This window comes from Methanogenium cariaci JCM 10550, from assembly GCF_001315945.1.
GTDB lineage: Archaea > Halobacteriota > Methanomicrobia > Methanomicrobiales > Methanomicrobiaceae > Methanogenium > Methanogenium cariaci.
Map to the genome: position 1 here is coordinate 1 of NZ_BBBG01000005.1, position 107,188 is coordinate 107,188.

Annotated in this window: 122 protein-coding genes, 4 tRNA genes, 2 rRNA genes and 36 pseudogenes (1 of these 164 cut by a window edge); 78 read left to right on the plus strand and 86 right to left on the minus strand. The window is 53.3% G+C overall.

Going from position 1 to position 107,188, the window contains the following annotated elements:
• The 3 genes from JCM10550_RS20495 to JCM10550_RS18305 all read left to right on the plus strand — a co-directional run.
• A 23S ribosomal RNA gene (locus JCM10550_RS20495) occupies positions 1 to 102 on the plus strand; the annotation flags it as partial.
• Positions 103 to 167: 65 nt separating this feature from the next.
• Positions 168 to 289 (plus strand): 5S ribosomal RNA (gene rrf / locus JCM10550_RS05760).
• 436 nt (positions 290 to 725) lie between these two features.
• Complete coding sequence (locus JCM10550_RS18305) at positions 726 to 932, plus strand: hypothetical protein (protein WP_157199974.1); 207 nt, start codon at positions 726 to 728, stop codon at positions 930 to 932.
• Positions 933 to 1,004: 72 nt separating this feature from the next.
• On the opposite strand, the pseudogene JCM10550_RS05765 reads toward JCM10550_RS18305, so the two are convergent.
• The 9 genes and pseudogenes from JCM10550_RS05765 to JCM10550_RS19560 form a co-directional block, all read right to left on the minus strand.
• Positions 1,005 to 2,250, minus strand: a pseudogene (locus tag JCM10550_RS05765) (Coenzyme F420 hydrogenase/dehydrogenase, beta subunit C-terminal domain).
• A 2-nt stretch (positions 2,251 to 2,252) separates the two neighbouring features.
• A pseudogene (fdhF, locus tag JCM10550_RS05770) lies at positions 2,253 to 4,333 on the minus strand (formate dehydrogenase subunit alpha).
• A 304-nt stretch (positions 4,334 to 4,637) separates the two neighbouring features.
• On the minus strand, positions 4,638 to 4,796 hold the full coding sequence (locus tag JCM10550_RS22200) for a hypothetical protein (RefSeq protein WP_245618790.1): 159 nt from the start codon (positions 4,794 to 4,796) through the stop codon (positions 4,638 to 4,640).
• A 17-nt stretch (positions 4,797 to 4,813) separates the two neighbouring features.
• Positions 4,814 to 4,984 (minus strand): hypothetical protein, encoded by a 171-nt coding sequence (locus tag JCM10550_RS22205; RefSeq protein ID WP_245618791.1) that lies wholly within the window; start codon positions 4,982 to 4,984, stop codon positions 4,814 to 4,816.
• Between the two features lie 142 nt (positions 4,985 to 5,126).
• Positions 5,127 to 5,629: pseudogene (locus tag JCM10550_RS05775) on the minus strand (nucleotide-binding protein).
• A 9-nt stretch (positions 5,630 to 5,638) separates the two neighbouring features.
• A pseudogene (locus JCM10550_RS05780) lies at positions 5,639 to 6,502 on the minus strand (formate/nitrite transporter family protein).
• 397 nt (positions 6,503 to 6,899) lie between these two features.
• Positions 6,900 to 7,485 (minus strand): annotated as a pseudogene (locus tag JCM10550_RS05785) (carbonic anhydrase).
• Between the two features lie 92 nt (positions 7,486 to 7,577).
• Positions 7,578 to 10,119 (minus strand): annotated as a pseudogene (locus JCM10550_RS05790) (heavy metal translocating P-type ATPase).
• A gap of 37 nt (positions 10,120 to 10,156) precedes the next feature.
• A complete protein-coding gene (locus JCM10550_RS19560; protein WP_172673784.1) occupies positions 10,157 to 10,387 on the minus strand; it encodes a heavy-metal-associated domain-containing protein in 231 nt (76 codons plus the stop codon).
• Positions 10,388 to 10,547: 160 nt separating this feature from the next.
• On the opposite strand from JCM10550_RS19560, the gene JCM10550_RS05800 reads away from it, so the two are divergent.
• Positions 10,548 to 11,747: a YcaO-related McrA-glycine thioamidation protein gene (locus JCM10550_RS05800; protein WP_245618792.1), complete on the plus strand. Its 1,200-nt coding sequence runs from the start codon at positions 10,548 to 10,550 to the stop codon at positions 11,745 to 11,747.
• A 14-nt stretch (positions 11,748 to 11,761) separates the two neighbouring features.
• Here JCM10550_RS05800 and JCM10550_RS05805 read toward each other — a convergent pair whose 3' ends face one another.
• The 3 genes from JCM10550_RS05805 to JCM10550_RS05815 form a co-directional block, all read right to left on the minus strand.
• Complete coding sequence (locus tag JCM10550_RS05805) at positions 11,762 to 12,373, minus strand: hypothetical protein (protein ID WP_062397675.1); 612 nt, start codon at positions 12,371 to 12,373, stop codon at positions 11,762 to 11,764.
• Positions 12,374 to 12,797: 424 nt separating this feature from the next.
• The gene (locus JCM10550_RS05810) at positions 12,798 to 13,658 is read right to left on the minus strand and encodes an alpha/beta fold hydrolase (protein WP_062397677.1); all 861 of its coding nucleotides are present in this window, start codon (positions 13,656 to 13,658) and stop codon (positions 12,798 to 12,800) included.
• 88 nt (positions 13,659 to 13,746) lie between these two features.
• Positions 13,747 to 13,989 carry a hypothetical protein gene (locus tag JCM10550_RS05815; protein WP_062397678.1) on the minus strand — a complete coding sequence of 81 codons (243 nt, stop codon included), beginning with the start codon at positions 13,987 to 13,989 and terminating at the stop codon, positions 13,747 to 13,749.
• A 222-nt stretch (positions 13,990 to 14,211) separates the two neighbouring features.
• Here JCM10550_RS05815 and JCM10550_RS18310 point away from each other — a divergent pair, with 222 nt between their 5' ends.
• Both JCM10550_RS18310 and JCM10550_RS05820 read left to right on the plus strand, forming a co-directional pair.
• Positions 14,212 to 14,379: a hypothetical protein gene (locus JCM10550_RS18310; RefSeq protein ID WP_157199975.1), complete on the plus strand. Its 168-nt coding sequence runs from the start codon at positions 14,212 to 14,214 to the stop codon at positions 14,377 to 14,379.
• On the plus strand, positions 14,376 to 14,621 hold the full coding sequence (locus tag JCM10550_RS05820) for a hypothetical protein (RefSeq protein WP_062397680.1): 246 nt from the start codon (positions 14,376 to 14,378) through the stop codon (positions 14,619 to 14,621). The genes JCM10550_RS18310 and JCM10550_RS05820 overlap by 4 nt, the downstream gene beginning before the upstream one ends.
• A gap of 816 nt (positions 14,622 to 15,437) precedes the next feature.
• On the opposite strand, the gene JCM10550_RS05825 is transcribed toward JCM10550_RS05820, so the two are convergent.
• Together JCM10550_RS05825 and JCM10550_RS05830 are read right to left on the minus strand one after the other, a co-directional pair.
• Positions 15,438 to 15,509 (minus strand) — tRNA-Thr (locus JCM10550_RS05825).
• A gap of 95 nt (positions 15,510 to 15,604) precedes the next feature.
• Positions 15,605 to 15,676: transfer RNA gene (locus tag JCM10550_RS05830), tRNA-Thr, on the minus strand.
• A 131-nt stretch (positions 15,677 to 15,807) separates the two neighbouring features.
• Here JCM10550_RS05830 and mmp10 point away from each other — a divergent pair.
• A pseudogene (gene mmp10, locus JCM10550_RS05835) lies at positions 15,808 to 17,064 on the plus strand (methyl coenzyme M reductase-arginine methyltransferase Mmp10).
• 47 nt (positions 17,065 to 17,111) lie between these two features.
• Here the strand turns inward: mmp10 and JCM10550_RS05840 are convergent.
• Positions 17,112 to 17,345 carry a hypothetical protein gene (locus JCM10550_RS05840; RefSeq protein ID WP_062397682.1) on the minus strand — a complete coding sequence of 78 codons (234 nt, stop codon included), beginning with the start codon at positions 17,343 to 17,345 and terminating at the stop codon, positions 17,112 to 17,114.
• Positions 17,346 to 17,544: 199 nt separating this feature from the next.
• Between JCM10550_RS05840 and JCM10550_RS05845 the strand changes: the two are divergent.
• The 4 genes and pseudogenes from JCM10550_RS05845 to JCM10550_RS24485 all read left to right on the plus strand — a co-directional run bounded on the left by JCM10550_RS05845 (position 17,545) and on the right by JCM10550_RS24485 (position 20,550).
• Positions 17,545 to 18,746 (plus strand): annotated as a pseudogene (locus tag JCM10550_RS05845) (PLP-dependent aminotransferase family protein).
• A 95-nt stretch (positions 18,747 to 18,841) separates the two neighbouring features.
• The gene (locus tag JCM10550_RS05850) at positions 18,842 to 19,411 is read left to right on the plus strand and encodes a hypothetical protein (protein ID WP_062397683.1); all 570 of its coding nucleotides are present in this window, start codon (positions 18,842 to 18,844) and stop codon (positions 19,409 to 19,411) included.
• Positions 19,412 to 19,648: 237 nt separating this feature from the next.
• Positions 19,649 to 20,440 (plus strand): cache domain-containing protein, encoded by a 792-nt coding sequence (locus tag JCM10550_RS05855; protein WP_218185142.1) that lies wholly within the window; start codon positions 19,649 to 19,651, stop codon positions 20,438 to 20,440.
• A complete protein-coding gene (locus JCM10550_RS24485; protein WP_281175280.1) occupies positions 20,428 to 20,550 on the plus strand; it encodes a hypothetical protein in 123 nt (40 codons plus the stop codon). Before JCM10550_RS05855 ends, JCM10550_RS24485 begins: the two co-directional genes overlap by 13 nt.
• Positions 20,551 to 20,726: 176 nt before the next feature.
• Here the strand turns inward: JCM10550_RS24485 and JCM10550_RS05860 are convergent, their stop codons facing one another.
• From JCM10550_RS05860 to JCM10550_RS05885, 13 genes and pseudogenes are all read right to left on the minus strand, one after another.
• On the minus strand, positions 20,727 to 21,113 hold the full coding sequence (locus JCM10550_RS05860) for a DUF6508 domain-containing protein (protein ID WP_062397685.1): 387 nt from the start codon (positions 21,111 to 21,113) through the stop codon (positions 20,727 to 20,729).
• 89 nt (positions 21,114 to 21,202) lie between these two features.
• Positions 21,203 to 21,311, minus strand: a tRNA-Met gene (locus JCM10550_RS05865).
• 277 nt (positions 21,312 to 21,588) lie between these two features.
• On the minus strand, positions 21,589 to 21,735 hold the full coding sequence (locus JCM10550_RS22210) for a hypothetical protein (RefSeq protein WP_245618816.1): 147 nt from the start codon (positions 21,733 to 21,735) through the stop codon (positions 21,589 to 21,591).
• A 69-nt stretch (positions 21,736 to 21,804) separates the two neighbouring features.
• Positions 21,805 to 21,864 (minus strand): annotated as a pseudogene (locus JCM10550_RS22215) (hypothetical protein); the annotation flags it as partial.
• Positions 21,865 to 21,938: 74 nt separating this feature from the next.
• A pseudogene (locus JCM10550_RS22220) lies at positions 21,939 to 22,445 on the minus strand (acetyl-CoA carboxylase biotin carboxylase subunit); the annotation flags it as partial.
• Entirely contained in the window at positions 22,334 to 22,717 is a 384-nt protein-coding gene (locus tag JCM10550_RS24490; protein ID WP_281175296.1) for a hypothetical protein, read from the minus strand. The gene JCM10550_RS24490 and the pseudogene JCM10550_RS22220, both read right to left, overlap by 112 nt.
• A gap of 65 nt (positions 22,718 to 22,782) precedes the next feature.
• Complete coding sequence (locus JCM10550_RS22225; protein WP_245618793.1) at positions 22,783 to 23,088, minus strand: biotin carboxylase N-terminal domain-containing protein; 306 nt, start codon at positions 23,086 to 23,088, stop codon at positions 22,783 to 22,785.
• A complete protein-coding gene (locus JCM10550_RS24495; protein ID WP_281175281.1) occupies positions 23,085 to 23,192 on the minus strand; it encodes a biotin/lipoyl-binding protein in 108 nt (35 codons plus the stop codon). Before JCM10550_RS24495 ends, JCM10550_RS22225 begins: the two co-directional genes overlap by 4 nt.
• Positions 23,193 to 23,202: 10 nt before the next feature.
• The gene (locus JCM10550_RS05875; protein ID WP_281175282.1) at positions 23,203 to 24,381 is read right to left on the minus strand and encodes a pyruvate carboxylase subunit B; all 1,179 of its coding nucleotides are present in this window, start codon (positions 24,379 to 24,381) and stop codon (positions 23,203 to 23,205) included.
• Positions 24,381 to 24,842 (minus strand): annotated as a pseudogene (locus tag JCM10550_RS24500) (pyruvate carboxylase subunit B); the annotation flags it as partial. The pseudogene JCM10550_RS24500 and the gene JCM10550_RS05875, both read right to left, overlap by 1 nt.
• Positions 24,843 to 24,906: 64 nt before the next feature.
• Positions 24,907 to 25,449 carry a hypothetical protein gene (locus JCM10550_RS05880; protein ID WP_172673785.1) on the minus strand — a complete coding sequence of 181 codons (543 nt, stop codon included), beginning with the start codon at positions 25,447 to 25,449 and terminating at the stop codon, positions 24,907 to 24,909.
• The gene (locus JCM10550_RS19565) at positions 25,413 to 25,553 is read right to left on the minus strand and encodes a hypothetical protein (protein WP_172673786.1); all 141 of its coding nucleotides are present in this window, start codon (positions 25,551 to 25,553) and stop codon (positions 25,413 to 25,415) included. Before JCM10550_RS19565 ends, JCM10550_RS05880 begins: the two co-directional genes overlap by 37 nt.
• Positions 25,535 to 26,272: an ATP-binding cassette domain-containing protein gene (locus JCM10550_RS05885; protein ID WP_245618794.1), complete on the minus strand. Its 738-nt coding sequence runs from the start codon at positions 26,270 to 26,272 to the stop codon at positions 25,535 to 25,537. Before JCM10550_RS05885 ends, JCM10550_RS19565 begins: the two co-directional genes overlap by 19 nt.
• Before the next feature lie 73 nt (positions 26,273 to 26,345).
• Between JCM10550_RS05885 and JCM10550_RS19570 the strand changes: the two genes are divergently transcribed.
• On the plus strand, positions 26,346 to 26,762 hold the full coding sequence (locus tag JCM10550_RS19570) for a hypothetical protein (protein WP_062397687.1): 417 nt from the start codon (positions 26,346 to 26,348) through the stop codon (positions 26,760 to 26,762).
• Positions 26,763 to 26,923: 161 nt separating this feature from the next.
• On the opposite strand, the gene JCM10550_RS05895 is transcribed toward JCM10550_RS19570, so the two are convergent.
• From JCM10550_RS05895 to JCM10550_RS05935, 9 genes and pseudogenes are all read right to left on the minus strand, one after another.
• Positions 26,924 to 27,442, minus strand: coding sequence for a biotin transporter BioY (locus JCM10550_RS05895; RefSeq protein WP_062397688.1), 519 nt, complete (start codon positions 27,440 to 27,442; stop codon positions 26,924 to 26,926).
• A gap of 39 nt (positions 27,443 to 27,481) precedes the next feature.
• A pseudogene (locus tag JCM10550_RS05900) lies at positions 27,482 to 28,478 on the minus strand (biotin--[acetyl-CoA-carboxylase] ligase).
• A gap of 21 nt (positions 28,479 to 28,499) precedes the next feature.
• Complete coding sequence (locus tag JCM10550_RS05905; RefSeq protein WP_062397689.1) at positions 28,500 to 28,919, minus strand: DUF2111 domain-containing protein; 420 nt, start codon at positions 28,917 to 28,919, stop codon at positions 28,500 to 28,502.
• Between the two features lie 177 nt (positions 28,920 to 29,096).
• Positions 29,097 to 29,294, minus strand: a complete 198-nt coding sequence (locus JCM10550_RS05910) for a hypothetical protein (protein ID WP_062397691.1) — start codon at positions 29,292 to 29,294, stop codon at positions 29,097 to 29,099.
• A complete protein-coding gene (locus tag JCM10550_RS05915) occupies positions 29,269 to 29,526 on the minus strand; it encodes a hypothetical protein (RefSeq protein WP_157199977.1) in 258 nt (85 codons plus the stop codon). Before JCM10550_RS05915 ends, JCM10550_RS05910 begins: the two co-directional genes overlap by 26 nt.
• A gap of 32 nt (positions 29,527 to 29,558) precedes the next feature.
• A pseudogene (locus tag JCM10550_RS05920) lies at positions 29,559 to 31,009 on the minus strand (RtcB family protein).
• Between the two features lie 97 nt (positions 31,010 to 31,106).
• Positions 31,107 to 31,442, minus strand: coding sequence for an archease (locus JCM10550_RS05925; RefSeq protein WP_062397695.1), 336 nt, complete (start codon positions 31,440 to 31,442; stop codon positions 31,107 to 31,109).
• Between the two features lie 19 nt (positions 31,443 to 31,461).
• A complete protein-coding gene (locus JCM10550_RS05930; RefSeq protein WP_062397697.1) occupies positions 31,462 to 31,734 on the minus strand; it encodes a hypothetical protein in 273 nt (90 codons plus the stop codon).
• A gap of 54 nt (positions 31,735 to 31,788) precedes the next feature.
• Positions 31,789 to 32,103 carry a DUF2551 domain-containing protein gene (locus tag JCM10550_RS05935; protein ID WP_062397699.1) on the minus strand — a complete coding sequence of 105 codons (315 nt, stop codon included), beginning with the start codon at positions 32,101 to 32,103 and terminating at the stop codon, positions 31,789 to 31,791.
• Positions 32,104 to 32,308: 205 nt separating this feature from the next.
• Between JCM10550_RS05935 and JCM10550_RS05940 the strand changes: the two are divergent.
• The 5 genes and pseudogenes from JCM10550_RS05940 (at position 32,309) to JCM10550_RS05960 (ending at position 36,141) form a co-directional block, all read left to right on the plus strand.
• Positions 32,309 to 33,164 (plus strand): annotated as a pseudogene (locus JCM10550_RS05940) (protein translocase subunit SecF).
• Positions 33,161 to 34,650 (plus strand): annotated as a pseudogene (locus JCM10550_RS05945) (preprotein translocase subunit SecD). The pseudogenes JCM10550_RS05940 and JCM10550_RS05945 overlap by 4 nt, the downstream one beginning before the upstream one ends.
• A gap of 65 nt (positions 34,651 to 34,715) precedes the next feature.
• Positions 34,716 to 34,989 (plus strand): annotated as a pseudogene (locus JCM10550_RS05950) (thioredoxin domain-containing protein).
• Positions 34,990 to 34,994: 5 nt separating this feature from the next.
• A complete protein-coding gene (locus JCM10550_RS05955; RefSeq protein ID WP_062397929.1) occupies positions 34,995 to 35,621 on the plus strand; it encodes an endonuclease III domain-containing protein in 627 nt (208 codons plus the stop codon).
• A pseudogene (locus tag JCM10550_RS05960) lies at positions 35,600 to 36,141 on the plus strand (class II aldolase/adducin family protein). The gene JCM10550_RS05955 and the pseudogene JCM10550_RS05960 overlap by 22 nt, the downstream one beginning before the upstream one ends.
• On the opposite strand, the pseudogene aglJ reads toward JCM10550_RS05960, so the two are convergent.
• The 14 genes and pseudogenes from aglJ to JCM10550_RS06020 form a co-directional block, all read right to left on the minus strand.
• Positions 36,123 to 37,054, minus strand: a pseudogene (gene aglJ / locus JCM10550_RS05965) (S-layer glycoprotein N-glycosyltransferase AglJ). The pseudogenes JCM10550_RS05960 and aglJ overlap by 19 nt on opposite strands.
• A gap of 67 nt (positions 37,055 to 37,121) precedes the next feature.
• Entirely contained in the window at positions 37,122 to 37,442 is a 321-nt protein-coding gene (locus JCM10550_RS05970) for a VTT domain-containing protein (RefSeq protein WP_245618795.1), read from the minus strand.
• 102 nt (positions 37,443 to 37,544) lie between these two features.
• Complete coding sequence (locus JCM10550_RS05975) at positions 37,545 to 38,048, minus strand: hypothetical protein (RefSeq protein WP_157199978.1); 504 nt, start codon at positions 38,046 to 38,048, stop codon at positions 37,545 to 37,547.
• A gap of 37 nt (positions 38,049 to 38,085) precedes the next feature.
• Positions 38,086 to 38,432: pseudogene (locus tag JCM10550_RS05980) on the minus strand (Lrp/AsnC family transcriptional regulator).
• A gap of 13 nt (positions 38,433 to 38,445) precedes the next feature.
• Positions 38,446 to 38,683, minus strand: a pseudogene (locus tag JCM10550_RS05985) (ribonucleoprotein).
• 106 nt (positions 38,684 to 38,789) lie between these two features.
• On the minus strand, positions 38,790 to 39,200 hold the full coding sequence (locus tag JCM10550_RS22230; RefSeq protein ID WP_245618796.1) for a hypothetical protein: 411 nt from the start codon (positions 39,198 to 39,200) through the stop codon (positions 38,790 to 38,792).
• Positions 39,094 to 39,525, minus strand: coding sequence for a hypothetical protein (locus JCM10550_RS22235; protein ID WP_245618797.1), 432 nt, complete (start codon positions 39,523 to 39,525; stop codon positions 39,094 to 39,096). The genes JCM10550_RS22230 and JCM10550_RS22235 overlap by 107 nt, the downstream gene beginning before the upstream one ends.
• On the minus strand, positions 39,477 to 39,695 hold the full coding sequence (locus JCM10550_RS22240; protein WP_245618798.1) for a hypothetical protein: 219 nt from the start codon (positions 39,693 to 39,695) through the stop codon (positions 39,477 to 39,479). The genes JCM10550_RS22235 and JCM10550_RS22240 overlap by 49 nt, the downstream gene beginning before the upstream one ends.
• Positions 39,696 to 39,736: 41 nt before the next feature.
• Entirely contained in the window at positions 39,737 to 40,219 is a 483-nt protein-coding gene (locus JCM10550_RS05995) for an Hsp20/alpha crystallin family protein (protein WP_157199979.1), read from the minus strand.
• 24 nt (positions 40,220 to 40,243) lie between these two features.
• Positions 40,244 to 42,735 (minus strand): annotated as a pseudogene (locus JCM10550_RS06000) (CDC48 family AAA ATPase).
• 135 nt (positions 42,736 to 42,870) lie between these two features.
• Positions 42,871 to 43,155, minus strand: a complete 285-nt coding sequence (locus tag JCM10550_RS24505) for a 5-formyltetrahydrofolate cyclo-ligase (protein ID WP_281175283.1) — start codon at positions 43,153 to 43,155, stop codon at positions 42,871 to 42,873.
• Positions 43,107 to 43,544 (minus strand): 5-formyltetrahydrofolate cyclo-ligase, encoded by a 438-nt coding sequence (locus tag JCM10550_RS24510; RefSeq protein ID WP_062397713.1) that lies wholly within the window; start codon positions 43,542 to 43,544, stop codon positions 43,107 to 43,109. Before JCM10550_RS24510 ends, JCM10550_RS24505 begins: the two co-directional genes overlap by 49 nt.
• Entirely contained in the window at positions 43,541 to 43,954 is a 414-nt protein-coding gene (locus tag JCM10550_RS06015) for a type I 3-dehydroquinate dehydratase (protein WP_062397715.1), read from the minus strand. Before JCM10550_RS06015 ends, JCM10550_RS24510 begins: the two co-directional genes overlap by 4 nt.
• On the minus strand, positions 43,920 to 44,165 hold the full coding sequence (locus tag JCM10550_RS06020; protein ID WP_062397717.1) for a type I 3-dehydroquinate dehydratase: 246 nt from the start codon (positions 44,163 to 44,165) through the stop codon (positions 43,920 to 43,922). Before JCM10550_RS06020 ends, JCM10550_RS06015 begins: the two co-directional genes overlap by 35 nt.
• Before the next feature lie 142 nt (positions 44,166 to 44,307).
• Between JCM10550_RS06020 and JCM10550_RS06025 the strand changes: the two are divergent.
• From JCM10550_RS06025 to JCM10550_RS06070, 12 genes and pseudogenes are all read left to right on the plus strand, one after another.
• A pseudogene (locus JCM10550_RS06025) lies at positions 44,308 to 45,077 on the plus strand (anaerobic ribonucleoside-triphosphate reductase activating protein).
• A 20-nt stretch (positions 45,078 to 45,097) separates the two neighbouring features.
• Positions 45,098 to 45,652: an AAA family ATPase gene (locus JCM10550_RS06030; RefSeq protein ID WP_062397719.1), complete on the plus strand. Its 555-nt coding sequence runs from the start codon at positions 45,098 to 45,100 to the stop codon at positions 45,650 to 45,652.
• Positions 45,649 to 46,436 (plus strand): annotated as a pseudogene (locus tag JCM10550_RS06035) (sugar phosphate isomerase/epimerase). Before JCM10550_RS06030 ends, JCM10550_RS06035 begins: the two are co-directional and overlap by 4 nt.
• Positions 46,433 to 47,385 (plus strand): annotated as a pseudogene (locus JCM10550_RS06040) (ribonuclease Z). Before JCM10550_RS06035 ends, JCM10550_RS06040 begins: the two co-directional pseudogenes overlap by 4 nt.
• A 22-nt stretch (positions 47,386 to 47,407) precedes the next feature.
• Entirely contained in the window at positions 47,408 to 47,650 is a 243-nt protein-coding gene (locus tag JCM10550_RS22245; RefSeq protein ID WP_245618799.1) for a hypothetical protein, read from the plus strand.
• 22 nt (positions 47,651 to 47,672) lie between these two features.
• Entirely contained in the window at positions 47,673 to 48,374 is a 702-nt protein-coding gene (locus JCM10550_RS22250) for a magnesium transporter (protein WP_245618800.1), read from the plus strand.
• 23 nt (positions 48,375 to 48,397) lie between these two features.
• Complete coding sequence (locus JCM10550_RS22255) at positions 48,398 to 48,619, plus strand: magnesium transporter (protein ID WP_245618801.1); 222 nt, start codon at positions 48,398 to 48,400, stop codon at positions 48,617 to 48,619.
• Between the two features lie 55 nt (positions 48,620 to 48,674).
• Positions 48,675 to 49,862 carry a potassium channel family protein gene (locus JCM10550_RS06050; protein WP_062397721.1) on the plus strand — a complete coding sequence of 396 codons (1,188 nt, stop codon included), beginning with the start codon at positions 48,675 to 48,677 and terminating at the stop codon, positions 49,860 to 49,862.
• Positions 49,863 to 49,941: 79 nt separating this feature from the next.
• Positions 49,942 to 51,794: pseudogene (locus JCM10550_RS06055) on the plus strand (DHH family phosphoesterase).
• Between the two features lie 204 nt (positions 51,795 to 51,998).
• The gene (locus tag JCM10550_RS06060; RefSeq protein WP_062397723.1) at positions 51,999 to 52,250 is read left to right on the plus strand and encodes a hypothetical protein; all 252 of its coding nucleotides are present in this window, start codon (positions 51,999 to 52,001) and stop codon (positions 52,248 to 52,250) included.
• 130 nt (positions 52,251 to 52,380) lie between these two features.
• Positions 52,381 to 52,592: pseudogene (locus tag JCM10550_RS22260) on the plus strand (hypothetical protein).
• Between the two features lie 152 nt (positions 52,593 to 52,744).
• Entirely contained in the window at positions 52,745 to 53,278 is a 534-nt protein-coding gene (locus JCM10550_RS06070; protein WP_218185143.1) for a hypothetical protein, read from the plus strand.
• A gap of 10 nt (positions 53,279 to 53,288) precedes the next feature.
• On the opposite strand, the gene JCM10550_RS06075 is transcribed toward JCM10550_RS06070, so the two are convergent.
• Both JCM10550_RS06075 and JCM10550_RS06080 read right to left on the minus strand, forming a co-directional pair.
• Positions 53,289 to 53,705: a hypothetical protein gene (locus JCM10550_RS06075; RefSeq protein WP_062397729.1), complete on the minus strand. Its 417-nt coding sequence runs from the start codon at positions 53,703 to 53,705 to the stop codon at positions 53,289 to 53,291.
• Between the two features lies 1 nt (position 53,706).
• A complete protein-coding gene (locus tag JCM10550_RS06080; RefSeq protein WP_157199980.1) occupies positions 53,707 to 53,949 on the minus strand; it encodes a hypothetical protein in 243 nt (80 codons plus the stop codon).
• 168 nt (positions 53,950 to 54,117) lie between these two features.
• On the opposite strand from JCM10550_RS06080, the gene JCM10550_RS06085 reads away from it, so the two are divergent.
• On the plus strand, positions 54,118 to 54,315 hold the full coding sequence (locus tag JCM10550_RS06085; RefSeq protein WP_245618802.1) for a hypothetical protein: 198 nt from the start codon (positions 54,118 to 54,120) through the stop codon (positions 54,313 to 54,315).
• 25 nt (positions 54,316 to 54,340) lie between these two features.
• Here JCM10550_RS06085 and JCM10550_RS06090 read toward each other — a convergent pair whose 3' ends face one another.
• Complete coding sequence (locus JCM10550_RS06090) at positions 54,341 to 55,186, minus strand: protein-glutamate O-methyltransferase CheR (RefSeq protein ID WP_245618803.1); 846 nt, start codon at positions 55,184 to 55,186, stop codon at positions 54,341 to 54,343.
• A gap of 404 nt (positions 55,187 to 55,590) precedes the next feature.
• Here JCM10550_RS06090 and JCM10550_RS06095 point away from each other — a divergent pair, with 404 nt between their 5' ends.
• The 3 genes and pseudogenes from JCM10550_RS06095 (at position 55,591) to JCM10550_RS06105 (ending at position 58,199) form a co-directional block, all read left to right on the plus strand.
• Positions 55,591 to 56,073: an ATP/GTP-binding protein gene (locus JCM10550_RS06095; RefSeq protein ID WP_062397736.1), complete on the plus strand. Its 483-nt coding sequence runs from the start codon at positions 55,591 to 55,593 to the stop codon at positions 56,071 to 56,073.
• Between the two features lie 61 nt (positions 56,074 to 56,134).
• The gene (locus tag JCM10550_RS06100; RefSeq protein ID WP_062397739.1) at positions 56,135 to 56,494 is read left to right on the plus strand and encodes a hypothetical protein; all 360 of its coding nucleotides are present in this window, start codon (positions 56,135 to 56,137) and stop codon (positions 56,492 to 56,494) included.
• A gap of 2 nt (positions 56,495 to 56,496) precedes the next feature.
• Positions 56,497 to 58,199: pseudogene (locus JCM10550_RS06105) on the plus strand (adenine deaminase C-terminal domain-containing protein).
• A 3-nt stretch (positions 58,200 to 58,202) separates the two neighbouring features.
• Here the strand turns inward: JCM10550_RS06105 and JCM10550_RS24515 are convergent.
• Genes JCM10550_RS24515 through JCM10550_RS24525 form a run of 3 tightly spaced genes read right to left on the minus strand, consistent with a single transcriptional unit; the run spans position 58,203 to position 58,995 of the window.
• Positions 58,203 to 58,544, minus strand: coding sequence for a heparan-alpha-glucosaminide N-acetyltransferase domain-containing protein (locus JCM10550_RS24515; RefSeq protein WP_218185144.1), 342 nt, complete (start codon positions 58,542 to 58,544; stop codon positions 58,203 to 58,205).
• Positions 58,541 to 58,651 (minus strand): heparan-alpha-glucosaminide N-acetyltransferase domain-containing protein, encoded by a 111-nt coding sequence (locus tag JCM10550_RS24520; protein WP_218185145.1) that lies wholly within the window; start codon positions 58,649 to 58,651, stop codon positions 58,541 to 58,543. Before JCM10550_RS24520 ends, JCM10550_RS24515 begins: the two co-directional genes overlap by 4 nt.
• On the minus strand, positions 58,648 to 58,995 hold the full coding sequence (locus JCM10550_RS24525; protein WP_062397741.1) for a heparan-alpha-glucosaminide N-acetyltransferase domain-containing protein: 348 nt from the start codon (positions 58,993 to 58,995) through the stop codon (positions 58,648 to 58,650). Before JCM10550_RS24525 ends, JCM10550_RS24520 begins: the two co-directional genes overlap by 4 nt.
• Before the next feature lie 45 nt (positions 58,996 to 59,040).
• Here JCM10550_RS24525 and JCM10550_RS06120 point away from each other — a divergent pair.
• Positions 59,041 to 59,929 (plus strand): annotated as a pseudogene (locus tag JCM10550_RS06120) (DUF2099 family protein).
• Here the strand turns inward: JCM10550_RS06120 and JCM10550_RS06125 are convergent.
• The gene (locus JCM10550_RS06125) at positions 59,910 to 60,602 is read right to left on the minus strand and encodes an HAD family hydrolase (RefSeq protein WP_062397743.1); all 693 of its coding nucleotides are present in this window, start codon (positions 60,600 to 60,602) and stop codon (positions 59,910 to 59,912) included. The pseudogene JCM10550_RS06120 and the gene JCM10550_RS06125 sit on opposite strands and share 20 nt — an antisense overlap.
• A gap of 113 nt (positions 60,603 to 60,715) precedes the next feature.
• Here JCM10550_RS06125 and JCM10550_RS06130 point away from each other — a divergent pair, with 113 nt between their 5' ends.
• Positions 60,716 to 61,228 (plus strand): TspO/MBR family protein, encoded by a 513-nt coding sequence (locus tag JCM10550_RS06130; protein WP_062397935.1) that lies wholly within the window; start codon positions 60,716 to 60,718, stop codon positions 61,226 to 61,228.
• A 60-nt stretch (positions 61,229 to 61,288) separates the two neighbouring features.
• On the opposite strand, the gene JCM10550_RS24530 is transcribed toward JCM10550_RS06130, so the two are convergent.
• Positions 61,289 to 61,414: a hypothetical protein gene (locus JCM10550_RS24530; protein WP_281175284.1), complete on the minus strand. Its 126-nt coding sequence runs from the start codon at positions 61,412 to 61,414 to the stop codon at positions 61,289 to 61,291.
• Positions 61,415 to 61,625: 211 nt separating this feature from the next.
• Here JCM10550_RS24530 and JCM10550_RS06135 point away from each other — a divergent pair, with 211 nt between their 5' ends.
• The 3 genes from JCM10550_RS06135 to JCM10550_RS06145 all read left to right on the plus strand — a co-directional run bounded on the left by JCM10550_RS06135 (position 61,626) and on the right by JCM10550_RS06145 (position 63,360).
• Entirely contained in the window at positions 61,626 to 62,522 is an 897-nt protein-coding gene (locus JCM10550_RS06135; RefSeq protein ID WP_062397746.1) for a GAF domain-containing protein, read from the plus strand.
• 86 nt (positions 62,523 to 62,608) lie between these two features.
• Positions 62,609 to 62,857 (plus strand): hypothetical protein, encoded by a 249-nt coding sequence (locus JCM10550_RS06140; protein WP_062397747.1) that lies wholly within the window; start codon positions 62,609 to 62,611, stop codon positions 62,855 to 62,857.
• Entirely contained in the window at positions 62,854 to 63,360 is a 507-nt protein-coding gene (locus JCM10550_RS06145) for a sensor histidine kinase KdpD (RefSeq protein WP_062397749.1), read from the plus strand. The genes JCM10550_RS06140 and JCM10550_RS06145 overlap by 4 nt, the downstream gene beginning before the upstream one ends.
• Positions 63,361 to 63,395: 35 nt before the next feature.
• Here the strand turns inward: JCM10550_RS06145 and JCM10550_RS06150 are convergent.
• A pseudogene (locus JCM10550_RS06150) lies at positions 63,396 to 64,564 on the minus strand (TIGR04083 family peptide-modifying radical SAM enzyme).
• Between the two features lie 193 nt (positions 64,565 to 64,757).
• On the opposite strand from JCM10550_RS06150, the gene JCM10550_RS06155 reads away from it, so the two are divergent.
• Complete coding sequence (locus tag JCM10550_RS06155; RefSeq protein ID WP_062397751.1) at positions 64,758 to 65,333, plus strand: hypothetical protein; 576 nt, start codon at positions 64,758 to 64,760, stop codon at positions 65,331 to 65,333.
• A complete protein-coding gene (locus JCM10550_RS06160) occupies positions 65,297 to 66,640 on the plus strand; it encodes a HAMP domain-containing sensor histidine kinase (protein ID WP_083475341.1) in 1,344 nt (447 codons plus the stop codon). The genes JCM10550_RS06155 and JCM10550_RS06160 overlap by 37 nt, the downstream gene beginning before the upstream one ends.
• Before the next feature lie 475 nt (positions 66,641 to 67,115).
• On the opposite strand, the gene JCM10550_RS06165 is transcribed toward JCM10550_RS06160, so the two are convergent.
• Positions 67,116 to 67,203 (minus strand) — tRNA-Leu (locus tag JCM10550_RS06165).
• A 226-nt stretch (positions 67,204 to 67,429) separates the two neighbouring features.
• Here JCM10550_RS06165 and JCM10550_RS06170 point away from each other — a divergent pair.
• Complete coding sequence (locus tag JCM10550_RS06170; protein ID WP_062397754.1) at positions 67,430 to 67,933, plus strand: hypothetical protein; 504 nt, start codon at positions 67,430 to 67,432, stop codon at positions 67,931 to 67,933.
• A gap of 150 nt (positions 67,934 to 68,083) precedes the next feature.
• On the opposite strand, the gene JCM10550_RS06175 is transcribed toward JCM10550_RS06170, so the two are convergent.
• The 6 genes and pseudogenes from JCM10550_RS06175 to JCM10550_RS06190 all read right to left on the minus strand — a co-directional run bounded on the left by JCM10550_RS06175 (position 68,084) and on the right by JCM10550_RS06190 (position 70,713).
• On the minus strand, positions 68,084 to 68,575 hold the full coding sequence (locus tag JCM10550_RS06175) for an HDIG domain-containing metalloprotein (RefSeq protein ID WP_062397756.1): 492 nt from the start codon (positions 68,573 to 68,575) through the stop codon (positions 68,084 to 68,086).
• Entirely contained in the window at positions 68,575 to 69,093 is a 519-nt protein-coding gene (locus tag JCM10550_RS06180; RefSeq protein ID WP_062397758.1) for a transcription factor, read from the minus strand. The genes JCM10550_RS06175 and JCM10550_RS06180 overlap by 1 nt, the downstream gene beginning before the upstream one ends.
• Entirely contained in the window at positions 69,087 to 69,551 is a 465-nt protein-coding gene (locus tag JCM10550_RS24535; protein WP_281175297.1) for an ATP-grasp domain-containing protein, read from the minus strand. The genes JCM10550_RS06180 and JCM10550_RS24535 overlap by 7 nt, the downstream gene beginning before the upstream one ends.
• Before the next feature lie 8 nt (positions 69,552 to 69,559).
• Positions 69,560 to 69,913 carry an ATP-grasp domain-containing protein gene (locus JCM10550_RS24540; protein WP_281175285.1) on the minus strand — a complete coding sequence of 118 codons (354 nt, stop codon included), beginning with the start codon at positions 69,911 to 69,913 and terminating at the stop codon, positions 69,560 to 69,562.
• Entirely contained in the window at positions 69,867 to 70,184 is a 318-nt protein-coding gene (locus JCM10550_RS22270; protein ID WP_245618804.1) for a hypothetical protein, read from the minus strand. Before JCM10550_RS22270 ends, JCM10550_RS24540 begins: the two co-directional genes overlap by 47 nt.
• Positions 70,181 to 70,713, minus strand: a pseudogene (locus tag JCM10550_RS06190) (tRNA (cytidine(56)-2'-O)-methyltransferase). The gene JCM10550_RS22270 and the pseudogene JCM10550_RS06190 overlap by 4 nt, the downstream one beginning before the upstream one ends.
• A gap of 388 nt (positions 70,714 to 71,101) precedes the next feature.
• Here JCM10550_RS06190 and JCM10550_RS06195 point away from each other — a divergent pair.
• Complete coding sequence (locus tag JCM10550_RS06195) at positions 71,102 to 71,503, plus strand: hypothetical protein (RefSeq protein ID WP_062397760.1); 402 nt, start codon at positions 71,102 to 71,104, stop codon at positions 71,501 to 71,503.
• A 17-nt stretch (positions 71,504 to 71,520) separates the two neighbouring features.
• On the opposite strand, the pseudogene JCM10550_RS06200 reads toward JCM10550_RS06195, so the two are convergent.
• From JCM10550_RS06200 to JCM10550_RS06210, 3 genes and pseudogenes are all read right to left on the minus strand, one after another.
• Positions 71,521 to 72,283 (minus strand): annotated as a pseudogene (locus tag JCM10550_RS06200) (UPF0280 family protein).
• Positions 72,229 to 72,615: a 4Fe-4S binding protein gene (locus tag JCM10550_RS06205; RefSeq protein ID WP_062397761.1), complete on the minus strand. Its 387-nt coding sequence runs from the start codon at positions 72,613 to 72,615 to the stop codon at positions 72,229 to 72,231. Before JCM10550_RS06205 ends, JCM10550_RS06200 begins: the two are co-directional and overlap by 55 nt.
• A pseudogene (locus JCM10550_RS06210) lies at positions 72,612 to 74,154 on the minus strand (homocysteine biosynthesis protein). The gene JCM10550_RS06205 and the pseudogene JCM10550_RS06210 overlap by 4 nt, the downstream one beginning before the upstream one ends.
• A 145-nt stretch (positions 74,155 to 74,299) precedes the next feature.
• Here JCM10550_RS06210 and JCM10550_RS24545 point away from each other — a divergent pair.
• From JCM10550_RS24545 to JCM10550_RS06230, 6 genes and pseudogenes are all read left to right on the plus strand, one after another.
• Positions 74,300 to 74,605: a Nif3-like dinuclear metal center hexameric protein gene (locus JCM10550_RS24545; RefSeq protein WP_281175286.1), complete on the plus strand. Its 306-nt coding sequence runs from the start codon at positions 74,300 to 74,302 to the stop codon at positions 74,603 to 74,605.
• Positions 74,589 to 74,822 (plus strand): Nif3-like dinuclear metal center hexameric protein, encoded by a 234-nt coding sequence (locus tag JCM10550_RS24550; RefSeq protein WP_281175287.1) that lies wholly within the window; start codon positions 74,589 to 74,591, stop codon positions 74,820 to 74,822. The genes JCM10550_RS24545 and JCM10550_RS24550 overlap by 17 nt, the downstream gene beginning before the upstream one ends.
• Positions 74,780 to 75,022 (plus strand): Nif3-like dinuclear metal center hexameric protein, encoded by a 243-nt coding sequence (locus tag JCM10550_RS22275; RefSeq protein WP_245618805.1) that lies wholly within the window; start codon positions 74,780 to 74,782, stop codon positions 75,020 to 75,022. Before JCM10550_RS24550 ends, JCM10550_RS22275 begins: the two co-directional genes overlap by 43 nt.
• On the plus strand, positions 75,022 to 75,333 hold the full coding sequence (locus tag JCM10550_RS06220; protein ID WP_062397763.1) for an SWIM zinc finger family protein: 312 nt from the start codon (positions 75,022 to 75,024) through the stop codon (positions 75,331 to 75,333). The genes JCM10550_RS22275 and JCM10550_RS06220 overlap by 1 nt, the downstream gene beginning before the upstream one ends.
• A 41-nt stretch (positions 75,334 to 75,374) precedes the next feature.
• Positions 75,375 to 78,142: pseudogene (gene alaS, locus JCM10550_RS06225) on the plus strand (alanine--tRNA ligase).
• Positions 78,143 to 78,151: 9 nt separating this feature from the next.
• Positions 78,152 to 78,829 (plus strand): helix-turn-helix domain-containing protein, encoded by a 678-nt coding sequence (locus JCM10550_RS06230; protein ID WP_062397766.1) that lies wholly within the window; start codon positions 78,152 to 78,154, stop codon positions 78,827 to 78,829.
• An 86-nt stretch (positions 78,830 to 78,915) separates the two neighbouring features.
• Here the strand turns inward: JCM10550_RS06230 and hisH are convergent.
• Positions 78,916 to 79,534, minus strand: a pseudogene (gene hisH / locus JCM10550_RS06235) (imidazole glycerol phosphate synthase subunit HisH).
• A pseudogene (locus JCM10550_RS06240) lies at positions 79,509 to 80,937 on the minus strand (phosphoadenosine phosphosulfate reductase family protein). Before JCM10550_RS06240 ends, hisH begins: the two co-directional pseudogenes overlap by 26 nt.
• Before the next feature lie 216 nt (positions 80,938 to 81,153).
• Between JCM10550_RS06240 and JCM10550_RS22280 the strand changes: the two are divergent.
• From JCM10550_RS22280 to JCM10550_RS06315, 23 genes are all read left to right on the plus strand, one after another.
• Complete coding sequence (locus tag JCM10550_RS22280) at positions 81,154 to 81,360, plus strand: hypothetical protein (RefSeq protein ID WP_245618806.1); 207 nt, start codon at positions 81,154 to 81,156, stop codon at positions 81,358 to 81,360.
• Entirely contained in the window at positions 81,270 to 81,686 is a 417-nt protein-coding gene (locus JCM10550_RS06245; protein WP_245618812.1) for a Na+/H+ antiporter subunit E, read from the plus strand. The genes JCM10550_RS22280 and JCM10550_RS06245 overlap by 91 nt, the downstream gene beginning before the upstream one ends.
• The gene (locus JCM10550_RS06250) at positions 81,683 to 81,943 is read left to right on the plus strand and encodes a monovalent cation/H+ antiporter complex subunit F (RefSeq protein WP_062397767.1); all 261 of its coding nucleotides are present in this window, start codon (positions 81,683 to 81,685) and stop codon (positions 81,941 to 81,943) included. Before JCM10550_RS06245 ends, JCM10550_RS06250 begins: the two co-directional genes overlap by 4 nt.
• Before the next feature lies 1 nt (position 81,944).
• Positions 81,945 to 82,307 carry a monovalent cation/H(+) antiporter subunit G gene (gene mnhG / locus JCM10550_RS06255; RefSeq protein WP_062397769.1) on the plus strand — a complete coding sequence of 121 codons (363 nt, stop codon included), beginning with the start codon at positions 81,945 to 81,947 and terminating at the stop codon, positions 82,305 to 82,307.
• Positions 82,300 to 82,551, plus strand: a complete 252-nt coding sequence (locus JCM10550_RS06260) for a hydrogenase subunit MbhD domain-containing protein (protein WP_062397771.1) — start codon at positions 82,300 to 82,302, stop codon at positions 82,549 to 82,551. The genes mnhG and JCM10550_RS06260 overlap by 8 nt, the downstream gene beginning before the upstream one ends.
• Positions 82,552 to 82,842 (plus strand): hydrogen gas-evolving membrane-bound hydrogenase subunit E, encoded by a 291-nt coding sequence (locus tag JCM10550_RS06265; protein ID WP_062397773.1) that lies wholly within the window; start codon positions 82,552 to 82,554, stop codon positions 82,840 to 82,842. It begins immediately after the preceding gene.
• Positions 82,835 to 83,305, plus strand: coding sequence for an MnhB domain-containing protein (locus tag JCM10550_RS06270; RefSeq protein ID WP_245618807.1), 471 nt, complete (start codon positions 82,835 to 82,837; stop codon positions 83,303 to 83,305). Before JCM10550_RS06265 ends, JCM10550_RS06270 begins: the two co-directional genes overlap by 8 nt.
• Positions 83,302 to 83,649 carry a sodium:proton antiporter gene (locus JCM10550_RS06275; protein ID WP_062397776.1) on the plus strand — a complete coding sequence of 116 codons (348 nt, stop codon included), beginning with the start codon at positions 83,302 to 83,304 and terminating at the stop codon, positions 83,647 to 83,649. The genes JCM10550_RS06270 and JCM10550_RS06275 overlap by 4 nt, the downstream gene beginning before the upstream one ends.
• Positions 83,646 to 84,179 carry a hypothetical protein gene (locus JCM10550_RS22285; protein ID WP_245618808.1) on the plus strand — a complete coding sequence of 178 codons (534 nt, stop codon included), beginning with the start codon at positions 83,646 to 83,648 and terminating at the stop codon, positions 84,177 to 84,179. Before JCM10550_RS06275 ends, JCM10550_RS22285 begins: the two co-directional genes overlap by 4 nt.
• Positions 84,164 to 85,159, plus strand: coding sequence for a proton-conducting transporter membrane subunit (locus JCM10550_RS22290; RefSeq protein WP_245618809.1), 996 nt, complete (start codon positions 84,164 to 84,166; stop codon positions 85,157 to 85,159). Before JCM10550_RS22285 ends, JCM10550_RS22290 begins: the two co-directional genes overlap by 16 nt.
• Positions 85,160 to 85,226: 67 nt before the next feature.
• Positions 85,227 to 85,358 carry a hypothetical protein gene (locus tag JCM10550_RS24555; RefSeq protein ID WP_281175288.1) on the plus strand — a complete coding sequence of 44 codons (132 nt, stop codon included), beginning with the start codon at positions 85,227 to 85,229 and terminating at the stop codon, positions 85,356 to 85,358.
• Positions 85,355 to 85,579 (plus strand): hypothetical protein, encoded by a 225-nt coding sequence (locus JCM10550_RS22295; protein WP_062397778.1) that lies wholly within the window; start codon positions 85,355 to 85,357, stop codon positions 85,577 to 85,579. Before JCM10550_RS24555 ends, JCM10550_RS22295 begins: the two co-directional genes overlap by 4 nt.
• A gap of 1 nt (position 85,580) precedes the next feature.
• Entirely contained in the window at positions 85,581 to 85,757 is a 177-nt protein-coding gene (locus JCM10550_RS22300; protein WP_245618810.1) for a hypothetical protein, read from the plus strand.
• Positions 85,754 to 86,026: a hypothetical protein gene (locus tag JCM10550_RS22305; RefSeq protein WP_245618811.1), complete on the plus strand. Its 273-nt coding sequence runs from the start codon at positions 85,754 to 85,756 to the stop codon at positions 86,024 to 86,026. Before JCM10550_RS22300 ends, JCM10550_RS22305 begins: the two co-directional genes overlap by 4 nt.
• Positions 86,027 to 86,111: 85 nt before the next feature.
• On the plus strand, positions 86,112 to 86,516 hold the full coding sequence (locus JCM10550_RS06295) for an NADH-quinone oxidoreductase subunit C (protein ID WP_062397780.1): 405 nt from the start codon (positions 86,112 to 86,114) through the stop codon (positions 86,514 to 86,516).
• Between the two features lie 266 nt (positions 86,517 to 86,782).
• Positions 86,783 to 87,238: a nickel-dependent hydrogenase large subunit gene (locus tag JCM10550_RS24560; RefSeq protein WP_281175289.1), complete on the plus strand. Its 456-nt coding sequence runs from the start codon at positions 86,783 to 86,785 to the stop codon at positions 87,236 to 87,238.
• On the plus strand, positions 87,235 to 87,639 hold the full coding sequence (locus JCM10550_RS24565) for a hypothetical protein (protein WP_281175290.1): 405 nt from the start codon (positions 87,235 to 87,237) through the stop codon (positions 87,637 to 87,639). Before JCM10550_RS24560 ends, JCM10550_RS24565 begins: the two co-directional genes overlap by 4 nt.
• A 19-nt stretch (positions 87,640 to 87,658) precedes the next feature.
• The gene (locus JCM10550_RS24570; RefSeq protein ID WP_281175291.1) at positions 87,659 to 87,904 is read left to right on the plus strand and encodes a hypothetical protein; all 246 of its coding nucleotides are present in this window, start codon (positions 87,659 to 87,661) and stop codon (positions 87,902 to 87,904) included.
• Entirely contained in the window at positions 87,901 to 88,212 is a 312-nt protein-coding gene (locus JCM10550_RS24575; RefSeq protein ID WP_281175292.1) for an NADH-quinone oxidoreductase subunit H, read from the plus strand. Before JCM10550_RS24570 ends, JCM10550_RS24575 begins: the two co-directional genes overlap by 4 nt.
• Before the next feature lie 10 nt (positions 88,213 to 88,222).
• The gene (locus JCM10550_RS24580; RefSeq protein WP_281175293.1) at positions 88,223 to 88,780 is read left to right on the plus strand and encodes an NADH-quinone oxidoreductase subunit H; all 558 of its coding nucleotides are present in this window, start codon (positions 88,223 to 88,225) and stop codon (positions 88,778 to 88,780) included.
• Entirely contained in the window at positions 88,765 to 88,941 is a 177-nt protein-coding gene (locus JCM10550_RS24585; RefSeq protein WP_281175294.1) for a hypothetical protein, read from the plus strand. Before JCM10550_RS24580 ends, JCM10550_RS24585 begins: the two co-directional genes overlap by 16 nt.
• Positions 88,919 to 89,314, plus strand: a complete 396-nt coding sequence (locus JCM10550_RS06310) for a 4Fe-4S dicluster domain-containing protein (protein WP_062397783.1) — start codon at positions 88,919 to 88,921, stop codon at positions 89,312 to 89,314. Before JCM10550_RS24585 ends, JCM10550_RS06310 begins: the two co-directional genes overlap by 23 nt.
• Positions 89,315 to 89,409: 95 nt before the next feature.
• On the plus strand, positions 89,410 to 90,204 hold the full coding sequence (locus tag JCM10550_RS06315) for a sulfite exporter TauE/SafE family protein (protein ID WP_062397785.1): 795 nt from the start codon (positions 89,410 to 89,412) through the stop codon (positions 90,202 to 90,204).
• A gap of 37 nt (positions 90,205 to 90,241) precedes the next feature.
• On the opposite strand, the gene JCM10550_RS19575 is transcribed toward JCM10550_RS06315, so the two are convergent.
• Together JCM10550_RS19575 and JCM10550_RS06325 are read right to left on the minus strand one after the other, a co-directional pair.
• Entirely contained in the window at positions 90,242 to 90,493 is a 252-nt protein-coding gene (locus tag JCM10550_RS19575) for a hypothetical protein (protein ID WP_172673783.1), read from the minus strand.
• Between the two features lie 38 nt (positions 90,494 to 90,531).
• Positions 90,532 to 91,017, minus strand: a complete 486-nt coding sequence (locus JCM10550_RS06325) for a hydrogenase 3 maturation endopeptidase HyCI (protein ID WP_157199981.1) — start codon at positions 91,015 to 91,017, stop codon at positions 90,532 to 90,534.
• 87 nt (positions 91,018 to 91,104) lie between these two features.
• On the opposite strand from JCM10550_RS06325, the gene JCM10550_RS06330 reads away from it, so the two are divergent.
• Positions 91,105 to 91,758, plus strand: coding sequence for a tetratricopeptide repeat protein (locus tag JCM10550_RS06330; RefSeq protein ID WP_062397791.1), 654 nt, complete (start codon positions 91,105 to 91,107; stop codon positions 91,756 to 91,758).
• A gap of 535 nt (positions 91,759 to 92,293) precedes the next feature.
• Here JCM10550_RS06330 and JCM10550_RS22310 read toward each other — a convergent pair.
• Positions 92,294 to 92,461: pseudogene (locus JCM10550_RS22310) on the minus strand (IS5/IS1182 family transposase); the annotation flags it as partial.
• A gap of 963 nt (positions 92,462 to 93,424) precedes the next feature.
• Between JCM10550_RS22310 and JCM10550_RS06335 the strand changes: the two are divergent.
• From JCM10550_RS06335 to JCM10550_RS06375, 6 genes are all read left to right on the plus strand, one after another.
• Positions 93,425 to 94,639, plus strand: coding sequence for a PD40 domain-containing protein (locus JCM10550_RS06335; RefSeq protein ID WP_083475342.1), 1,215 nt, complete (start codon positions 93,425 to 93,427; stop codon positions 94,637 to 94,639).
• A gap of 1,092 nt (positions 94,640 to 95,731) precedes the next feature.
• Positions 95,732 to 97,021, plus strand: a complete 1,290-nt coding sequence (locus JCM10550_RS06350) for a hypothetical protein (protein ID WP_218185146.1) — start codon at positions 95,732 to 95,734, stop codon at positions 97,019 to 97,021.
• Positions 97,022 to 97,125: 104 nt separating this feature from the next.
• Positions 97,126 to 97,701 carry a DUF4367 domain-containing protein gene (locus JCM10550_RS06355; RefSeq protein WP_172673787.1) on the plus strand — a complete coding sequence of 192 codons (576 nt, stop codon included), beginning with the start codon at positions 97,126 to 97,128 and terminating at the stop codon, positions 97,699 to 97,701.
• A 234-nt stretch (positions 97,702 to 97,935) separates the two neighbouring features.
• Positions 97,936 to 98,640 (plus strand): hypothetical protein, encoded by a 705-nt coding sequence (locus tag JCM10550_RS06360; RefSeq protein WP_062397805.1) that lies wholly within the window; start codon positions 97,936 to 97,938, stop codon positions 98,638 to 98,640.
• 333 nt (positions 98,641 to 98,973) lie between these two features.
• The gene (locus JCM10550_RS06370) at positions 98,974 to 99,441 is read left to right on the plus strand and encodes a hypothetical protein (RefSeq protein ID WP_157199983.1); all 468 of its coding nucleotides are present in this window, start codon (positions 98,974 to 98,976) and stop codon (positions 99,439 to 99,441) included.
• A gap of 24 nt (positions 99,442 to 99,465) precedes the next feature.
• Positions 99,466 to 99,918 (plus strand): hypothetical protein, encoded by a 453-nt coding sequence (locus JCM10550_RS06375; RefSeq protein WP_157199984.1) that lies wholly within the window; start codon positions 99,466 to 99,468, stop codon positions 99,916 to 99,918.
• Between the two features lie 594 nt (positions 99,919 to 100,512).
• Here JCM10550_RS06375 and JCM10550_RS06380 read toward each other — a convergent pair.
• The 11 genes from JCM10550_RS06380 to JCM10550_RS06430 all read right to left on the minus strand — a co-directional run.
• Entirely contained in the window at positions 100,513 to 100,989 is a 477-nt protein-coding gene (locus JCM10550_RS06380) for a hypothetical protein (RefSeq protein ID WP_062397813.1), read from the minus strand.
• Positions 100,976 to 101,632, minus strand: coding sequence for a hypothetical protein (locus JCM10550_RS06385; RefSeq protein ID WP_062397815.1), 657 nt, complete (start codon positions 101,630 to 101,632; stop codon positions 100,976 to 100,978). Before JCM10550_RS06385 ends, JCM10550_RS06380 begins: the two co-directional genes overlap by 14 nt.
• Positions 101,629 to 102,222, minus strand: coding sequence for a hypothetical protein (locus JCM10550_RS24590; protein ID WP_062397817.1), 594 nt, complete (start codon positions 102,220 to 102,222; stop codon positions 101,629 to 101,631). The genes JCM10550_RS06385 and JCM10550_RS24590 overlap by 4 nt, the downstream gene beginning before the upstream one ends.
• Positions 102,176 to 103,084 (minus strand): hypothetical protein, encoded by a 909-nt coding sequence (locus JCM10550_RS24595; protein WP_062397819.1) that lies wholly within the window; start codon positions 103,082 to 103,084, stop codon positions 102,176 to 102,178. The genes JCM10550_RS24590 and JCM10550_RS24595 overlap by 47 nt, the downstream gene beginning before the upstream one ends.
• Before the next feature lies 1 nt (position 103,085).
• Positions 103,086 to 103,424: a BppU family phage baseplate upper protein gene (locus JCM10550_RS06400; RefSeq protein ID WP_062397820.1), complete on the minus strand. Its 339-nt coding sequence runs from the start codon at positions 103,422 to 103,424 to the stop codon at positions 103,086 to 103,088.
• A 15-nt stretch (positions 103,425 to 103,439) separates the two neighbouring features.
• On the minus strand, positions 103,440 to 103,853 hold the full coding sequence (locus tag JCM10550_RS06405) for a hypothetical protein (protein ID WP_062397822.1): 414 nt from the start codon (positions 103,851 to 103,853) through the stop codon (positions 103,440 to 103,442).
• Between the two features lie 3 nt (positions 103,854 to 103,856).
• The gene (locus tag JCM10550_RS06410) at positions 103,857 to 104,159 is read right to left on the minus strand and encodes a hypothetical protein (RefSeq protein WP_062397824.1); all 303 of its coding nucleotides are present in this window, start codon (positions 104,157 to 104,159) and stop codon (positions 103,857 to 103,859) included.
• Positions 104,160 to 104,256: 97 nt separating this feature from the next.
• Positions 104,257 to 105,195, minus strand: a complete 939-nt coding sequence (locus JCM10550_RS06415) for a reverse transcriptase/maturase family protein (protein ID WP_062397826.1) — start codon at positions 105,193 to 105,195, stop codon at positions 104,257 to 104,259.
• 323 nt (positions 105,196 to 105,518) lie between these two features.
• Positions 105,519 to 105,752: a hypothetical protein gene (locus JCM10550_RS06420; protein WP_062397828.1), complete on the minus strand. Its 234-nt coding sequence runs from the start codon at positions 105,750 to 105,752 to the stop codon at positions 105,519 to 105,521.
• Between the two features lie 40 nt (positions 105,753 to 105,792).
• The gene (locus JCM10550_RS06425) at positions 105,793 to 106,551 is read right to left on the minus strand and encodes a hypothetical protein (protein ID WP_062397830.1); all 759 of its coding nucleotides are present in this window, start codon (positions 106,549 to 106,551) and stop codon (positions 105,793 to 105,795) included.
• Between the two features lie 73 nt (positions 106,552 to 106,624).
• Positions 106,625 to 107,188 carry the 3' portion of a hypothetical protein gene (locus tag JCM10550_RS06430; protein ID WP_062397832.1) on the minus strand. Its footprint extends 102 nt past the window's final position, so 564 of the gene's 666 nt are visible here — the last part of the coding sequence; the start codon falls outside the window, past its right edge — the gene reads right to left on this strand; it ends in the stop codon at positions 106,625 to 106,627.

Consider the following 107,188-nt stretch of genomic DNA (forward strand, 5'->3'; position numbering starts at 1 on the left):
TTGAGGGCACGGATAGAAGATCCGTTTGATAGGCTCGGGATGTACGCACGAAGGTAACGACGTGTTCAGTCCACGAGTACTAACGCCCAAATCAGCTAATACTGAAAACGTCCGTTAAAACTCAGACGAAATCCTGTGTGCACACCAAACAATATACCGCTTCATGTATTTGCGGCCATAGCAGCGGGGCAACACCCGGACCCATACCGAACCCGGAAGTTAAGCCCGTTCACGTAGTATGCTGTACTGAGTTGCGAGAGCGCTCGGGAACCATACTTCGCTGCAAATGCTCTGAAAAGAGAAAAATCTGTTCTGTAACTGTTATACAAAAGAGCGAGAGCTCTTGTCCGGGATACTTTGCCTGCAATAAAGAACCATTCTGTTCTGTATATGATATACAAAAGAGCGTGAGTGATTGTATTTGCTGCAGGTGTTTTTGAAAAGAACAGATCTACGGGTGAGCGAAAGCGCTCGTTTCTTTGTCTGTGATTTACTTCTGGAAAAATTGCCTGCTTAACCTTCTCTCTGTTTTTGTGTATACCTGTCTCTCTCACAGACTGCCACTACCATGAAAATATTCCCGCGGTTATTGAAATTCTTTCTTTGGTAAAGCAGTTGTTCTGTTCATATCTTTCATCATCTGATTCTCCTGATCTCCTGTTGTCACATATCCACAATGCAAATTATTTAGTATGCCGATTGCATTGATACGCACAGGGATTGTGATGCAGAAGCAAGACTCCGTTTCATATGATGGTGCAGGCCGCCGCTACTATTCCCATACCATGAATACCCTGGATGCCGTTCTCACACCGGGCACTCCTTCAAATCGTTTGGCCACTGTTGCAGTGTCTTTGGCAGCATGGCACTACAGACGTCGCCTGATGGTTCTCTCTCTCGCATATGCCATACTTTCCCGAAAGAGACGATGAATCACCCCCCCGGCGATGAAGTACGTATCCGCAAAACGTTGATGAAAGATAACTTTCAGGTTAAAAAAAAGATTAGAATATGTTGTAGATCTGATCGTCGCCGGTGTCTGAAAGACGCTTGCGCTCAGCAGGTTCTTCAACAAGTGCAAGGATCGGAAGATCCATATTCACACCCGGTGCAAATCCGAACATCTTCTCCATCTCGACCTGCAGGGAGTGCATGAAGAGTGCATTCGGAATATCCATTGCACAGAGTTCTTCGCACTGTCCACAGTTTACACAGGAGTCAGATATGTGACTGAACCTGATGAGGTGGAACATGAAGGGCGGTGGCACCTGTCCCGGGGTAACCAGATGGGGTTTCCGGGTAGAACACTCGACACAGTAGCAGATTGGACAGTTCTCAATGCACTGGTAACACTTGATACAGCGTGAAGTCTCATCCATGATGAACTTCAGGCGATCTTCGCTCTCACCAAGTGCGCCGAACTGGGCTGCACGGTACTTGTCAGCGAGTTTGAACATTGCATTCTCGATCTTGCCGCGAATCTCAATGCCCTTGGGGGGATTGGTGCTGCAGTTTCGATGGCTCCAGCCTTTGCTGCGCCCTCGATAAGTGCTGCTCCTTTGTCGCTACATACTTCAACGAAAGTTGCATTGCCTGCTTTGGGTCCAATGACTCCCCCCCAGTTACCGCATGCGATATCGCACTGGCGGGAACCTTTGTTTTACAGCGCTGACAGTTTGTACGGCGTCCGTATCCTGCTTCCTCGAGTTCATCAATGGAGATGCCCTTGTGCTCACCGTTCTCATCAAGAACAATGAACTGGCCTTTGTCGATCTCTTCCTTGACGATTGAGTCTGGGTCCATCTCGAACTTGTCTGCAATCATTTTCCGTGCAGTAATCGGAGACACCGATCCACCACAGTTGAGACCGATCATCACAACATTGTCAAGGTTGATCTGTTTCCTCTTTGCAAGCTCGTACATTGCCTTTGCGTCGCATCCCTTAAGGGTGACTGCAAGCTTCTCGTTCTTTGCTCCGTCAAGATATTTCTTGATGAGTTTTGGAAGAAGAACTGTACCACAGTGGAGTGATCCTGCACAGTCTGCGAGCTCAGCGGGGGGGTCTTTGATGAGGACAGGGGGGGTTGCATCGTAGATGTCGTATCCCTTCTTCACGGTAAGGACTGCATCGACCATGCCGCTTTCAAGAGCGTACTTGAGAAGTGCTGTGACTGCACCGCCACACTCACCTTTCTCAAGAATGCCTGCATCATTTGCGGATGCATATATCATATCGCCTTTAGCTACCATTTTCAGGCCTCCTGGATCTTTTCAATCTTAATTGCACAGGCCTTGAACTCCGGAATCTTGGCGATTGGGTCAAGCACGTTGTTGGTCAGCATATTTGCTGCACACTCTGCAAAGTGGAACGGCATGAACATGACGCCCTTCATGATTTCAGAGGTTACCTTTGCAGGCACTTCAATCTCACCACGGCGGGTGATTGCTTTGACCATCTCCTGGTCCTTAATACCAAGTGCTTCTGCATCTTCGGTATTGATCTCGATCCATCCGGTCGGGACTTCCTTTGCAAGGGTGTCTGAACGGCGTGTCATCGAACCTGTGTGCCAGTGCCAGAGACAGCGGCCGGTGGTAAACACGAATGGATATTCATCGTCAGGTACTTCTGCGGGAGGTTTCCACTCGATTGCGTGCATGACACCCATACCGTCAGGGTGGGAGCACTTTTCGATGTGGAGAACAGGCGTACCGGGGGGGTGTTCTTTTGTGGGACATGGCCAGTGAAGTGCCTCAGGTTTGTTGAGACGCTCGTAGGTCATTCCTCCATAGGAAGGTGTCAGTGATGCCATCTCGTTGAATACATCTTCTGATGTTTCCCATGCAAACTGGTCTGCATAGCCCATTGCTGCTGCAACGTCTGCAATGATCTTCCAGTCGAGTTTTGCCTGTCCGGGTGGCTCCTGTGCCTTTCTCCACATCTGAACACGGCGTTCGGTGGAGGTCTGGGTGCCGTCCTTCTCTGCGTAGCAGGTAGCGGGAAGTACCACGTCAGCGTGCTCTGCGGTCTCTGTCAGGAAAATATCCTGAACAACGACGAAATCAAGGTTCTCGAATGCATGCTCAACGTGGTGAATGTCGGGGGGGTCAGACAGGAATGGGTTCTCTCCCATAATGTACATTGCCTTGAGTTCACCTGGTTTGTCGGTTAAGACATCCATCATTGTTGTGACTTCGTATCCGTTCTGAGCTGCAGCGATACCATCGGGGGAATGCCCAGGCATCTTCGAATTTCTTGTGTGCAGCGGGGTCAATGACCTTCTGATATGCGGTGAACACAACAGGGAGTGCTCCCATATCGCAGGCACCCTGCACATTGTTCTGTCCACGAAGTGCGTTCACACCGCCTCCACGCCTGCCGATGTTACCGGTGAGCATCTGGAGATTTGCAGTGGACTTTACGTTGTCGACACCAACGGTGTGCTGGGTGATACCCATTGAGTAGAGCAGTGCACTGGATTCAGCGGTTCCGATCCATTCTGCTGCGGTTCTGAGCTGTTCTGCAGGAATTCCTGAGAGTTTCTCGACATTCTCCGGCAGATAGGCATCTTGTAGAACAGTTGCTTTGAGCTCTTCATAGCCTTTCGCACGGTTTTCTACCCATGCCTTGTCTTCCCAGCCGTTCCGGATGATCTCTCCCATGATACAGTTCAGGATTGCGACATCGCTGCCTGATTTGAACTGCATGAAGAGGTCAGCCTGCTTTCCGGTACAGGTTAAACGGGGGGTCAGCGTAGATGAGTTTTGCACCGTTCATCTTTGCCTGCATTACCCTGCGGCCAATGAGTGGGTGCTGCTCAAAGGTGTTGGACCCGATGATAAAGACACACTTTGACTCTGCAATGTCTCCAATGGAGTTGGTCATTGCACCGGAGCCGAATGATGCTGCAAGACCTGCAACGGTTGAAGCGTGGCAGAGACGTGCGCAGTGATCAATGTGGCGTGTTTTCAGTGCACCACGGGCAAATTTCATCAGAGCGTAGTTGTCTTCGTTAGAAGTACGCGCTGATGAGAGTACTGCGCACTCGTCAGGGGGGGTGTAGCTCTTAAATTTCTCTGCGATGAGGGCGTTTGCCTCTTCCCAGGTTGCCTCCACAAATTTGCCGTCCTTTTTAATGAGCGGCGTGGTGAGGCGGTCCTCTCTGTTCACAAACTCGTGGGCGTAAGTGCCTTTTGGGCAGACCTTACCTTCATTGACGGGAGAGCGGTGATACGGGGGGGCGGTATCAACGACCTTGCCGTCTTTGACCACGAGGTTGAATGAACATCCTGTCCCACAGTATGGGCAGGTTGTCTGAACGTATTTCATGTCCATTATCATTACCTCGAACACGTTCATTTTTATACTCACAGCATATAAATGTAATCAAAAATCTAGGGATTATTGGTGGAATTTAAGATCTGTGCCCTTTGTTATGAAAATGGTCGGTCATTTATTGTTAATTAATTTTTTAGCATGTTAATTAATGGATATTTACTTTTTCCAATCTCGTCATACAGGAGCGCATATCCCACATGATCTGGGGTTTTGTATCCCCCCCGTATCGACACAAAATAGGTGATGTAATTTGTTGAAAAGATGTTGTCAAAAATATGTATGAAATATCTCTGTCTTTAGCTTAGGTGTAATTCACTTTCTGACTGTATTTTTTTTCAAGACGGATGGCAATAACGGTGATTGTGGCCGCAAAGAGCGTCTGCATGATTATTCCTGTAGAAAATTCACCCCCCCATGGGTTGAAGATAATAATTGCGAAGAGTGGCACCAGCAGAGACACCAGATCTTTTTTGGGTTTCAGGTAGCAATGCCACAGAGGATGAAAGAACTGATTATACATCCCCCCCCTATCCCGACAGAATTTACCTGTGAGAGTATGCCGATGGCAATTCCTGCAAAGGCAATGATGGGAACGGATACCCAGGCATGTTTGGGCAGTTCTGGTAACGATGAAGTCTTGTCTGTCATAGTGATCTCCGATATGGTTTTTCCTTAGAAGAAATATGTCGTTTCGGTATTAAGAAGAGTGGGTTTACGCTTTACCAGACATTCGTTTTGTCTCTGGTTTATAAAATGTGAAAAATTGTCTTAGCTTTAGTTGGGTTTGGATTTATTTTTTGTCCTTCTTGCGGATGAGAACGGCATTTATCACCGGATCACCGACGACAACATATCGTTTGATGACCTGGCCAAGGACTTCAACAACGTCATCTTTCTTGATGTCCTCTTTTGGTGTCGTGAACATCTTCACAGACATTAAACCACTTTTGTCAGCGATATGATACTGCGGACGGTTCAGTGACTTAAAGAGTACACGTTCAACAACCCCCCCTTCAACCCTGACAATCTTACCAATGTCATTCGGCGGATGGCCGCCATCCTGACCGACACTGCTTCCGCTTCGTAATAGGGAATCAGGTCGTCATACTGAGACTGGCTCATGTAGTTCAATGCAGTTGGAATGACAAGAAGCATTACCAGAACCGGAACTGCCCAGAGAAGTGTGCGATAATCTTCTGAAAGGAAGACATATGCGAGTAAAATAAGGGTAAGGGCTATTACGAGTCCAATCTGAATGATTGAAACCCTTACCGTTGTTCCTTTAATTTTCATTGTTCAGAATTATGCCTGAATGTCTTTCTTGAATGAGACCCAGTAGATAAGAGCAACAAAGATCAGACCACCGACAATGTTGCCGAGGGTGACGACGATGATGTTGTTTGTCCACATGGTGACCCAGGTCAGGTTTGCTAATTTTGCAGCACCGACGACATCTACCTGTTCAGCGGTAAGTGCTGCCTTTGTCAGCAGGCCTGCAGGGATGAAGTACATGTTTGCGACACAGTGCTCGAATCCGGAGGCAACGAACGCCATGATCGGGAACCAGATACCGACAATCTTACCGATTGCATCATCTGCACAGATACCAAGCAGAATTGCAAGGTTAACAAGCCAGTTACAGCAGATAGCTTTACAGAATGCAGACCAGAGTCCAAGTCCACCAGCGTAGCCTACCTTTCCTGCTGCAATTTTTACTGCAGTAAGACCGAATGCGGTTGCAGTTGCAGTGCTTCCGGTGATTGAGACCAGTGTCCAACGGACATCAGATATGCGAATACGAGTGAACCAATCAGGTTACCGACGTATACCCATACCCATAAATTCATGACTGCTGCCCAACTGACTTTGTGTTTAAACGCTGCCATGGGGGCAAACATTGCGTCACCAGTGAAGAGTTCTGCACCGGTAAGCACGATGATAATCAGTCCTACAGGGAACACAGATCCGAGAACTAATTTTGCGACACCTGCTCCGAGGAACGCTGCAGTGCCTGTTACACAGACGGTTGCGAGTGCTGCGCCCATTGCGATGTATGCGCCTGCCATGAAACCACGCAGGAGCATATTCCAGGCCGGAAGCACATTTGCCCTTGCCTGCATCTCCAACCTTGGAGATGATTGTTGCTGGGGGGGGATGGAATACCATTTTTCTTTCACCTCATTTGGATTAAATTACCAAATAACACACAACTACCTATAATTTATAGGTGATTTAACGTCTGTATGAGTATATTAATAGCTTTCGATAATTTTTCACTGAAACAGGGAGTTGTTTGGCAATCCCTCTTTAACGTCTATGGGCAGAGTAAATGTAAATATATTGATTGTTAGTCAAATAAATCAGGGTAGTTTTACTAATGGAAGACATCACGCGGATTTCCCATATGTTTTCCTGTAATTGGAGGAAGATGCCCACGCACGAATGAAAAACAGCAAATAATTCAAGGTTAATTTAAAATTACGGTTCAGAATCTGACGGTAACTGAAAAATAAAAAAATGATCCATTCTGTTTTTTTACATTTCCGGAGACAATATGCAGATATCAGGCAATCTTCTCCAGTTTCCCGGTGTCAAGATCATAGAATAAACCATGGAGTTCTATTCTGCCCTCTTCTTCTGCACCCTTTACCGGGGGAATATGATCTGAGGTTTTCCAGCTGAACCCTGATGTTCTCCAGTTCAATCTCCTTTTTCCGTGCGGCAAGGTCGGCACATTCTGCGGGAGTACCATATTCTCCTTCGACTGTCTCTTTTACTTCCTGTGAATGTTTTAGCCATGTCGAAATATATTCCTCATCTGACATGTCAGCATCAAGGGCTTTCATGGCACCGCAGTCGGAGTGACCACATATGATGATATATTTCACCTTCAGGTGGCCCACTGCATATTCAAGGACACATCCGAGGTTTGGATCGTTCTTTGCGACAATATTGCCGATGTTGCGGTGCACAAAGATCTCACCCATCTTTGCAGAGACAATGCGTTCCGGGTTTACCCGTGAATCAGAACATGCAATCCAGAGGGATTCCGGACTCTGGCTGGTTGCCAGTTTCTGATAGTGTTCATTGTCTTTCTGGAAATCGTTTTCAATAAACGCACGGTTCCCTTCTAAAAATTTCTCAACCATAGTATCACACCTCTGCGATAATGGGTAGTTGTCCGGCAGGATTATTTCTATATTATGATTTCAGATTCAGGGATGATTTGCACGTAATTTCTCTATAAATGATTAGATTGGGGGGATATTTGGGAATTTATGAAATATTGTTCGGATCTGCTTTCAGTAACGTTGCAGGGGGGGGTATATCGCTTGAGAAGAAGAGAGAGCGAGATGACAGTGACTGAACTGAGTGCCATGGCAAGCCCTGCAAACTCGGGACGGAAGGTGATGCCATACAGGGGGGGATAGAGGATGCCTGCAGCAACGGGAATTAAGGCAGTATTGTAGGCAAATGCCCAAAAAAGGTTCAGTTTGATTCTGCCCATCACCTTGCGCCCCAGCTGTATGGCTGCTGCCACATCAAGGGGGGACTGCTCTGGACGAGGACGATATCGCCACTTTCAATGGCGATATCCGTGCCACTTCCGATGGCAATGCCGATGTCTGAAGCGGCAAGCGCGGGTGCGTCATTGATGCCGTCACCCACAAATGCGATACATTTTCCGTCGCCCTGCATCGCCTGAATGATCCCCGATTTCTCATCGGGCAGCACTTCTGCGTTCTTAAAGTCGATCCCCAGCTGTTCTGCCACCGCTGTTGCAGTACGTTCATTGTCTCCGGTTACCATGCCGACACGAAGGTCCATCCGGTGAAGTTCTTCTGTAGCCGCCGCAGATGTCTCCCTGACACTGTCCGATATGCCGATGATGCCGGCAATCGCTCCCCCCCCGGCCGCGACCCCCCCGACAGCGGTTTCCCCCCCGCGAATCTGGATTACTTCAAACGCATTAATTACCGGAGGAATCAGCCCGATTCCCTGTTGGGAAAGAAATTTCATGTTGCCGATCAGAACAGGTACTCCCCCCCCTGCCTCTGCTTTCACTCCTTTGCCACTCACTGCCTGGAATTCGGTGCATTTCACGGGTACGATTTCTTTTTCTTCAGCATACGAGACAACGGATGCGGCGAGCGGATGTTCTGAGCGTGCTTCAACACCGGATGCAATTTCCAGAAATTCCTGTTCCCCCCCCAACCCGAATAATACTGTCTCTGTTACCACCGGTATGCCCCGTGTCAGGGTGCCAGTCTTGTCAAATATGACCGTGGAAATCTTTTGTGACAGTTCGAGCACTTCACTGTTTTTGATGAGAATGCCCAGTTCAGCACCCCCCCTTCCAACACCGACCGTGATGGCAGTAGGTGTGGCGAGACCAAGGGCACAGGGACAGGCAATGACGAGAATGGAGATGAGCACCGTAAGAGAAAAGAGGCCGGTTGCGTTCAGTGCGAAGTACCAGACAAGGGCTGCCCCGATGGCGATGGTGAGGACGGTCGGGATAAACCAGGTGACCGCAGTGTCTGCGTATTTCTGGACGGAGGGTTTCGTGGCCTGCACCGTCTCCACCAGCCGGATTATCTGGGCGAGATAGGTCTCTTTTCCGACACGGGTGGCGCTAAAGGTGATGGCACCGGTGGTGTTAATCGTGCCTCCGGTAACGATTGCATTGCGTTCTTTGTAGACTGGCACCGGCTCCCCCCCGCTGATCATCGATTCATCGATGTAGGATTCCCCCCCGGACAGAATTTCCCCCCCGTCAACGGGAATCTTCCCGCCCGGCCTGACAAGGATCACATCGCCAATCATGAGTTCTTCGACCGGAACCACAACTTCTTCTGTTCCTTTGAGGACAATGGCCGTCTTTGCCTGGAGTTCTACGAGTTTTTTGATGGCATCGTTTGTCCGCCCTTTTGCCCGTGCCTCCAGGTACCTGCCCAGGGTGAGGAAGGCCGCGAGCATGACGGCGGTCTCATAAAAGAGGAAATCGCTCGTGAGGACAATGCCAAATGTGCCAAGGACGCTTGCCCCCCCATAGGCGACACCGATACCCATCGCGTACATCACATCCATCGTAAGTGAGTAATTTCTGAGTGCCCCCCCCATGCCGCCCGGAATATGGGGTATGCAAGATAGATGAAGAAGGGTGTGGAGACAATAAACATGAAATACGTCATCGGAATGGGCAGCATAATGCCGGAGAACATAATGGCCATCAGGAACGCTGATACGGCAAATCCGATGAGTGTCCGGTTGCGGAGATTTCGTAGTGCACGGGTGCGCTGTATCTCTTCCTGATTTCCCTCCTCGTCCCCGACAAATCCGAGATACTCATACCCGGCATCAATAATGACGGTCTTCATCCGGGAGACGTCGATTGTGTCCGGGTCATAGCCGACAACCGCCCGGTTGGTCGTGAGATTTACTTCTGCAGAGAAAACTCCGTCAAGTGCCATGAGTGCTTTTTCGACCGTGGCAACACAGGTGGCGCAGTGAATACCTCCGAGACGAATTTGCAGGGTCTCCCGGAGGATACCATAGCCGGCACTGGTGACTGCCGCATCCAGCTCCTGAACGGTGCACTTCTCCGGGTCATACCCTACAACTGCCTTCTCGGTGGCAAGGCTGACGGAGACTTCATAGACCCCCCCGTCCACGGCACGGAGTGCCTTTTCAACCGTGGCAACACAGGTCGCACAGTGCATGCCGGTCACCCGGATGACGGTAGTGGCCCCCCCTCCGGTATCTGGTTTGTTTTTGCTCATACCATCCCCCCCCGATGCAATCGTAATGTTTGTTTCTTCAGTCACGAACGTCGTATCCGGCGTTTTTCACTGCCTTTTTTAGTTTCTCCTTTGTTGCCTGTGCCGGGTCATAGGTGACCTCTGCTTCTTTCTTTTCAAGACTGACGTCGGCCTTTTTCACCCCCCCTGCAACGGATTCCAGTGCATCTTTAACAGATGTGACACAGCCGTCACATACCATTCCGGTGACGGGAAGGTGAATTTTTTTATCGGATTTTTCTTCTGTCATGGTTTCATCCCAATTGATCGATGAAAGTCCTCCGGAAAATAAAAAGGTATGGTCACATCCGATGGTCAGGATGGTTGCCATGCTGAAAGAAAAGTGTATATCCGGCCCTGTCAAATAATTTCTACTCATGAAATTGTCATCCTGTGTCAAAGGGTATTCTGTGGAGACGCACCGGACCGTTTCACCGGAGGATACGCTGAAGCGTATTGACTCACTGGTGTCTCTGACGGGGGGGGTAACCCAGGTGGAGGACATCACTGATGTCGACCGGCTGGGCATTCCGGTCTTTACCTGTACACGCCGGGGGGGAATAAACGGAAAAGAATTCGTGCACAACGGCAAAGGAGCGACTCCCGTTGCTGCACGGGTCTCTGCCATGATGGAAACGATTGAACGGTATTCAGCAGAAGCGGATGACAGGGAAATGATTGTGGGGGGGTCCTATAGTGAACTCTCCGGTGAATATCTCCTGCTTTCCCCCGGAAGAGATGATCCTGCCGGGATATACGGATCCAAATGCTGCGATCTCCTGGGTGTGGCACATGACATCATCCGGGACGAAGCTATCCTTGTACCTGCTCATGAGGTGTTCCATCCCCCCCTTGATGCGTCATACGGGAATTTTATCCGGACGCATACCAATGGCATTGCGTCTGGCAATACACTAGAGGAGGCAGTTTTTCATGCACTCGCCGAACTCATTGAGCGTGATGCCTGGTCGCTTGCGGAGGTCACGCGTAATGCCGGGCCGGTTGTCGGGGATATCACCGACGAGCGCTGCCTTCAGGTCATAGAATCGTTCCAAAAAGAGGGCGTTGAGGTGATTGTCCGTGATATCACCAGTGATATTCGCCTGCCGACGATTGTGGCCATATGTGATGATGTGAAGCTGAAGGACCCTGCGCTGCTGTGTACGGGAGCGGGAACCCATGTCTGCCCGGAGATTGCGGTGCTACGTGCCCTGACCGAGGTCGCACAGAGCCGTGCGACACAACTCTTTGTGGACGGGACAAAGCCGACGGGGGGGGCCGACATGCGGCGGGTGATGGGGGGGTATGACCGCACCAAGCGGATGAACAAACGGTGGTTTGCAAAGGATACTGAGTCTGTCTACGGGAATATCGGGGGGGCCTTCCGGAGCGATGATTTCCTTACCGATATCGAATATGTTCTGGATGAACTGAAAAAGGCAGGGCTTGGCCGCTGTATTGTGGCAGACCTCACCCGCGAGGAGATCGGGGTGCCGGTGGTCCGGGTAATTGTACCCGGTCTGGAGGTACTTACCATGGATACGGACAGAATCGGACAGCGCTGCCGGGACGCTGCCAAAAACGGCTATCAGCCGGGCGTGTGGAATTAGGTTTCCTCTCTTCCTCATGATGAGGGGAGCAGAATTCCGATACCGCGGAATACGACATATTTATTCCAGAAGTCACGGGTTCCTGACAGTTTTGCATAGATGGATACGTGGATGACATCCTGATGAGTGTTCTTCTGGAATGGGCGCATCAGGAAATCAAATCTGACCGTTCCTTTTCCCTGCACACCCATATTGGGAATGTCCAGAACACTAACACTTTTCCCGGATTCAGTATTGGTATGGAAGGATAGCGGGGGGGGATCAGGATTCCATTCCGGTGTCTTCAGGTAAATATCGCCATACGAGAATGCCGAGTTGGTTCCTGGCGGGTGAATACTTATTTTCAGGCTGTCAATTTTCGTATGTTCCGGATGGGCCAGTTCAACCATCAGAGGTATGGTGCTGTTATCCGAATATGCCCCCCCCGGTGTTGCACGGACAGAGAGGGTCACTATGTCCTCGCCCTTGTGTGAGAAGGTGAGGTGTTTCTCATGATCCTGGGTATCTTCCCGGTAATCCTTCAGCGTTGTCCGCGACAGGCCGGTGGTGGCGGCAAACGCGATGAAAAAGAGGATCACTGCGCATATGAATACCACCTCCAGTATCGTTTTGTTTTTTCCATCCACATTTTTGTATTTAATCCGGGTTTATTTAAACCAATCCTCTGTTGATTTTGGGGGTGTCGTATCTGTGGACAAAGGTCTGATCGGACAGTTCCTGCGGGCATCGTGGGGGGGCGGATTTTCTGCCATATGCAGCCAAATTATGCTTATATTATGCCTTCTCCGAATATTTCCCCCGGAAAAATGCATCCACACAGCGGCGCGGTGTGGGCGGATCTCGGTTGAGACAGTCCATATACACCCTCCCGGAATATCCGGGAGTGACGACCCCCCCTTAATAGTCTGCAATCCGCCGTTTTTTTAGCAAATATGTGGCCATTCATCCGTATTTTCCGGCAGTAATGATTTATGGGAAAATACGCTCGGTTTATCCCTGAATTCCCCTGTATGGGGGGGTCAAAGAGGGTGGAAAAAGGCGTAAAAAAAGTTAGGCGGGAGATTCATCCATCTCCAGGAACGTCGTCACAATGGTTCCGTATTCCACCGGTGCATAGCATGAACCTGCATGGGGGGGGATACCCTTATACCGGACAAGCCAGGACCCGTCAATCTGGTCTGCGATATCGACTGCGACTGTCTGTGGGGTGATGTCATCCGCGGTGCCGGTGATGAGCATGACATCGTTGGTGATGCCTGGGAGACTGTCATAGACACCATCCCATTCAAGGATTGCAACCGCTTCCTTTCTGACTCCTTCAGAGGTCTCCAGATCTTCTACACTTTCTATCAATTGGGTATGAAGTTTTTCCATTTCAGGAATATTGACAGTGTATGAGGCAGATGAGAGGATGACCTTTTGTGCCGTTTTTGGATGGGAGATTAGGAGTTGTTGCGAGACTGCTGTTCCCATGGACATACCGTAGATATTCATGCTGTCATGCCCGAGTGCGGTGATGAGTCCTGCAGCGTCATCCGCCAGTATGGGTATGGTCAGTGGTGCGTCAGTCTCAGTGCTCTGTCCCATATCCCGGTGGTCATAGACATAGACATGGTAGTTCTCTGCAAGAATGCCTATAAATGTGATATTCCATGATTCCATTGTCCCACCGAAACCGATGATCATGAGAAGCGGTTCGGTGTTTTCTGTGCCAAATTCCCGGTATGCAAGGGTGACACCGTTTACATCACTGTACTGTACGGGTGTGTCCTCGTAGTTGATTGGCTGGATGGCGGTTTCTGTCGGTTCTCCGGCGGTTTCCGGTGTGGTGGGAGGTGCTGTGCAGCCGCATGCGAAGAGGATGCAGAGCGCAAGCACGAGAGTCATTGCGGTAATCGCTGTTTTTTTCATAGGGCGTGTCTCCTGTATTTGAAATTTGGTATGAGAAAATATCTCTGCTTCTTTTTGGGCAGTTGTTTGTCGGCAAATCGTTCTGAATTTATGAAGTGTCCTTTATCAAAACAAATACAATTCCTGCGATAATGAAACCGGAGAGTATGAGAATTGGCATGATATCATCCAGAACGAGGGAGACGGTGTGGGCATAGCCATGGGAAGTAAAGGCATACTCGTCAGCCGGTGATGCGAAGGATGCATGGGCGACCAGATCGCCGACTACGAACAACACAATGATGGCAAGAATCGTCAGCAGCCATGCATTCCGGTCTTTCTTACTGATCATTTGTCCGTCTCCCGGCAAACGGTGTCGCCTGCGGCAGTGTCTATACTGTTGAGCGGGTATATGTTTTGTGGGGTGACTGCCAGATGCTCAGGTGCAGTCTGTTGTGATGTGGGTTTGGTATGGTGAGGGATTTGCACGAACTCTTTTAATGGATGACTGTGGAGTATCATCATCCGTCACCGGGATAGTTTCCGAAGGGGACGGACAGGGGGGAAAAACGGTATGGAAGACCTGCAGATAAGAAGAGAGTTGACAGAGGATCTTCTCAGTCGCCTCGTCCATCCGGAAGAGGGCGTGAGGGAAGCTGCAGTGGAGGCCCTTGCGGTGAGCACAGAGGACGAGGACTGGCGGGCAAACGAACTCATCCGGCAGGGGGGGGCATTGAGGTGATTGCCGACCTCCTTGATGACCCCCCCAATCCGCATATCAGCGGTGCGGCCCTTGATGTCATCATCGCGATTGCTGCGACCGGTGATGAGGAGGCGCTTATCGGCGATGGCGTGATTGCCCGGCTCGACCCGATGCTTGACACCGATGATCCGGTGATCCGGAATAAGGTGGTAAAGGCCCTCTGGCTGCTGGTGCCGGAGGTTGAGGACGTGGTGATGTCCAAGCCGCAGGATGAGTACTGAGGTCTACAACTGGCCAACTCTTCTTTACCCTGCAGAAACAGATGGTTGGGAATAGGTTGTCAGGGAAGAAATAGTGGAGAAGAAATGAATGAGAGGAAGAGACAGGGGGGGAGAGGTATGAAATGAGGGGGGGAGTGTCCCGTACTCTTGTTGTGCCCAACCGTGGGAGCACGGCCATCACGTTCCGAGTGTATGTTTCCGTTTTTTCCGATTGTTCTCATTTTCACCCAATTTTCACCCAGAAAAAATCATAAATATCGCCCAAATCTGCAATCCAGCAATAATTCGTGAAATTAATACATTGTTTTCACTTTTACCTGGATCACATAGACATGTGTAGACACACAGAGAGGGAGATGGGGGGGATTGCTGTATGTTGCCAGGAATGTGTGAAAACAGCCTATACTATCTGTACATATATTATTATATTAACTACCTTTTCAGGAATGATAGTCATTTCTGCCTTTTTTTTGTTTTCACTTTTTCCGGTTTTTTGGTGAAAATGAGGTGAAAAAGTGAAATATAAATATCTCTCTTTCTTTCAGGAACCTGGTGGCCTGCTAAAGCTGGCGGGTGATCAACGTAGCTGGGTGTGATATCTTTGACTGGATCATGACTCAGGAAAAGTCCGAATTTTCCGAAGGCGGGAAGCTGAGAAACCTGAATCTCCTGTTGGGGGCAAGACTCCCACGGACTACTGCCATATTGTCTTCCCGGACAGGAACTTCTTTGAATGGTTTGGTATATGTGTGGATAGTAAAACGAACTGTAACAGAATAATTCAGAAAAAAAGGCATTGCACCCTGGATAAAACCAAGCCTCAGGAGGGAGTTGAACCCCCGACCTGCTGATTACAAATCAGCCGCTATACCACTAAGCCACTGAGGCGCTCTACCCTATTTGTGCTCAGGGGGTAAAAAAGATGGCGATATGATCTGGTTACCCGTATGAGTCTGAGATAAAAAGAATCCAAAAAGAACCGAAGCCTCAGGAAGGAGTCGAACCTTCGACCTGCTGATTACAAATCAACCGCTATTCCACTAAGCCACTGAGGCGCCCATTTCAATCGGCTCTCAGGGGGTAAAGAATGTGGCGATATGATATCGCAGAATTCCATCCGGTGCCCCCCCTCTCCTTACCCATTCCAAATCCCTTTATGCCGTCAGAATCAGAATACTACATAATTATGGCACATCTGACTGTAGATATCGGAGGCAGACCCGGTCTGGACTGCCGGGGGGGCTTCTGTAAATACTGTTACTTCAAGGGGGGGTTCGCGAAGAAGAGGAACCCGAACCCCTGGCTGTAAATACTGCCTGCCGTTCGCTGTTGGGTGTGATTATTGCACCAATTTTGTCCGCGAACGCTACACCGGGTTCATGGATCTCCGGGATGTGGCAAATGATGTACTCGGCAACCTGCAGCTGATGGACGGCAACCTGGACCGGATCACAATATCCGGCGGCGGCGACCCGTCCTGTTACCCGGAATTCGAAGATCTGATGGATCTCCTAGGCAGCATGGGGGGGGTGCCCATCCATATCGGATACACCAGTGGGAAAGGGTTTGATGACCCTGCCCTTGCCGACCGGATGGTGGAACAGGGCCTCTCTGAAGTCTCATTCACCATCTTCTCGGTAAACCCGGAACTCCGCCGCGAATGGATGGGAGACCAGACACCGGAGGCGTCCCTTGCGGTACTGGGAAAACTTTGCCAGAAAATTGATGTCTATGCCGCAGCGCTCGTCATCCCCCCCGGTGTCAATGACGGCGAGGAACTGGAACGCACCTGTAAATGGCTGGAGGACAGGGGGGGTGCAAAAGGCCTCATCCTCATGCGGTTTGCGAACCGGGAGGAACAGGGACTGATTCTCAAAAACGGCCCCGTCGTCAAAGGCCAGCGGGTGCAGACCGTATCGGCGTTCCGTGACATGGTCACCGACATCAATGAACGCTACAATCTGCGCATCAATGGCACTCCCCCCCTCTGGGATCCGACCCTTGGGTCACCGTTTGCCATCCTCAACGAACCCGACCTTCTGGAAAAACTCCCGCGGGTAAAAAAACGGGCAAGCCTCATCTCCGGCGCCATCGCTGCCCGCTATGTGCAGGAAGTGCTTGATGCCTGTGGCAACCAGTCCTGGGTGGCCAGCCCGAAAAAAGAGATTGCGTGTCTCATCACCCGTGACGACCTGAAAGAGATTGACCTCTCCACTCTGGAAAAGGTCGTCATCATACCGGGCCGCTCATTCGTCCATGAAAAGGAGGCGGCAGATATACTCTCGGCAGACGGGGGGGTGAGACGGACGATCATCCGGGGGGGCCTGACACCCTCACCGCCGATGCGGAGACCTCCATGGGCATGACCCGCGATGAGGTGCTCCAGATGGAGATCGACGGGTTCTCCTCCCTCATCCACCTCATCAACCTGAACGGAATCTGAAAATAGATCTCGTTTGGATATTGCCTTTAACGGGGGGGCATACGTTTTTACCTGCACTTCTGGTTGAAGAGTTCTGCACAGTGCTCAATCTCGGATAAAATCTCTTCGCCGATGAGACCTTTCACCGTCTGTGCAAAGGGCTTCAGTTCTATGGGGCCGTTTTGCAATGTGCAGGAAACGCCCCCCCCGTCCCTACTCGGGTGGACATCGTAGACGCGGCCGTTTTCAAAGGTCACAAGCAGACCTTCATTCGTATATGTTATCTTTGCAGATCCTGTCATCTCTTCTTCACCTTGTATGAACCAGAGATTGTACCCCCCCGGATGGCTTCAATCTCTCTTTTCTGATACGGGGGGGTCAGTGGTTCCCTCCATGGAGGTGCTGGAGGTGTCGGATATGTGGGAAACCGCGATTGCGGGCAATCCATTTATTTTATCAAAATGAACACGGTTTTCTTTCTCACCGGTACATACTATTCTAATGAATCACCGGTACTCAGAGAGGATCTGTTCCACACAGAAATCCTTTATCCGTGAGATACTGAAGGTCACCGCAGATCCGGAGATCATCTCCTTTGCAGGCGGCCTTCCCAATCCCAATCTCATCGACGATGAGGGAATACAGAAAGCTGCAGCAGCACTACTGAAAGAGGACGGCAAGACCGCACTCCAGTACTCGACCACCGAAGGACACCCTCCCCCCCTGCGGGAATGGATTGCAGAACGCTACCGCACCCGCTACGGACTCTCCGTAAGCGCGGATCAAATTCTGATCACAAACGGCTCCCAGCAGTGTCTGGACCTCATCGGCAAGGTCTACCTTGATACCGGCGATTCGGTCATTGTTGAAGACCCCCCCGGATATCTGGGTGCCATCCAGTCGTTCTCTATGTTTCAGCCGGAATTCCTTTCGGTTCCCCTGAATGAGGAAGGGCCTGACCTGGCGTGCCTCACGAATGTCCTTGAGACGTCATCCGCCAAGTTCATGTACGGCATTCCGAACTCGCAGAACCCCCCTCCGGTATCACCTACTCGGAGAACCGGCGACGTGATCTCGCGGCCATCCTCTGTGAAAACGACATGCCGTTTGTGGAGGACGATGCATATGGGGAGCTTCAGTTTGACGGCGTCACAAGAAAACCGGTCAGTGCGTATATGGAAGGCGAAGGTATTCTGACGGGATCGTTTTCCAAGATCTTCTCGCCCGGCATGCGGATGGGATGGGTCTGTGCCCCCCCCAAAGAGGTGATGGAAAAGACCCTCATCGCAAAGCAGGCATCTGACCTGCACTCAAACTACCTGTGCCAGCGTATCCTGTCAAAATATCTGGAAACGAATGACATTGACGCCCATATCGCAGTTATAAACGAAGAGTACCGGAAACGTGCCGAGTGGATGGTCTCACAGATGGAGAAGTGCTTCCCGGACGATGTGCACTTCACCCGGCCGACCGGCGGGATGTTTATCTGGCTGACGCTTCCGGAAGGTGTCTCCTCAGGTGCACTCTTTGAAGCCGCCCTGAAACGCAAGGTGGCCATCCTGCCGGGCACGCCGTTCTATGCAGATGGCGGCGGTGACTCGACAGCGAGGATTAATTTCTCCAATGCGGACAAAGAGGATATTCTGGCAGGCATTGAGATTGTTGCCGAAGTGCTCGAAGAAATCCGCAGCACTCCTCAATAAATTTTTTTGGTCAGTGCCGGTTGCCTTTTTTCGGCCCGGACAAAGACCGTCAATTCTTACCATTTAATAATACCTGATGCACTACTTTTCCGGTAATGGTTAACCGAATCGGTATTATTGTTCTTGTGGGACTCTGCCTCTGTTTACTATCGGCAGGCTGCACCACTTCTGATGAACCTGCAGGCATGCCGGAAGACGCAAAGATGACAGCACTTCTGGAAAATGCAACAGCGGAAGTCTCTGTCGGCCTCTCTCAGTTGCAGGAGTGCAATGCAGAGAGTGCAGAGAAATTATCAAAAACTGGTATCACGGGCGATGCGGCAAACACACTCCTGCAGGAGAAACTTGTGGGGGGGACATCACCCTATCTCATCTCTTCACTGGTGATTGACCCTGAGGGCATCGTCACGGCGGCAGCACCGGCGCACTACGAAACCATTGTTGGCACCGACCTTGGCTACCAGCCTGAGGTGCAGTATGCACACGCGGTGAAAAAACCGGTGTTAAGCGGGATATTCATGCTTGAGGAAGGGTTTCCCGGTATCTCTATGAGTTATCCGGTATTTTCCGGTGACATCTATCTGGGATACACTGACCTCACCTTCGGCCGGAAGTTTTTTGCGCCAGTATTTCCGTCCCCCCCTCACGGAAGAAACCGGGTATGAGTTCATGGTGATGCAGACAGACGGCATGATACTCTATGAGACCAATGAAGAGGAAGTCGGAAAGAATGCACTCACTGACCCATCTACCAGTCAACAGAGATCCCGAAACTGGCAGAGACGATCGTTGCAGATCAATCCGGCCGGGGAGAATATACCTTCTGGGATATGGACTGGAAGGGGGAAGTTCAACGTGAACTTTACTGGTCAACGGTTCCATTCGGAGAAACCGAATGGAGAGTGGCAGTCATTCGCGACATCAGCACCAGTTCATCCCCCCCGACACCTGTGCCCACTCCGCGATCTGACGAGGTGCTGGATGCGGATATTTCCTCCATGACTGCCTTTGTCGGGGATGCAGCAGCCTTTGCGCAGCAGAACGAAAAATCCGTGGTCCTTGCAACCTTTAACGACCCGGAAGGGGGGGACTTCATTGACGGGGAATGCTACATCTTTGCCTACGATATGAACGGCACGACGCTTGCCCATCCCTACCAGCCGGGCGTTGTCGGTGAAGACCGGACGGCTTTGAAGGATGCAAACGGCCTTGAGATTCATCCGGGTTGCAGGGATATTGCGGCCCGTGGCGGCGGATACCTCTACTTTACCTTCCCGAATCCCTCGGAGAACTACCGGAATGAACTCAAGTTGGTCGCCATCCGACCGGTTGACGATACCTGGTATGTGGGTTCCGGCATCTATATTCCGGAGATGGATGTCGTGCTGAATCAGACAGCGATTGATTCCCTCGTTGCACGGGTGAAAGAGGCACAGACCTTTGCCCTCAATTCATCGGGATATGCGAACGATGGTGAACTCTTTGCAGCGATGAATGAGAAATTTGGAACCGGTGCAGACTACATATTCGCCTACGATATGAACGGCACCTGTCTCTCCCTCCCGTTCCAGCCGGAGATGGCGGGGGGGACGGATCGTCTGAACTTTACCGACGCCTATGGAGTAGAGGCAGTGAGACTGGAGATTGACGCTGCACAGCGGGGGGGGTGGCGGGTATGTGTATGTGGTTTGTGAGAATCCTGATACCGGGGGGGGATGAGGAGCTTAAGTTCTGTTATGTGCTGCCGGTGATGGATGAGTATTTTGTTGGGTCAGGGGGGGTGTACGCGGGTAAGGTTGTCTGATCCTCTTTTTCTTTTTCTGTTGCCCGTTAAGGATGTCTGCCTCCTGGATGATAATGGCCTGTCAGAATCATATACCTGGAAATAGTTGGGTGCAGAAAAGTGCAATTGTTGGAAAAATGACTGTCTTGTATGCAGGGGGGGGCCTAATTCCAATTTACCGGTGACTAAAAAACCCTTCAGACCTCGTATATCTCAGCAATTCGGTTCACAACCGAGAGCATATACCCTTTTTTAATAATACCCGCAATCTCTCCGGGCATCAGCCGGTCGATGCGCACATGGACTGTGAGAATACGGCGGATGGTCTCGGTCTCTGCCGCACAGAGGCGGGCCGGCTTTTCAAAATACCCGGTCACCTCATCCGTCCAACCCTGCCAGCGCGTGTTAATGAGCCAGTTATTGTCATAGAGCATCCGGACAAATTCGTTCACCGGCGGGCAGGTCCCGGTTTCCTGAACCTCATCCTCATGGCCCTCCAGGATTGCTGCTCCGTCTAAAAGCCCCCGGTAGGCAAGCACTGCCTCAAAATTCTCAGGAGTGGGTGTTTCTGATTCACGGTGCATTCAGGAATGTTGTGCACTGACCCGTGATAAATGGATTGAAAGTCTCCTCTCAATTAGAAATGTAAAGACAAACGATCCGTAAAAATGTATGCTGTCGATGGGATCCGAACCCACGACCTCCAGATGTCTCAGATAAAGCGCTCCGAAATTGCTCAAACCCTATGAGTCTGGCGCCCTAACCAACTAGGCCACGACAGCATGTGATTACGCACACAATGTGCACAATAAGGACGTCGCGTGGCGTATTAAATCTTCTGATATTGATTTGACGTCTTGGGGGGGACATTCATTATCCGAAAAGATATTTGCACTTCTTTTGTGTCGTCACTCTGGGTACATTCATGTTCTGTCACCTGGTTTCAGCCAATATCCATGATGGATAATTTGGTTTCCTTCCCGTTTGAAAGGCATGGCCCGGCCTCCGTATGGTGATTGAGTATCTGAATAGTGCAAAAAAATAGTGATTAAGACAGAATTACTCTGCTTTGTTCTGGGTCTGTGAGATATACACACTGACTGCGGCGGATATTGCCGCCGCTTCCTTGCCGTGGCGCAAGGAGTCTGCCAGGGTCTGCATACGAGTCTCTTCCTCCCGGAGGTAGCGGCTGAGATTCTCCTTCATATGCTCTTCCTGCAGGAAATGGGTGTGTGTGTCCCCTGCGATAAAGTGGCGGTTATTCATGATGGCGTGATGAAGCGGCAGAGTGGTCTGTACCCCAAGAATGACATACTCAAATATCGCCCTTCGCATGCGCTCGATGGATTCTGTTCTCGTACTCCCCCCCATCCACAGAGTTTTGATATCATCGAGTCATACATCGGCGGAATCGAGTAACCCATATGAATACCGGAATCCACCCGGATGCCCGGCCCTCCCGGAGAACGGTAGCGCACAATCTTGCCGGGGGGGTCCGCCTGGAAGTTATTCAGCGGGTCCTCCGCGTTGATCCGGCACTCGATCGCATGACCGTTCAGTTTCACATCATCCTGTTCAAACGGAATATCTTCCCCTGCAGCGATGGCAAGCTGCTGGCGTACCAGGTCAATGCCGGTCACCATCTCGGTGACCGTGTGTTCGACCTGCAGACGGGTGTTCATCTCCATGAAGTAATAGTCCCCCCCGTCTGCGTAGAGGAACTCCACCGTGCCTGCATTATAGTAGCCGGTGGCTTTCGTCACCTTCAGGGCCGACTCTGCCATCCGTTCACGGAGCTCATCGGTCATGATGGGGGGGCAGGGTGCCTCCTCGACCAGTTTCTGGTGGCGCCGCTGGATGGAACATTCACGGTCAAAGAGGTGAACCTGATTGCCGGACTGGTCTGCGAGCACCTGAAACTCGATGTGGCGCGGCTTGACCAGATATTTCTCGATAAAGACCGTGGGATCCCCCGAATGCGGACGCCGCGATACGCATACCCTTCTCGATTGCTTCCTCGAGGCCTGCCTCGTTCTCCACAATCTGCATGCCGATACCACCCCCCACCCGCTGATGCCTTGACAATAACCGGGTAGCCAATATTGGCAGAAATTTTCTTTGCATCGTCAAGGGTGGTGATCCCGTCCGGGGGGGTATAGGGCAGCACCGGGACTCCTGCCTCCTCCATCATATGCTTGGAGCCCAGTTTTGACCCCATCGCCTCGATGGAGCGCCAGGACGGGCCGATAAACGTCAGGTCTTCCTCTTCACACCGGCGGGCAAAGCCACTGTTTTCCGCAAGGAACCGTATCCGGGATGAATTGCCTCGGCACCGCTCTTCTTTGCGATATCGACGATGCGATCCTGATTAAGGTAACTCTTTGACGGATGTGCCTCTCCGACGAGAAACGATTCGTCAGCATACTTGACATGGAGGGAATGTTTGTCCGGTTCTGAGTAGATGGCAACCGTCTCAATCCCCATCTCACGGCAGGCACGCATCACGCGGATTGCAATCTCTCCGCGGTTTGCAACAAGCACTCTCTCGAAATACGTCATTCGATCACCAGCAGGACATCCCCGTTCTGGACCGCATCACCCACATCCACAAAGATGCTAGTGACCTTCCCATCTGCTGTTGAGACGATGGGGGGGTTCTCCATCTTCATTGCCTCAAGGACGACAAGAGTCTCTCCCTTCTTTACCTCGCGCGATTCGGGTTTCTATCTTCAGGACCATGCCCTGGATATTTGATTTGACTCCCCCCCCTTTGATTGCGGTCCGGGGGGGGATCTGTTTTGCCCCCCCAGTGGATGTGGCATCCCTGACCTCGCCGCCATCTACCGAGAGAATGCGGACTGCGAAAATCTCGCCGTCAACCTCAACGTCCATTGACGTGGGAATCGTACCTGGCTGTGCAGCCCCGGCATCCACCTTCCGTGGAATTATTTCAGCGTCCCGTTCGCCACGCAAAAACGATGGTGCAATCGCCGGATAGAGGATATAGGTGAGGATGTCCTCGTCCTTTGTGACAATACCCTCTTCTCTGGCCTCTGCTGCCATCTTCTCGTAGGCAGGTTCAAGGAGGTCTCCGGGCCTTCCGGTGAATGGCTCCTCATCGCCGATGATACGTGCCCGAATCTCAGTTGATATGGTGCCCGGTGGTTTTCCATAGAGGCCAAGCACATAATCCTTGACTTCCTTGGTCACATTCGAGTAGCGTTCACCGCCCATCAACACATTGAGAACCGCCTGGGTGCCCACAATCTGGCTGGTGGGCGTGACAAGCGGCGGATACCCGAGGTCTTTTCGTACCCGTGGTATCTCCTGGTGAACCTCTTCAATCCGGTCAAGCGCATCCTGTTCTTTCAGTTGCGAGACCAGATTTGATATCATACCGCCTGGCAGCTGATAGATCAGTACATCGCTGTCAATCCGTTCAGATATCGGATCCACCAGTGTCCCGTACTTGTCCTTGACTGAGAGGCAGATGTCTCTGACCGGACGGAGTTTCATCAGGTCAATGCCGGTGTCACGCGGTGTCCCGGTGAGGCTTGCCACAATACTCTCGGTCGGGGGGGCTGGGGACGTGCCCATTGAAAACGGGGACATCGCGGTATCCAGGATATCAACGCCTGCTTCGATTGCAGCCTGATAACTCATCGGTGATATGCCGCTGGTTGAATGGCTGTGGAGATCTACGGGTATGTCAATCTCCCGTTTAATCCCGGTGATGAGCCGGCGTGTCTCCTCCGGCATAATGAGGCCCGCCATGTCCTTGATGCAGATGGAATCACATTCGTGAGCATAGAGGTCCCGGGCCAGTTCAATGAAACCCTCGGTGGAGTGCACCGGCTGGTGGTATATGATATTGTGCCCTGCAGGTGTGCACCGATATTTTTCACCGCTTCCATTGATTTTTCCATATTGCGGATATCGTTGAGGGCGTCAAAAATACGGAAGACATCAACACCATTTCTGCCGGCGGCCTCCACGAACTTCTCCACTACATCGTCCGGATAATGTCGGTATCCGACAAGATTCTGTCCGCGCAGGAGCATCTGTATCGGGGTATTCGGAAGTACTTCCTTTAATGTGCGCAGGCGCTGCCACGGGTCATCGTTGAGGAACCGTATCGCGCTGTCAAATGTTGCCCCCCCTCCCCCCCAGGCTTCCACAGAGAAAAATCCGACAGAATCCATGGCATGCGCCAGTTCTGTCATGTCCTCTGTTTTGAGGCGGGTTGCAATCAAAGACTGGTGTGCATCCCTGAGGGTCGTGTCAGTAATTTTTACAGGATTGGCAGTAGTCATAAAACACCTCTATGGGGGGGCAGGATATTGATATTGTCGAGCCTTTACTAACTTGAGTTTAAATCTATAAATACCCAACGAATGATACGAAAACGGCAGCAATAATGAGGATTGAACTAAAAAAGGCGAAAATGTCGGTTTTTGAACAATGAAATGAGGGAGTGAATGTACCTCCTCCCTGGTATCCCCCCCGTGTCGCAAGTACCCGTCCCTGTTCCCGTGCCCGGTGGATTTGCATTAGGGTGAGAGTGAAGCCAAGGGGTATCAGGTCATAAACCGGCCCTCTGCTCCCTTTCAGCTTCAGGGCATTTCTGATGTCGCGGACGTCTTTTTCGATACGCCTGAGAGAGGAGACGGCCATCTCTGCCGTCAGCCCGAGGTCAAACCCGATGCGGTCACCGAAGGCCCAGACCGCGGTGTTCATCAGATCTCCTTCCCGTCCGCGCCCGAAGGCCCAGAATGCAATGAGGGTGACAACCGTCATCCGGAATCCATAGGATATGCCGTCACCGCCGAATGCTTCGGTGAACCCTGCGAAGAGCATGATCGCACCGAAAATAACTGTCGCGGCTACTCTCCCGGGAAGGTTGCGTTCATTGCGTGCCACGACCCCCCCCACCAGAGCGCCGCCAGTGCAGCACCGAGGACTGAACTGAAGGCAGCGCAGGAGAGGAGCAGGGTCGCTCCGATTCTCAGGCGTGCATCCTGCATAGGGCCTCCTTTGCATCCTGTAACCGGATATTCTCCGGGCGTGCGCCCTCTTCAAGGGCACGGGTGAGATACCGCGGGGGGGCTCCCTTCCATGCGGGAATCGCTTCGGGGGGGACTCTGCCCCCCCGACAGATCAACGTCCCCCCCACCTCGATTTCCCAGATGACGTCTGCTGCCGGAAGCACTGCCTGTTCATGCGTGAAGATGATCGTGACCGGGTGTCTCTTTTCTTCGATTGTGGCACAGACCCGTCTCTTCTCTTTGCAGTCCAGTCCCGCAAAGGGTTCGTCCAGTATCACTGCATCCCATGGGGGGGATCCGAGAAGGCAGGCCAGGTGCAGACGCTTGAGTTCCCCTCGTGACAGGGTGAGAGTCTTTCTGTCCTGCCTCCCCCCCTCAAGCCCGGACTTCCGGAGCGTCTCAGTGACCGGAAGGTGCCATGACCGGATCTCGTCCTTGACCAGAAATCCGGTCACATGATATTCAGGGAACTGCATGGAGAGGCTGAGGCGCGATACGCCTTCGCGGACGATTCGTCCGGATGCCGGTTCAAATATACCGGCCAGGGCGGATGCAAGGGTTGTCTTTCCGCTTCCCACGGGCCCGGTGACCAGGTGCACACCCTCCCCCCCGAAGATGCCGTTGGCACTGAGCGTCCACTCCCCCCCATGCGAAAGGGAGAGTTTGTCTGCGTTCAGATGCATTCCGCAATCCTCCATAACGACGGGTACATCTCCGTCTCAGACAAATGTTCGAATACCTCGTCAGGGTGCCGGAATAACGGGGGCGACCGTGGGCGAAGTATACTACCCGGTCAGCGCGGGCTGCGGTATCCATGTTTTGTGTGCACTGGAGAATGCAGGGTGCCGGCCTCCTGCGTATGATCGTTTCCAGAGTGTCTGCTGCGTTCCGGTCCAGGTGGGTATCGGTCTCGTCAAGTATGAGCAATTCAGGAGAGAGGACAAGGGCTGCGGCACAGGCAACCATGACCTTCTCTCCGCCGGAGAGTGTGTGACTGGTGCGGGAGCACAGATGTCCGATTCCCATCTCCGAGAGCACCGCACGGACCGCCGGTCCGATGGCATCTGCTGGCGTTCTCTGGAACCGGAGTCCGGATGCGACTTCGTCAGCGACGCTCCGGAATACGAGATTATTGTCCGGAACCTCGCCGACCCATCCGGTATGCACCGCACGCGGCTCTTTTCCTGATATGGTGAGCGTTCCCTGGTGTGGGAGTTCAATGCCTGCACAGAGTTTTAAGAATGTGGTCTTTCCACTGCCGTTCTGGCCGATGATGGCGGTATGTCCCGGTTCAATATGGAGGGACTCAATCTTTAGTAACCGGTGGTGTAGGTTTTGTGCATGAATCATCAGATGCGTTCTCCGATAATAAACGCGGCAATCCCCCCCTTAAGTACATCTCCTGCAACGAACGGCACCACGCCAAGCAGCACCGCCTGTGCCAGCGCCATGCCTGTAGAGTATGACATCCAGGTGATGCCGAAGAGGTAGATGATGAGGGTGGCTGCAGCAATTCCCCCCCCGGCACGTATGATTCGGTTTTCCTGTTCATAGGCAAGGCCCGCCACCAAGACTGCGGGGATAAATCCGATCAGGTAGCCACCGGTTGGACCCATGAGTACCCCCCCGATGCCCGCAAGGCCATTGTGAAAGACTGGCATATTCAGGATTCCCAAAAGCAGGTATACGCCAACAGGCAGGAGGGCATACCGCCCCCCCATCACAACTGCCGCCAACAGAACAAAAAAGGTCTGCAGGGTAACGGGTATCGGAGGGATGGGCAGAGATACCCATCCGCCCACGGCGATCAGGGCGACAAATGCCGCCGTCAGGGATACCTGATAACTTCGTTTTTCATCACCGTACATGTCAACCAGACATTATTTGCAGGTTGACAAGAAAAAGGTTCAGGCCGGGGTGCAGTCCCCCCCGGAGAATATACGCTCAACCTTGCCGTTATCGCGCCGCACAATCAGTGCGCCGTATTCGTCGATGTCAATTGCGATGCCTTCAAAGGATTTGCGGGGGGTTTTGATCTTCACCCGTTTGTCCAGTGTCAGTGACAGGCTCTTCCACTCACGCACAATGGATTCATATTCCCCCCCTGTTTCAATCAGCCGTAACCGCCGTTCAAACTCACGCAGCAGGTATGCAAGGAACGCGGCCCGGTCAATGGGTTCGCCATATTCGGTCTGGAGCGATGTGATGGGAGTCCCCCCCAGGTCTCCTGGAAGGGACTGGGAGGGACGTTTGCGTCGATGCCTATCCCCCCCAGAATGCAGTGTTTGACGTCCTCTGCTTCTGCGGATATTTCAAGCAGTATCCCTGCCACTTTCCGGTCACCGATGTAGATGTCATTGGGCCACTTGATGAGGGCACCTATCCCGTAGAGTTTCCGTATCGTCCGGACAAGCGCGATGGAACCGGCCATTGTTACCATAAAAACATGGTCAATGGGAATCTCCGGTTTCAGGATGATGGTTGTCCAGATCCCTCCGGGAGGGGAGACCCAGTGTCGTCCGAGACGCCCGATGCCGCCCGACTGCTCTTCTGCGACGATCACGGTTCCGTTCAGTTCTGTGGCAGGGGGGGTCTTTGCACAGAGTTCCTTTGCAATCAGGATGGTGGAAGGAACGGATGAGTAATATTCAATTCTCTGTCCAATGATATCTGTCTTCAGGTGCCGCTTTATTTCGTATGGGACAAGCCTGTCTGTGCGCCTGATCAGGCGATACCCTGCAGGCCGGGATGCATCAATTTCATACCCCCCCGTTCACGCAGTTCTTTGATATTTTTCCAGACTGCTGACCGTGTCACACCGGTCTTTTTACTGATCTCTTCACCGGAGATGGCTTCTCCGGATTCTTCAAGAATGCTGAGTATCTGGTTTGCGGTCGTATTCATAGTGTCATCACTTCTTTGCTGCTACGGCTTCAGTGGGGGGGAGGGGGGGCAGGGGGGGTCTTTGCCGCAGACCTGTTTGAGAATTGTCGACTGGTGTTCCATAAGGGTCGCAAGGTCAAAGATGCCGGTGATGTCCACCAGCCCGATGGCAGCGATCACCTCCCTGTCATGATTATGGATCGGGGGGGCCACCACAACCGGTACGTTTGCATACGCACCGGTCTTCGGAACAGTTTTTATCAGATGGTTCTTCCTCATTGCCAGTTCAAGAACCGGTCCGGTATATGCATCATCAACTACCACGCCCTCCTCAATCCTCACTCCGGGATTGTTCAGGGACCGTGCGGTAACAGGCAGGCGGTTAATGATTTCATGGATTGCAAGGGCAACCCCGACAAGGTCGCCTGCTTCTGAATCTGCGGAGATGATATAGTCACTCATGGAAAACACCTGGAAGTTCGGTACCAAAAAGATAGAATGACAGAATGTTAAAATAAGGTTTCGCTTTCAGAGGTGCAAAAATGGCGCAAAAACCCACGTGAGGGATACTCATGTATGGTTGTTACAACAACGGTCCCCCCCTCTCCCACCGGGTAGGAGACCATGATCGCCTTGCCGTCATCCGTCTGTGCCAGAACATCTCCTTCGGGGGTTTTTGATGTAGCCGTCACAGTCGACGTCACTGGTATCAAAATCTTCAAGAATGGTGGAGAGAGGGCCCGCCCCCCCGTCAACGGTCACCGGGCTCGCGAAGTATTCGCTCACATACGTAACCGGGACCGGCAGCCAGTCATAGCGATCGGTTTCCGTCGACATGGCCCCCCCAAAGACAATGACACGACCGCCTTTTTTCAGGAATTTGTTGATTCTTCCGGAAGATGCCCTGAGTGCCGGAAGAAGGCCGGAATATGCCGAGTTTCCGAACCCCCCCGTCGATGATGAGGGAAACCAGGTTTCCCCCCCGAAAATAGGGTGCCCCCCCCATCATCTGTGGCGTGATCAGTTCACAGTTGATGCCGGTGTCTTCGATATATCTGATAAATGGCACGGAACATTCCCATGCCAGTCCTGTTTTCTGTATCATCCTTTGATTACTCCGATGGGATTCAGGCGGGCAACCCGTGCGATATACCTGCTTCATGGACCACTTTTACCACTTCTCCTGATGGTTTGTAGGCATTTGGGGCTTCTTCTGCGATAGATCCGGCGGATGGTGCGAGAACGGTGATGCCGTTTCTTCCGAGAGTTTCCTGGATGCTCTCTCCGGTGGCCTGTTTCTTTGCCTGTGACCGTGAAAGAACCCGGCCTGCACCGTGGCAGGTGCTGCCGAATGTCTTCTCCATGGCGCCCGTGGTTCCTTTCAACAGATATGATGAACTCCCCCCCATGCTTCCGGGGGGGATAATGACCGGCTGACCAATTGTATCACAGCCCGGCGGCAGGTCATGGGTGCCCGGCCCGAATGCCCGGGTCGCGCCCTTCCGGTGCACGCAGAGTGTCGTGCGCTTTCCGTCCACCATATGTTCCTCAATCTTTGCGACATTGTGGGTCACATCATAGACCAGCGGCATCTCCTCGGCCGACAGGGAAAATGCCCGGGAGAATACCTCACGTGTCAGATGCATGATCATCTGGCGGTTGGCCCATGCATAGTTTGCAGCGCATGCCATTGCCGAAAGATATGCCTCTCCTTCGGGGCTGGTCAGAGGCGCACATGCGAGCTGTTTGTCGGCAAGAGGAATGTGATATTTCTTTGATGCATCCTCCAGCGTCTTCAGGTGGTCGGTGCAGATCTGATGCCCCAGCCCCCCCGCGACCCGCAGTGATCATGATGCATATCTGCCCGGCCTCAATACCGAATGCCTGCGCTGCCTCCGGGTCAAAGATCTCCTCCACACACTGAATTTCAAGAAAGTGATTGCCTGAACCAAGCGTGCCGCACTGTGGCCTACCGCGTTTGCGCGCCTTCTGGCTGACGTGTGATATGTCGGCACCTTCGATGTGGCCCTGCTCCTCGCACCAGAGGAGGTCACGTTCGGTGCCATAGCCTTCCTCGACCGTCCACCGGGCACCTTCGGTCATGATTCTGTTGAGGTCACGGTCTGATGCGGTGATGCAGCTTTTTGTCCCGACACCCGTCGGCACGGTTGTATAGAGTTCCTGCAGCACTTTTTTTACCTGCTTCAGGTCACTGCGATGCAGCGGGGGGGTTGCCATAAGGCGCACGCCGCAGTTGATATCAAATCCAACCCCTCCGGGGGGGGAGATGATCCCTTCGTCCATGGTGAAGGCTCCCACACCCCCCCGATGGGAAACCCGTAGCCCCCCCAGTGGATATCCGGCATTGCAAGGGAATGTTTACAGATCCCAGGCAGTGTTGCGATATTTGCAAGCTGCGTTACTGCTCCCTCTTCTAGGGTGCCCATTAGCTGTTGTGAGAGATAAAACCGGCCCGGTACCCGCATGTCCGGAACGGTGCCAATGGGAAGCTCCCATTCGTATTCTCCTTTCCGTATTATTTTTTCCATCATTTTCTGCCACTCTCTTTTATTTATACATCAAAGAGAACCAACGTAGACCATCCTTCGTCAGTCCTCGTTATATCCATTCCTGAAAGGGATATTCCCTTTACTTCGGTCCCTCCCGCATGCGCTTCCCTGCGGAAGGCTCCCCCCCGAAGAGCTCTGCGGAAAGACCGGAGGAAGTGAAGGTAACTTCTGCCCGGCAGAGTGCCACACATTCAACCTCTGCGTAAAAAAGGATTTCTGAGAGGAATTCATGAAGCAGGCGTTCCCCCCCGTCATCTTCATTGAGAGTAAAATGAATCGTGACCTCTTCATTTGCGCAGGAAGGAAACATCACCGAAAAAAGAGCGTGTGCTGCTTCTTCAAAGAGTTCTTTCCTGGTTGCACCGCAGACATGCATCAGGACGTCTGCGGTGTGTTCGCGTTCAGAAAATGGCATTGTCCTTCTCCCTGAGTTCTTAGAGATAATCACAGTATGCAGGAATCATATCCATATCGATTCTGTCAAGGTACCTGGCCTGGTATATGGAGACGTAAATGATGTTGTCCCCCCCGATATATATCTCATAATCGGATGGTTTCGGGGGTTTTACAGAGGTGGAAAGGAGAATGGGTCCTCCGCAGGATGTACATACCCTGAAATCAATATTTCTCTGAAGAATATAGGATTTAACGTCATCAGAGACAACAATATCGTGCCCGGCGGCGCAATTGTCATCAGAATTTTCCATTATCTTAACAGGTTGAATACCGGGGTAAAAATAGGTTTTGTTGAGGCAGCAAGGTCATACTGCCAGTATCAGTGTGCTGACCATGTCCGTATACTTGTCCCTGAGCGTATAGACACTGGTGGAATTGTCATTTCTCTTCTGCACACTGAGAATTCCAATACGTGACGCAACAGTCCCGATCATTGACGCAATGGACTGAAGGCTGACGGTAAATTTTGTTTTCAGCTGTTCAAATGCCTCCGGGATGGTAACGGATCTGGTTTTTATAAAGAGACTCAGGAGTTCATGTCGAATACCTGACGTGTCCCGTTTAAGATATCCTTTTAAACGGCGTTCTATCTCGTGCTTCAGATCAGCCGCAGATCGCATACACGGTCTTTTGAACGAATGGTATTTAGTTTTATCGAATTGATAGTGATTAATCGTGATCAATTGTTCGGTAACGGAGTTTAACAAAAATGTATCTGAAATCTGCGTCATCCTTCGAATCATATCACCAAAAGTAGGGAATCCGGTTGACTTCAGCTACGTGAAGCATCATATTTAATCTCTTTATTTCCCAATATTTCTCTGTATGAAATTTCCAGACTATGATATCAGTAAGTATACGGTCCGGCAGCTGGTTGCCCTGCCGATCGCATTACTGGTAATCTCGCTTCTTTTCCTTGGGTTCAATACCTCATGACAGGTATGCCTGTCGACCCGGGAATTGATTTTGCAGGAGGTGTTGCGGTGACGATACCGCCGACAACAGATTCTCAGGCAGTTGTTGAAGGATATTTCTCTGAATACCCTCTGAAAAGTGTTGGAGACGGGGGGGTAAACGGAGGATATTATGTGGTATTTGAGTATATGCCTGATGATGAGTTTCTCTCATTGTCCAAAGTGATTAATGAACATTATCCTGATGCAAAGGTCGATCAGATTGGAGAGACGTTTGGAAAGACCCTGCAGGCACAGGCACTCTGGCACTCCTCTTCTCGTTTATCGGGATGGCCATTGTGGTATTCATTGTCTTTAAAAACTTTGTACCGTCCATCGCTGTGGTAATCTCAGCATTCTCTGATATTGTCATCACCGCGGCACTCATGGATATGGTCGGCATTACCCTTACGCTTGGAACAACAGCCGCCCTTTTGATGTTGATCGGTTACTCGGTAGACAGTGACATTCTCTTAACGACCCGTGTCCTGAAACGGAAAGGAAAGTTTTCCGATAAGATGCAGGGCGCATTTCGTACCGGGTTTACCATGACATCCACCACCATCAGTGCGGTTGCACTCATGTTCATTGTCTCATGGATTGGGCAGATCGATGTGATTCGCGACATTTCCGCGGTCCTTTTACTTGGACTGTTCGTTGATCTGATGAATACCTGGATGCTGAATGCCGGAATTTTAACCGGATATGCAGGAGGTGACAAACGATGAGTGACGATACCACCAGTGGTCTGATTACCACCCTGAAAGACTGGCGTGTTGCTGTGATGCTTCTCTTAGTGGTATTCTCGGTTGTGAGCATCTATGTGATTCCGCCGGGTATATCCAACGGGATGACCGGAAACCTTCAGCTCGGACTTGACCTTGAAGGCGGTTCGTGGATTCAGCTTTCATTCCAGTCAGAAGTAGTTCGGTTTGATACCGATGAAAATCCGGAAGCCTTTGCGGCACGCATCGGAGAGGCACTGGATGCAGAAGTATTCCTCTTTGAAGAGGACCGGCTGGAGATACGTGCGCCGTTTACCCGTGAAGAACTGGAACCGGTCTTTGCAGAGAACGGCGGATCCATTGTCACCTATGAAAATGGTGTATCAAAGGATACTGCTGACCAGATTAAGCTGATCTTAGAGAATAAGGTCAATAATCTCGGAACAAAGGACGCACGCATCAATACGATCACCGGCCTGAACGGGGGGGTGACCCAGTATATCAGGCTTGAACTTGCGGGTGTTGACATCGCAACCGCCCAGGAGATTGTGGGTGCGCAGGGTAAGTTTGAGATACGGATTCAGACTATCGGGAATGAGACAGAACACGTGCTCTACGGTGACTCCATCAAGAGTGTCTCCACACCGACACAGAGTCCGCCGGGCAGTGACGTATGGGGAGTCGGGTTTACTCTCAGTCAGGAGGGTGCCGTTGCATTCCGTGAGGCTGCAAATACCCACGGTGCCACAAGCAATCCGGATGCTCATGAGATCATGATGCTTCTCGACGATGAGATCGTCTACAGCGCAAGCCTGAATCCCCCCCAGCTGGCAGCAGAACTGAAGACCGCTCCGGTCCGTGAACTGCGTGCAACGACCGGTGCCGGTGAGGAAGGGCTTGAAGACGCAAAGAAGCTTGAAATTCACCTGCGTGCCGGTGCACTTCCGGTCGATGTACAGATTGCCGGATCCGGTACCGTCTCTGCAAGTCTGGGTGAGCACTTTAAGGTAATGTCGGTTATTGCAGGCATTCTTGCCTCATGGCTGTTGCTGCCACGGTATACTACTGGTATCGTGAACCGGCGATTGTGCTTCCGATGATCGGGACCAACATTGCAGAAATCATTATTCTGCTGGGTATTGCGACCTATCTGCAGCAGCTGGACCTTGCCAGTATCGCCGGTCTTATTGCGGTGCTGGGAACCGGTATTGACCAGCTGGTGGTTATTACCGATGAGGTCATCTATGAGGGCCGTGTCCCGTCACAGAATCTCTACCTGAAACGGTTTAACCGTGCACTGGGTATTATCATGGTGGCGGCCTGCACGACGGTCATCGCGATGCTGCCTTTAGCAGTAATGGACCTTGCAAACCTGCGTGGATTTGCCATTATCACCATTCTGGGTGTGCTGATTGGTGTGCTGATCACCCGGCCTGCCTATGGTAAGATCATTATGGCAATTATGTCAAAAAAACCAAGTGACCGCTGATATCTGCGGTCACCCATCACAATATTTATATTTCTCTTATCCTCACAAGTGCATGAGGAATTTTTATGGCAAAACCAGTGTTGATGGATTTTTTGCAGTATGGTGCGGACCCTGCAAACTTCAGACTCCCGAACTTGAGAAACTCAAAGAGATGATGGGAGATGCAGTTGAGATAAAGAAAATTGATGTGGACGATAACCACGATCTTGCACAGAAGTACGGGATTATGGTTGTGCCGACGCTGATTATCGAGAAGGACGGGTGGTAAAGGAGCGTCTGGAAGGCGTGACTCCGGCGGATTCGCTCAGGCGTATGCTTGAACCCCCCCTGACTGAATAGGTCGTATGATTCCGGAGGAAGAGAGGGCAGAACAGATGATCATCCATTTTCAGGGATTATATGGTGATATTACGTGGTGGCCGGGCGACCCTGAAGAAGTGATGATCGGTGCTGTTTTGACCCAGCAGACCCGCTGGGAGAATGTTGAGACTGCACTCAAACGTCTGCGCGAGGCAGGCATCTGTTCTCTGTCAGGAATAGAAGGTTCTTCTGACCAAAGCCTTGAGGAAGCGATCTTTCCTACCGGATTTTACCGGATAAAGCGTGAGCGACTGCAATGTCTGGCATCAGCGGTTCTCTCCTGCGGCGGGACGAAATCCCTGAAGGAGTACCCGACGCCCCCCCGCCTGCGCGCCTTTTTTCTTGCGATAAAGGGCGTGGGCCCGGAGACGGCGGACAGTATTCTCTGTTACGGATTTAGCCGTCCGGTCTTTGTTATGGATGCCTATACCCGCCGGGTCTGTGCCTGTGCGGGCATCTCCCGGACCGGTCGCGATCTGCAGGCACTCTTCCAGTGCCTGCTGCCGGAAGAACACCGGGCCCACCAGCAGTGCCATGCCTGGTTTGTTGAATATGCGAAACATTACTGTGGAAAAAAGAGGTGTGAAGAATGCATGATACCGAATTTCTGAATATTGGGACGCGGCTTCATCAGGAAGGACTGGTGACGTCGGTCTTTGGGAATATGAGCCGCCGCGGGGAAGGCGGATTTGAAATCACCCCCCCGACCGGTTCGTTTCTGGATGCTCCTGCCCGGCTGGTTTTTGTCTCGGATGAGGGTGTTGCAGAGGCAGGTGCATCCAGTGAATACCGTGTCCACCTGCAGGCCTACCAAAAAACAGATGCAGCGGCCATCGTCCATGCCCATCCTCCGTATGCAGTGGCCCTCTCGCTCTCCTGTGATGCCATTGTCCCTGCCGACAGCGAGGGGGGGAAGATGCTTTTGCCAAGGATTCCGGTCGTTGACGGAGAACCGGGAACAGATGAGCTTGCGGAAAATATTGGCACGGCACTGGTCTCTTCCCCCCCCTTGTCATTGCACGGGGGGGACATGGGACCTTTGCACGGGCAGAGACACTCGTGGATGCTTATATCCTGACGGCCGTTGCCGAACATGCCGCCCGGATACTCATCTATTCCGGCGGCCTCTGATGTTTGAGGCTCTGAATCTCCCGCCTGAGTTCCTGCTGGTTTGAAAGCATAATATCGCTCAGGATGCCGAACATAAAGACCTGTAGTCCCCCCATGACGAGAAGGGCCGTGAGGATGGTTAAGGGCAGGTGTTCGGTACCGTTCAGCCATTCATAGAGGACGTAGAGGCCGGTCAGTCCTCCCAGAATGCTGATGACCCCGCCGATCATCCGAAATAAAACATCGGGTTGCTGCGTTTTGCAAGGCGGTAGAGGGTGGTGATGATTTTTGCCCCGTCATGGAATGGCCGAAGTTTTGTGGCAGTCCCCCCCGGCCGTTTCACATAATGAACAGGGACTACTTTGATCTTCTGCTGGTTGCGGATGGACTCGGATGCTATCTCTGTCTCGATGCCGAATCCCTCTTCCCGGAGGTGCATCTGCCGGATGCTTTCAAGCGTGAATGCCCGGTATCCGGAGAGGATGTCGGCCAGATAACGGCCATGAGCCATCCGGAAGAGATCATTGATTATTTTATTGCCAAAGAGATTGAGGCGTGAGAGTGCATCTTTATCCGGAAACTCCAGCCGGTTTCCGATGACATGGTCACATCCTGCAAAGAGGGGGGGTTCGAGCATCAGTTCCGCATCCTCCGGGAGATAGGTCATGTCCCCCCCGTCCAGCATCAGGATGTAGGGAAACCGGAAATGTTCAATGCTCTCGATGATCGCATTTCCCTTGCCGCGTGACTGCTGGAGCACCACCTCGGCACCGGCTTTTTCTGCAATCTCCGCAGTCCGGTCACTACTGTTCCCGTCTATGACAAAAATATGGGAGTAGCCCAGTTCTCTGAACCGGGATATGAGTTCTCCGATCGTCGGCTCCTCGTTAAGGGTCGGAATAAAAATACAGACCTGACTGCGGTCGATAATCATCGTATATAGGCTTTGTCGTCACTCAGATATAGCCTTGAAGGTTCCTGCGGTGCAGATCTGCACACGATCAGTGGTTATGTCCCTGACGTTTCAGTTCCTCTGATTTTTTTATGGAACACTCTTCGCACCGGAACTCCGGTTCCGGATCATTCGAGCGGTCATAAGATTCTGCCCTGACCAGCCGGTATCCCCGTGTCACTTTTCCGCAGTCAACACAGCAGATATTCTCCTTTACTTCCCATTGCGCATCCAGCGTCTCTGAGGTGAAGATGAATCGGTCGACCCAGAAGAACATGAGGCCGCCAATCAGGTTCGCCACAATTGCTGCCACAAGGGCGCCCATTGATGCCAGTACGATGCCCACTCCTGCAAGAATTGGCGTGGACAACTGCCATCTGACAAGATAAAGCCCATACCGTTTGAGGTTTACCTTCATTGCGCAACATTTGTTGCTGAATGTATATGAACCCCCCCGTTTTTGCGGAAAGGTTTATGCCTGCATAGAATCTCGTGAAATCACCGTATCGGTTGCCGTTTCGATAATGTCGACCCTGATGATATCTCCCGGATGAATAAACCCGTTTGAAAGATCCATTATCAACATCTGGTTATAGTTCCATATGCCACTACGCCCGCCCTGTCCCTTGAGTTTCTCTACCCCGTTGTGGACAGTATTGATGAAGTCCGTGATAGAGAGGGTCTCAATGGTACAGGGGGGGAGTAGTTCCCCGTTGCAGTATATCTTTGCGGAGAGTTCCCTGTTCTGAAAATCTTTTTTGACAATATTTCTCAGGTAGATCCCGCTTTCAAAGGTTGGTGGTATACTCTTGATGGAGGTGATGCTGAAGATGACCGGGGGGGGTTCGGGATATTCCCAGTCCAGTTCAGGCAGATGAATGGACTGCAGGATAAAAATGGCGGCGATGACCATGATGATCACCATCAGCAGGTGTCCTATCATATGCGATGCTGCATGCTCACTCTCATCGGGCATACATGATGATCAAAGAAAAAATGAGTGATAAATGTTTCTATTTATCTTCGTACTCCTCGAGAGCGAGCTGGTACATCCAGTCGAGGAGCAGGGGGCAGACAAGCACTTCGCACTCTTCTTCACAGCAGATGCAGGAAGAAGTTCTCCGCCTGCAATCAGAAGCGCCGGGTCAACTGCAGGTCTTTTTGCTTTCAGGAGGTAGGTCCTCTGACCCTCTCTCCGGTATTCAATCCGTTCAACTTTCCCATCGTCAAGGAGTCCTTTCAGGACACGCGAGCATTTCCTGCTGTCGATTTCGAGCAGTTTCCAGAGTTCACTCTGGAGTACCCCCCCTTCCGGGTGCAACTGAATTTCTTTGAGTGCTTTTTCTGCAAGGTCTGTCATATTACTAAGCCTTTCAGAGGACTGGTGCAATTGTCAGAATGTTGCTTCCCCCTGATAACAACAGTTCCCAGTGTCCTTCCTCTCTGGCCGTTTGTATATTCACTTGTCTGGTCCATCTGTATATTCAGGTGCTCGTCCACTGCGACGAGCCGCCCATGAAGCATCCGCTGATCGTCTTTAATTTCAACAGTAATCTGAGAATCCACGAGAGCGAATACTTTCTTGATCGGGAGGACAATACTGTTTACCATCTTCATTTAAGTGGGGTTATACTATAGTTAAACTTTTCTTTGGACCCATGTTCGTGGCAGGATGAGAGGTGGCTCTTCCTGCCGTGTGTGGGTGTTGGAGATGGATTTAATTATGCTCTTTCATGCAGGATTCTGCTGCATCAATGAGACTTTTACTGCCCACGTAAATCGGTGTGCGGTGGTCAGGTTTTTCTGGCAGAACCGTAAGGAGATCCTGTGTGCCGTCGCTGATTGCTCCGCCTGCCTGTTTTGCAATGAATCCGATGGGGTTGGCCTCAAAGACCAGCCGGAGTTTTCCTTCGGGTTTTCCCCCCCGGGCTGCCGGGTAGCAGTAGATTCCGCCGTATGTCAGAATCTGGTGGAAATCGGCGACAAACGATCCGGAATATCTGAGTTTCCCGCCCTTTTGCTCACAGAGGCTGATGAAATCGTGGTGCCCCGGAAGCCATTCGTTCCGGATGCCACCGCTTCCGAAGAGCGTTCCTTCGGGTATTCGGACATTCTCTTTCAGGAGCACAAAGATGCCGTCTGAATCGAGGGCAAAGGTGTATACCCCCGCCTCCCACCGTGATGGTAAGGACGGTCATCGGTCCGTAGAGCATATACATGGCAACGGCGAGATCCTCTCCTTTCTGCAGGGCATCCCCTCCCCGGTAGATGCCGACGATCGTGCCGACGGCGAGGTTGACCTGAATCAGGGACGATCCGTCAAGAGGATCCATCACCACTGCATAATCGCCAAATGCATCGGGAAACCGGACGATGTCCGCCTGTTCCTCTGATGCGATTGCCTTTACAAATCCGGATTTCCCAGAACGGATATGATATGATCGTCTGCCCATTTGTCAAGGGCTGCCTGTTCTTCTCCGTAGGTGTTCTCGGTTCCTGCATACGACTGGTTGTCAATGAATGCATCCCGAATGGGAATGGACTGGTAGGCGATGAGCTCAATGAGGTCTTTGAGCGGTTCCTCACATGCAGTCTCATCGAGGTATTGCCGCAGGGTCTTCATGCATCGTGATATATCTGCAGTGGTAATTATCCGTTCCCCCCCTATTTTCCGTGATCAGGCCTCATCTCTGCTGTCGGAATCAGCAGTCCCTTCTTTGGTATAATCTTGTTTTTTTTGTATGTGAGCTCGATTACGCCGTTTTTGAATGTGTGGGCGAGGGATTTTTGCATGGCTCCTTCTGCCGGGTATGCCGCGCGGTAGGTGATGTCCCCCCCTGCACGCGCCGAGAGAGTGATCACTTCCCCGTCAAGGGTGTAGCTGATCTCTTCCGAAACCGTGCCCGGAAGTTCTGTGGTGATGGTCACGCAGTCCTGGTGTTCATGGCGTTCAAAGACCGGTTCGCGTATATTCGGATCCCTTCTCTCCGTCCGGGTCTCCGTTTCCATGCTTTTCGGCAGACACGCTGCAGCGATGATAATATTGATCTCTCCGGTCAGCATCTCGCTGGTATTCATCGTTTCTTCAAAGAGTCTGCGCATCAGTTCGGTGAACTGGTTGACCCGTTCGTCCTGTTCTTTTGTCATGATATTCACCTATTTTGTTTTTGTTCAGGATTCCAAAAGCTGTTCCAGAGCGTTCGTCTGTTCCTTTATTGCGGAGAAATTCTTCTTCATCTTTCCAAATGTGGCACTTCTGAGTTTCTTTCGGGCTTCCTGAACGGCTGCATTGTCCTGGTGGCCGAATCCTGCACGGGTGAGTGTCGAGCCTGCCTTTTCCAGGACCGAACGTTCCTCCTCATGATAGATGATGCCCCATGCAAGCCGTTCGTTCTTTTCGATGGCCTCTTGGTCCAGGGTTGCCTTCACGTTCTTCATCGCAGTTTCAAAGTGCTTCTTTGTCACCCGCACGTTGGCCAGTGCGTCGCTGCGTTCAGTCTCATTCTTTTTTGCCATTGCCGTGATGAATTCCCGCATTGCATTGAGTTTTGCCTCCCTGATGAGTGCCTCGATATCAGCACCGACATACCCTTCCGTTGCGTCCACCAGTGCCCCGGTATTGACGTCGCCTGCAAGGACGGATTCATCCCTGCCCATGTAAACGGCAAAGATTTTTTTGCGTGAATCTTTGTCGGGCGGGGGGGGCACATAGACCGCCCGGTCAAACCGTCCGGGGCGCATCATCGCATCGTCAAGCATATCCGGACGGTTCGTCGCACCGAGGATGGTGACATTGTTTAACTCTTCGAGCCCGTCGAGTTCGGTCAGGATCTGGCTGACCACGCTCTCGGTGACGTGGGACGAACCCTCGTAACTACCCCCCCGCCTCGGAAGCAGTGCGTCAATCTCGTCAAAGAAGATGATGGAAGGTGCTGCCTGACGTGCCTTCCGGAAGATGTCACGGATGCCTTTCTCAGATTCTCCGACCCACTTTGAGAGGAGTTCCGGGCCCTTTATGGAGATGAAATTACATTCACTCTCGTTGGCGACTGCCTTTGCAAGCATGGTTTTGCCAGTACCCGGCGGGCCGAAGAGCAGGATGCCGGACGGTGGGCGGGTGCCAAGCCGCTCGAAGACCTCCGGGTACTTCAGCGGCCATTCAACCGCTTCCGTGAGTTCAGCCTTGATATCCTCAAGACCGCCCACATCATCCCAGGTGACCTCCGGGATCTCAACAAGCACCTCGCGCATCGCAGAGGGCTCGACATTGCTGAGGGCCGCCTCAAAGTCATCGCGGGTTACCCGCAGGGTGTCGAGAATCGCAAGCGGTATCTCCTCATCCATCCGGATGCCCACCATGCTCTTGCGCAGGGCATGCATCGCGGCTTCCTTCACCAGAAGCGCGATGTCGGCACCGACAAACCCGTGAGTGGCTGCGGCGTAGGGCTTTAGGAACTTCTTCCGGCGGCGTTCCTCATCGCTGCTTCCTTCCCCCCCTTCCCCCCCTACATGATCCTCTTCGGTCAGGGTGACGGCTCAAGGTCCAGCGGGACGCCGCGGCTGTGGACCTGGAAGATTTCAAGCCGCCCTTTTTTGTCAGGGATGCCAATCTCAATCTCCCGGTCAAACCGGCCTCCGCGCCTGAGTGCGGGGGGGTCGATATTATCCGGCAGGTTTGTCGCGGCAATGACAATGACCTGGCCCCGGCCCTTCAGACCGTCCATGAGGGAGAGGAGCTGCGCCACCACCCGCTGTTCGACCTCTCCTTTGGTATCTGCACGCTTGGGGGGGGCAATCGAATCAATCTCATCAATGAAGATGATCGTCGGTGCATTCTCCTGTGCCTCCTCAAAGACCTCCCTGAGTTTGCCTTCGGACTCGCCGTAGTACTTGCTCATGATTTCCGGGCCCGAGAGACTGATAAAGTGCGCATCTACCTCGTTTGCGACCGCCTTTGTAATCAGGGTCTTGCCGGTACCCGGCGGGCCGTAGAGGAGCACACCCTTGGGCGGTTCAATGCCCAGACGCTCAAATATCTCCGGGTGGCGCAGCGGGAGTTCGATCATCTCGCGGACCTGATCGAGTTCACGCCCGAGGCCGCCGATGTCCTCATAGTGAATGTCAGGTACATCGTATGTCTTCTTTCCTTCTTTGGGACTGTATGGCTCTTCTTTCAGTAGCAGTTCGGTGTTCTGGGTCACAATCCCCACACCCTTTGGAGAGAGCTTTGTGATCACAAACGTGAGTGTGGTGCCCAGAAGGGCGACGCGGAACTGCTGGCCTTCGACAACCGGGCGGCCAGCGATTATTCGTGCAAACGACTGTTCTAATCCGCTGAGACGAATCGGGTGTGTCGGCTGAATTACCACTTTTGTTGCCTCGTGCACCTCGGCCTTCCGGATCCTGACCTTTTCATCAATGCCTGCATGGGCATTGCCCCCCCGGATATTTCCGTCAATGCGGATGATGGCCCTCCCGCGGTCCTCCGGGAATCCCGGCCATATGATGGCTGCGGCCTTTTCACGGCCGGATATTTCAATCACATCACCGCTTCGCAGTCCGAGAGCGCTCATTACCTCCGTACTGATGCGTGCAATACCTCGTCCGGCGTCTTCATGTGCTGCTTCTTTTACGGTAACTTCTACTGGTGATGATGATGTCATATGAATAATTTCCTCAGAGTTATTTACCAATAGTAAAGGTTTGTTACTATATCAAATTTTCCTAGGGGGGGCGGCGACCTCAGGCGTGAATTAAATAAAAGGAGGAGGATGAGTTTTTTAAGAGATGGTATCCGATCAGTGGTGCAATTCGCTTTTTTTGGATAGGATGGATATTCCAGACTCTGTCACGACTGCGTCAAGCGTCTGGTCGGTTGGTTCAGAGGGAATTTTGTTGCATTCCTGCACGGCGAATGCGACACCCACCGTTGAAAAATGGTTGTGTTGTGCAAGAAACCGGTCATAGTATCCGGCACCATATCCGATGCGGTTGCCGTCCGTGTCAAACCCGAGGAGGGGGATCAGTGCCACCTCTATTTCTGCCGGGTCTGCCGGGATTTCATTCCCGAGTGGTTCGGGCACATGGAACGTGCCCGGCACCAGCACATCAGGGTTCTGATGTACGAGAACCTGAGGCTGCAGTCCTCGCGCTGGATGATGGGCACCATGACATGCTTTCCTTCCTCAAGCAATGCGGTGATGAGCGGCCGGGTATCAACCTCCGGGGGTTTGGATGCGTAGACAAGGATGGTATCAAAGGGCGCTAAGAACTTCAGGAGGTGGGAGGCGATCTCTACACTGCGTGCGGCATACTGTTCCGGTGTGATCTCTTCTCTGCGCAGACGCAGTGCCTGACGCAGGGTTTCTTTGGTGGATACGATGGGGGGGTTCATGGTCTGTCGGTGTCCTGTGTGTGATCTCTGATTGGTATCCGGAATGGTTCCGGAAAAAGGGTATTTTATGTCGTTCACTCAAGCAGGCGAAGGATCTCCTGCATTTCGTTGATATGGTACTGACCCTCTGCGGTGGGTGTGCCAAAGTGGCAGTATACCATCTCGGATCCAAAGAGACCGGTAAGGACCCTGCCAAATCTCAGATCCGTTCCCATGGTCCCGGTGCATATGGGTCCGGCAGCGGCAGCTGTGAGAGTCAAAAGGTGCAGCAGGTCTTCTTTCGAGTGGGGTGTCGTGATCATTTTCGGGATGTTACCATATGCCCGGAGTCTCTTTTCACAGGCATGCAGCGTATCGGCATCCGGGGGGGTGTCGGGCAGGTGGAGGGATGCGATGACACCCGGCCCACGCGTTCTGACCTCATCGGCATACGCTGAAAACCGCTGTTCGATATCAATGTATGCTGCGTAGGGGGCACCACGGCTCAACAATTTTCCACCACTCAGCCGGGCTGCCGGAAAATTCTCCTCCCTCGGCACTGCTCCTGAGTGTTACAATAAAGGGCACGTCACATCTCTGGCAGACAGTCTTCGGTTTTGCATGGAAGAGGTCGATGCGCAGTTCAATATAATCCGCCCCCCCGGAACCGGCAGCCGCATCAATATCTGCCGGACGTGTCAGGGCCACAACCGTCTTCATAACTGTATTTCCTGTCTGTAGCGTTTTGCGTCCGGGTGGTAAAAGTATGTCTGGTGTACTTCCGGCAGGTGAGTATCTACATTGAGAGAATTGAAACCTTCAAATGACTTCCGCCCGTACATATATGCTACTTGGTGGTCTGTTGAACGTAAATTATGGAGGATTTGTCCCGATAAGTACTGTTGACTGGAGAGGGCGATCGGTATGCACGGTTTTTCTGCGTGGATGTCCGGTTCACTGTCATTACTGCCATAACACCGCACTTCAGGGAGGGTCAGACTCCCGCAGCGTTGAGGAGATTCTTGACATGATTCACTCATCCCAGATGCTCATATCAGGAGTGATCTTCTCCGGCGGTGAACCGACAATGCAGAAAGATGCCCTGATAGCGCTTGCCGAAGGCTGTCGTGCGATGGATGTAAAGGTCGGTGTCCAGACGAATGGGGTGTTTCCGGAAACCCTCGAGGCGCTCATCGAACATTCTCTCATCGACCTGGTCCATCTGGATATCAAAACACGGTGGGAGCATTATCCCAAACTGCTGAAGGTGAAACCTGAGGTGACGGCAAAGGTGCAGCGTTCCCTTTCCCTCTGCCGGGAGGCATACCTGACCGGGGGGGCTCTCCCGGAGTTTCAGGTGGTGGTCACGCTCTTTCCGGGCCGCGAGGATGATGTGGCATATATATCCCGTGAGGTTCCGGCGGATATTGACTTTGTCTTAAATCAGGGCGTTTCCGGTGGCCTCACCCCCCCCTGTCATTTAATGAACTGAAGGGACTTGCAGACAAGATACAGCGTCCGGTCCGGATTCGCACGCGTGATGACGGAGAAGTCACCTATAAAAACGGTCAAATCATCATCGCTGACTCTATTGTCTTAACCGACATTCTGCAGGCCCGGCGTAATTACTGAAATAAGGATAAGAGACAGATATGAGAGTTATTGGAGTTGTCGGCCTTCCCGGAAGTGGCAAAGGTGAGTTTTCGCGTATTGCAGGAGTTCTTGATATCCCGGTTGTGGTGATGGGAGATTCCATTCGTGAATATGTGCGGACATCAGGGCAGACCCTGTCCGATCTCTCGATGGGGGGGGAAGCATCCGCACAACTGCGTGAAAAGCTGGGACGTGATGCGATTGCACAGCTCACTGTTCCGCGCGTGGAGGCCTGCGGAACCGAGGTCGTCATCATTGACGGCATTCGCAGTGAAGCGGAAGTGGTGCTCTTCCGAAGTCATTTTCCTGATTTTTACCTCGTAGGTGTGGCATGTCCCGATGCGGTGCGGCTGGAACGGATATTCTGCCGTGGCAGAGAGGACGACGTCAGCTCAGCCGCAGAGCTGATGGCCCGTGACGAGAGGGAACGCGGCTGGGGACTGGATGCGGCGCTTGCGATGGCAGACGTGACGGTCACCAATGACGGGAGTCTGGAGGCATACGAGACAGCAGTACGGGCATTGCTCCGCGAGTGTCTGGAGGGCAGTGCATGAAACTTCCGCTCTATTTTGCCTCTTCTTCCAAGGTGTGGTCATCGCCGGAGTGGGTATACGGCATCGAAGAGTGCGGATATGATGGCTGGGAGATTTCAGCCGATGGCAATTACCGGCTGGACAACCCGGAGGCGTTTGCAAAAATCAAAGAGATCATGGAGACCACACACCTTGCCATCAGCGTCCATGCACCGTTTACCGATCTCAATATCGGCTCCCTGAACGATCCCATCTACCGGGAGTCTATCCGTCAGATGCAGCTCTGTGTGACAAAGGCTGCGGATATCACCGATGTGGTGACGATTCACCCCCCCGGCTATGTCTCGCCCCCCCACGGGCGCCTGGTGCCGCAGAAGGTCTGGAACCTACACAAGGAGGCGCTCCGGGAAATTGGAGCGACGGGTATTGATACCGGGGGGGTGCGTGTCTGTCTGGAGAATATGCCAAAGATTCCTGATTTCCTCTGTATGGAAGCGGATGAACACTATGGCATGATTGAAGGAGTGGACGGCATTCATGCCACCGTGGACCTGGGGGGGCATGCGAACACCACCGGTCAGGTTAAGTCCTACCTGGACTGTATCGGAACCGCGACCCATATGCATATTCATGACAATCGCGGCCGTTCGGATGAACACCTCGCCCTGGGGGGGCAGGCAGCATTGACTGGGATGCTGCCGGTGCCCGTATCTGTGCCGCATACCACGGCATCTGTGTCGTGGAAGGACGCAATCTGGACGAGGCCGCCATAAGCAGAGACGTTTTCCGGAGGTGTTTCCGATAGCCGGAGAGACGCTTCAGGTGTATTTCCTCGGAACGGCAGGCGCTCTCCCGACGCCGAACCGGAATCCGGCATGCATCATGATCCGGCGGGGGGGTGCGGATTCCCTGCTCTTTGACTGTGGTGAGGGAGCCCAGCAGCAGATGATGCGGGCAAAAACTGGTTTTACGGTCGATGCCCTCTTTATCTCCCATTGGCATGCAGATCATTATCTCGGAGTCCCCCGGCCTGATTCATACGCTCTCGTTTATGGGCAGAACAGAGCCACTTACCATATACGGGCCCCCCCGCTGGGTGGACGAGTTTGTAGAAGGCATTCTCGCACTCGCAAAGAAGCCGCCGGGATTCAGGCTGGAGGGCCGGGCTCTGAACCATGGTGATGTGGTGCCGTTTCACGGATATCAGGTTCGTGCGTTCTCTGCTCAGCACGGCATTCCGGGGCTGGGATATATCCTTGAAGAGGATGCACGCCCCCCCGGCCGGTTTAATCGCGAGGAAGCAATCCGGCTGGGTGTGCCGGAGGGGGCGTCTCTTTGGAAAACTCCAGCGGGGAGAGGCAGTCACGGTCGAAATCGACGGTAAAGAGATGGTGGTGGCCGCAGACCAGGTGGTCGGCCCCCCCTCACGGCCCGGCCGGAAAGTTGTCTACACCGGTGACACCCGCCCGAATGTGCGCTCTTGGCTGGGATGGGGAATGGATGCCAATCTCCTGATTCATGATGCCACCTTTGATGAGAGTGAGGCGGAGCGTGCGCCGGAGGTCTATCACTCCACTGCAGCGGAGGCGGGGATGGTTGCAGCCCAGATCGATGCCGCCCGCCTTGCTCTTGTCCATACCAGTTCCCGATATACTAATACAATAACGCATATACAGGATGCAGGGAAACACTATTCAGGACAGGTGTTCGCACCTGATGATCTCGATATCATCGAGATTCCCTACCGGAGCTGAATAAAAATGACAGGGGAAGGTGATGAAACTGGAGCTACCGATCTCCACCCGAACCCGTCTGTTTCTGACCGGGTTTGTTGCTCTCCTGATCTGTGCATTCGCCGCAAGTGCCGCCGGCATCTATCTCGGTTCAGCACGTGATGTGCTCTCTCTCCTGCCGGGACTGATGGTCATGGTACCCCCCCGTCCATTAATATGCGGGGGAGTATATCCGGCGTGCTGGCATCCCGCCTCTCCTCATCGATGCATTTGGGGGGGCATTTGAAGTAGAGTTTTCCCGTGAGTCTGTGCTGGGATCCAATCTCCGTGCCTCTTTTTTGTCAACGGTAATCATCGGGTTCTGGCTGGGCCTCATCGTCTCCGGCATCTGCGCGGTCTTTGGTATTGAGGGTCTGGGTGTTATCGATTATGTGGTCATTTCCGTTGTGTCAGGCATTGTTTCCGGACTCATTGTCATGGGTATCACGCTCATTGTGGTGCTGATCAGTTACCGCTTCGGCCTGGATCTGGATATGATCGCAGCACCCTCCGTTACAACGGCAGGAGACATTGTCACCCTGCCGGTGCTTGTTGTGACAACCCTCTTCTTTGTTACGCTGGCACCCTTGGTGCTCCATATCCTCTTTGGTATCGTGCTCATTCTGAGTGCTGCCTGTCTCATCTATTCTGTCTATCTCAATGAACCGGTCTTCGAGATAAACCGCGAAATTCTGCCGCTGCTGTTGATTTTGTCCGTTGTCGGAACGCTTGCCGGGCTGACCTACACCCTTGATCTGGAACAGCTCATCGAGTTTGCCGTGTTTCTGATTATCATCCCTCCATTTACCGGACTGTGCGGGTCGATTGCGGGGATTCTCTGTTCCCGGCTTGCAACGGGCATGCATATGGGTGAAATTGATGTGAAGGCATATCCGGAACGACCGGTGCTGGAACAGTTTGGGGGATCATATATCTATGCACTGTTTGTATTCCCCCCCTTATTGGCCTGATTGCCCAAGGGGCGTCAGGGCTGATGGGCATTACCTCCCCCCCCGGCCTTTTTGAGCTCATCGGTATCTGTACCATATCCGGGATGATCGTCATTACGATTGTAAACATCATCGCTTATGCAACCGCGGGGTTATCCTTCCGCTACGGGCTTGACCCGGACAATTTTGGTATACCGGTGATCACAAGTACAATAGATCTGGTTGGTGCGGGTATCCTTGTGGCCGTTATTAATATACTCATATAAGGATATACCATAATATCAGATACGACAAAGTGTATCATGAAAGGACTATACGCCCATGAGTGATTTAGAGTACCAGCCGGTCAGTTTTAAAGATGTACTGATTGAAATGAAGGACATCTCAGAACTGATGGTTGATCTTGCTTATTCTGCGATTCTTTTTGAAAGCCGTGAAATTGCCCAGGAAGTTATTACCCTTGAAGAACGGATGAACCAACTGGTTTACCAGGCCCGGATACAGAGTATCCTCGGGGCGCGGAGGGTTGAGGAAGCCGAGTCAATGAGCGGGATGTTGCAGGTCAGTGAAGCGGCGGAAAAAATTTCCAATTCTGCGTCTGAGATTGCAACCATTATCCTGAAAGATGTAAAGTTTCCTGCAAAACTCCGTCTCGCGATGCCGGATGCCGAAGAGGTTACGGAACGGGTGGTTGTTGACAAAGAGAGCATCATTGACGGGGGGGTGACTCTGGGTCAACAGAAACTCCAGAGCAGCACCGGGATGCGTGTCATTGCCATCCGGCGTGGTGTCTCGTGGATTTACGATCCCGAGCGTGAAACCCGAATTCTTGACGGAGATATCCTCATTGCAAAAGGCCCGGAGAGTGGAATTATCCCGTTGTATGAACTCTGCGGGAGAGAGGTTCCGGTAACCGATGAGTCTCCGGAAGGGAGTGTGGTGACCGACCTCGACCGGGCGGTCCGTCTGATCGTCAAGATGAAGGATACCTCTGAGCTTGCCGTCGGCCTTGCGTATACATCATTGCTCTTTAACAACAGAGAGGTCGCAGATGAAGTGGTATCCCTTGGCACCCGGATGGATGACATGCGGTATAAACTGGACCTCTGGATTCTTGAAGCTGCAAAACGCATCTCTAATGTGGAGTACCTGCGTGGGTTACTCTACATGTCATCATTTGCGGATAGTATTACCAATGCCGCAGGTTCTATTATTGATGTCATTTTACGGGACATCGAGATCCCGCCGGTTTTTAAGAAGATTGTACGGGAGTCCGATGAAATTATTTCTCGGATTGAAGTGCAGGAAGGCTCAGAACTTTCCGGGAAAAGCCTGAAAGAAGCTTCACTGACAACGGTGGCCGGTATGGTTGTCCTTGCGGTCAGACACAAGAATAAATGGAAATATCGTCCGAGAAAGGATGAAATATTACGTTCCGGAGATATTATCATCGCCAAAGGGCGGCGGGACGGAGAATGCCGTCTGTATGATCTCTCCCGCGGAACCTGATCTCCTGATAGTAACGTGATTATATTGATCATAACGTGATATATTGATAGTAAAATGAATTCGATGAGTGTGAAATAACATGAGTAATGGAGAAATGACTGTTTACCGCCTCGCCCCCCCTGCATGTGATCTGGGTGATGTGGAAGAAGGCAAAGTGTATGTCGTGCGTGTACAGGGATTTGCCGACTTTGGTACCTTTGTGTATCTCAATGACCGGATCAAAGGTCTGATACACAAATCGAATGTAAAGACCCACCATCAGGAAGGGGGGGAAACCCTGTTTGTTCGTGTACGGGAAGTGCGCAAAAACGGCAACATCGATCTTGAGGAAATCGTCCCGACCCGCTACCGGACGGAGACGGTGGCAAAGAAACTCTCGACCATCAGGCTGGGTGACCTTCCGGACAAAGTTGGCAGGCATGTCACTATTGAAGCAGAAGTTGCACAGATAAAACAGACCTCGGGGCCTACGATATTCACCGTTATTGATGAGACCTCGGCGGAGGATGCCGCAGCTTCATTGAGGCAGGGGGGGTACGTGCCTACCCGGAGGTCGAACTGGGGGGGGACATGGTATCCGTTTCGGGTGAGGTAATGCTCAGGAACAACCGCCTTCAGATTGAGGTTTCAAACATGCGGGTTCTCTCCGGTGAGGAACAGGAGAGTGTGAATCTGCGTATTGCAGAGGCACTGGATCAGCGCGCAGAACCGGAAGATATCCCGTTCATGGTGGAAAGTGAGGTGCTGGATCGTCTCAAACCGGAGATGCAGAAGGTAGCAAAGATCATTCGGAAAGCGATCTTCACCGCCCAGCCGATCGTGCTGCGTCACCATGCGGATGCGGATGGCATTACCGCCGCAGTGGCGGTTGAACGTGCGGTCACCCACCTGATTCGTGAGAATGGCGGAGACCTTGACACCGAGGGCCATATGTTCAAGCGGGCTCCGTCAAAGGCGCCATTCTATGAGATTGAGGATATCACCCGTGACCTTGACTTTGCCCTGAAGGACTTTGTCCGGTTTGGCCAGAAACTGCCGCTCATTGTCATGATGGACAATGGCTCCACCGAAGAGGACGAGCCGTCATACCGGATGGCAAAGATATACAATATCCCGATTGTGGTCGTTGACCACCACCACCCCGATGAGAGCACCGATGCCTATCTCGATGCACATGTGAACCCATACCACGTCGGCGGAGACTTTGGGGTGACCGCAGGGGATGCTCGGCGCCGAACTGGCTCGCATGATCTTCCCCCCCGGTGTAGAGAGTGAGGTCCGCCACTTCCCGGCAGTTGCGGCAGTGGGTGACCGGAGTGAAGCACCGGAACGCCAGCAGTATCTGGACCTTATCAGCGACGAATGGACGGAGGAACACTGCAAGGATGTCGCTCTTGCCCTTGATTATGAACAGTTCTGGCTCCGGTTTAACGACGGACGGGAAATTGTAAAAGACATTCTTGACGTTAATGGAGAACACGACCGCCATGAACGCCTCGTTGCCCTTCTCGTACAGGAAGCAAATCTTGCCATCAAAGAACAGCTGAGTGCGTCAATGCCGCATGTCGTCGAGAAAGACCTTGGAAACACGGCGAAACTCTTCATGCTGGATGTGGAAATATATGCCCACCGGTTCACCTTCCCCCCCCACCCGGCAAGACCTCCGGCGAGGTGCATGACATCCTCTGCAGACGCAATGCCGGTGCACCGGTAGTGACGCTGGGTATCGGGCCTGACTTTGTGGTCATCCGGTCGCGTGGTGTTCTGATGAACATCCCGAAGATGGTACGTGAACTCAGAGAAGAGGTCATTGGCGGCGGAGTGAACGGCGGAGGCCACCTTGTCGTTGGAAGCATAAAATTTGTGGAAGGTATGCGGAAAACGGTAATTGAAAGCCTCATTGCGAAGATTGAAGAATATCCTGTCGAATAATACCTGACAGGTTATTTGAGAAAATCACCCTTTGATTTTTGACTCGTCTGTAGATCAGATCGGGTAATGCATTCAGATTAATTGGCACAGATAGAATCTGAATAAATCGTGTATTGTGTCTGAATTGATAAAAAACGGGCACATTTTCCAGAAACCTTTATCGTATAGTAATCTCTAAATGGAAATTACTTCCGGAGTGTAACAATGAACCGTAAACACCGTATTTCTGACCGGTATTCGGCAACACAGGACCGCATTCTGTCGTACCTGGTGCTGGGGCTCGAAACGGGAAAACATTACTTTAAATCCAAGTACATTGCAAAAGATCTGGGTCTGTCATCGAAAGAAGTTGGTACAAATCTGGCAATTCTCTCGGAAATATGTGACGAACTGGATATCTCCCGCTGGAGTTATTCGAACAGCACCACATGGCATGTTCTCCCACGTTCTGCTTGATTTTTTCGTAATATTCTGATTCCAGTCCTGTGCTGGAATGGATCCGCCCCCCCGTATGTCCGGTATGTTTTCTCCCGGATCCCGGTCATTAAACCAAAGCATTAACATGATTACGGGAAATTTCTTTTACATGGCTAATAAAATCGTGGAATTTGTATCTGATATTGAATTCATCGCAAATATTGATGAAAAAAAAGACTGTCTCATGAACCAGGCACCCAGTCTGACGATGTCTCTGTCACCGAGGGCAACCCACTTGGCCTCTGGTATAACATCGATGTGCCCAATGGACATGGATTAAAGGCCGGTGACAAAATCCGGATCAGTATCGAGAAGGTATAATATATGATACCATTACCCGGAGGAGACCATTCCCTGGTATCTTCCTGTCTGAACAAAGAACTCCACAGGGGTATTATACACCGATGAACAGATCCTGGATCTTATCCGGTGCTCTCGTATTTCTTTTTGCAGGTATCTGTATCTGTGGATGTGTGAATGAGGAGGAGGCCTACTCCTCGTCGTTCGATCTGTATGAACAGGCAGGGACGAAAATCAGTGGAATAGACTGGGAGAGTGATCCGCCTGAACTGATTGATGCGAGACTTCAGGAGGCAGAGGCGGACTTAAACGAGGCATATGAGATTGTGAACACCATTCAGCCGAAACCTGAATCTGCTAAACCCAGTGCTCCCTATGCACTGCGTGAACTGATCCTCGGAAAAACGGTCTATGTCTCTGCTGCCCGTGAAGTGGCAACGGCCCAGGTGCACATCCTGAATGCGGGCGACGCAGCAGCAATCTACCAGTATGCCGACTGGTCTCTTGAGATGCATGCCGCTCAGGAAAATCTCGAACTCGCCCGCACCCGGTTATCGGTCTCCGATACCCACATGGATGGAATCAATATGACTCTGGTCCCAATGGATATGCGGTCGGATATTACTGAGGCAAAGGCCCTGAATGCCATATTTGCCGAGCACATAACTTCACTGGAACGGTCTGTTGAACTGGCCCTTGAATCCTGATCATCCTTTTTTATGCCGCGTTGAGAAATCCGGTGAGCCTCCTGACTGCCGGCTGTATCAGGGCATCACCATACTGCGCTTTTGTTGTTTCCAGGCTGAAGGTATACTGGTTGACGTCCTGTGCACTCACGATAAAGTAAAACTTTTCACCGGATCTCTGGATGGTCTTTTTCACCGGTTCTCCATACCGCTGCTGGTTGCCGGTGAGAATGTCACCGGTCTCGCCGTCCACAAGCACCCAGGTCAGCTGGGAGCTTTCCGGTTTGGTGACCGCGGTCATGCTGACATTTATCCGCCAGAATCCAAACGGAATCTGAAACATCTTTGAAAATCCATTGCCCGGACCCGTATATGTTGCAAACTCTACAATCTCTCCCGGCATCCAGATTTCCGTATACTCAGGGTCCGATGCACCAAAATGCGTCATATCATCCGGAAAATTGGTGACCGGATACCCCCCCCTGCCCACTCACATAGACGGTGTTCAGGTCAGTATTTTTGGGAATATTCCATATCTCTGGTTTTGTCTGAAGTCCGTCTGCAGGTTTTTCATATGATGGGGGGGCAGGCTGGAAAAACGTGGAAATGCTGTCGAGTCCCTGTGAGGCCACCGCGATGATGACTACAATGATGATTGCACCAGCAAAGGTGAGAATATCCGCCCGTTTCACATCATTATCTTGCACAGCCTTTCTGATAATTGTTATTCTCGGCCTTCAGGTGTATGAAAGAGTTTTCACACACATACGCACACATAAATAATATCGGGCTGCAATTTTTGAGTATCTATGGACCTGCAGGAATCACGCACCTGGATACTCTTTTACCTGATCTCATTTGTGGTGCTGCTGGTCTCTATGTTTCTGACATCAGAAGGCATCCTGGTGGGAGTTGGGCTCACGATGCTCATAGTGGTGATTGGAATAAATCTTATTTTTATGCTCAGTCAGGTGAAAGAGGCCTCGAAAAAGAAGGAAATGATGGATAAAATTTCTCATATCGATAGGAAAAATTTGGGTGATACCAGAAAGCGCTGAAGACCTTTTGGTATAATGACGGTGTTCAGGCGACCTTCTTCTTCTGGTATATCTTCTGAATCGGATTATACGGGTCGTAGAGTTGCTCCACGTCTCTGCCCATATACTCTGTCTTGCCCATGACATAGTATCCACCTTCGGTGAGGGCCGGTGCAAACATTCGTGCGAGTTCATCCTTCTGTTTTTCGGTGAAGTAGATGGTCACATTTCTGCAGAGGATGACATCCAGATACTGGGTCACCGCCCGCCCGCTCATCAGGTCATGGCGCGAGAACTTCACGAGATCCCTGAGATGCTGTTTTACCTGGTACGATCCGTCCTGCTGTTTGTCAAAATGTCTGCGAATCTGGGACTCAGAGAGGTTTTCCAGTGCTTTTCTGTGATAAATACCCGTCTCTGCCTTTTTCAGGGCTTCTCTGTCGATGTCTGATGCAAATATTGTCACCTGCACATCCGGGAACAGCACTCTGGCCTCATGGCACATCAGGGCCAGGGTATATGGCTCTTCACCGGTGGCACATCCGGCACTCCATATTCGGATTTTTTGTTTCCTGCGTCGGATTTCGGGGGGGAGCACGTCACTTTTTATCAGGTCAAATACCTCCCGGTCCCGCCAGAATTTCGTCACATTGATGGTGAGGGCATTCCGGAGTGCTTCCTGTTCTTTCGTGCTTGAGATGACGAGGGAATTATACTCCGCATAGGAATCAATTTTGTTCATCCGCATTCTGGACTGTATTCTCCGCTGGAGATAGTCTGCTTTGTAGTTTGCACACTGTATGCCCATTTTTGATTCTATCGTGCGCAGAACCGACTGGAATTCTCTGGTGTCCATGGTGATATCAACTAATCCTGTAATTTGTCTGTTCATGCATTCCTATCTTCCGGGATGATCTCTCTCCGGGTGCGATGAAAACCCTGCCTACACCGTTTTTCTCGGGATATCGGTGATAATCCTGTTGATGGCAAACTGCCCATGCCAGGGAGTGTTGGCCGGAATGTAGCTGTATGATTACTGCCGTCGTCTTCGTTGTATTAAGAACAAGAAGCTCTCTTCCCGTCCCTGTTGATATGGGGGGGACAGATGGTGTCTGAGTCTGTTGAGACTATAGGTACTCTTTTTGAAGTGCACAGGATAAAATCCTTCAGTGTCTGACACATGAAGACATCAGACAGATTCTTTGGAGATTTCATGTGTCTGCGGGTTGTAATCGATAATCAACCCCTGTTTTACTGAAAATCTTATATGACCCGTAAATTAAACAGATAATATTAATGGACCGTTCCAGACTTAAGATTGTGATCTTCGGTGCGTATAATGCCGGAAAATCATCATTCATTCAGGCAATTGATCCGGAATCCCACCATGTCGAAGCACATAACGGTGACACCCCCCCGACAACCGTCGGACTTGATTTTGGCCGGACCGTGATCAATAACCGGAAAATATACCTCTTTGGTACACCGGGACAGGAACGGTTTGAGTTTGTCCGTGGCATTCTCACCCGGGGTATGGACGGGGCCATTGTCGTGGCCGATACCACGCATGAACTGGATGGGCTGACGGAGGAAACTTGCCACGCCCTCAGCACCTCGGGGTATCCCTACGCTGTTTTTCTGAACAAATGCGACCATCCTGATTCACGCCCCGAACGCTATCATATGGTGACGAAGTCTGTCTTTTCCCCGGAGATTTCCGCGGTTACCGGGAGCAATACGACGGAAGCGCTGCACAAATTTCTGGATATGTACTTCTGAACGGGTGCCCCCGGGCCAAAGCAAATAGTATAATGCGTTCCGGGTTTTACTTACATCAGGTATGTCCAGGATTGGTGTTGTAACCGGCCTTCTCATTCTTCTGGCTGTGATCGCCGTCTCTGCCGGGTGCCTCTCATATTCGATCGCTATGGTATCGTATGATGGGGATGGCGTGCATGTCGGTGTGGATAATAAAGGGGGGGACGCGAGGGATGCCGTGATGCAGGTAACGGTCTTTGATCTCTCTGACTTCAAACAGGTGGAGGTGGATAAAATCGTCCGTTCCGTGCATCTTGATGCAGGAACAAATGAGATCACATTTGACACAGACCTGCAACCCGGTCCCTATCGCCTCTATATCTATATGATGGAAGGCGGGGGGGAACGACTTGGCTGTGTAATAAAAAACCTTGAGGTCTGAAGATGACTTCGTTTATTCAGGCCGCCGCAGGTAAAGAACCCTGTGATATATTTTTTGTCAATGCCCGGGTATTCTGTCCGTTTACTGGAGAATGGGAAGATAATACCTCATTCGGGGGGGTAAAAGACGGACGTGTGGCAGGGTTTGGAACCTACGCTGCTGAACAGACTGTTGATCTGCGGGGGGGAAACGCGTCATCCCCCGGTCTGATTGATGCCCATGTGCATATTGAAAGTTCTCTTCTGACCCCCTCCGAGTATGCCCGGGCCGTTATTCCGCATGGAACCACCACAGTCTTTGCTGACCCGCATGAGATTGCCAATGTCGCAGGCACGGCGGGGGGGGCTGAGGTATATGTTGCGGGAGCGTTCCCGAATTCCGCTGGATATCCGGCTGATGCTTCCGTCCTGTGTGCCGCCACCCCCCCGCTGGACCGGGGGGGTGGGGCGGTTCTCTCCTGCCGGGATCTCTCAGCCTTTGTCGGTGAAGAGGGAATTGCCGGTATTGGTGAAGTGATGAACGTGCCCGGGGTTCTCGCAGAAGACCCGGATCTGCTCTGCAAGATTGGCCTCTCTGCAGTTGTGGACGGCCATGCCCCCCCGCTGCTTTCCGGGGAAAACCTCTGTGCATATATCGCGGCAGGCATACAGAGCGACCATGAATGCACAACTGCGGCGGAGGCTGCAGAAAAACTCCAGCGCGGGATGTATATTATGCTGCGTGAGGGGTCAACGGAGAAGAACCTCGGTGCACTGGCTGCTGTGGTGACGCCTGCCACCGCACCCCCCCGGTGTTGTTTTGCCACCGATGACCGGCATGCGGATATGCTGGCAGCAGACGGGCATATCGATGACTGCATCCGCAGGGCTGTTGCCGCGGGCATTGAACCGGAGACGGCCTACCGGATGGCCACACTCTCTGCCGCAGGACGCTTCGGCCTGAACGACCGTGGTGCACTCTCACCCGGCAGGCGGGCCGACTTCTGTGTGATGGACGATCACGGCCCCCCCTGCACCGTAACGGATACGTACATCCAGGGAGTCCGGTGGACTGACCCCGGATACCGACGTCCTGAGATCCTGTCAGTGCCCTTTTCATGTGCCCCCCTGACAGAGGAGTCCATCGCCATCCACGGAGCAGGGAAGGCCCGTGTGGTGGGTCTGGTGCCGGGCCAGATTCTGACCCGCGAATTATCAGAAGAGGTGGACGGGGGGGTCATTCTTCCCGATCCGTCGCGGGATCTCCTGAAGTTAGTTGTCTGTGATCGCTACCGCAGGGGGGGTGGTTGTGGTGTCGGTATTGTGAACGGGTTTGGCATCCGGGACGGTGCCATCGCGGCGAGTGTGGCCCATGACTCCCATAACCTCATTGCCGTCGGGAGTGATGACGCCTCAATCATCCGTGCAGCAGAGCGGGTCATTGCCGCCGACGGCGGCATGGCGGCAGTCGCAGGGAACACCTCCGCCTTTCTGCCGCTGGAGTGCGGCGGCTGATGTCATCCCTCCCGTATGATAAGGTGGCAGCGTCTCTCCAATCCCTTGAGGCATGCATCCGGACAACCGGGTGTATTGAAAATCCGTTTATGTATCTCTCCTTCTGTGCACTCACGGTCATTCCTGAAATCCGGGTGACCGAACGTGGGGGGGTGTTTGAAGTGGACGCCTTTGCCGATGTGCCGCTCTTTTCTTCCCCCCCCAAAAAATAATATTTAGAATATGCCCAAGGCGCCGGGGGGGGAATGATTCCCGCCACTACCATTCCCAGTATCAGGATGGGCTGGTGGATGAGGTATATCAGCAGGGAGTGCCTGCCGGCCGCTGCCAAAAGGTTGGTGATGGGGGGAGACAGGGCTGGCGAATCTGCCGCAGCGGATGCCCTTTGGGTAGAGGTAGGCCCCCGTTCCCAGCCCCCCCAGGAGCACCAGGCCGAACCAGGGTATGAGCGGTTCATAGTCAACAGAATAAAATCCTGCTGGATGAATGCCCAGCCACGCCAGCCAGATAGGGCCCGCCGTCCCGGTCACCACAAGACCCAGTGCCAGCACGATCACACCGGCGACGAGGTTATTTTTCTGCAGAGAAAAAAGAGCGGTGCCAGGCAGATGGAGAGGCCGATCAGGTGCAGGATACCGAAGAGGATGTATCCTTCCCCGATCACCTGCCAGGTGACAAGCTGATGCCGCCGCCGAGAGCGAGAATGAACAGACCCCCCCTCATGAGAAACTTCTGCACGAGGGCCCGCCCCCCCTCCATGCCTCTTTGCATGGCACGTTCCCGGCTGATATGCAGGGACAGCCCGACCAGAAAGACAAAGGTGCAGGCGCAGGTCAGCGCAAACGCCCGCCAGAACCCACTGGTAACCGCCATGTCTGCCACGCCGAAGTAGACGAGGTCATACATGAGATGGTAGACGACCATCATCAGGATGGCAATACCGCGGACCGCATCAATCTCCCAGAATCTTGTTCCGGGTCTCTCCGGTATTTCTTCTGCCTGCTCCATTCGTCTTCATTATTATACGGGGGGGGTGCAATACGCATTAGTGTGATGACTCAGGGTGATGAGCATATAATTGAGGCAGCCGGTCGTGCACGGGTCGTTGTCAGAAACGGACAGGTGGTATCGGTCGGCCCGGCCCGTATTACATCCTGCCCGCTTGCGGCACGGTTCAGTGAGCCGGTGCGAACCTTTAGCGAAGAGGAAATTCAACGCAATATTGAAGGGCGCATTGCAACATTCGGCATGTGCACTCCTGAACGTGTCGTGGTTTCCGATGACGATTTCGTGCTCTTCGGGGCATCTGAACTGCTCTCATCCGCTCTCCGGTGTGGTATCATTGGCGCAGCGGTTATTGCCTGCGACGGGGGGGCAGGGACGGTTATTGCGACGTCTCCCCGTCTGATTCAGGGTATCGGGGGGGAAAGATGTCCGGGCTGGTATCGACGACGCCGATTCCTGCGGTGATTGACCGTATCGGTGAACACGGGGGGGGTATTGTGGTCTCCCCCCCTCATGATGCCGCACTCAGCGCCGAATCCGGGATGCGGATGGCTCTGGAAAAAGGTTTTCATGCACCGGCGGTGACCACCGCCTCTGCAGATGAGGCCACCCTTCTCCGCGGACTCTGCCCTGCCGCCTTCATCGTGGCAGTGCATACCACCGGCACAACAGCGGAGGAGGCAGAGATGTTTGCCGCATCCTGTGATCTGATATTCCCGTGTGCGTCCCGTGCAATGTATGAGATTGCCGGGAAAAAGGCACTTTTGCAGGGCGCAAAGCCGTCCCGGTGTTTGCCATGACTGCAGCCGGAAAAGAGGTGGTGCTGGCAAAGATTGCCTCTGCAGAGGCACCGGTGGTGATCACCGGGCGTGCCCTGCCCTATTCGGAAGGGAAGGAACCGTCCCCCCCTCCAATGATTATTTTTTCAGGTGCATGATCTCCTGCAGATCCCCCCCGAAGGACTGCAGGGTGTAGTCCGGTCGTATTTTTGGATAGGGAATGCCGATCCAGTCGCCGTATTTCGCATAGACGGTTGTCATGCCTAAGAGATTGCCGGGTTCAATCTCCCGCTTCGGGCTGTCACCCACAATCCATGCCTCATGGACATTACACTTCAGCATCCCTGCGGCCGCATGAAATATTTCCGGTTTGGGTTTTCTGACCCCTGACCGGTCAGGAGTCATTACGCCGTCAAAGTAGTCTCTGACTCCTGTGGTGGCGAGACGTTTTTCCGCCTGACTGCTCTCAGCATCGGTGATGATTGCCATGGGCACACCGGCATCTGCAAGCATTTTGAGAGTTTCTTTCACGCCGGGATATAGTTTGAGTGATGCCAGCTTCACCTCTTCGTAGACCGCGCATGCATCTTCATACAGGCGGGGGGGTTCAAAGATGCCTTTGTCTTCCAGAAAATCATGGATATTGTTGTGGTCTTCAAACCCGTGGGTGCCACTCATAAAATACCGGAAGAGTTCCATGCCGTCTCCACTGCCCGCAAAGTTTACGACCGCCTCGCATGACTGTGTTTTGGCAAAATAAAAGTCATAGAGGGTGTTGTCCATATCAAAGAGGACATATTCCGGTATTGGTTCTGTCATTGTATCAGCCATGTTCAAACGATCCCCTGTCAGTGTATAATAATTTGCGGAGTGGAGATAACTGGTTTGGTATTGCGGTAATACCGGGAAAAAGTTTATTGGTATTTTGTTCCCTTTCGTATACGATGACTTACGGTACGAAAGACGGGGGGGCATTTTCTATTCGCAATCCGGTGCTCCTTATTGCCTGTGTGATTCTGACAAATCTCGCAGGCGTTGCCGGATCGTTTTTCACGGACACCGGGACGGGGGGGTCATGGTACGCAGATGAACTCATCAAACCATGGTTTGTTCCGCCGGATGAAGTCTTTCCTATCGCATGGACAACCATTTTTATTCTGATGGGGATTGCCCTGTATCTCGTTCTCGGGGAAGGTACCGGGAGAACGGACGTTCAGATTGCCGTATTTCTCTTCTTTTGCCAGCTCGGTCTCAATATTCTCTGGTCATATCTGTTTTTCACGTTGAAAAGTCCACTGTTCGGGTTTATTGAAATCATCATCCTCTGGATTTTCATCCTTGCTGTGACCGTGAGTTTTTACCGGATCAACAAACGGGCAGGATATCTGTTTCTCCCGTATCTTGCCTGGGTATCGTTTGCCACGGTATTGACAGGCACAATATATCTGCTGAATTAGATACCGGAATGTATATATATATACAAACTATCAATTGCTCTGAAAGGTAAACGTTACCTGTTACGCCTGAACACGGGTGCTGCCATCCATGCCGAATAATTCAGCAGAGAATGAACTCCCCCCCCACCATTCCAAACGGAACTGATTGATACCGATATTTGTGAGTATTATGAATGTATGCGTCATTCTGATATTCCGGTCCTTTTTTCGGGGGAACCGGGAGGGTAATCTTTGCAAACAAGGCCTTCCACCGCACATATCAGTATCCTGAGGATTTTATGCAGGCGTCACCGGAGGTCAGTTCGATCATCTATCCCTGTGACCGGCAGGATGATGAGTCTGATGCGGCAGGCAGTGTTTGTGAGGTGTTCCGGCCGGGTGCTTCATCCGTGCGCATGTGGTTGACTCTGAGGGGAGTGGCGTCCCCCCCTCGCTGGTCTCGGTTTCAGAAATCCCCCCCGGTTCTCCCCCCCTTGCTGCCGCAACCATTTATCCCGGTTCTCCTGTCAGTTCTCAACCGGCGGGTCTGCATGAGGAAAAGACCGTTCGCACTCCCGCTGAAGGCCGGACAATTCCGTATGAAATATTTGATACCTACCCTCATGCCGTCATTGTCCTTTCCGACACCGCATGCCGGTATTATAATACGGCAGCGCGGAAATTGCTGGGAAAAAATGCCTTTTTAAAGGATCGCCCACCAAAGTTCCGCCTTGCAGACAACGATTTTTCCGAACTGGTGAATTCCCTGAGAAGTCATACCGGGTCATCGGCTCCCGACTCCCGGATGATTGAAGATCAGCTTCGCATCAGCAGAACGCGCAGTATTGATGTGGAAATTCTGCTGGTTCTCTTACCCGATGATTTCCGGAATATTCTGGCAGTATTCCGTGACATTACCTGCAAGAAACATGCAGAGTCTGAGCTTTTGAAACGCAACAACCAGCTCTTAATGATCAATGAAGTCATGAAAGTGGCAAACTCAGTCTACACGCTGGACGAGATGCTTGAAGAGATTCTTCAGACGGTTATCCGTGAGATGGATTTTGATCTCGGCTGGATCTACCTGCGGGATACCGATGCGAAATGGGCAACCATCGTTGCATCATCCGGTGTCCCCGAACGATTTGTCGAGGCCAGAATGCGGCAGAATGTGCTGGATTATCCGTTTAATCTGGTCTTTTTTGCGATGCAGCAGCACTACGTGGAGAACCTGCCGAATCATCCGCCCGGACCGATTGATTCAAAGGTGTTAGAAGAGGTGGATGCGCTCTCATATGCCGGCATCCCCCCCTGATATCCGACTCCGTTGTTGTCGGTGCCCTCTACATCGGCAGACGGTCCTGCTACTCGTTCTCTCCCTTTGAGAAGAAGACGCTGGAGATGATCGGTTCTGAAATCGGGAGTACGATTCTCCGGGGGGGTATCCTGCAGGACCGGCTGGAGGATGCCTATAGTGACGCAAGTCTTTATCTGGATATCATGCTCCATGACATCAAGAACGCAAATGCTGCGGTTCGGGGGGGATATTCCCAACGCCTGATGGACTATACCAGAGAGGGGGGGGCGACAGGTACGCCACCAAAGTCCGGTGGCATACCCATCATATCACGGATATTCTCGACAATGTGACCACGATCCGGAGAATCACCGATGAGTCAACCGAGATGACCCCCCCCATCAATCTTGATGCCCTCATCAGTGCTGAAATTTCCCAGCATCCGGAGGGGGCGATCGCTTTTATGCGAACTGGATGTACGGTCTGGGCGGACGGTCTGCTCTCCGTGGTCTTTACCAATCTTATCCGAAACAGCATCAAATACGGCGGTTCGGGGGTGCATATCTGGATCAGCAGTGAGGAGGCGGACCATGAAGTGACCATCACGGTTGAGGATGACGGGCCTGGCCTGTCTGACGATAAGAAACTGCAGCTCTTTTCGCTCTTTCAGGAATCCACCACCGAACGGGGGGGACGCGGCCTTGGTCTGCATATCACCCGCCTTTTGATCCGGAGGTACGGGGGGAAGATCAGACCGGGCGACCGGATACCCGGCCGCCCTGAGAGTGGGCTTTCCATCCGGTTTACGCTTCGCCTGGTGGAAGGGACAGAAGACGATGCGGAGATCCTGTATTAGCTAAAGAGATAAAATTGGAAATCGTATCCGATTGGTTATTCAGACACGATCTTCTGCATTAAATCCATGATGCCCGCCTTTTCGTTCCGCTGCCTTCTCCGGGAACCGCCCATTCCCATTGGGGGGGCTGACCCGTAGAGTTCTTTGTTGAGCCGGTCATTGAGTTCGTCAAAGATCTGTTTGTAGGCGGGACAGTGCGGGTCGACTGCCTTTACCTCTCCTCCGGTTGGGTGATGGCATTGTAGGGGGGGCAGCCGCCACGGCAGTACTTGATATGCGGGCATTCCTTGCAGTGCTCATCCACAAAGTCGCTGAAGGCGTGCATCAGTTTCCATGCTCGTGATTCGGCAAGGTCTGCTTTTGTCGGGCGGTCAGAGACATGGCCCATCACCCATTCCGGCATGCCCACAAACCGGTAACAGGGATAGATGCTGCCGTCCGGGCCGATGGCAAAGGTGTTGCCCATGCAGTTGTTGAAGGTGCAGACTGTCCCCCCCGTTCGGGTGAATACGCACTTGAAGAGGTCGTTGATGTTCATGATCTCCGCGAGTCCAGGTTTTCCATGTATTTGTCGAGGAGGAAGATCAGGAGGTCTCCGTATTTCTCCGGTGCCAGCGCCCATTTTTCCGGCTCGTCGCCCCCCCGGAGGGACGGAAGTGCCGGGTGCAGTTTGAGCACAAACCCGTTCTCCATGAAGAAATTGAAGATCTCTTCGCGATAGTCAACGGAGTATGCGGTGAAGGTGCAGATGAAACGCACGAAAAGACCGTTATCCCGCGCAATCCGGTAGCCGTGCATGGTCTTGTCAAAGTATCCCTCCCCCCCCGCTGTATGTCGTTAATCTCTTTCGGGCCGTCAATGGAGGTGCCGACGGGCACCTTGTATGCGGCAAATATCTGTGCCAGTTCCGGTGTCATCCGCCAGAGATTGGTCTGGATGCAAACGCCGGTTTCAGGTGTGCCAGTTCTTCGGAGAGGAGTGGGAGCGCCTCACGGTAGAAGTCAGCTCCCGCAAGCAGGGGGGGTTCTCCCCCATGAAATGTGATGGTCACCTGCCGTTCGTCAAAATCCCTGAGCCAGGCCGCCGCTTCCCGGATGGTCTTCAGGCTCATCATCGGCGAGTCCTCCTCTGAACTCCAGCAGTAGTGGCAGTTACCCGGACAGCCAAGGGTTGGTATCAGCATCACATGGAAGGGACTTTTCATACCCCAGATTTTAGGTCTCTCTCTCAATGAAGGTTCGGATTGTCCGGTCTCCGGTGTGATGCGTCGAAACAATCCTGCGGGGGGGGCTTTTTTGGGTGTATGAGGCATGCGGAGAGATTCAGACGGTGTTCCCCAGGTATGCCTGTTTACTAAAAAAGATATGTTAAAGTCATTCCCATCCCTAAAAACTGTAATGAAAAAAGATGGGAGACAACAACTTTCTCTTCAGACAAGCTTTAGTCTCGTCATCTTTCTGGTATTTATCGTTCTGACCATCTCTGTTTCTGCAATTCTCTATTCTTCGATGGAAAAGAATATTGTCAGCCAGTTTGAGGAGAAAATGGATCAGACGGCGGTGTCTGTCACCCATTCCGCCATTCTTGCGGACAAAGGTCTTATTCTCTATGAAAAAGCCTACGAAACGCAGATTGAGGCGGCATTCACCCCCCCGTTTCTTGAGGCATATGATCAGTCCGGTGGGAACCCGGGCACAATCGATCTCGATGCCCTGAAAACTGAGATGGAGCATTCTGACTGGGAGATCGATCTCTATGTCATCAATGAAAGTGGCGTTATTGAATATACCACCTTTGAGCCCGACAGGGATTTGATTTCAGCACAATTCCTGTGTTTTATTCGTCAATTACTAAAATACGTGAGGGGGGATAACTTTTCTGCTGACCGGGTATGTGCCAGTCTCTCTGATCCCGATGAAGGAAAAAATTTGCCTATATGCCCACTCCGGACCACCGGTATCTGCTGGAGATGAGTTTTCGGTCCGAGTCATTTATGGAAGGGCGCAAGAACTTTCCCTATTCTGCCCTCTCCGATCTGCTACTGAAGGATGACTCTGCCCTGCGTGCGGTCTCTATCTTTGATATCACCCACCGCCGACTGGCAGGGCATGGTGCATCTGCACAGGGAGAAACCCTCACACAGGTGGAACAGGTCTATGCCGACCGTTCGGGATTTGATATCATTGATAAACAAAATGAAACCATCACGCGTTATGTCTATATTGACCTGGTAAATAATGAATATCCGTCATCTTCCCAGATGAACCTTGTCGGTGAAATTATCTTTTCAACTCAATCCCTCCGTGATTCACTCAATTTGCTGCTGTTTAATGTGGTTTCTCTCAGTCTGCTCGGGGGGGTTGGCATCGGGGGGGTGTTTTTTGCATACTATATCTCCTATTTCCTGACGCGGCCGGTGAAAGCGATCATATCGGATATTGACTGTATCGCAGAAGGGCATCTGGACCATCCTATACGGGAGGCGGAGTCAGCAGAGACGGAAAACCTCCGGCGGAGTGTGAATATTCTTGTCGGGCGCCTGAAGTCTGAAATTCTGAGGCTGAAACATACCTCCAGTGAGCTTGATGCTGAACTGAAACGGACGCATGAAGCGGAGAAGGCACTGATGAGTGCGAACAGGAAACTGGGGGGGCTGCTCTCGAGCATTACCCGGCATGACATTCTCAACCAGATCCGGGCCCTTTCAATGATCTCCGCTCTCCTGAATGAAGCGATGGGCGATGATGCGAACGCAAAGAAGCCTCTGAGGATCATGGACGACGTGACTAAAACGATGGAGGACCAGATCACCTTCACTCGGGAGTATGAGATGCTGGGTTCAAAGATTGCAGAATGGATGCATGTCGGGTCACTGGTAACAGAGGTGGCCGAGGGCACCGCATTCCGTCAGATCACAACCGAGATTACCACTGGCAATCTTGAGGTGTTCGCCGATCCGCTGTTGAAACGGGTGATCTTCAATCTGTTCGATAATGCCGTGCGCCACGGGGGAGAACTGACCCGGATAACGGTTTCATTCCGTGAAGAGGGCGACGGGGGACTGTTGATCGTTGAAGATGACGGATGCGGTGTGGCTGAGAATATGAAAGAGAAGATCTTCTGGAAAAAGACCGGCAAAAATACCGGTTATGGGCTCTTTCTGGTGCAGGAGATCCTCTCCATCACTGGCATGACCATCTGTGAGACGGGAACGGAAGGAGTCGGGGGGGCCCGCTTTGAGATAGGGATTCCCGATGAGTGCTACCGGTTTAAGGAGTGAACTCTCCCTGAGCAAAAGACTCTGAGGCTTTCTGCTCTATTCCCCCCCGAACGGAAATTGGGACTCCTGTTTTCCTTCCGTTTTTTGTCACTTTTCCTCCCTCTTTCGCTCCCTGCATTGGGGGGGAATCGGGGGGGGTGAAATGACCGTATTTTTGCTCATATTTTACTGTTGGTAAAACCAGCGTTTCCTGCCGGTTATTTGCTCAGAATACGGCGTATTGTGAACTATTATGCGGTCGCTATTGACGAGTATTTTTGGAGGATGTATCCGTTGTCTCAACGGAGAACGGGTCGCTCCGGGCTTCTGTGTGAACTCGTTTTTCCAAGGCACAGGTATGCCGGATGTACCATTTCATGATTATTCCGCCGGGAAAATTGAATTGATTCCGTATTCAAAACAAATGATTAGAATCGCTGAATAATGACAAGCGAAAGCTACTCCCCCCCGCTACCGGGTGTTAAAAGTGAATAAATGCGGGAGGAGCGATTCGAACGCTCGGACTCCTACGAGACTAGGCCCTCAACCTAGCGCCTTTGACCTGGCTCGGCAACCCCCCCCGCACAGGAATGTGAGAAACAGCCAGGACGATGACATCAACACAGACGGAAAACACCCCCGGAGGAGTTCAGGCGACTGCGCCATGTTACTCTACATAGAATGACGTAAGGGAAGATATATGTTTTGATTTGATATTCTGCCCCCCCCTGTCTGCCGGAATATAGTGCCCGATCATTTTGCCGGAGAGGATGAGTGGTATTTTTAGGAATCAGGTGTAATGCTATCGTGATGTGGGCAAAGATACTGGATGCATTCAGTGATTCACCTTCCCAAGCGCAGGTTGTACGGTTTCTTCTGGAAAACGGCCTGGGCATCAATGAATCTGGCCGGGTCACGGTAAATGGTATAGAAATTCCCGCAACCCATCTCTCAAAGAATATTGGGACCGATCGCCGGGTCGTCGATGCCACGGTGAAACGGATCCTATCCCTTCCTGCCATTCGTGATGTGTTCCTCAACCTCCGGGCGACACCGGATGTCAGCCGTATCGCCGCGTCCCTCGGCCTTACGGTGATCACGATTCTGCCGGATGATGCAGCACAGAAGGGTGTGGTGGGTGAGGCCGTGAAGGTCATTGCCGACAATGGCATATCTATCCGTCAGATATTTGTCACCGACTCCCATCTGTCAGAAGACCCGAAGCTGGTCATTGTGGTCGATGAGTCCCTTCCGCCATTCGTCTATGAAGGTCTGCGTGCCCTCCCCCAGGTCAAAAAACTCATTATAGAATAATTTTTTCCGTATATTCCCTGAATCGAAATGGTCTTGCTCCCGGAGACGGGGGGGTTTCACTCCGGGATATTTTTTGTTATGTCCTACACACCGGTTGTCTGTGCCACTGGCACAGGTATATCCTGTCTGAAAAAAGAGACGAACGACTCTTCAGAGACGTTCCACGTCTGCTGCAAGGGCGGCGATGCGCCTGACAATGATCTCCGGGAGGGTGGCGGAGGCCATCTCCAACCGTTCTTCAAGGGAAATGATTCTGGTGCCCCCCCTGACCCGGTTGTCCGCATGGGCCACGATCTTCTCTTCCGGTGTCTGCGGAATACAGTCAACTGGTTTCAGACCCTCTGCCCGGCACTCCTCTGCGGTCAGACCGGCGCCTATGTGGCACTCAACAATGCGTGCCACCGCTTCCGAGAGACCGTATTCCCGGCATATGTCGGCACCGATCTGGCCATGGGCCAGCGCATGGGTCTGCGACCTGCCGATATCGTGCAGGGCCGCGCCCCAAGAGACCAGTTCCCGGTCCACCGGTCGCAACGCCGCATAGCGGCAGGCAAGGTCATGTACCACGCGGCAGTGGGCAATTACATTGTCCGGGCACCCGGCCCGGTACAGAAAGAAAAACGGGTCTTCTGATGAAGGCATCAGATTTTGCCCAGTGTCACCTTTATTGCAGCAACACGTGTCTTGAGTGCATTGAGCAGCAGTTCGTTATCATAATGTTCCATCTGGGTCCCGCAGCCGCAGGCAAACTCGAGTGCAAGGGCGTCGTTGAACGTATAGACGATACCACAGTTGTTACAGATGTAAAAGTCGTTCTCGTCTTCATACCGTTCCCGTGCATCCAGTTTGTCGAATGCGTTCTCCATGTCCTCGGTGAGGGCATCGTTCAGGTTATCCAGCCTGAGTGTCCATTTGTAGGTAAGCCACCCGGTCTCCTGATTTTTTTCCCGCCGGTACTGGGCGAGGCGCTTTCCGTAAAGGGTATACAACGTATTACGGACGGCATTGAGATTTATTCCGGTCTCCTCGGCCAGTTCCTCATCGGTTTTTTCGACTTTACGGTCAAAATTTTCCAGAAGGGTGAGTCCTTCTTCTCCCACCATCCGGATCAAATATGCCCGGACCGCAGGATTATCCAGCACGTCTGTCTCCTCTACCATCTGCTCATATATCTGAGTACTCTGGTAATAGTCTTATCCAAGGCATCGAGCGCTTCACCCTCATCCACACCACGGCCATAGGCGCTGAGGACCGCACTTCCCTCTTCAATCTCGGTTCCCGGCCACGGGATGTCTGCAATGTCGGGGTGAAGTGATTTCAGGTCATCCTGTACCACACAGTCGTGATCGGCAAAGATGATAGAGCGGGCGGCAGTCATGTTCGGGACCGGACGGGCGGCGGGCAGGATGCCACGGGCTGCATTGCAATGCAGCTCAAAGATATTTGTCCCGGTCGTCATCTCCACGATGTCAAGCGTGGCCTGGAACCGTGGGTTGATTTCAATGCTGCGAATGCCGTCAGCTGTCAGCATAAAATCGATGCCCAGTGAACCGACACACCCGCTTTTTGCGGCGATATCCTCTGCAAGGGTGAGAATATGTTCGCGTTCTTCCGGCAGGAACGGAGTTATGGCCCCCCCGGCAAATCCGAACCGGCGTTCCCCCCTTCCCCCCCGCCGCGGTTAAACTGGCGGTTCAGACTGAGGGCCCGTGCGGACGTACCGTCCGCGATACAGGAGACACTACAGGAGATGCCCTCCACCGGCTGCTGGCGGATGTAGGGCGTGTCCGGCCAGCACTCCGTCCATACCGTCTCATCATCCGCGGTGGCGGCAAGCGTATTGCGCCAGCCGCCCGCGCCGGTGTCCGGTTTAATGAACGCGGGATATGTTCCTTCGGGAAGAAGGGGGGGCGGCACCGGAAACGCATGCTCTTCAAAGAATTCCTGGATGCTGGTCTTTGTGCAGAACCGGGCAGCCACATCCGGCGGCGTCCCGCGGAAGGTGTCCCCCGAGGTCCATATCCTCGGCACCGGAGGTGCTGACGATGGCATCAAACGTATAGCGTGCACAGAGGTCTCCGATGAGGTCCGGAAATTCGGCCAGTTCCTCAAAGGTTTGGTATTCTTTTGTGTACCAGCTGAGATCCTGATCACAGAAATGGTCGATGGCGCAGACCTCATAGCCTGCGGCATAGGCAGACCTGACCACGTGGCGGGTGGCAAAGCCTGCAACAAGGACGCGGCCCTTCAATCCTCGAACCTCTTGCCGTGTTCTGTCGGGATGATTTTCATCTCCGCATCCGGGTACTCGCGGTTCAGTTCACCTCCGTCAAAGAGCCGGTCGAGGATGAGGGCCAGGCTGGAGATCTCCGAGTGGGGGGGCTGGGTGGTGACCGATATATTGTAGTCGGCAAGGTCGTAGATGTCCGAGGGCACCTTCTCCGCACCAACGACCACGAGCACCTTTTCGTGTGTTTTGATCTCACCGATGGCATCCGTCATCCGCAGACCGTACATCGTCAGGTGGACAACGACGCCCCCTGCGTCTTTCCATTCGCGGATGACCTTCTTCCATGAGACATTATTCTCGACAAAGAAGTCGCCGCCCCCCCAGCGGTTGGCGACATCCGTTGCCGACTGGCGCACGCCCTTGTCGTCTGCTGCAAGGTACATGGCCTTTGCCCCCCCAGCGCCCGGGCGGTCAGGGCGACATGGGTTGTCACCCGCTGGTCACGTTCCGGTCGGTGGCCCAGCCGCAGGACCCGTACGTCTGATACCATTATTCGTCCCCCCCCTTCCTTTCGGACCTTAATGACGCCGTCCTCCATGTAGATGGGGGGGGAATCCTTCATGGCCTGTTTCAGTTCTGCGGAGATGAGTATTTCCTGAATGGATTTTGCCGTGCAGGTATCATTCTTTCGGGAAATCAGGCTGTATCTCTGCAGGCGTTCCAGTGATTCTTCGATAATGTGTTCTTCTGTCCCGGTCATTCTGCAGATCTCATCCACGGGTATTTCGGATTTTTCTGCGATAATATGGTATATCTGCCAATCTCTGTCTTCTGCTCGCACATGGAAAGGTTACCCGGATGCGGGCATATACTTTTTTACCGTTTCATCGTACAACAACAGAGAACAGAGATTGTTATGTGCATCAGACAGGAGATATATGACCGAATATTCTGAACTGGCAGAGCTTGCCGACCGTATCCTCGCAACCGGGGGGGAGGATGATGTGACAGAACTGGTTTCTGTCCTCGATACCCTTGACGAAGGCGTGAGAAATGAACTGCTGGTCTCCGATTTCCTGAATGCCTATCAGGTATTCTGGTATTTCTTCCGGTATGAACCGGAAATACTCGCAGCAGAACGCCTCATGCTCTCGTCTGCCTCCTCTCTTCCCCCCCGGGGTGTGCTGGTTGAGGAGCGCGACATCTATGAGATTTGGTTCCGGGTTGTGGATGCCCTTCCTGAGATGCGGGTCACCGACGGGGGGGAGGAGGTGCTCGTGACCTTCCGGGGGGGGAAGGGCGCATATCGGGACGCGGCAGAGTGGGTGGACAACAACTAATTATTTTTGAACATCCGTCATCTGCCCGCGGTGATCAAACTGGTATCAACCGCTGCCCGTACGATCTCCGGGAGCCTGCCCCACCGGCAGAGGAGGTCCCCTGCGATCACACAGATGCCGCAGACGTCCCTGAGATCACGCGCCTGAAAAAATGCATCCGAACATTCGGTAAAGTCATTGCACAGCGCAGTCGCCCAGGCATCGGCAAGGGATACGTTCCGGGAGAATACGGTCACGGCATCGGCCGTCCCGAATGAGACCGACGGACCCACGGTGGCAGAGGAGGTGCAGATGCCGAGGATGGTCTCCTGCGGCGGTATGCGGAAGGCCAGCTTCCCGGAGAAGGGGGGGAGAGGCCCGCATGAATACCAATGGTGACCTCACGGTCGGCAATGAGGGCGATGTCCCCCGCCGTTATCGATTACCGCAAAGGCAGCTCCCGCCTCCTGCATCGCTTCCACGCCAAACCATGCGATTGTTCCTGCAACCGCGGCCATCGGGCCGACTCCTGCGGGTTTCGATGCCACGGCCATCCGCTGTGCCACCGGGGGAGGATGTCTCCGGGGGCGTAGGTTCATAGGTTGAGCCAAAAAAAGGGTTCCGGAGGATTTCGCGTTCCAGTTCACTCCGGGCGTCCACCATTGCCTCTTTTGCGATGGTGATATATTTCTCCTCATCGGCGAGGATGGTGGTGATGGTGGTCCGGTACTGGAAATGTTCCCGGATCATGGGAGCAGGGAAAGGGCCTGATGGGGGCAGGCCTCCACGCATTTTCCGCAGAGGACGCACTTTGAACTCTCAATGCAGAGCGTCCACGTCTCATCGAATGAGAGCACATCCTGCGGGCAGACACTGATGCATGCCCCGCAGTTTACGCACTCGGACTCGTCCCGGATGACCGAATCTTCGATCTTCTTTACGCGTGCGCCTGCCTTCTCCATCGCATCCGATATGACTTTTGCATCCTTGTCGGGGATGTCGATGAGGACTTCACCCTCGTTTGACTCGATAAACGCCCGCTCGACGTTTATGAGCACGCCGGTCTCTTTGACGGTCTGTGCGATGAGGGGCTGTTTGCCGCCTTTTTTGGAAAAGGTAACCAGTAGTTTCATCGCTTCCACCCCCCCCGTTCAAAGAGTTTGCCCAGATCGATTGCCGAAAGAATGCCGACAAGTTTTCCGGTTTCGTCGACGACCGGGAGGGCACTGATATTGTTTTTCTCCAGCTTGCGGGTGGCCACATCCACCGGCTCGGTCGGGGAGGTGGATACGACCCGTCGGGTCATGATGTCACGCACTGTCTCGCCTTTGCCATTGGATGCCGCCACTGCCTTGGAGATGTCAAAGGTGGTGACGATGCCGACCAGCCGGTTGGTGTCGTCAAGCACCGGGAGATGATTGATTTCCCCTTTGAGCAGGCGTTTTGCCGCCGTCTGGATCTTCTCGTCTTCCCCCGATGGTGACAAGGTTTGTGTTCATGATGTCACGAACAAGAGGGGGGGTGCGTGCCTGATCGCGCATCGGGCGTGGGGGGGTCTTTTGTGTGTTCATCCTGCGGGTGGGGGGGAGGGCGAGCTCCATTCTTCCGCTTTCGACCCATGCCTTCAGTTCATCCGCGACCTCAAGCGCTTTCTTGTATGAAGAGAGGGACGATGTCTTCACCTCTTCCCCCCCGTTCATCTCCACCAGTCCGCTCTTCAGTTCGGCGTAGGTGACTTCACGCAGAGTGGGGCGGTCGCGGTTGGGGACACCGTAATCCGCAATCGTGGTCTTCAGGTCTTCGTCACGGACGGCCGTCCGGCGCACGATATCTTCATCGAGAACGGGAATGGGCACACCGAGGCCGACGTAGAGCGTGCTGTTGTATCCCTTGAAGGTGGCCGCGCGGAGGAAGTCGGTGGACATGCCGTTCATATCTCCGGTTGTCATCAGGGTGGCGAACCCGTTGCCGGGTGAGGCCTGCGTGCCTTCCCCCCCGATGATCATGCCCTCAGCGCCGCAGAGGAATATCGGGACACCGCTGCCGATGATGCGCAGGTCGGGGGGGTCATTGGGGGGGATGGGGGGGGAGAGACACCCGGCTCCGGAGTATGAGACATTTCCGGTATTGGGCAGCAGGGCGCCCATATAGGTATACAGGGTCCGGTCGGTGGTGTTGGATGCCGCCACATATGACTGATAGGAATTGCGCGGATTGACCATGGTCGCCTGATTCATATCCTCAAGGGTCAGGTCAATCTCCAGTGTCTTTCGGGGGGGTAACAGTCGGTTCCCTTTGACTGTGCCCGTAACTGGACGGAATTCCCTGCGACGAGATCTTCGAGCACATGGCGCCGCCGTATGAGGTGCCCTGTGTCTCTGATTTCTGGGTGGCGCCCAGATAGGCGTCCACTGCCGCAATGCCTGCATATGCCTCCACTTCGTTCAGCCATACCTTCTCCATCCGTATGGGGGGGGATCGGAATGCCCGAAATTAAAGAATGCACCGGAGGAGCACATAGCGCCGAACGTGCCGGTTGTCACCACGTCGACTTCCCTGAGTGCGCCCTTCACACCCAGTTCATCAACAATATCCGGCATCTGGTCTGCCCTGACTGCCCGGGCATTGCCGTCACGAATGCGGGTGTTGATGAGCTCAATGGTCTTTTCCATACTCCATTATATGATATGCTGCATAATTAATGCTTGCACATATTACTACTAGTAATTGGGACTTCTCTGGATCCTGTTTGGCGGGGGAATGCATCCGCGGGGTAATCCATACCTTTATTCCCGGTTGTTTCTCTACGTATCTGGTATGCAGATTGCTGATTTTATTGCCATGCTTGAAGAGATTGCACCGCCGGAGCTTGCAGAGGAGTTCGATGGTGGCAGAATCGGCCTGATCATTGAAGGACGCAGGGACGTGAATACCGTGTGCTGTGCCCTTGACGCGACCCTTCCGGTGGTCCGGGCGGCGGTCGCAGCGGGGGCGGATATGCTTGTCGTGCATCACACGCCGATATGGAATCCGCTGACACGCATCGGGGGGGGAAATCGGGAGAGATCATCGGAACCGCCCTCGCCGCCGGCTGAATGTCTATGTGATGCACACCAATTTTGACCATGCAGAGGGTGGCATCAACGACGCACTGGCAGAGACTCTTCGGCTCACGGAGGTTGTGCCCCTCTCACTGGGCGTCATCGGCACGCTTACCCGTTCCCTCAATGACGTGTCCGAACTCCTGGGTGCACCCCCTCCGCATTTACGGGGGGGAGGTGCATCTGCCCTGTCGTCTTGCTGTCGTCGGGGGGGGTCGGGGGGGTTCTCCCCGACCTGATAGATGAGGCGGAAGCACAGGGTGCGGGGGGGGCCTTCCTCTCGGCGGAACTGAAACACAGTGTCATGCGTGCTTCCGGTATTCCCCCCCTCATTGAATCCACCCATTATGCCACCGAAGCACCGGGGATGCGGATGCTTTCCCAACGGATGGGCTGGACCTTCCTTGAAGACATCCCCCCCGCACTGGTGCAGCGCTGATGAGTGACAGTAACACAGAATGGATGGTCGCCGAGGTCTGTCGCCTCTATGATGCCAAGGGAGATAAGGCGGTGTCGGCTGCAAAAAACGGACGGGTGATCCAGTATCGGGACTTCTGTGTGGTGGTCGGCACCACAGACACCTATGTCGTGGATGATGCATTCTGCACCTGTGGCGATTTCACCTACCGGGGAGTGCAGTGCTGGCATATTCTTGCCTACCGGACGGCAAAAGCGCTGGGAACGATTGTCGTGCGTGATGAGTGGTACCACGACCTGCTGGGAAAACCGGGAGAAACAAACACTATATGAAATCCCGTGGCGATTATTATATCAGGTTACTGTGATTACCCATGCTCGAGGAAGAATATCAGCTTGAATATTTCAGAGAGAACGGTCTGGTCAGGAAAATATGCAAGGCCTGCGGTTCAGCGTTCTGGACACGGGACCCTGAGCGTGAATACTGCGGTGATGCACCGTGTGAGCCCTATTCATTCATCGGCAATCCCATCTTCTCCCCCCATACTATTGACGAGATGCGTGAAGCGTATCTGAGTTTTTTTGAACAGAACGGCCATACCCGCATCGAGCGCTACCCGGTGGCTGCCCGCTGGCGTGACGATATCTATCTGACTATCGCATCCATTGCAGATTTTCAGCCATATGTGACCAACGGCGAGGTGCCCCCCCGCCCGCAAATCCCCCCCTGACCATATCCCAGCCGTGTATCCGGTTAAACGATCTGGATTCGGTGGGACGGTCCGGCCGCCATCTGACAACGTTTGAGATGATGGCCCATCATGCGTTCAATACGGATGAGAATAACGTATACTGGAAGGACGAGACGGTCAGCCTCTGCGACCGGTTTCTCGCATCCGTCGGGGCTGACCTGAACCGGGTGACCTACAAGGAACACCCCTGGATCGGCGGCGGCAACGCCGGACCCAGTGTCGAGGTGCTTATCGGCGGGCTGGAAGTGGCCACTCTGGTCTTTATGAGCCTGACGAAACGTGACAACGGCAGGGAACCCGTTGACATGGAAGGCGTCCCCTACTACCCGATGGATCTGCGGATTGTGGACACCGGATACGGTCTGGAACGTATGGTCTGGGCCTCGCAGGGCAGTCCGACAGTCTATGACGCCGTATTCCCGGAACTGATCAGCCGTCTGATGAAGTCTGCGGGTCTCGCCAGTCTCCTCAATAACTCCGAATTTACCCGTATTCTTGCACTGAATGCAAAGTATGCCGGGCTCATGGACATCACCGGCTCCAATCTCTATGAGATGCGCAGAACCGTGGCAGAAAATATCGGGGGGGTGCCCTACCAGAAACTGCAGGACATCATCGCTCCGATCGAGCGTATCTATGCGATTGCCGACCACACCCGCTGTCTTGCCTATATGCTCGGTGACTGTATTGTGCCGTCCAACGCACAGGAGGGCTACCTGGCCCGGCTGGTGCTCAGGCGGACGCTGCGGATGATGAACGAGATTGATATGGATGAGACGCTCGGGGGGGATCTCATCGAATACCAGATGCGGACCATCGGCATCGGCTCCTTTGAACAGGAGATCGGTGTCGTGCAGGAGATCATCCGCAATGAGGAGGAGAAGTATGCCCTCACGATGGAGCGCGGCGGCAGAATTGTCCAGAAGGCGGCACGGGCCTATAAAAAGAAGAATCTACCCGTCCCTCTGGATGAACTGATCACACTTTATGACTCCCACGGCATCCCGCCCGAGATTGTGCGTGACATCGCAAAGGAAGAGGGTGCGGACGTGGACCTGCCTGATAACTTCTATTCCCTGATTGCCGATGTGCATTCCGAATCCGAAGTCACCGGGAAGACAGAGGATCCGTATGCGGCCATCCGCGAGAGGGTGGAGGCGATGCCCGATACGAAGATGCTGTATTACGACCTCCCGCAGGCAACCGATTTCGATGCGATTGTGCTCGACCAGTTTGATGAGTATCTGGTGCTGGACCAGACGCTCTTCTATCCGGAGGGCGGCGGTCAGCCGGCTGATACCGGTAAGATCGTCTCGGAAGAGGGGGGGATCAGCAAGGTTGACCATGTGGTAAAAATTGGCGGGGGGGTGATTCTGCACCATATCACCGGCGAAACCCTGAGACGCGGCGAACATGTCAAAGGAGCCGTCGATGAGGAACGCAGGGAGACGATGATGCGCCATCACACCGCAACCCATGTACTGCTGCATGCCGCAAAAGAAGTGCTTGGCCCGCATATTCATCAGGCCGGTGCAGAAAGGGGGGGTTGAGAGTTCCCGTATTGATATCCGGCATTTCCGGCATGTCTCTGATAAGGAACTGCAGCAGATCGAGGATGCCGCAAACCGGCTGGTGTTAAACGACATCCCGGTGCATATCGGTTGGGAAGACCGCACCGCGGCCGAGCAGAAGTACGGGTTTGCCCTCTATCAGGGCGGAGTGCCGCCGGGTGCCCGCATCCGTATCGTTCAGGTGGCAGGCGATGTGCAGGCCTGTGCCGGTACACACTGCATCAGTACCGGCCAGATCGGGTCCGTCCGGATTATGCGTCTGGAGCATGTGCAGGATGGCATCGAACGCATTGAATTCTCCGCGGGTATGGCGGCTGTCGCATACAACCGCTGGATGGAAGGAATCGTCGACACCTCGGTTGCGACCCTGAGTGTCCAGCGCGAGAACCTGCCTACATCGGTTGAGCGGTTCTTCACCGAGTGGAAGGAGCAGAGAAAGGAGATCGAACGCCTGCAGGCAAAGGTCGCCGAACTGGAGATCGCAAGTATCCCGGTGGAGGATGTCGCGGGTGTCAGCATCGTTGTCCATGCCGTTACCGCCTCTCCCAAGGAAGTGGTCTCGATGGCGACCGCGTATGCCAACGAAGGTGGCGTTGCCCTCCTCGCAGGCACCGGAGACCGGGTGCACGTGGCAGTTGCCTCCGGGGGGGTGGAGCAGGTGAACGCGGGTGAGATTGTACGCCGGGTATGTGAGATACTGGGTGGAAAAGGGGGGGCGGGAAACCGTCTCTCGCACAGGGCAGCGGTGCCTCGGCAGCCTCTCTTGAAGAGGCGCTTGCCACCGGACGCCGGATGATTCTTGAGCAACTGAACAATTGAGCAGCTGAAATGACCGAAGAGGGTGTGCTTGTTCTTGAGCCCGGTGACGAACGGGCAAAGAAGATTGGAAAGGCGATGGCCAGCACGACGGCCAGTGACGTCCTTTCCACCCTTTCTGAGAATGAGCTCACGCTCTCCGAGTTATCCGAACAGATGGGTCAGCCCATCACGACCCTGAAATACCAGATTGAAAACCTCCTGGATGCGGGGCTCGTTGATATTGTGCGCACCCGCTATAGTGAGAAGGGCCGGGTGGTGAAGGTCTACGGGCTGCGTCAGCAGGTGGTCATCATGTCTCCCGGAAAGGCAGATGTCCGGTCCTTGCTGCTGAAATACGCGTCCCTCTTCGCCCTGATCATCTGTGCGTCCTTGGTGCTGTTTGCCCTCGCGCCGACGCTCGGGTTCCTGTCCGATGGCGGACTCTCCGGGACGGGAGGTGCTCCCGACGGGGGGGTGCAGGTGATGACCTTCTCTGCGAATGAGACCGATGGTGCAGGGGGGGGCATAAATGGCGAAAAAATGTTGGCGGAGCCAAGGTCCGCCCCGGTGACCGCGTCACTTGCACAGGACTATCTGTCCCCGGCAATAACCCCGAACATCCTTGCGGTCATGTTCTTTACCGGCGGATTCGTGGCGATCTTCGCCATGCTCCTCTTCGAGCTGGTGGCGATGTATCGCCGAAAATAATTTCATGATCGTTTCTCCTTTTTTGGTCAATTGTTCGCAATGCAGGAGAAAAAATCCAAAAAATGGTTGAAAAATATATCCCGCTCTTAGAGCAGGCCGATAAAGTTTTTCAGGATGGCAAGCCCGGTCTCCCCCCCGCTCTTCTCCGGGTGAAACTGCACGCCGTAGACATTGCCGTTTCCTATCGATGACGCAAACCGGCAGATATAGTCAGTTGTCGTGAGCGTGTGCGCAGGGCTAGTTTTTGCATAGAAAGAGTGGACAAAGTAGACATAGCTATCCTCGGGGGGGATGCCTTCGAAGAGGGGGGGGAGGGCTGTTCGACATGGAGGGTATTCCAGCCCATGTGGGGAATCTTCATACCGGGGGGGGTCTTTTCAAAGGCGAGCACCTCTCCGGGGGACAAGGCCCAGGCCTTCGTGCAGACCAAACTCGGTGCTCTGCTCAAGCAGCATCTGCATCCCAAGGCAGATGCCCAATACGGGCCGGTCTTCTGCGTATTGACAGAGCGCCTCGCGGAGAATGCCCAGCTTCTCCATGCCTTCCGAAAAGGCGCCGACACCAGGGAGGACGACGCCGTCGCATTCCACCATCACCGCGGTATCCTTGGTGATCACCGGCGCGACCCCCTGCCTTCTCCATCCCGCGGCTTACGCTCCGGAGATTTCCTATTCCGTAATCAAGTATAGCTACTTTCGTCGTCATCCTCTGTGTCTCCCCGTTTGCGCCAGAGCGCTTTCTCTACCCAGATATCTGGAAGGTCATGCTCTTCTTTGTATTGATTCAGTGCGTCTTCCCAGCGCTGCCACTCTTCGGGGGGGTAGTCCTCCTGGATCATCCGGAACGTCGCCCAGTCGGATGAGGGGCACATGAAACACCCGATCCGGTCAATCCGCTTTGAATACAGGATATTATACGGGGGGGCGTTCTCGCGGAAGATGTAGAGCCAGACATGCAGTGCTGTCCAGTGCTGAATGGGTGAGGCCGAGAGCTGGCACGGGATAATATTGCTCCGCCAGACCCGCGGGCTCTTCATCCGTTTAAACGATTCATACTTCCGCTGGCCGATAAACGAGAGGCACTCTCCCCCCCAGGTATCCTCGATCATCTTTTTGATCGGCTGGAGTTTGCAGACCTTGCAGCACCAGCGTGCATCGACGGCGGGCGGGCCCTGCCGTTCCATCTCGTCCCAGAACTGCGATGCCATGTCGGTGCGGAGCACCTCGAGACCGTAGTGGTCTGCCACGTCCTGCACGTTTTTGTAGGTCTCCCGGAACTCAAGCCCGGTATCGGCAAAGAGGAGGGGGGGAGCTTGCCCGCCGCCTTCATGACCACCAGAAGTGTTGCAAGGCTGTCCTTTCCGCCGGAGAAGGAGACGTTTGCCGGGAGTTGATTTCTCTCCATCGTGCGCTGGACAAAGCAGACTGCCTCGTCCTCGACCCCCTTGAGAATGCGCTCATTCGCCGCGAGCACATCCTCCCAGGTCTTCTCTGCCGGGACACAGCTGACGGGTTTGATCTTCCGGGTCCGTGCGATGGTGCCGCGTTCCATCGTCTCTGCCTCGGCGGCAGAGACCTTGGCCCTGCCGACCCCCGATGCAGCGCCCGTCCGGTAGCATGATGAAGACCTCGTCCCCCCGCTTCGACATGCTCTTCGATTGATATCAGGCCGGGTGCAAGCACCGATGCCCCCTTGGTCCGGATGGAGGTCTCCGCACCCGGGTCCACCACCATATACCGCAGGGACGGAGTCATATAGAGCGCCGCGGCAGGCCGGGGCATGGCTTCCCAGCGTTCCTCATCCGGGTAGAACCGGATGGCACCCACAACCGCGCCGCCCATGATGATCTCTTCCATCCGGTCAAAGTCCGGGACCTTGTTGAGGATGGCGACATGTCCTTCGGGTATCAGTTCTGCGCCAAAATGATCGCGGTATACCCGGTTGATGTGGCTGATGTCGTCGTCGAATGCCGGGCGGATATCGCCGGGAGGGGGGGTGAGGGCCACTTCCCGCGTCTGCGTGCCGCAGCTGCATTTTTTACCCAGTACGGGTGTCCCGCAGGTGTCACACCAGTGGAGGTGATTTTTTCCGAGATATGATAGGCGCATTCCTGAAATATTTCTTCTGTGTGGATAAAAAGAGCGGGTTTTTGCCCTGCGCGTCATAATTTTTTCAAAAGAGTTAATCTGTGGAGATCGGAAATTTATACTGAATCCGTGTGGTTAACTGGAAAATTTCAATGAATATCTTTCTTCCCTGGGAATTAGGTGGTCTAAATTCCCTTCTTCTTACTGGGTAATGCTACCCGGGAGTGTTGGTTCTGAATGATTCGGTATATTCTGACGTTTATCTGTGCATTTTGCACGTATCTGGTGCTGACAGCCGGGTCTGGTGACATCGGGCTCTGGTCGGTATTTGAGATAGTTGCGGGGGGGGTATCATTGCGCTTGTCGTTTCTGCGGCATCGGCGAAATGGTTCTGCCCGGGTGACGACTATCGCATGGCGCATCCACTCCGGTGGGTGCTCTTAGGTTTGTATATCTGTATTCCCTTCTTCCTGGAACTCATCCGGGCAAACATCGATGTGGCACTACGGATCATCACCGGGAACATTTCTCCCGGCATCGTAAAGGTCAATCCCGATCTTGCGACCGGTTTCGGTCGGCTTCTGTTTGCAAATTCCGTTACCCTGACACCGGGTACGCTGACGCTGGAAGCAGACGTTAAAACCGGCGACTTCTACATTCACCTGCTCTCTGTCCCCCCCAAAGAGATGGTGAAGCAGAAGACCGTCGATGCGGCAGCGCTCTTCTCGTTCTTTAAGATCCCGGCATGGGTTCGGAGGATTGCGGAATGACCGACATCTGGGTTCTGGCACTGGGCCTTCTTTTGCTCTTTGTCCTCGGCGCGATGGTGCGTCTCTGGCTGGGGGGGCCGACCGCACCGGATCGTGTGGTGGCGCTCGATGCGGTGAACACCATCACGGTATGCGGTATCATCGTCTTCGGTGTCGCGTTCAACGAGACGGTCTATGTGGATGTGGCCATTGTGTATGCCCTGCTCTCCTTTGTCGGCACACTCTGGCTTGCGAAGTACATCGGAGGTGACCTCTGAGATGGTGGCTGACGTTATCGTGACCATCTGCCTTGGCTTAGGTCTTCTTGCCGCAGGCCTTGGTGTCGTGGGTATCCTGCGCTTCCCGGACGTGTATACTCGCCTGCATGCAGAGACGAAGATGACGACCTGCGGTGCGATATTCATCTGTATCGCGGTCGTCGTCACGGAAGCCGGTGCGTATCTTGCAACCGGTGAGATGCAGTATGCCGTGCTTGGCCTGCACACCGTGCTCGCTCTTGCAGCGCTGGTCTTCACGAACGCCATCGGTGCCCATGCCATCGGGCGTGCGGCATACCGCTCCGGTGTCCGCCCGGACCCTGCTGTGGTGGACCGGCTGAAAGGAGTGGATATCGATGATTGAACTCATCGTTCACATCCTGCTTCTTGCAGGGCTTGTCATTTCGGCATGCATGGTCTGGTATATGGACGACCTGATCTCTGCTGCCATTGCCTTCGGTGCCTTCAGTTTCCTGCTCTCGTTAGAGTTTCTGATGCTCCAGGCGCCGGATGTCGCCATCGCTGAGGCGGGCATCGGTGCCGGTCTTACGACGGCCATCTTTGTGATTGCCATCCGCGGCACGGACAAAGACGGGGGGTGCGTCTGAATGAAGAACACATTCCAAATCGGTATTCTCGTAGTATGTGCGGCAGCCTTCCTCATGGCAGGTCTTAATCTCTCCTTTGGGGGGGCACCTGCATACACGGACATGGACGACTACATGCTTGCCCACGGGCAGGAGGAGACCGGCAGCAACAATATTGTGACTGGTGTGGTCTTCGACTACCGGGGGTTCGATACCCTCGGTGAGGCGACGGTGCTCTTCACCGTTGTCTTGGGTGCGGGACTCGTCTTCCGTCGCCTCGGAAAAAAGGAGGATGAATATGAATATGAGTAGTCTCGTCCGGTCAGGGGGGGCGAATATCATGATGCCGTTTATTCTGGTATACGGTTTTTATATCGTCGTGCACGGGCACCTGACCCCCCCTGGCGGCGGATTCCAGGGCGGTGCGGTCATCGCAACGGCTGTTGTCCTTTTGATGGTGGCCTACTCACGCGCCGAAGTGCGTGCCTCGGTCTCCAAAAACGTCCTGAAAAACAGTGAGACCTTAGGGCTGCTCCTCTTCATAGGTACTGCTCTTCTCGCACTCACTGCCGGTCTTGCCTTCTTTGGCAACTGGCTCCTCGATGCAGGTACGCTCTTCGGGACACCGGTCGCCTTCGGCATCAACCCCCCCGGTGACATCAACACGGGCGGCATCATTCCGGTCCTGAACATCGCCGTGGGTATTGAAGTCCTCGGTGCGATGGGCATTCTTCTCCTTGCGATGCTTGGCGGCATGAAGGGTGATGCAGAATGATCGAGAACGCTCCGTTCTTCTGTGCGGGACTCCTGGTCGTGATCGGTCTCGTGGTCATTGTCACCAAAAAAGATCTGATCAAGATGGTGATGGGCCTTGCGCTGGTGGAGGCAGGGGGGGTGAACCTGCTCCTTGTCGCAACCGGATATCTCTCCGGTGGTGTGGCGCCGATCTTTACGAACGCACCCTCGACTGCGATGGTGATGCCGACGGTGCAGGCGATGACGCTCACCAATATCGTCATCGGCATTGCGACGACGGCACTCCTGCTCTCGTTTGTGATGGTCATCTCCAGAAAATACGGGACGCGTGATGTGACCGAAATGCGGAGGCTCAAAGAATGATGGACTTCATCATCGCCAATGCTCCCGCACTCCTCATCGCCATCCCGATGCTCGGTGCCTTTGCCCTGCCCTTGGTTGGCAGACTGGGCGATACCGCCCGCACCGGCTGGGTCCTTGGTGTGGCGCTCATTACTTTTGTGATCGCGGCCCTCCTTGCATGGACCGTCCTCTCCGGCGGGCCGGTGCTCTATACCTTTGGTGCGGCGTCTCCTGCGGATGCACTGCCCGCCGATTCGGGCGGCATCCCCATCCGCATCGTCTTCACCGTGGATGCGATGAGCGCCTTCATGGCGGTCTTCGCCGCCTTTGTGGGCCTGGTCACCTGTCTCTATTCGGTTGCAAGCGAACGCCTTTCCTCCGGCAAGGACGGTTACTATGGCCTGATGCTCCTCCTGTTGGTGGGCATCCTCGGCATGGTCTGCACGGGTGACCTCTTCAACTTCTTTGTCTTTTTGGAGATCAACTCCCTTGCGGGTGCGGCGCTTGTCGCTACCGCATTGACAAAGGTGTCTCGGTGGAGGCGGGCCTGAAATACGGGTTCCTCTCAACCCTCGCGGGTTTGATGGTCCTCTATGCGATTGGTCTCCTCTACGGGCAGTATGACTCGCTCAATATGGCCGTCATCGCCTCCCGGATGAGCTACACCATGCTCGACAAGGTCGCCCTCGCCCTCTTTGTGGCCGGGCTTGCCCTCAAGGCAGGCGCAGTACCTCTGCACTTCTGGACGCCGGACGCCTACTCGATGGCCCCCGGTGCCGTGACCGCATTTCTGGTGGTTGCCAGTCAGGCGGGTCTCTACGGGCTCTTCCGTATCCTCTTCAGCGTCTACGGCCTGACGCTCAACTATGTCACCGTCGGCTGGGCGGTCATCATCCTCGGTGTGCTCTCGATGTTCGTCGGGGTTACGATGGCTATCCCGCAGAAGGATGTGAAGCGGCTGATGGCGTATCACGCGGTCTCGCAGTCCGGCTACATGCTCCTTGGTGTGGGCGTCGGACTCGTCGTCCTCGGGGACGCCGCTGCCATGGACGCCTTCGGCCGGACGGCGATGGAGGGCGGTATCTTCCACATCGTGAACCACGCGATGTATAAGGGTCTGCTCTTCCTCACGGCAGGGGGGGCGATATTCCTGCAGGCAGGCACCCGCAACCTCAACAAACTGGGCGGGCTGGGCCACTCGATGAAGTGGACGATGCTCTTTTTTATCATCGGTGCTCTTGCCATCGCAGGCATTCCGCCGTTCAACGGGTTTGCCTCCAAACTAATGATCTACGAGTCGGTCTTTGCGTTCAGCCCCCCCGTGATTGCGGTCATCGCGATGGTCGTCTCCGTCCTGACCCTCGCCTCGTTTGTGAAGGTCTTCCATGCAATATTCATGGGCCCCCCCGGCAGCCACGGCTTGAAGGAGCAGGAGAAGTGCCCCCCCGCCCGATGCTTATTGCGATGGGTGTGCTGGCACTGCTCACGATTCTCATGGGGGTCTTCCCGGAACAGATTGTATCGGCCGTGATTGCACCGGCCGCAGACGCCCTTATTGATCAGGGTGCGTATGTGGCCACCGTATTCGGAGGAATTTGATGATAGCAGAAACATTATCCACCGGCTTCGGGGCATGGAACCCCCCCATTGCATGGCTCATCGCGTTTGCGGTTGCCCTGCTCCTTGCCTGGGTTGTGCAGCGGCTCGGGGGAACCGGATCTGCCCGGTGAAGGCGAATCCGGTAAACCCTACCTCTGTGGTAACGACGAACCAACGCCGGAAGGCACGCATATCGGCGGTTCAAACCTCTACTGGGGGATTCACTGAGGCAATGAAGGGCTATTATGCACGGGTTGTGCCCCCCCTACATACCGGCTGCCTCACGGACTATGTGCTCTGGTTTTTGGGCACATTTGCCCTGCTCTTCATCTTTATCGGGGGGGTGTGCTAAGATGCGTCTGTCACCATCATTTAACCGGTCGCTCTGGGTGTTCCATTTCAACTCAGGGTCATGTAACGGATGTGATATCGAGATCGTGGCGGCGTTAACGCCACGGTATGACCCCGAGCGCTTTGGGGGGGTAAAACAGGTCGGCTCCCCCCCCGGCACGCGGATGTGCTGCTGGTGACGGGACCGGTGGTCCATGATATGGCCGACCGCCTGCGCCGGGTGTATGCCCAGATGCCCAATCCAAAGGTGGTCATGTGCATCGGTTCCTGCGGCCAGTCCGGCGGGGGGGTCTTTTATGACTCCTATAATCTGGACGGTCCGGTGGGGGGGGATATCATCCCGGTGGATATCTATGTGCCGGGCTGTGCACCCCGCCCGGAGGCCATCATCGACGGGGTGGTCAAGGCGATTGCCTTACTTGAACGCCTGGAGGAGGACAAAAAATGACACGAGAGGCACGGTCCGCAGAAACAATTGCTGACATCCTACAGAAAAACGGTCCGAAGAGTATTCATGACATCCGTATTGAAGAATGGGCCGAAGGCTGAAGAAGACATCTGCGGCGAGTATCTGGCTGCGGACGACACCCGCGGATCTCGTCGCAACCATGCAGGCAATCATTGATATCGACTACCCCCCCCACCTCGCGGTGGTCTCAGGGGGGGTCGATACCGGTGACGCCGTTGAACTGCTCTACCATATGCAGGTCTTCTACGGCATTCCGAATGCAGAGGTGAACATCACGATCATCGTCCCCGTCCCAAAGAAGAACCTCGTGATACCCACGATATCGCATCTGATTCCGGGTGCGGTCTACACGGAACGCGAGAAGCAGGAGATGCTGGGCGTGACCGTCGCAGGCATTCCCGACCCGCGGGGGGGCCTCTTCCTTCCTGCCGATTTCCCCGAAGGGGGTCTACCCGTGGAGAAAGGATGAGACTGGCATCACGGAGGGTATGGTGAAATCCCTGTATGCCTCCGGCAGACCGGAGAACCGTCCCGCCCCCGCCGGTGAAACCGAAGGAGAAGAAGGAGCGCAAACCGAAAACTCCTGCACCGGACACCGCCGATGCCCCCTAAACCGGAGGTGAACAGCAATGGCGAATAAACCGACATACAATATCCCGATAGGACTATCCACCCCCCGCCCTCAAAGAGCCGATTCTCTTCACCTTTGATATCCAGGGCGAGCAGATCAAAGGCGTGGACTTTGCCCCCGGAAAGACGCACCGTGCGATTGAGTGGATGGGTATGCGCAGAAATCCGGTGCAGATTGCTCATCTGTGTGACCGCATCTGCGGTATCTGCGGTGTCTCCCACACGCTCGCCTTCTCGCGTGCAATTGAGCAGATCGCAGAGATTGAGGTGCCGGAACGGGCGCATTACGTGCGAAGCATCATCGCCGAATTCGAGCGTATCCAGTCTCACCTGCTCTGGGCAGGAGTCGCTGCCCACGAACTGGGATTCGACACCCTCTTTCACCTTGCCTGGCGGGTACGTGAGGAGGCGATGGACGTCATCGAGTATCTGACCGGCAATCGGGTGAACTATGGCATCGTCCAGGTGGGCGGTGTCCGGCGTGACTTCACCGACGATCAGTTCCCCCCCGCATCGAACAGGCCCTCCAGACCTATGAAGGGCTTGTCGGCAAACTGGTGACCCTCTTTTTAGAGGACACCACGATCAAACTGCGGTGCATGAACTGCGGTGTGCTTTCCGAACGCGATGCGCTTGAACTCTGCACGGTGGGACCGACGGCCCGTGCATCCGGCCTCGCGCTGGATGTGCGAACTGACGCTCCCTATGCGGCGTACGGCGACATCGAGGTGAAACCCATCCTGCCGGACGTCTATGCGGACGCGATCAAAGGCGATGTGTATGACCGGATTGTCGTCCGCCTCTTTGAGGTGGTGGACTCGGTGCGTATCATCCGGGACCTCATGGACCAGATGCCCGCGGGGGGCCGGTGCTCTGGGAGACAAAATACGCGAAGATCCTTGCCACCTGCAAAAAGGCGGAGGGTGAGGCCATCGGACGGGTGGAGGCCCCCCCCGTGGTGAGTGTTTCCACTATGTCCGGATGAACCGCTCCGAGGCGCCGGAGGCATGGAAGGTGAAGGCATCCACCTACTCCAACCAGATGTCGTGGCTCAATATCCTGCAGGGCGAACAGATTGCAGATATCTCCATCATCGTCGCATCCATTGACCCGTGCATGTCCTGCACCGACCGCGTCTCGGTCATCCGTGACCGTCGCCGTGGCGTGATGACCGGAGATGACCTGCACCGCCTCTCGGTGGAGAAGACCCGGAGGCTGCAGGCATGATCGGGATGATCACCGTCGCCGTCCTCGGGTGCATCGGCATCACGGTGTATGGTCTCCTCTTCGGGCTGGTCCTGCAGGGCGTTGACCGGAAGTGTGCGGCACGGATGCAGGCCCGCTACGGCCCGCCCCCCCTGCACCAGCCCTTCATCGATATCGCAAAACTCCTCTGCAAGGACAATATTATCCCGAAGAATGCGGTGAAATCGGTCTTCAATGCGGCTCCCGTCATTGCGCTGGCGGCGTCCATTACGATTCTCCTCTACCTCCCGATAGGCAGTCTCATGCCGGTCCTCGGCGGCTGGGGGTGACATCATTCTCGTGCTCTATCTTTTGACCGTGCCAGGCCTTGCGATGGTCGCAGGCGGTCTGGCGTCCGGGTCTCCGTATGCAACGGTCGGTTCCCAGCGTGAGATGGTCACGATGATCGCCTACGAACTGCCGCTTGCCATCGCCATCATCGCGATTGCATGGCGCCTCAATGCGGCGGGCGTGGCCGATCCCTTCTCGCTTGTCACCCTCGCACAGACCCCCCCGGTCTGGAGTGTCGTGGGCATCCCCGGCATGATTGGCATGCTCCTTCTCATGATTGCCATTGCCTGGGTTACCCCGGCAGAACTCTCACGGGTACCCTGCGATACGCCGGAGGCGGAGACAGAACTCTGCGGCGGTATCCTCGTCGAGTATTCCGGCAGAAACCTCGCCCTCTTTACGCTTTCCGGAGCGGTCAAGACGGTGGCGATGGCAACGCTTGCGGTCGTGCTCTTTCTGCCGTGGAATCTTACCTGGTTTGTCCCCCCCTCACAGGCACTGTGGGAATCATCGCGGACCTCGCGTTCTTTGTCCTCAAGGTACTTCTGGTCGTGTTCTTCTCGGTGACCCTGATTCGGGTGGGCATGGCCCGGTTCCGCATCAATCATCTGGTGACCTTCTACTGGGGATACATCGCCCTCATCGGGTTTGCCGGTATGATCCTTCTCGTCCTTGATGCCGTGCTCGGCATGGGGGGGTCGTCGCATGAAGCTGCCTGCATTTTCTGAAGTGCTTGGCCAGTTTGTGAAGAAACCGGTAACGAACCTTTTCCCGGCCCGGTATCTCCCGAAGAGCATCACCGGCTATCTGGGGAAGGTTGCGGCAGGCGAGGCGGAGATCACCCCCCCACCCGTTCCCGTGCCGGAGAATTTCCGGGGGGGGAAGATCGCCTATGACCGTGATGCCTGCATCGGCTGCAAACTCTGCATCCGTGTCTGCCCGGCGCATGCGATCGAGTTCATCCCGGAGACAAAGACGGTGCGTATCTTTGTCACCCAGTGCATCTTCTGTTCCCAGTGCAATGATGCCTGCCCGGTATCGTGCCTGCACATGAGCGATGAGTTCATGGTGGCGGATGCGACCGCTACGCGGAACATCTGATCGTAGAGTGACTCTGAGTTACTCTCATCGGTTCTTTTTTATGCGTTCGGGTCATTTCTGAAGGTTAATCAGCCGGTGCGGCATCGGAGCAGTAAATGGATATCTTTCTTCAGACAGTGCTGATTCTCGGGCTGACCGGAACCCTGGCGGGGCTGGGGGCTGGAATTCTCGGCGTCGGCGGAGGATTTGTGATGGTCCCGGTGCAGTACTGGGTCCTCACCGACCTGCTGGAGATGGACTCCACGCTTGCGACAAGGGTGGCCTTTGCCACCAGCCTTGCTGTTATCCTGCCCACCGCAATCGCCACTGCTTCAGGGCATTCAAAAAAGGGGGCGGTGGCATGGGATGCGGTGAAACGGATGTGTGTCCCCCCCGGCTTTTTCATGGCCATCGCGGGAGCATATGTCGCGACATCGGTGCACGGCGACTGGCTGCGGTATCTCTTTGGTGCTCTCCTTCTCGGTGCGGCGGTCAAGATGGCCCTGAAGCCGTCATATGCCAGGGATAATGAACGGGATACCACGGTCTTGATGTTGATCGTTGCAGGGGCCATCTTCGGGTTTCTTTCCGGGCTGCTCGGCATCGGCGGCGGGTATCTGATCGTGCTCTTTCTGACTCTCGTCTCAGGGTATGAGATTCACCGTGCGGTCGGGACATCAACCGCCTTTCTCATCTTTGCCTCGGCAGGGGGGGGTGCTCGCGTATATTTTATTCGGGTGGGGGGGCTGACCGGTATCCCCCCCGCACCGTCGCTGGGGGGGTATGTCGACCTCCACCAGTGGGTGATCCTTGTCGTGACCTCCATCCCGGCGTCCTTTGTCGGCGTCAGCTTTCGCACCGTATCCCGTCCCGTCACCTCGAGTGGCTGTTCGTCGGGCTGCTTTTCCTGAGTGCGCTAAAGATGTTTGGCATCTTCTGAGGGGGGGATTAGAACCGGACGAAGAGAATAACCCCGATGAAGATCAGGGCCATGATGATCCAGAACAGGGAGCGGCGCTTCTGTTCATATTCCTGCACCTCCTCCCGGTATTCCTTTTGCAGCTCCCGTTCCTCTTCCGGGGGGGTGATGTCATCGTCAAACTCAACCACCAGAGCGCCGGAATAACCGCATTTTTTGCAGCGGTAATTGTATCCGCCGTATCCCCCCCTGCCACCGGGTAAATCTCCGTGCTTCTGCATCGCGGGCATCGTATCATAGTGGTTCGCCTGTGTCCTTTTTATTCGGGATTGTCGGGAATGTATGCGGGTATCCTCCCCCCCTCTTCACCGTTCCTGAGCATCTCTGCCACCTCATCCCCCCCTCCACGGATGACAGGTGCGGAGATTTCTTCGTGGAAGGTAACCGGCCCCCCCGGCTGGATGCCGATGAGCATGATCTCCGGCATCTTTGGGACGGTCTCCCTCAGGTATTCGATGATGTGGGTGAGGGGGGGAAGGGAATGGGTATCAAACCCTGCCTGTCCGACCGCGTCAGGGTGAATCCTCCGGAACTCGCCGGGGGGGGAAAGGCGCATGTCCGCGGCATCGACGATGACAAGGATGCGTGGGCGCATCTTCCTGACCACTCCGGTAAAGTTCTCCGGGGGGGCGGTCCCGCAGTCTGCCGCATGCCAGCCGGGGGGGCAGCCGTTCATCCGCTCTGCTACCCGGGGGGGGCCGATGCCGTCATCTCCCAGCATCGTGTTTCCGACTCCAAAGAGCATCTTCACATGAGGGTATGGGTGGTCGGGTGCGATAATGGATCTGATCGCAACTGATTATGCCTTTCCCCCCCGGCCAACCTCTGATGGATGGCACGAAGAGATACGATAGCCCTCTGGCTTGTGGTGGCGCTCATCATCGCCGCATCCGTTTCGGCTGCATCGGCAGTTGATATATCTAAGGTATCTGCGGGAAAGATTGATCTCTACAATCTGGCCGTGGACGAGGCACAGGCAGGAAACTACACGGAGGCAATGGCGTATGCCGATGCCGCGCTCGCAATTGACGATACCTTCATGCTTGTCTGGGTGACAAAGGCAGGCATCAGTTCGGCGCAGGGCAACTATACGGCCGCTCTTGCGGCAGCAGAGAAGGCGACCGCCCTGAACCCGAATCAGACGCAGGCCTGGGTGGTCACCGCTGATGCGCTCCTCAACCTCGGCGAGTATGAGAAAGCGGTCGGTGCGGCAGACAAGGCGATTGCGCTTGACCCGGAGATGATCGAGTCGTATATCATTCAGGGCACTGCCTACGGACATCTGGGTGAGTATGACAAGGAGATTGCCGTATCAAAGCGGGCCCTTGAAATCAACCCTGAGGATGTCCGGGCGCAGAGCAACCTTCACTTCGCACAGGCGAATGCGGGAACGGGTTCCGAACCGACACAGACTCCGTTTCCCCTTGCGGGTGTGATTCTCGGTGCGGGGGCTCTTTTCCTGATCTCCCGGCGCGGCTACCGGTAATCCATCTGGAATTTCCCTTTTTTCTTTGGTACTGCTTCTTGTATCTGATGGTTGCACGGTTACCTGCATGGTGGGGTTAGGTTCTTGTGACATGAACATGCCCATATTCAGAAGGGGTTTGGGTCACTGTATCCGGGTGATTTACACTGGTTTTTCCGTCCAGGTTTCCCGTGTCGGGAATTATGATTGCCGTCTCTCATGAACTTTCATTACTTACAATATTCTGATTGGAATAGTACCTAGTACCGATTTTTCGCTTCTTTTAGGGCGCCTGTTTTTTAGTACGGCTATTTGTCTGAACCTTTTTTTACAAAAGCATTCGGAGTTTTTGATATGTGCCACACGGTGCGCAGATGTGATGGTCCTGTGTCTCTGGTGGTGTGAGACACATTGTTTTTCCAGAGAGATTGATGCCAAATCATGGAATGAAAATCTCAGGTAGCCGAGGTCCATAAATGTGGGAAGTACATACTGGGAAAATTGGGGCAGTGTCGCCCATACTGAATATATATTAGTTGATTAAAAAGTAACAATATCAATATTTGGCTCTGTTGAATTCCTTAAATATAACCACGAAAGCAACTGATTGAATCGCTTTCGTAGTGTTATGAAGAATCATTTTGATCCTGATCTCTTTGACCTGAAATCGATATTTTCGTGCCTTCTGATCTTCTCCAAATCTTCTTTTAATGACTGAGAATGCTTTTCCAGCATTATCTCTGCTCCTTGCACTTGGTTTGGTTACTTACACAAGAAGCAGCGATTTTATGGATTTTATCTCTTTGGCAAATGAACCTTCAGAAACAGGGTTTTAACAGAGCGGGTATGTGGGTTTTCTCAGACAAAATCCGAACTGATTTCAAACGGTTCGGTTTTTGTCCCATAAATGGTTAATAAAGCGATATCAAAAACTATACACGTAGCATCAAAAAGATGTTGCACGGGGGTTCACCCGGACCGATCAAGAATGGTTGAACCCCCCCACGCGTGCCCGGAGGCAAGACTCTGTTGGCCTTACCATTACTTGAAAGCTTCGCCTTTTTTGCCTCCTGAGACATGAGAAACGGAGGAAAAAGTATGAAAACGAAAATTCGAATGTGGGCACTTTCTGTGCTCCTGGTGAGTATGGGGGGGTGCGTTTCAGCAAGCAATCCCGGAATATGGCATCTATTTGATTTCAATGCTGAACAGGAAAATTGTATTCTGGCATCTAAGAATATTGTCAGGGGTGGATAAAATGACAGATACGCCACTTGGTTCATGCGGTCCTGTTCAAAATTTCCAGAGCAATGCCTCAGCACAGATTAAATCAGCTGTATTATACGAAAGAGCGGATGGGACCCGTTATGTCTCAGTAGAATGGGCCGCAAGCGGATGTTACTTGTTCCATAAGGATGAGTGCTCTGGAGCCGGGTATGGATGTGATCTAACGGTTACCGTCAAGGTCAGCTGGAACAGCAGTCACACCCAACATGTATATACGTATAACAATACATCTGTTGCATCCACTACGGTTAACGTTGGAGTGACATCCATAGCAACATCATTTACTGTAGAAGTGAAAACAGAGGCGAAATGCTATTGTGCGTCAGTAACTCCTATATTGACAGACCAAGCGATCTGTTCCTGTGGAATATCCATTTAAATCATATTTTTTGGTGAATAAATGAAGTTCAGATCCTATCTTTTTATTTCTGTTATCATTCTTTCTTTGTTCGCCGGTATAGTGGAGGCGGAGGTTCAGCCGCTGACCTGTGGCCCGGATAAAGCATCAAATCCTTTCTGGTCTCTGGACGGTGACCGGATTGTCTTTCTGTCGTTTGATGCTGACTCAGGAAATACCGACATTCAGGTGATGAATGCGGACGGGTCGGAGAAAAAACAGCTGACATCCAACATATCTGCAGATATTTTCTTCTCAAATCCATGGTCCCCCCCGGACGGGCAGAAACTCCTCTTTATCTCCGACAGATCCGGTGCATACGACCTATGGTCAATGAATCCGGATGGGAGCGGCAAAAATCAGTTGACAACTGGGGGGGCAAATATTGTTCCTTGGCTGCACGGCCCGGCGGGATATGGGGGGGCCGCATGGAGCCCACAGGGTGATCGGATTGCATACACCTCCTGCTGGTATGAAAACGAAGAGATCCGGGATACCACAACAGATGGACAGGGAAACGGATTAGAATCTGCCAATTTCTCAAAAATACGCAGGGAAGCTGATATCTGGGTGATGAACTCTGATGGCGGCGAAAAACAGAGACTTACCACATCGGGTAGTGCCCGGCAGCCTGCATGGCGACCACACGGTGATGAAATTGTATACCTTTTCTTCCGGTTGGAAGGGAATGAAATCCGGATCATGCAGGATGATGGTTCGGAGGAGAGATGCCTCACATCCGTTGGAGAGAATGTCGGCACGTTTGACTGGTCCCCCCCGGATGGGAATAGTATCACATACAATACAATCACGTTAGTTACCAATGCGACACAATTTTCATCTGCTCTATGGACCATAAACGCCGATGGAGGGCATAAACAGCAACTGACATACGGCAACCTGGACTCTTCGCCGGTATTTTCTCCTGACGGCGACAGGATTGCGTTCACCTCACAGTCCAGGGCCCCCCCTTCATCCCTGTTTGTCATGAACAGTGATGGAACTGATCTGGTAGGGCTTGCTCCGGGATATCTGAATTTTGATACGGTGCAGTGGTCGCCTGATGGAAAGAATCTGGCTGTCAGTAATGGAAAAGAGGTGTATGTCATTCCTCTGGAGAGTCCTGCAACAGCTGGGGGGGGTGGCCCGGTTTCCATACTTATTATCGCAGTAACCGGCATTGTGACAATCGCCTTCTCTTCACGAAAGTGGGAGTAAGCCCCGGAACTGGTGAACACACAGATCGCCTGTCTGGAAAGAGCTGTTTGCTGTATGATGCGTGTGAGATTGGGGGGGATTGATTTGAGAAATATGCTGGTGCGACAGCCAATTTTCCCAAAGGTGCCCATAAATGCTGTGATGGGTAGGTGTTCTGTGTGCAGGTATTTCATACCGACTGCGTTTTTTGTTCATCAAAAGAACGTCCAAAGATATGCTAATAATAAGCCCTGTAGAAATGTTGCGAAGCGAAAGACGACGTACGTAGAGATGCAAATCGGCTGGATGGATACCGGAAACAGGAACTATACTGAGTCACCCTTTTTCCCTTTCTCCACCCGTTTTTGCCCCCTGTATTGGCAAATCGGAGGGCAAAACGGACGTATTTTTTGCTCAATATACCAGTCTGAAAAATACGCATTTAATGCCGTTTATATGTTGAAATGACGGATTATTGCAGACTAATAAGGGGGGGTCGTGATTGTCGGGTATTTTGGGGGGAGGACGTATGAGCTGTCTCGACTGAGAAAGGGCCACACCGAGCTTCTGTGTGGATGCGTATTTTCGGAATAATGGCTCAATTATGGGTTATTTAAACATTGCTTAATCTGCTGAGGGGGTTTTGCCCGACGTAACAAGAACCGCAGACCACAACTCAGATGATTCCTTTTCATGCCTTCTGATCTTCTCCAAATCTTCTTTTAATGACTGAAAATGCTGTTCCAGCATTATCTCAGTTCCTTGCGCTTGGTTTGGTTACTTACACGAGGAGCAGCGATTTTATGGATTTTACCCCCCCTTTGAAAAATGAACCTTCTGAAACAGGGTTTCAACAGAGCCGGTATGTAGGTTTTCTCAGACAAAATCCGAACTGATTTCAAACTGTTCGGTTTTTGTCCCATAAATGGTTAATAAACCGACGTCAAAAGCCATACACGTAGCATCAAAAAGATGTTGCATGGGGTTCACCCGAACCGATCAAGAATGGTTGAACCCCCCCCGCGTGCCCGGAGGCAAAACTGTGTTGGCCTTACCATTACTTGAACGCTTCGCCTTTTTGCCTCCAAGGACATGAAACTTGGAGGAAAAAGTATGATACTTAAAAAAAGAATGAGAGCACTTTCTGTGCTCCTGGTGTTGCTGCTGGTGAGTGTGGTTGCGGTGTCGGCGATGAGTGCAACTACATCTCCCCCCCGGGTAGTATCTCTGAATGAAACATTTCAATTGGTTGACAACGTCCAACCTCCGCTCTTTGATTGGAGCGGTTTCGAGCCCGCTTCTCCAATGGAAGGGTCTGATCTGACGACGATTGTTCTATCAGAGGCATATATTGCCAGACAGGTAGGATCTCAAACCCCCCCTGAAATCGTTGACATCTCGCTTCCATTCTCTGCATTTGGAGAAACAAACTGTTCTGTAGAAAGAGCTCCAAACTGCCTGATACAGATAGGAATTGCTGAAGACGAACCAGTTATGGTATTAACAATACCTAGCACAATGTTCCGGTCGTTGAATGCAGCCTCCGACCGCATTGAGCTGAGTCTCCCGCTTGAATACTTTTCGCATTACAAAGATACCAGTTCTTACCGCAACAGAGAGAACGCATGGAATATCATAGGAGATTCTCAGGAGAGTCTATCAGACAGTAAGATAACGACGGACGTTCCGCTCGAAACTTTCATAGAACGCGGTGGGCAACAATACCTCTCCAGAGTAAGATTTATGGCCAGTTCAGATTACGAAGTAACGTATCTCAGCGGAAAAATTAAGCCATATTACTATGCAAATTCCGGAAACGGATATACAATTTTCCAGGAGAGAGAGATTAATCTAAACCGTTTCGATTCACAGGGAGAACCTATCGATACGATTGAAATTGTTGTCGAGTACGAAGATACCAATCATGGAGGAGGGATCAAATTATATCCGGTAATTTATGATGATGGTCTGGGTCCAATTGATCTGGATTCTGGTTCATACATCGATGTATCCAGATCAGCACTCCCTCATGAGTATAATTACTACGTAACGATCGGTAGTGGTTCCACATCGGGAAAGTATGAGATCTGGTTCCAGGATACGACGACTGAGGAATGGCTGGGATATTACTATTATAATGACAACGACAATCCAAGTCAATTCATCAGGCGGACGGTAGGTTCATCAGAGTTGTTGCTATGGGACGGCTCGACCTTTTCCTTTGATGCCCGTACATCACCGATAACAGATGAATGGTGCAAGCAGGGAGTTACCTGGTCAAGACCAACAGATGTCTTTTCATATTACGAATCACAAGATGACTCCTATGTCAGTACATCATATTCAACTGGATCAGGCAAGATCTATACACACTCGTACTGCAGTGGAAGCGGGTCATCTTAGACCACTTCTTTTTTAATGGTAGAGGAAATAACCATATGAAAGCCCATTATCTGATCACAGGGCTCCTTCTTGTCCTTCTTAGCGCAGGGTGCATTCATCCGGGGGTGAATGATTCATATGTTCCAACAGAAGTTACACCACTATATCACCCAACAGATACTGTAACCGGACACCCCCCCGACAATGTGCGGGATCTTCGACACACCTCTCGCTTCCGTTTTGACGGGTGGGAAAATCCTGCCAACTATACAAGGTTCTGCCCACCGTCATACGTTCCCGAGGGGGGGTACGTCCTCTATGACCTTTTGCTATTTGGTGTCTTGAATGAGACGGCGGGACTCAACTACACGGTGGTTGGTGAGAAACTGCGCTACGCGCTCAACAGTACAATAGATAACGCATCGTGGACTACTGACATAACGTTCCTCGAAGTCTCCTGGAGTGAGCATGGATCTGACCCATACGAAAAGGACGAGATCCTTGGCGAAGACCCGAAACCTGTTGATATCAACGGATCAACAGGATGGATCTATGAGATTGAACAGAACCGGCTGATCGTCTGGACTGCAGGAAATGCCACATACCAGGTTTATGGATCACTTGATCGTGAAGAGTTACTCCGGGTAGCACGGTCGATAGTATGTGGGGGGGGAGACATCGGTTTTGTCTCTGATGTGTAGATGATCATGAGAGGAGATGTGTGAACGATGTGCGAATTCTATATACACATTCTACCGATGTGAAAGAGAGATGTTTGAATTTTCTCAGGCGTATAGCTTACGTGGATCACCCGAACCGATCAAGAAAGGTTGAACCCCCCCACACATGCCCGGAGGCAAGACTGTGTTGGCCTTACCATTAACTGAACGCTTCGCTGTTTTTCCTCCTGGGACATGAGAAACGGAGGAAAAAGTATGAACCTGAAAAAAGGAATGCGGGCACTTTCTGTGCTCCTTGTGTTGCTGCTGGTGAGTGTGGTGATGGTGCCAGCGGTGAGTGCTGATGCGAAGCAATGTGTCACGGGAGATGTTGTCGATGAAGTTACGTTAATCGAGAGATCCCCCCCATCACTGATTCGGGAGTATTATCCAAATACAGATACAGAAAAAGCGATTGCAGCTGCAATTCACAATTACTCTCGGGTGACCTATCTTGCAGGCTGGTCAGAAGATGATACTGAGAGTGTTAAATGTATTTACAATCGAGCTAAAGAATCCGAAGAACAGGAAACAGGAGTTCGCAACTGGGCTCAAAAAGATGGGCGCATGTGGATTGATGAGCATAACTACCGGGGTATCAACGGCATAGTGCATCCTGGAGGGATGGAAGTCTCTTCATCTGGCACAAATCATCAATATCTGACAAGTCACTTGGAGCAACCTGTCGGAGGGAATCGATGTTGGATAGAAGTCGGAGTAGCAAAGTTTTCTGAGATATTTGACGGAGATCCGGATGAGTTTTTAATATACACTGTTGATAGTACACTACCGGAAGATGAACAATTTATGCCTCATGGGAATTTTACCAATGGAAATCAGGATTTCAACTTCCAAATCTCTGTCAGTAATGTTCAATGTCCCGAAGGCTACCCATATACACTTTCATGGGAAGGCAGGTGATTCGCATTGGTCACGTACCTTTTGCAAAAGGAAATCCTGATGAGAATCACGAGTACTTCGCAGCCGACAGCAGCAGTTTCACCCCCCCGTCTCCAATGCATATTTCTGGGATTCATACCAATTCGGCGATCAGACAGCCGTATGGTGGAATGATAATCTGCCGGAGGAGACTCATGAATGGGGTATCTCTCCTGCAATGGTAAATATGTACATCCCCCCCTGGTGGTCGCAGGCATACAGGATTGATTCATGGATTTCCTAAAGTTAGGCATCGGGATTTTGGAAGGTCTCCTGGCCACCCTTCTCATTTTTTTGGTTTTGTCGTGTGGATGTATGCAGGAACCCGGCAATGGACCTGACGACATTCTTCAGAGGAATGCTCTTGACTGCAAAGGCAACGAATCGGAGATTGAACTGGTGCAGATCGCCCTCCGTGATGAAGAAGTGGCTGATGCGATTCGTAACCACTCATTTGAGACCGAAATTTACGTTTCAAATCTGAGGACGGGGGGGGAGAATGATCCAGAAGAGCTCCTTACCGTGCGATTCTGGTTATTTAACGGCACCTCTCGTCCGTATGGCACATATGATGGCATGTATTCCGTCTTCATCAATGATTCAAAACAAATTGTTCAGCGCTCCTGGCAAGCCCCGCCCCCGATATCCCTCCAGCATCCCTGTCGATATGAGGATGAATCTTACGAATCGTTCAATCTGTACGTATCATCATCTGTGAGGTCATCTGAAATCCTTGGATTTTTTGTTCGCCTGGGTACGACAAATGTGCCGATACTCCTTTAATTCCCTCTTTTTATGGAGAAGAAGATGACCACCAAACAGATGGAAGAATCAGCAATATTATCGATACTGATCATTGGTTCAACGTCCCTCATCCTGCCGTTCACCCTATATGCACTTGAGGTGGGCGTTACCGTTAATCTCGCAATCATCGCCTACATCACAGGACTGCTCGTGGGCATGGCAATTATGCTGATCGCCCGTTGGATAGCTCGCAGATCAAAACGAAATCGGATGGGAGAAATGAATGATGGGAATGGAGCGAAATCACCATCAGATAAGAGTTTGAATCATTCAAAACAGTGGATTGTTGTCATCACCATTCTTGCTATCGCTGTTGCAATGGTCTATCCCGTTCATCTCTACGCTCCGGATGCAAAAGCCCTTTTCATTCCTCTGATTTACTGGATGGGAGTCATTCTCGGAACTTCTCTGATGTGGCACGTCGTCAGGATTTCAACAGATTCATCCGATCACTGAACATTTTTCGAACGAACGGATGTATTCTGATTTTTCAGCTCCGTTGTATTCCTTCCATTTTTGTCTGCCTGATTCCGTTCGCGGCAGACTTCGCCGGTGAATAACGCTGTGACTCCGGAACCGTGAGCAGGAAAAAACGTTCCGTTCTGAACAATGAAGATATAAAAACGAGTGCGCCGACCGGGACTCTAGACAAAATGTCTAAGTCCCTAAATGCGCAAAAATACCCCCCCTGTGTGTGTCTCGGAAAATATATTGTGTCTCACTCATATCTTTCATCATGAACCGTATGATGCTTTTTACCCTGGCAGGCGTGGTCCTCCTCTGTGTAGGGTCTGCCGGGTGCCTCTCGTCTGCGACAGGGTCAGCCGACCCAGATTCACCCCCCCTATGAGCATGGTGATCTGCTACTCGCTCCGGATGGTAGCATGGCATTTGTAGAGACATACTCTGAGATAGACGGATATTATCTTCTCCCAGTGTTGAGTATGGATTTCATGGATCAGTCGTTTGAGACAGGAGGGCTCGGAATTTGGGGGGGTTCCCGAGAGGAGACAGAAGCTTATTTCCAAAAATGGGTGAGGGGGGGCTGATCTACGCTGCGACAAACTCGTCGGGCATTTGGCAGTGTACCTCCATGTTGTCGATGTGTGCAGGTCCATATTCATCGTATCCACAAGTTACTACAAAGTCAAGATCCCATCCGCCCTGCACCGTACAAATTTCCGAAAAATTATAGATCGTTAGTTGCGTGTTGACGGTATGAGTGATCAAGACATCATCCCCCCCATGCTTGATAGACAGGGTGAGGGGGGGCATACTCTTCTCTGTAGCCAAGTCGGCCTTGATCCGGACCACCGAACCCTCACATAGAGAGGGTGGAACAGTGAGTGTCGTGATGGTGCAGGGGGGGGCCGCGGGCAAAAGCCCAGAATCCCCCCCGATATCAAGTTTGAGGTTTTCCGTCGCGTCCACCGAACGGAAGTTGCCCGCATCCAGCCTTCCGACGTTTGAGATACTGTGCTCCTGCCAGTCCTTGTCCTCATCGATGTTGACATCAGAGATCCCCAAACGAGGCCACCTCCTGATCCACATACTCTTTCGTCGCCGCATCTGCGTCATCAGTCGGTGCACCCAGCCCGGTGATCTTGTTGTCAGCCATCGCAAGGTCTTCCACCACAGTCAGCGAGTCAGAGCGGACATAGACCGGGTTTGCCTCCCCCCCACAGAGAGTCATGCTCGCACGCTCATCAGTGATGTTCGCTGTCAGGACCGATGTCGCACCGGCAGCGACTGCAATCTGTCCCAGGGACAGTTCCCAGGTCTCAACAGTCTGCGTGAGCGTTGGTGCAGCAGGTGCAGGTGCAGCAGTGCCCTGTTTCACCACGATGTCAACAGAGCGGCCCGGCGTGGCGTTCAGCCGGATCACCACCCGATCGATCCGAGGATTGGTCGCATCAGCATCAGGTACTGTGAGCGTCAGGGCCGCATCGTTCACCACAAAACGGCCCTGTACCATCGCCGAGCCAGTCCCGACCTGTACTGTCATCGCAGGCGGATCTGTCACCGCGACCGCCAGCTCATTCCCTTCCCCCCCATGCACGATGCCGTCCCGCAGAAACTTCGCGAAAATGCTGCAGAGCAGGGCGGCCGAGTATTCCCGGTCCGGGTTGGCCGGATCCGAGACGTCAAAGATACCATATGTCAGTGTCATGTTCTCTCCTGTGTTTTGTTCGCTTTTCTGAGCAGACTGATCAGATCAGGCCACTCCTTCCCGAGTCCGAGCACGATCGTGCCGTCGGGATATGTTTCTGTCACAGAGACGATCCGGGCCTGCATCGAGCAGACCCCCCCCGGATACTCCACGCTGATGATATCCCCGATATCAAAGTCTGTGCGGTACCGATACATGGGTGTAGAGATATATTCCACCTCCAGCAGCGTGATCTCCTCCTTCTCAGCCAGGACCTCCTCCCCCCCACGAGCAGTCAGTTCGTCTGTCGTCGCACAGTCACGTGCATCGACATACTCTTCTCGCCGACCCCATCCTGTTGCAGTCCCGACCGTCTGGATGGTGCGGGCCGCTTCCTCTCCCTGCCCGGCCACAATCGCAGTGGTAGGGGGGGCATCAGAGAGGCAGGCCCGATACCCAGCGATCAGGCAGTTGCCGAGCCGAGGGGGGGAGAGCAGGATCGAGGTCGTCCGGTCCGTGCCCACCTGGGCATCGAACGTGAATCCCCCAGCGTCAAAGTCATAGTCAACAGACCATCCGAGCCCCGATTGCAGAGCGCAGGACTCCAGCACATCGGGCAGACCCTGAAACCGGGCCCGACCTCAACGGTCGTGCCTCGCCCCCCCTGGTCATAAGCTGCAAGAGACAGTCCAGAGATCTGCCGGATCGCATCGGTTGGTTGATCGCGTTGACATCAACATAGTGCCGCATAGCAGTCTCTCCTGCCACCGCCAGCTGCTCATCATACCCAGTGCCGGTGCTCACCCCCCCATGCAGACAGATCCTGTTCTGGAGTATAGCCCCGAGACTCCGGCCGGTCACTGTCCAGCTCTCAGACACCTCACCCTCATCGGTCAGCTGTATCTCCATGCTCTCGATGATCCCGATCAGGTGATCTCCCTGACGCGGCAAAGATATGAACCGCCCCCCCTCCTGGAGAGCATCCGCTCCCGTAGCATACCGGGGGATCACCGCCTGCCATGACCCGGGAGATCTCCACCGTCGGGTCCACTCGATCGCTTCATAGGCATCGATGACCGCCAGCAGCACGAGAGTGCTCCCCGACCGTTCATACACCCGGAGCGGTTCGGGTAGGACATCCTCGGCCTCCGGAGCCGGGCCGATGTCCATCTGGAAATATCCAGAGGCAGGCAGCGTCGTGGACGACCCGTCCCCCCAGGTGATCCCGAGCCGGATGTTGTAGATGCCGGGGGGGTGCACAGTATCTGCAGCGAAAAACTCACAGAGCAGCGTGCCGGCGGTAGGGTCATCTACTTCCAGAGACCGTCGGATCTCCCATCCTGAATACCGGGCATGGAAGGCCGAGAGCACGGCCGTCGCACCGGCGAGAGGTACCGGGTTCCCGGACCGTGTCAGTGTCAGCTGATAGGTGGGCCATGTGCCGGCCTGCTCGATCGTGATATCGGCTGTCATGTCAGATCAACGAGTCCTCGATCACCAGTTGATACTGTCCGGACGTCGGCAGGATCAGGATCCCCCCGTCGCCGAAGGTCACGACAATCTCAGCCTTGCAGTCTGCTGCTGCATCGAACGCACTGGCGTCATGAGTATACTGACACAGGCCCTCTGCAGCGTCCAGTATCTCCAGTTCCTGATCGATGATCGTCTCCCTTGTCAACCGGTCGGCAGCGACCAGCCGCACTGTAGCGCCTGCCAGAGGCAGAGGGGGGGTGTCTGGGCTGTCAGGACGATACAGGGTGGTAGTGTAGTTTGGCAGGGTCCCGCCTCGCTTAAACTGTATGTCTGGCGTCATACCGGATACACCTCCTCAAACGCCACCGAGACTCCGGACGATACGTCTGGGACTGCATAGGCACTCCCTGCCAGATATCCCCCCTGCAGCACACACTGCAGCAGGACGGTCAGCAGCAGAGAGAGGATCCCGCACAGCAGCGAGCGTAGCCTCAGGTCCGGACACCGCACCCATACGAGACTGCAGTGTACCGGGACAGGTAAACCGGGCCATCCCAAACCGCCGCATCCCTGGCACCAGATACGAAGGGTCTGCAGTCATGTATGCAGAGGCATCAATGACTCCGGAGACCGGCACGGTGATCGCAGCGTCACGGATACCCGTAAACGTACGGACTGCATCGATGGTGGCTCCCTCACTCTCGACTTCCACGGGCCGGGACTGCAGTGTCCCTATGGCAGAAAAACTGGAGAGGGTGAACCGTCGCATGGCTCACACCCCCCCGGCTGCCTGTGCGTAGTCCATGATCTCGGGCTGTGCAGATGTCAGGTATGACAGCCCCCCCTCAGTAGTGAGGACCTGCCGGGATCCCTGCCGGGACAGATATACCGGTGACGGCAGTGCCCACCAGATCACCTCTTCCTGATACTCATACTCGTCGTGTGTGCCGGACTCCTCGTCTGTGATCTCCACGGTGTGGATATCCCAGCGGCAGAGGAGTCTGACGGATCCGTTCTTTATCACATCGATGCCGAGTGTTTCAGGCTCGATGGTGCTTCTAACCAGTTTGGACATGATATGCCTCCTTTTTGTGATGCGTGTTCGACAGCGGTTCTCAGCGCAGGGTTTTCATAGAGATACTTCTGCGCCAGGTTGTATGCGTCACAGTGCTTCAGCCAGCCATAATATGCTCCTGCCGAGCCCAGCACGCATCGGTGCTCATGGTTTGGTAGTTCTTCTCGATCTCCCGGACCTTCTTTTTGAACCGCCGGGCAGATGATTTCCGTAACAGAGTGTGTGTCCGAAAACAGCGATACCCCAGAAAGTCAATGCCGCAGCGATCGACCGGGAAGATACAGGTCTTCTGGTTCAGGGTTAGTCCGAGCGGTGTTAGATACTCCGCGATTTCATTGCGGATTTCCTTCAGTCGACCCCGGTCACTGTGCAGGATCACTCCGTCGTCACAGTACCGGATGAAATACTTCATCCCCAGATCCTCTTTGATCCAGTGGTCAAACGGTGTCAGATAGAGGTTGCTGAAGTACTGGCTCAGGTAGTTGCCGATAGGAACTCCTCTGTCAGGATTGCTGAAGATAACATCTTTCAGGAGCCACAGCACGTCAGGATCCTTGACTGTCCGCTGCACGATCTCATAGAGTTTGTCGGGCAGAATAGACGGGTAGTACTTCGTGATGTCAAACTTCAGACAGTACCGGGTATGGTCCGCGTCCTGCAGGAACTTCCTAAGCCGGTATGATCCGGCGTGCAGTCCCTTTCCGGGTATCGCAGAGTAGAGATCAAATATGAACTGCTTGTCCCAGATCGGCTGCATGACCTGCATGACAGCATGGTGCACGATCCGGTCAGGGTAGTAGGGCAGCTTATAGATCACTCGCTGCTTGGGTTCGTAAATCGTTTTGGTGCGGTACGGGGAGGTTGTGAACGTCCTGTCAATGAGTGCCTGCCTGAGAGGTAACAGATACTGTTCTGGGTCCGCGTCCACCATCTGAACAGCCTGGTAATGCGTCTTACCTTTGCGGGCGTTCTGGTGTGCAAGTTGCAGGTTCTCCATAGAGACCAGCGTCGAAAACAGATTGCCGCGGCGTTTCATGCAGACCCCCGCAGCCCTACCAACAGAGGAGAGCGCTCCACTCGTCCTGAGGTACTAACACCCCCCCTCTGTGGATCGGTTGTGTGTTTGACCCTGCCAAAGACAGGATTCTGGCCTGCGCGCTGTTCAGGGCCACTCAGGCGGGACCTGAGCTCGAGGTGGGTGGAGATATTGCGATTGGAATTCGACGGAGTGTTATTCGCATTCCGGTAACCGGGACCTGCATTCGTCCCATTGTTCCAATTGCCCCCTGCTAGCAGGAAACAAAACCAGCACCCACAGAATCGCGCACGAGCCAGTGACATATTAGATCTCATCCTCCTTCAAGTTAATGTGTAATAACGGTTGATTTTCCGAATCGTCGCCACAAACGGGAGATTTGCCTCATACTTTCTCAGCTGATCGGCGATCACCTGAGAACCCGTAAAAAAGACATGCCGCTCATCCTCGTGTTCAAACTGAACCGTCGTGTAGTCAGCATTCTCTTTGTACTTGCTCCGGCCCGTTTTGAACCCAAGGATCAGGATGTCCTTGTTGAGTATTGCATTGATACTCACCTTCTCACCGTCCAGGGGTTTTTCCTCCTCGGTGGCAAACTCAGAAAATTTGGGATACGTTAGGCCACACCCCCCCCTTGTGGGCAGAACTCGAGGCGGGCGGAGATAAAGCGACTGGAAGACGACGGAGCGTAATACGCAGTCCGGTAACCGGGACCCGCATACGTCCCATAGTTCCAACTGCCCCCCCCGCCAGCAGGATTCTTCCATCTCCCGTAGGCGCGTACCAATAATCGCATAATCCCGTGCTGCTGGAACCTGCTGCTGCAGAGGGGAGGAATGCAAGTCCTTCAAGATCACCATGCTGCAGACCTGAGATGTACCCGTTTGACAGTGACACTACTCCGGTGACCGTCTCATATGACCCTGCTGCAAGGGTGCCAGCAAGAGTCCCAAGGCCATCTCTTCTGATGACTCGTACCTCTCCATCTGCATCGAGGTTTGCTCCGATCACAAACTTCCATGTGTTGCTGTATTTGTTCTCTTCTCCTCTGTAGCAGACCGGTGTCTGTCCGTCAGTACCAGAACCAACACCAGTCCCATTCTCTGCCAGCAAGGCATCAATACCATCTGCACCAGTGAGTTTTCCAGCATACCCCTCTCCGCTTGCCAGATCGACAATCCCCTTTCCGAGAGCTGTCTGGATGTCAAACGTCCCATACTCGATATACATCAGCAGCTGGTCAGCGCAGTATCCCCAGAACGACTCGCACCCGAAACCCGGTGCGATATTGCCCGCGTATGTCTCAGCGTCATCAATCGTGAATCGGCCCGCATTGGGAAGGTCTGGATACGACACCTCTCCTGTGATGGGTGTCTGCCCAGTGGCACTACCCAGCTTGAACGTAGACCCGTCGAGATATCCATAAGCCTCATATGCCCCCAGTATGCATTGTCGGTGAGGCAGCACCACCGTTGCGCATATACCAGTATGGGTGAAGCGTGAATCCTTTGGCCGGCCGGGGGGGCGACACCCAGAATCGGGCCAGATCAGTACCGTCGTCAAACTCGGTCTTGGCATAATATGCCTGTTTTCTCACGAGCACATCGCCTAGGGCTCCTGTGAGAGTAAGGCCGTCTCCACGTGCGTTGGCCCCATATGAGATCAGGCCTGTGGACCTGTCACGCACACAGCGCCACCGCGTGCCAAAGACTGCATGCTTGTCGAAGAAGGTGGTGTCAACCGATTCCAGCTCAGTCCCCCCCGCTGCATCGATACGGGTGAGAGTGGGTGACGTTGATGCAGTGTCCCACTCTACCCCCCCAATGATCGGTGAGTTGAGCTGTGCCAGGAAGTCCACCTGACTCTGTACAGCAGAAGAGCGCTGCTGCAGGGAGGTCACATCATACGCAGCGATGCCCCGGAACGCATATGTCCCGATCGCCCAGGTGGTGCTGGGCGTCCCTATGAGCGTTGAGACCCCGGTCAGGTTGTT

Excerpts from the sequence above, each read along its gene's own strand:
- JCM10550_RS18305 (WP_157199974.1), top strand. The coding sequence starts at position 726 with ATGCAGAAGCAAGACTCCGTTTCATATGATGGTGCAGGCCGCCGCTAC.
- JCM10550_RS22205 (WP_245618791.1), bottom strand. The coding sequence starts at position 4,984 with ATGACAGACAAGACTTCATCGTTACCAGAACTGCCCAAACATGCCTGG.
- JCM10550_RS19560 (WP_172673784.1), bottom strand. The coding sequence starts at position 10,387 with ATGACAGAAGAAAAATCCGATAAAAAAATTCACCTTCCCGTCACCGGA.
- JCM10550_RS05810 (WP_062397677.1), bottom strand. The coding sequence starts at position 13,658 with ATGAAAAAAACAGCGATTACCGCAATGACTCTCGTGCTTGCGCTCTGC.
- JCM10550_RS05815 (WP_062397678.1), bottom strand. The coding sequence starts at position 13,989 with ATGATCAGTAAGAAAGACCGGAATGCATGGCTGCTGACGATTCTTGCC.
- JCM10550_RS18310 (WP_157199975.1), top strand. The coding sequence starts at position 14,212 with ATGGAAGACCTGCAGATAAGAAGAGAGTTGACAGAGGATCTTCTCAGT.
- JCM10550_RS05840 (WP_062397682.1), bottom strand. The coding sequence starts at position 17,345 with ATGACAGGATCTGCAAAGATAACATATACGAATGAAGGTCTGCTTGTG.
- JCM10550_RS05850 (WP_062397683.1), top strand. The coding sequence starts at position 18,842 with ATGGTTAACCGAATCGGTATTATTGTTCTTGTGGGACTCTGCCTCTGT.
- JCM10550_RS24485 (WP_281175280.1), top strand. The coding sequence starts at position 20,428 with ATGTGGTTTGTGAGAATCCTGATACCGGGGGGGGATGAGGAGCTTAAG.
- JCM10550_RS05860 (WP_062397685.1), bottom strand. The coding sequence starts at position 21,113 with ATGCACCGTGAATCAGAAACACCCACTCCTGAGAATTTTGAGGCAGTG.
- JCM10550_RS22210 (WP_245618816.1), bottom strand. The coding sequence starts at position 21,735 with ATGAAGGAGAATCTCAGCCGCTACCTCCGGGAGGAAGAGACTCGTATG.
- JCM10550_RS24490 (WP_281175296.1), bottom strand. The coding sequence starts at position 22,717 with ATGGAGGAGGCAGGAGTCCCGGTGCTGCCCTATACCCCCCCGGACGGG.
- JCM10550_RS22225 (WP_245618793.1), bottom strand. The coding sequence starts at position 23,088 with ATGACGTATTTCGAGAGAGTGCTTGTTGCAAACCGCGGAGAGATTGCA.
- JCM10550_RS24495 (WP_281175281.1), bottom strand. The coding sequence starts at position 23,192 with ATGGAGAACCCCCCCATCGTCTCAACAGCAGATGGGAAGGTCACTAGC.
- JCM10550_RS19565 (WP_172673786.1), bottom strand. The coding sequence starts at position 25,553 with ATGCAGGATGCACGCCTGAGAATCGGAGCGACCCTGCTCCTCTCCTGC.
- JCM10550_RS05885 (WP_245618794.1), bottom strand. The coding sequence starts at position 26,272 with ATGGAGGATTGCGGAATGCATCTGAACGCAGACAAACTCTCCCTTTCG.
- JCM10550_RS05895 (WP_062397688.1), bottom strand. The coding sequence starts at position 27,442 with ATGTACGGTGATGAAAAACGAAGTTATCAGGTATCCCTGACGGCGGCA.
- JCM10550_RS05905 (WP_062397689.1), bottom strand. The coding sequence starts at position 28,919 with ATGAGTGACTATATCATCTCCGCAGATTCAGAAGCAGGCGACCTTGTC.
- JCM10550_RS05910 (WP_062397691.1), bottom strand. The coding sequence starts at position 29,294 with ATGTCGACGGAAACCGATCGCTATGACTGGCTGCCGGTCCCGGTTACG.
- JCM10550_RS05925 (WP_062397695.1), bottom strand. The coding sequence starts at position 31,442 with ATGCCATTTTCTGAACGCGAACACACCGCAGACGTCCTGATGCATGTC.
- JCM10550_RS05930 (WP_062397697.1), bottom strand. The coding sequence starts at position 31,734 with ATGGAAAATTCTGATGACAATTGCGCCGCCGGGCACGATATTGTTGTC.
- JCM10550_RS05935 (WP_062397699.1), bottom strand. The coding sequence starts at position 32,103 with ATGCGATCTGCGGCTGATCTGAAGCACGAGATAGAACGCCGTTTAAAA.
- JCM10550_RS05955 (WP_062397929.1), top strand. The coding sequence starts at position 34,995 with ATGATTCCGGAGGAAGAGAGGGCAGAACAGATGATCATCCATTTTCAG.
- JCM10550_RS05975 (WP_157199978.1), bottom strand. The coding sequence starts at position 38,048 with ATGCCCGATGAGAGTGAGCATGCAGCATCGCATATGATAGGACACCTG.
- JCM10550_RS22235 (WP_245618797.1), bottom strand. The coding sequence starts at position 39,525 with ATGGGCAGACGATCATATCATATCCGTTCTGGGAAATCCGGATTTGTA.
- JCM10550_RS22240 (WP_245618798.1), bottom strand. The coding sequence starts at position 39,695 with ATGAAGACCCTGCGGCAATACCTCGATGAGACTGCATGTGAGGAACCG.
- JCM10550_RS05995 (WP_157199979.1), bottom strand. The coding sequence starts at position 40,219 with ATGACAAAAGAACAGGACGAACGGGTCAACCAGTTCACCGAACTGATG.
- JCM10550_RS06020 (WP_062397717.1), bottom strand. The coding sequence starts at position 44,165 with ATGAAGACGGTTGTGGCCCTGACACGTCCGGCAGATATTGATGCGGCT.
- JCM10550_RS06030 (WP_062397719.1), top strand. The coding sequence starts at position 45,098 with ATGAGAGTTATTGGAGTTGTCGGCCTTCCCGGAAGTGGCAAAGGTGAG.
- JCM10550_RS22245 (WP_245618799.1), top strand. The coding sequence starts at position 47,408 with ATGAAACTGGAGCTACCGATCTCCACCCGAACCCGTCTGTTTCTGACC.
- JCM10550_RS22255 (WP_245618801.1), top strand. The coding sequence starts at position 48,398 with ATGGGCATTACCTCCCCCCCCGGCCTTTTTGAGCTCATCGGTATCTGT.
- JCM10550_RS06050 (WP_062397721.1), top strand. The coding sequence starts at position 48,675 with ATGAGTGATTTAGAGTACCAGCCGGTCAGTTTTAAAGATGTACTGATT.
- JCM10550_RS06060 (WP_062397723.1), top strand. The coding sequence starts at position 51,999 with ATGAACCGTAAACACCGTATTTCTGACCGGTATTCGGCAACACAGGAC.
- JCM10550_RS06075 (WP_062397729.1), bottom strand. The coding sequence starts at position 53,705 with ATGACGCATTTTGGTGCATCGGACCCTGAGTATACGGAAATCTGGATG.
- JCM10550_RS06090 (WP_245618803.1), bottom strand. The coding sequence starts at position 55,186 with ATGAACAGACAAATTACAGGATTAGTTGATATCACCATGGACACCAGA.
- JCM10550_RS06095 (WP_062397736.1), top strand. The coding sequence starts at position 55,591 with ATGGACCGTTCCAGACTTAAGATTGTGATCTTCGGTGCGTATAATGCC.
- JCM10550_RS06100 (WP_062397739.1), top strand. The coding sequence starts at position 56,135 with ATGTCCAGGATTGGTGTTGTAACCGGCCTTCTCATTCTTCTGGCTGTG.
- JCM10550_RS24525 (WP_062397741.1), bottom strand. The coding sequence starts at position 58,995 with ATGGAGCAGGCAGAAGAAATACCGGAGAGACCCGGAACAAGATTCTGG.
- JCM10550_RS06125 (WP_062397743.1), bottom strand. The coding sequence starts at position 60,602 with ATGGCTGATACAATGACAGAACCAATACCGGAATATGTCCTCTTTGAT.
- JCM10550_RS06130 (WP_062397935.1), top strand. The coding sequence starts at position 60,716 with ATGACTTACGGTACGAAAGACGGGGGGGCATTTTCTATTCGCAATCCG.
- JCM10550_RS24530 (WP_281175284.1), bottom strand. The coding sequence starts at position 61,414 with ATGACGCATACATTCATAATACTCACAAATATCGGTATCAATCAGTTC.
- JCM10550_RS06140 (WP_062397747.1), top strand. The coding sequence starts at position 62,609 with ATGATCGGTTCTGAAATCGGGAGTACGATTCTCCGGGGGGGTATCCTG.
- JCM10550_RS06155 (WP_062397751.1), top strand. The coding sequence starts at position 64,758 with ATGAAAAAAGATGGGAGACAACAACTTTCTCTTCAGACAAGCTTTAGT.
- JCM10550_RS06160 (WP_083475341.1), top strand. The coding sequence starts at position 65,297 with ATGCCCACTCCGGACCACCGGTATCTGCTGGAGATGAGTTTTCGGTCC.
- JCM10550_RS06170 (WP_062397754.1), top strand. The coding sequence starts at position 67,430 with ATGTGGGCAAAGATACTGGATGCATTCAGTGATTCACCTTCCCAAGCG.
- JCM10550_RS06175 (WP_062397756.1), bottom strand. The coding sequence starts at position 68,575 with ATGCCTTCATCAGAAGACCCGTTTTTCTTTCTGTACCGGGCCGGGTGC.
- JCM10550_RS06180 (WP_062397758.1), bottom strand. The coding sequence starts at position 69,093 with ATGGTAGAGGAGACAGACGTGCTGGATAATCCTGCGGTCCGGGCATAT.
- JCM10550_RS06195 (WP_062397760.1), top strand. The coding sequence starts at position 71,102 with ATGACCGAATATTCTGAACTGGCAGAGCTTGCCGACCGTATCCTCGCA.
- JCM10550_RS06205 (WP_062397761.1), bottom strand. The coding sequence starts at position 72,615 with ATGAAACTACTGGTTACCTTTTCCAAAAAAGGCGGCAAACAGCCCCTC.
- JCM10550_RS24545 (WP_281175286.1), top strand. The coding sequence starts at position 74,300 with ATGCAGATTGCTGATTTTATTGCCATGCTTGAAGAGATTGCACCGCCG.
- JCM10550_RS24550 (WP_281175287.1), top strand. The coding sequence starts at position 74,589 with ATGCACACCAATTTTGACCATGCAGAGGGTGGCATCAACGACGCACTG.
- JCM10550_RS06220 (WP_062397763.1), top strand. The coding sequence starts at position 75,022 with ATGAGTGACAGTAACACAGAATGGATGGTCGCCGAGGTCTGTCGCCTC.
- JCM10550_RS06230 (WP_062397766.1), top strand. The coding sequence starts at position 78,152 with ATGACCGAAGAGGGTGTGCTTGTTCTTGAGCCCGGTGACGAACGGGCA.
- JCM10550_RS22280 (WP_245618806.1), top strand. The coding sequence starts at position 81,154 with ATGATTCGGTATATTCTGACGTTTATCTGTGCATTTTGCACGTATCTG.
- JCM10550_RS06250 (WP_062397767.1), top strand. The coding sequence starts at position 81,683 with ATGACCGACATCTGGGTTCTGGCACTGGGCCTTCTTTTGCTCTTTGTC.
- mnhG (WP_062397769.1), top strand. The coding sequence starts at position 81,945 with ATGGTGGCTGACGTTATCGTGACCATCTGCCTTGGCTTAGGTCTTCTT.
- JCM10550_RS06260 (WP_062397771.1), top strand. The coding sequence starts at position 82,300 with ATGATTGAACTCATCGTTCACATCCTGCTTCTTGCAGGGCTTGTCATT.
- JCM10550_RS06265 (WP_062397773.1), top strand. The coding sequence starts at position 82,552 with ATGAAGAACACATTCCAAATCGGTATTCTCGTAGTATGTGCGGCAGCC.
- JCM10550_RS06270 (WP_245618807.1), top strand. The coding sequence starts at position 82,835 with ATGAGTAGTCTCGTCCGGTCAGGGGGGGCGAATATCATGATGCCGTTT.
- JCM10550_RS06275 (WP_062397776.1), top strand. The coding sequence starts at position 83,302 with ATGATCGAGAACGCTCCGTTCTTCTGTGCGGGACTCCTGGTCGTGATC.
- JCM10550_RS22285 (WP_245618808.1), top strand. The coding sequence starts at position 83,646 with ATGATGGACTTCATCATCGCCAATGCTCCCGCACTCCTCATCGCCATC.
- JCM10550_RS24555 (WP_281175288.1), top strand. The coding sequence starts at position 85,227 with ATGATAGCAGAAACATTATCCACCGGCTTCGGGGCATGGAACCCCCCC.
- JCM10550_RS22300 (WP_245618810.1), top strand. The coding sequence starts at position 85,581 with ATGCGTCTGTCACCATCATTTAACCGGTCGCTCTGGGTGTTCCATTTC.
- JCM10550_RS06295 (WP_062397780.1), top strand. The coding sequence starts at position 86,112 with ATGGGCCGAAGGCTGAAGAAGACATCTGCGGCGAGTATCTGGCTGCGG.
- JCM10550_RS24570 (WP_281175291.1), top strand. The coding sequence starts at position 87,659 with ATGAACCGCTCCGAGGCGCCGGAGGCATGGAAGGTGAAGGCATCCACC.
- JCM10550_RS24575 (WP_281175292.1), top strand. The coding sequence starts at position 87,901 with ATGATCGGGATGATCACCGTCGCCGTCCTCGGGTGCATCGGCATCACG.
- JCM10550_RS06310 (WP_062397783.1), top strand. The coding sequence starts at position 88,919 with ATGAAGCTGCCTGCATTTTCTGAAGTGCTTGGCCAGTTTGTGAAGAAA.
- JCM10550_RS06315 (WP_062397785.1), top strand. The coding sequence starts at position 89,410 with ATGGATATCTTTCTTCAGACAGTGCTGATTCTCGGGCTGACCGGAACC.
- JCM10550_RS19575 (WP_172673783.1), bottom strand. The coding sequence starts at position 90,493 with ATGCAGAAGCACGGAGATTTACCCGGTGGCAGGGGGGGATACGGCGGA.
- JCM10550_RS06325 (WP_157199981.1), bottom strand. The coding sequence starts at position 91,017 with ATGCTCTTTGGAGTCGGAAACACGATGCTGGGAGATGACGGCATCGGC.
- JCM10550_RS06330 (WP_062397791.1), top strand. The coding sequence starts at position 91,105 with ATGGCACGAAGAGATACGATAGCCCTCTGGCTTGTGGTGGCGCTCATC.
- JCM10550_RS06335 (WP_083475342.1), top strand. The coding sequence starts at position 93,425 with ATGAAGTTCAGATCCTATCTTTTTATTTCTGTTATCATTCTTTCTTTG.
- JCM10550_RS06350 (WP_218185146.1), top strand. The coding sequence starts at position 95,732 with ATGATACTTAAAAAAAGAATGAGAGCACTTTCTGTGCTCCTGGTGTTG.
- JCM10550_RS06360 (WP_062397805.1), top strand. The coding sequence starts at position 97,936 with ATGAACCTGAAAAAAGGAATGCGGGCACTTTCTGTGCTCCTTGTGTTG.
- JCM10550_RS06370 (WP_157199983.1), top strand. The coding sequence starts at position 98,974 with ATGCAGGAACCCGGCAATGGACCTGACGACATTCTTCAGAGGAATGCT.
- JCM10550_RS06375 (WP_157199984.1), top strand. The coding sequence starts at position 99,466 with ATGACCACCAAACAGATGGAAGAATCAGCAATATTATCGATACTGATC.
- JCM10550_RS06385 (WP_062397815.1), bottom strand. The coding sequence starts at position 101,632 with ATGACACTGACATATGGTATCTTTGACGTCTCGGATCCGGCCAACCCG.
- JCM10550_RS24595 (WP_062397819.1), bottom strand. The coding sequence starts at position 103,084 with ATGACAGCCGATATCACGATCGAGCAGGCCGGCACATGGCCCACCTAT.
- JCM10550_RS06400 (WP_062397820.1), bottom strand. The coding sequence starts at position 103,424 with ATGACGCCAGACATACAGTTTAAGCGAGGCGGGACCCTGCCAAACTAC.
- JCM10550_RS06405 (WP_062397822.1), bottom strand. The coding sequence starts at position 103,853 with ATGCGACGGTTCACCCTCTCCAGTTTTTCTGCCATAGGGACACTGCAG.
- JCM10550_RS06410 (WP_062397824.1), bottom strand. The coding sequence starts at position 104,159 with ATGTCCAAACTGGTTAGAAGCACCATCGAGCCTGAAACACTCGGCATC.
- JCM10550_RS06415 (WP_062397826.1), bottom strand. The coding sequence starts at position 105,195 with ATGAAACGCCGCGGCAATCTGTTTTCGACGCTGGTCTCTATGGAGAAC.